Source organism: Cutibacterium nasicola (genome assembly GCF_052654715.2).
The window spans coordinates 862,325-977,667 of the sequence record NZ_CP199745.2; the positions used below are offsets into that span (position 1 = coordinate 862,325).

Sequence of the window (115,343 nt, forward strand, 5' to 3'; positions counted from 1 at the left end):
GACACCTGGCCTCGTCGTGACCTCCCCCGTTGATCCTGAGCAGCGAGTCGGATTGGTGCATGGTGGTCGACAATCCACCCGAGGCCACCATCTCGGCGATGATGCCCAGCGAGACAGGTTCCGTCCTGTGCTCCTGCCAAGGGTTGGGTGGCTAGGGTGGAGGCATGACTCGTCGCACCTTCCGATTCGAACGGCCCGATCGGGTCGTGGTCGGCACCGTCGGTCGCCCAGGAGCACGGGTCTTTCACCTTCAGGTTCGGGAAGGCTCCCGCCTGGTGACGGTGCGGTGCGAGAAGGCTCAGATCAGCCAGCTTGCGCTTCAGATGGACAGGATTCTGGACGGCTTGGCTGCCCATGCCGCCGACGTCCTCGTCCCGCCGACGATCCACACCCCTGACGATCTCGCCCCGCTGGACTCACCTCTTGACGAGGAATTCACAGTAGGTGCCATGGCGATGGCCTTCGATGACCCGAGCAAGCGCGTCGAAATCGAGATGTATGCCGCCAGCGATGACGAGTTGATGATCAACGACCCAGCAATGCTGTTGACCACACTTCCTGAGTCGGCACTGGACTCCCTTGAAATCTTCATGACGACCTCCCAGGCTCGCCAATTCGTCGCTCGATGCAATGTCGTCGTGGCGTCGGGACGCCAATACTGCCCGTATTGTTCCCAGCAGATCCTTTCTGGTGGGGGCCATCTGTGCCCTCGGTCAAATGGCTATCGCACATCGTTGGTGTGGTGAGCTCGACGAATCCCTGGGACCTGCCACAAGCACCTCGGCCTCGCGCACCGTGGCGAATCGACGCTGCCCTGCCCGATTCCAGTGATGGTGCGCTTCGAGTGCGCGATGCGGACGACAGGCTGTGGGTGTACAAACCGGTTTCCCATGAGCGTCGTTTTCATGGCTTTCCTGCCGGGACCCTTGCTGGACGTGAGGTTTCGTCCTACCGGCTGTCCCAGCTCATGGGTGTTGGGCTGGTGCCGTTGACCGTCTTCATCGAGGACGGCCCACGAGGGGCTGGTTCGATACAGCGATGGATTGACGACGACCGGGAGAATCCGTTGGTGGTTGCCGACGTCACCGAACGTCTCCCGGGACACTGGCACGGATTGTCGCTGGGGATTGACGAGGACGGTCGCGAGATCGGGCTCGCTCATTCCCCGCATCCGGCTCTGCGTGCCCTGGCCCTCTTTGACGCAGTCGCCAACAACACCGACCGCAAGGGCGGTCACGTCCTGCTCGGGCCCGACCCCGATCTGAGTGGAATGCCTCACGTCTGGGCAGTGGACAACGCCCTGACCTTTGACACCGATCTCAGGTTGCGCACGGTGCTGTGGGCCTGGGTAAGCCGATGTTGTGGCGCGAGGTCATCGGGAATCTGTTCGGACTGGCATCGGCCCTCGGCGGCGCCCGTCGTCGAGTCTGGGCCTGGCCGGTTGGCATTGTCGGGAACGTCACCCTGTTCACGGTCTTCCTGGGTGGGGTGTTCCACACTCCTCAGGACCTCAACTTGTGGGGCCAAGCTGGTCGGCAGATCTTCTTCCTCGCGACCAGCGCCTATGGCTGGGTCGTGTGGGCTGCCACCCGACGCAACAATGGAGCCTCCCAGGTGGCCGTTCATCCCCGGTGGGCCACTCGTCGGGAACGCATCCTCAGCCCGGCGTCCGCTCTCGTCGGGCTCATCATCTTCTACGTCGTCCTTGAGGCCCTCGGCTCATGGGGTCCATTGTCGGATTCCTGGATCCTCACTGGATCGATCCTTGCCACGTGGGGCATGGCGCGTGGATGGAACGAGTTCTGGTTCGTGTGGATCGCCGTGGATGTTGTCGGCGTCCCGTTGCTTGCGACCGCGCAGTACTACCCGAGTGCGCTGATGTACGTGTTTTACGGAGCGTTCTGCTTCTACGGCTTCCTGACGTGGTGGCGAGCTCAACACGCAGGAGGGGCTGCGAACTGATCGGACGCTCGGCCCGGTGGCGTGCAAGGTCCGTCACGTGGTCCCAGGCATGGTCATGGCACCGCAGTCGGTAGCCTGACCACTGTGAGCAAGACATTCGAGGAACTCTTCGCCGAGCTGTCCACCAAGGCACAGACCCGCCCCGCGGGATCGGGAACCGTTGAGGAGCTCGACCGCGGAGTGCATGCCATCGGCAAGAAGATTGTGGAGGAAGCCTCTGAGGTCTGGATGGCCGCTGAGTACGAGGGCAACGCAAGGCTGGCCGTGGAGATCAGTCAGGAGATTTATCACCTGCAGGTCATGATGATCAAGCAGGGGTTGACCCTTGATGACGTCTACAAGCATCTGTGAATTTCCCCAGGTCGGGTTGTGCCTGGCCAGTCATCGTCATGTCCCCCGCTTTCTCAATCTCCTGAGGAGAATTCATGTCAGACCTGCTGCGCATTGCAGTGCCGAACAAGGGTGCCCTGTCGGACGCGGCGTCCTCCCTGCTGACTGAGTCCGGTTACCGTCAGCGTTCTGATCGCAAGGACCTCACCCTGATCGACGAAGCCAACGGGGTGGAGTTCTTTTACCTGCGGCCGCGTGACATTGCGGTGTACGTCGGTGAGGGCACTCTCGACATCGGTATCACCGGTCGCGACCTGCTACTGGATTCCGGAGCCGACGCCGCTGAGATCAAGGGTCTCGGATTTGGTCACTCCCGGTTCCGTTTCGCGGCACCCAAGGGTTCCGGCAACACCGTGGAGGGTCTGGCCGGTAAGCGCATCGCGACGTCGTATCCGGGCCTGCTCGGATCATTCCTGACGAAGCGAGGTATCGACGCTCACCTGATCCACTTGGATGGTGCCGTCGAGTCCTCGATCCGACTCGGGGTGGCTGACGCCATCGCCGACGTCGTCGAGACGGGAACCACCCTGCGCAAAGCTGGCCTCGAGCTCTTCGGAGACGTCATCCTGGAGTCCGAAGCCGTCCTCATCCAGCGGCGCGATTTCACCGGTGGCACGACCTTTGACCATTTCATGCGACGCATTGACGGTGTCCAGGTGGCCCGTAGCTACGTCATGGTCGAGTACGACGTGCCAGCCGAAGCCCTCGGCGCCGTCACCGAGCTGACTCCGGGCCTGGAGGCCCCGACGGTCTCGCCGCTGTCGAAGAACGGCTGGTATGCCGTGCGCGCCATGGTCCCTCGCGAGGCCGTGCAGGGGCTCATGGACGAGCTGTGGGACGCCGGTGCCCGCGCCATCCTGTCGACGGAGCTGTCTGCCTGTCGACTGTGATCGCCACGGTGCCCCCACCGTCACTGAAGAATGCCGTGGACCCCGGTTCGGAGCCCACGGCATTGCTGTGTGTTTTTTTGGGGGGAAGGATCATTCGATCCCGCGCTTGCGCAGAATGTCCTCGAGCTCGGCGTCCTCGTCCTTCTCCGTGGCCGAGATCTTGGAGGACCTGGCCGTCGGCTCGGAAGAGCTTGAGCTCGGCGTCCTAACCGGAGCGGTGGCAGGTGTCTTCGGGGCATCAACGGGTAGCGAGCTCGTTTCGGATGCCGGTCGCGACCCCTGAGGGGCACTTTGCGGGGAAGCAGAACCTTGGGACTTCGGCGAGACCGACGTGGCGCGGGCCTGCTTGCGTGCGGCGTGATCCTGACGACGCTGACGTCCGGTCTCGCGGTCAACCGGGGGCATGAAACCGGCGATGAACCAGGTCACCAGGCCAATGGCGATGGCGATGACGCCGATCCAGATGGCCGGTGTCATGGCAGCACCGGCGAACCAGTCCACGACGAGGCGGATCGCTCGGACCAACAAACGCATCAGTCCTGTCAGGACCAGACCGATCGGAATGAGGGCCAGACCCAGTCCGCGCAGCAGAGCTCGGGAGGAGCGGCGAGAAAACCACCCTGACAGGGCTCGCAACAGTGGAAGGACGACCAGGACAATAGTGACGACGGCAACGACGGTCGTTTCGCTCATCCCTCAACTGTGTCACACGGCGGCGACATAGAGGACGAGGCCGGTGAGACCGGTGCGATCACACTCACCAATGAGCAGGGGAAGTACCGTCCTGGTCGCCTTCACCGGAACCGACTCCTTGACGCCATGAGACCGCCGGACCGGTTCCTGGCCAGCTCCCGGATCTGGCCGCCACCGTCACCGAGGTCCCGGCTGACGCCCTCCTCATTGACGTCGCGGGTCCGGTTCCACTCGTCTCGGGGCCAGACATCCTCGACTCGATCGAGCATGGCGGAAACTCATGACGTTCGAGGACGGCTGGGGTCGGTGTGCAGCGAGGACCTTTCCGGACGGGGAGGTCGGGTTTTGTGGAGTTGACTCGGAGGATGGCTCTCGATTTGGGGTGATGACTCCTGATGCCGTACCATCTTCAGAGCGATCAGTACAGAACTGGTCACGTGGAAGAGGGGGCCTGACCTCCCACCTGGGCGGATTTCGTCCGCCGGGTTCTCAACAACGATCCTCAGGGTCTCTTCCCCCCGAGGGTTGGGTAGGGTGCTCATGCACCCGCATGAGTCAGGCTTTCGCATTTCCGCGAGAGCCTTTTCCTGTACCCGGATCGCGGAGACGTGGACACGTCTCCATGCTGAACAGACATCCGGGAGGAACCCATCAGTACTGAACCCCGCATCAACGAGCGGATCCGCGTTCCCGAGGTGCGCCTGGTTGGCCCCAATGGCGAACAGGTCGGCATCGTCAGGGTCGAGCAGGCCCTGCAGCTCGCCCGCGAGCAAGACCTCGACCTCGTCGAGGTGGCTCCCCAGGCCCGTCCCCCTGTCGTCAAGCTCATGGACTACGGCAAGTTCAAGTACGAGGCGGCCCAGAAGGCCCGGGAGTCGCGACGCAACCAGGCGAACTCCATCATCAAGGAGATGAAGCTTCGGCCCAAGATTGACGACCACGACTACGAGACCAAGAAGGGCCATGTCCTGCGGTTCCTCAAGGCCGGTGACAAGGTCAAGATCACGATCATGTTCCGTGGCCGTGAGCAGTCTCGTCCGGAGCTTGGCGTCAACCTGTTGCGTCGCCTTGCTGACGATCTGACTGAGTACGCGACCGTCGAGTCCCCTCCCAAGCAGGAAGGGCGCAACATGCTCATGATCCTCGCCCCGACTCGTAAGAAGAACGAGGCCAAGGCGAATCAGAAGGCTGAGCGTGACCGCCGAGCCGCTGAGCGCGCCGAGGCTGCTGAGGCTGACAAGGCCTACGAGGCTGCCCAACGCGCTGCTGCCGGCACCGCCAAGAAGAAAAAGAAAAAGGGCCCCGCCGACAACATGGACCCTGACATCGACCTCTGAGCACTGCTCAGAACCAGGCGATCCGGTCTTCGCCGGTGAGCCAGCCCGGGACCTTTCCTCCGGTTCGCGGGACGACACACATGAACGAATGGAGCTATCCATGCCCAAGATGAAGAGCCACTCAGGAACGAAGAAGCGTTTCAAGGTGACCGGCTCGGGCAAGGTCACCGCTCGTAAGGCCGGCAAGCGTCACCTCAACGAGCACAAGTCCTCGCGCGTCACCCGCCGTCTGACCGGCGAGACCGTGCTGCCCAAGGGACAGGCCGCCAAGGTCAAGAAGCTGCTCGCGGGCCACCCCGGCCGCTGACGACAGCCGGCGTCGCCACTGACGACGTCTTCAAGTCCGCTGGGCGTCAGACGCCCCGAACCGATCCGGGACTGACCCGGGAAAACCAAGGAGAATCACCATGGCACGCGTGAAGCGTTCTGTGAATGCCAAGAAGAAGCGTCGCGAGGTCCTCGACCGGGCCTCCGGTTACCGCGGACAGCGTTCCCGTCTGTACCGCAAGGCCAAGGAGCAGACCCTCCATTCAGCCACGTACTCGTTTCGTGATCGTCGCGCCAAGAAGGGCGACTTTCGCTCGCTGTGGATCCAGCGCATCAATGCTGCTTCCCGCGCCCAGGGGATGACCTACAACCGTTTCATCAATGGTCTGAAGAACGCCGGCATTGAGGTCGACCGCAAGATGCTCGCTGAGCTGGCCGTCTCCGACATTGACGCCTTCAACAGCCTCGTCGAGATCGCCAAGGCCAACCAGCCGCAGAACGCTGCCGCCTGACGTGAGCATGACCGGTGGGCCGAACGCAGCGACCCATTCGAGATGCGATCCCATCTCGAATGGGTCGCTGCGTTCGGCCCGTCGGCTGTCCTCGCGGCGCGGACGTGAGGAATCCGGACTCTTCCTCGTCGAAGGCGCTCAGGCGGTACGTGAGGCACTGGCGTGGCCTGGCAAGGTGAATCTGCTGGCCACTTCGGATCCGGTGCGTGATGCCGAGCACGTCGACGCCGCGGAACGTCGTGGAATCAGGGTGGCGCTACTGACTGACGAGGACGTCAGTGCCTTGTCCGACACCGTCACCAGTCAGGGAGTCTTCGCCGTGTGCCGACAGGTCACCCGCCACGAGCTGCCCGACAGGCAGGTGCGTCTGGCCGTCATCTGCGCGCAGGTTCGAGACCCGGGTAACGCCGGAACGGTCATCCGCTGCGCCGATGCCTTCGGTGCCGAGTGCGTGATCCTGACCCGCGGATCGGTGGACCCGCACAATCCCAAGACGGTCCGTTCCTCGGTGGGATCGATCTTCCACCTGCCCGTCATCGTCGGCGTTGACCTTGCCGACGCCGTGGAGTGGGCTCGCAGCCACCAGATGGCAGTGCTCGCCGCCGACGGGGGAGGCCACAGTCTCGACGTCGTCGCCAGATCCGGACGCCTCAAGACGCCCATCGCCTGGCTGATGGGCAACGAGGCGTGGGGACTGCCAGAGGCAGACCGAGCCCTGGCTGACGAGGTCGTCGGGGTTCCGATGTGGGGATCCGCTGAGTCTCTCAATCTCTCCACCGCAGCTGCCGTCGTGCTGTACGCGACAGCGAGTGAACAGCGCGCCTGATTACCGAGAAGCGGCCATCAACCACTGACGGCGTCGGTCACCACTAGACTCGGGGTGATCGACGCCAGTCGCACACTTGCGCCCCGGAGAGGGGCGCTTTTCCAACGTCAACCCATCAGGGGGAAGGCCCATGAGTGGCCCCAACACGAATTATGACCCGGTCCAGGTGAGCACCTTGGACGCTGACCAGGTCGAGGCCCGGGTGGCCGAGGCACTGGAGGCGATCGCCGGGGTGTCCACCACTGCTGAGCTCAAGCAGGTGCGCATCGCCCACACCGGTGACAAGTCCCCGCTGGCCTTGGCCAACCGCGAGATCGGAGCTCTGCCTCCGGCCGCCCGCAAGGACGCCGGAAAGCGGATCGGTCAGGCCCGTGGCCGTGTCAACCAGGCTCTCAAGGCTCGCCAGGAGGAGCTCGCGGAGGCCGAGCTGGAAGCTCGTCTCGAGGACGAGACCACTGACGTCACCTTGCCGGTCGTCACCTCGCCGCAGGGGGCCCCGCACCCGATCACAGCTCTCATCGACGACGTCTGCGACGTCTTCACCGCCATGGGTTGGCAGATCGCTGAAGGTCCGGAGGCCGAGTCCGAGTGGTTCAATTTCGATGCCTTGAACCTTGGTAGCGACCATCCCGCTCGCGCCCTGCAGGACACCCTGTGGCTTGACCCGGTCAGTGATGGCAAGTGCATGCGTACCGCCACCAGCCCGGTGCAGATTCACACCCTGCTTACACAGCAGCCGCCGGTGCGCATCATCAGCCCTGGCAAGGTCTTCCGTGCCGACGAGTACGACGCCACTCACCTGCCGGTCTTCCATCAGGTCGAGGGCCTGTGTGTTGACAAGGGCATCACGATGGGTCATCTCAAGGGCACCGTCGACGCCTTCGCCCGCGCGATGTTCGGCGACGTGCGCACCCGGTTCCGTCCGCACTATTTCCCGTTCACCGAGCCCAGTGCCGAGGTCGACCTGGAGTGCTTCGTGTGTCACGGTGCGTCGGTCGGCAATCCCGACCGCCCGTGTCGTACCTGCCGCTCCGAGGGCTGGATCGAGTGGGGTGGCTGCGGCATCGTCAACCCGCGTGTGCTCATCGCCTGCGGAATTGACACCGACGTCTACTCCGGGTTCGCCTTCGGAATGGGCATTGATCGCACGGTGATGTTCCGCAACAACGCCCCTGACCTGCGCGACTTCGTCGAGGGTGACGTTCGATTCAGCCGCTCACTCAGGGGAGGAGCACGATGAAGGTTCCCATGTCATGGCTGCAGGCCATGGTCAACCTGCCTGACGGCACCACCACCGAGCAGGTGGCTCAGGCTCTCACCGACCACACTGCCACCGTCGAGAAGGTCGAGGTGGTCGGCGGCGAGCTGACCGGCCCGATCGTCATCGGTCGCATCCTGTCGTCGATTCCCGAGCCGCAGAAGAACGGCAAGACCATCAACTGGTGCCGAGTTGACGTCGGTCCCCGATACAACGCCGAAGGGCACCCCAACAATGTGCAGGAGGGTGTCGAGGGACGCGGCATCATCTGCGGTGCTCCCAACGCAGTTGAAGGCGCCTGGGTGGTCGTCTCCCTGCCCGGGGCCGTGCTCCCCGGTGGATTCGCGATCAGCGCCCGTAAGACCTACGGCCACATGTCCGACGGCATGCTCTGCGCTGCTGACGAGCTGGGCATTGGTGTCGATCACTCTGGGATCATTACCCTGCCGCCCTCCGTCGAGGGACACCAGCTGGTTCCCGGCGAGGATGCCCTGCCAATTCTCGGGGTTCCCGAGGAGGTCCTTGACGTCGACGTGACCCCCGACATCGGTTACTGCATGTCGGTTCGTGGTATCGCCCGTGAGGTGGCCCACGCCATGTCCGTGCACTTCCCGGATCGCTACGACGAGGAGCCGATCGGTCCGGTTGACGGTCCGGTTGGAGTGGACATTCAGTCGGATGCCTGCAGCCAGTTCGTCGCCCTGCCGGTGACCGGTCTGGATCCGCACGCTCAGACCCCACGATTCATCGCTGATCGCATCACCCGGGCGGGAATGCGTCCCATCAGCCTGACTGTTGACGTCACCAATTACGTCATGTTGGAGTCTGGTCAGCCGCTGCACGCCTACGATGCCGACAAGGTGAGCGGGACGATTGTCGTCCGCAAGGCTCACGAGGGTGAGCACCTGGTCACCCTCGACGACACCGAGCGCATCCTTGGTACCGACGACTTGGTGATCGCCGATGACTCGGGTGCCATCGGCCTGGCCGGTGTCATGGGTGGGGCCGCCACCGAGATGACCGCCGAGTCGACCTCGATCATTCTTGAGGGTGCCCACTTCGATCCCATGACGGTGGCTCGGGCGTACCGACGCCACAAGCTGGGGTCCGAGGCCTCGCGTCGCTTCGAGCGCGGCGTCGATCCAGTGTGCGCCCACACCGCTGCGGTTCGTGCCGCCGAGCTGCTGGCCCATTACGCAGGTGCGACCATCGGCGAGCCGACTGTCGTCGGTGCGGTCCCAGACATGCCTCACCAGACCATCAGCGCTGAGTTGCCGAGCCGCATCCTCGGCACGAAGGTGTCCACCGAGGAGGTCATCGAGATCCTCACCCGTTCGGGTGTCAAGGTGACCGCCCTGGGTAATTCCCTCAGCCTCGTCCCGCCGACGTGGCGTCCGGACCTGGTTGATGCATACGACTACGTCGAGGAGATCGGTCGCAAGATCGGTTTCGACCGCATCGAGCCGATCCTTCCTCCCGGCCTGGGCACCGCTGGCCTGACGAAGGCTCAGCAAGGTCGTCGTCGCGTGGTGCGTTCGGTCGTCGAGGCCGGATTCGTCGAGCTCATCACCTTGCCCTTCATCGGTGACAAGGACCTCAAAACCCTCGGGATCAGCGATGATGATCCGCGGCATGCGACGGTCAGGCTCGCCAACCCTCTCGACGACACCCACCCGTATCTGCGGACCAGCCTGCTGCCGGGGCTTTTCCACGCCGTGACGACGAACATGGCGCGGTCCCAGGAGGACCTCGCGGTCTTCGAGAGCGGTGTGGTTTTCCGCGCTGTGACCCCGGCCAAGGCTCCCCGTCCAGGTGTCGACGAGCGTCCCTGCGACGAGGTCCTCGCCGAGATCGACGCAGCCCTGCCCGCTCAGCTGCGCATGCTGGCTGCGGTGATCTGTGGCAACTGGTTGCCGGATCGGTGGGACGGCGAGCCCGTCAAGACTGATTGGCGTCATGCGGTTCTGGTCGCTCAGAAGGCCGCTGACGCCCTCGGCGTCACCCTGGAGCGCAAGGCCGACCGTCAGGCCCCTTGGCATCCGGGCCGGTGTGCCGTCCTCATCGTGGACGGCAAGGTGATCGGCCATGCAGGTGAGCTTCACCCGACCGTGGTGTCGGATGCCGGTCTGCCGCAGCGTTCCTGCGCTGTTGAGCTCAACCTTGACGCCCTCGTTGCTGCGGCTCCCCATGGTGGCCAGGTCAAGCCCATCTCGAGTTTTCCGGTGGCCAAGGAGGACGTCGCCCTCGTCGTTGACGAGTCCGTCGCCAGCGAGGATGTCCGTCGGGCTGTCGCTGAGGGGGCTGGATCCTTGTTGGAGTCCGTCGAGCTGTTCGACGTCTACCAAGGTGAGCAGGTCGGCGAGGGACACAAGTCGCTCGCCTTCAACCTTCGTCTGCGTGCTGCCGATCGGACTCTCACTGATGCCGAGGCGGCCGAGGCTCGCGACGCTGCGGTGGCTCGCGCCGAGGACGCCTGCGGGGCTGAGCTGAGGTCCTGACACCTACCGATACATGCCACGAGGGGTCGACATGATGTCGACCCCTCGTGCAATGTGTTCAGGCTTGCGCTGACGGCATCAGGCGTTTGCCGGAACCGCACTGCCGATACCACGGTGACGGATCGGAACCGCGTTGATGGGCAGGTCGGCTGACTGGGACGAATCGACGGTGGTGTGGACCACGGGCTGCCCGTCGGCTCCCTCAGGGACGAAGCCGCCGTCCTGAATCATCTGCAGGTCGGCAGCGCCGGCAGCGCCCTCACTGGTGAGGTAGTCGCCCAGAAAGATGGAGTTGACGACCTCGAGCGCCAGCGGCTGCATGGTACGGATGTGCTGCTCACGTCCGGCAGCAGCCCGCACCTCGGCGTCCGGATGGACGAAGCGGACCATGGCGAGACGCTTGAGGCACCACTGCGGGGTGATGTGCTGAGCGCCACCTGCCAGAGGCGTTCCCTCGAAGGGGAGCAGGAAGTTCACGGGCACCGAGTCGACCCCACGCTCACGCAGGTCGAAGATGACGTCGACGAATTCCTCGTCGGTCTCGCCCATACCAGCGATGACGCCCGAGCAGGGGGAGAGACCATTGCGCTTGAGGACCTCGACGGTGTCCATGCGGTCCTCGTAGGAATGGGTGGTGCAGATCTCTCCATAATGGGAGCGAGCGGTGTTGGCGTTGTGGTTGTAGGCGTCGGCACCGGCGTCCTTGATGGAGGCTGCCTTCTCATCGTCCACGAAGCCCAGACAGACGCAGACCTCGACGTCGGGGTGGTCTGCCTTGAGGGAGCGCACCATGCTGTTGACGTGCTCGACGTCACGGTTGGAGGGACCATGGCCGGAGGCCACCATGCAGACGCGACGAGCGCCGCCGGCGATACCGGCTTCGACTGCCTCGTGCACCTTCTCGGGGTCGGCCCAGGAGTACTTCATGATCTCGGCACGGGAGCCTAGGCGCTGCGAGCAGTACGAGCAGTCTTCGGGGCACAGGCCCGACTTGAGGTTGACCAGGTAGTTGAGGCGCACTCGGTTGTCGAAGAAATGGCGACGAACCTTTCCGGCAGCGGCGATGAGTGACATGAGCTCGTCATTATTGCTGCGAAGGATCTCGAGGGCCTCCTCCCGGGTGATCGACTCCCCCCTCAGGCCGCGTTCGGTCATGTCGGCTAGATTCAACAATGCTCTGGTCCTTCCGAGACTGGAGACGTCCTGAACACCGTTCAGGATTGAACGGGGTTCAATGTAGTCCATGAGGTTCGGCCGAAGTGGGCCACCCCCGGAAACATGTCATCGAAAAAGTGTCATCGAGTTCAGGGAGTCACCGTGAGCCTGACCAAGGCGGACGTCGTTCGGGCAGGGGTTGAGATCCTCGACACCTATGGCCTTGGCGACCTGTCCATGCGTCGCCTCGCACAACGTCTCGGCGTGAAGGCTGGTGCGCTGTACTGGCACGTTGCCAACAAGCAAAGCCTTCTGGCGGCGGTGAGCGATGAGATTTTGTCCGTGGATGCGGGGCCGACGTCCATTCCGGTTGCAGAGGCTGGCCTCGCTGAGGGGGTTGACGAATGGGCGAGGTGCTTCCGGAGGACGCTGCTTGCTCACTGTGACGGAGCAGAATTGGTCGCCTCGACCATTTCAGTGGGGCTGGGGGCCGTCGATCCCACTGTGACATTGCGAGAATTCCTGGCGGCTCATGGCTTCGATGATGATCGCGCTGGGGGAATCTGTCGTGCCATCGTCCATCTCGTCCTTGGCCACACCATGGAGGAGCAGACGCGCACCCAGTTGCACGACCTGGGCGTCATGGCAGAGGTCGATCTCGCCCGGCAAGAGGCGGATTTCGACCTCGCGCTGCGGATCTTCATTGCAGGCATGGAGAGCGTTCTGTGAATCGTAGGTGGACGCTGGCCGCTGAATTAGTGCATACTTATGTGAGTTACTGAATGTTCTATAGCCACTCCGATGGGGTGCGATCAAGGGGGGTCCATGAGCGAGGGGCACTCGGCGCCGACCTCGCGGGCAGCGCGGCACGCCCGCATCCGCGCCCTGATTCAGGGGGGAGGGATTTCCTCCCAAGCTGAGTTGGGCGAGATCCTGGCTTCCGAAGGCTTCGTTGCCTCTCAAGGCACCCTCTCCCGCGACCTCGTCGAGATCGGAGCCGTCCGGGGGCGTGATCACGCTGGAAACCCGTGCTATTCGATTCCCGAGGGAGAGCACCCCTCGGATGTGACGACGGGCTCGCCGGCGTGGGTCAAGTTGGCACGAATGACCAAGGAGTTGTGCACCGGAGTACGAAACAATGAGTACCTCGTGGTGCTCAAGACCCCACCGGGTGCTGCTCAGTACTACGGATCTGCCATCGACAAGGCGGGCCTGGACATCATCCTGGGGACGATCGCGGGGGATGACACCATCGCCTTGATGTGTGCCACAGGTGTTGATGCCGGAGAGTTGGCGGACGCCTTCTCCCAGATGGCCGTCACGGGTGTGCCTGCTGAGATCCTCTCACGTCCGGTGTGTGACTGTGAGTGAACCGCGGAGGACGGTTCGGTCGGTATACTGACGCCGAGTTGACCCCCACATGGGGTCTTGGTGAAAGGAAGATGACGTGTCGGATCTGTTGGACGACCTGGAGTGGAGAGGGCTTGTTGCCGATTCCACCGATCGTGAGGCATTGGAGGCCCACCTCGCCCAAGGACCCGTCACCTTCTATGTTGGCTTCGATCCGACCGCCAAGAGCCTTCACATTGGTCACCTCGTCCAGTTGATGCTGGTGCGAGCCCTGCAGGAACGCGGACACAAGCCGTTGCTCCTCGTCGGTGGGGCAACGGGTCTCATTGGTGATCCAAAGATGACTGGCGAGCGTCAGATGAATGACCGCGCGCTGGTCGCCGAGTGGGTTGAGTCCATCAAGGAACAGGTGAGCAAGTACGTCGACACCGAGGGGCCGAACGCCGCTCGGATCGTCAACAACTACGACTGGACGGTCGAGTACACCGCTCTGGACTTCCTGCGTGACGTTGGCAAGCACTTCTCGGTCAACCGGATGCTGGCCCGGGACGTCGTTGCCCGACGTCTGGAGAGCGGTATTTCGTACACCGAGTTCAGCTACGTCCTGTTGCAGTCACTGGACTTCTACGAGTTGCACAAGCGTTACGGCTGCAGTCTCCAGACCGGTGCCCAGGACCAATGGGGAAACATTGCTGCGGGTGCGGAGTTCGTTCGCAAGACGACCGGTGACACTGTGCACGGCCTGGTGACCCCGCTGTTGACCAAGGCCGATGGCACCAAGTACGGCAAGACCGAGTCCGGGACGGTTTGGGTCGATCCGGAATTGACGAGCGCCTACGCCTTCCACCAGTTCTTCCTCAATGCGGAGGACGCGAAGGTCATCGAGTACCTCAAGATCTTCAGTTCGCGTTCTCGTGAGGAGATCGAGGACTTGGCTCGTAAGACCAAGGAGGAGCCGTGGCGTCGTGCTGCTCAGCACTGCTTGGCCGACGACCTCACTGATCTTGTCCATGGAGTGGAGCAGCGTAAGGCTGCCGAGGCTGCTGCTCAGGCCATCTTCGGACGGGGTGAGTTGCGTGACCTCGACGAGACGACGGTGATGTCCTTGGCTGACGAGCTTGGCGCTGCTCATCATGAGGGTGGGGAGTACCCGACGATCATTGACGCCATGGTTGCGGCAGGGGTCGTCGATACGAAGTCTGCTGGTAAACGAGCCGTCATCGAGGGCGGCGCTTACCTCAACAACGTCAAGGTGTCTGACCCTGATCAGCGTCTGAGTGACGATGACTTCCTATGTGGTCGAGTGGCGTTGGTGCGCCGTGGTAAGAAGACGGTGGGTGCGTTGACCCGCTGAGCACCTCCATGTCGGATCCGTCCGGGGATCACCGTGTCTGCGGTGGTCCCCCGGACGGTTGTATTTACCCACCAAACGCAACCGTGACGCGGCCGGACGGTGGGGCGGTTCGAGTCCTGAATCAGCCCGATTTGCGTTGAGGGTGTGGTTGTGGCAGTGTTGTTTCTCGGCCCGGCGCCCGGTGGGTGTGGGCTGGTGGGAGTGCTGGTGATTCTGTTGTGGGATTGCTGGGGCATGAGTTGACGGTTGTTTGATGAGTGTTTAAGCTTCTGCGGGTTCCCTTGTTGGAGGGGGCTGGGAATGACTGGATGGTTTTCTTGATGGTGATTTCCCTGGTGAATTCCTGGATTTGACATTCAGGGTTGATCTGGTAAGGTTGATTGGGTTGCTGCCTTTAGGGGTGGTGAGCTGATTGTGGCTGGTTCTGCTGGTTGGTCTCGGTTTTGTGTGTCGGGGCTTGGTGTGGTAGGGTTGGTCGGGTCGCCTTGGGGTGGTCCTGCTTGTTGGTGGGGTTGTTCTGTGGGTGTGATGTTTGAGAACTCAACAGTGTGTCTTTGATAGTCAATGATTTTTTGATGCATCTTTTTGGTGTGTCGGATTTGTTTATGGATTCCTTTGTGATTCTGGACATGGACTGGATTTTTTGGTCAGTGTTTGGGGTTAGTGTTTTGGATTCTTCATGTTGACACCGTTGCCCTGTGCCTGTGTGGTGTGGGGTGGGTGATATTTTTTCATTGGAGAGTTTGATCCTGGCTCAGGACGAACGCTGGCGGCGTGCTTAACACATGCAAGTCGTACGGAAAGGCCTCTTTTTGGGGTACTCGAGTGGCGAACGGGTGAGTAACACGTGAGTAACCTGCCCACAACTTTGGGATAACGCTGGGAAACTGGTGCTAATACTGGATATGTGCTCCTGCTGCATGGTGGGGGTTGGAAAGCTTCGGTGGTTGTGGATGGGCTCGCGGCCTATCAGTTTGTTGGTGGGGTAGTGGCCTACCAAGGCGGTGACGGGTAGCCGGCCTGAGAGGGTGACCGGCCACATTGGGACTGAGATACGGCCCAGACTCCTACGGGAGGCAGCAGTGGGGAATATTGCACAATGGGCGCAAGCCTGATGCAGCAACGCCGCGTGCGGGATGACGGCCTTCGGGTTGTAAACCGCTTTCAGCAGGGACGAAGCTTGTGTGACGGTACCTGTAGAAGAAGCACCGGCTAACTACGTGCCAGCAGCCGCGGTGATACGTAGGGTGCGAGCGTTGTCCGGATTTATTGGGCGTAAAGGGCTCGTAGGTGGTTGATCGCGTCGGAAGTGGAAACTTGGGGCTTAACCCTGAGCGTGCTTTCGATACGGGTTGACTTGAGGAAGGTAGGGGAGAATGGAATTCCTGGTGGAGCGGTGGAATGCGCAGATATCAGGAGGAACACCAGTGGCGAAGGCGGTTCTCTGGACCTTTCCTGACGCTGAGGAGCGAAAGCGTGGGGAGCGAACAGGCTTAGATACCCTGGTAGTCCACGCTGTAAACGGTGGGTACTAGGTGTGGGGTCCATTCCACGGATTCCGTGCCGTAGCTAACGCATTAAGTACCCCGCCTGGGGAGTACGGCCGCAAGGCTAAAACTCAAAGGAATTGACGGGGCCCCGCACAAGCGGCGGAGCATGCGGATTAATTCGATGCAACGCGAAGAACCTTACCTGGGTTTGACATGGACTGGGAGTGCTCAGAGATGGGTGCGCCTCCTTGTGGGGCTGGTTCACAGGTGGTGCATGGCTGTCGTCAGCTCGTGTCGTGAGATGTTGGGTTAAGTCCCGCAACGAGCGCAACCCTCGTTCACTGTTGCCAGCACGTTATGGTGGGGACTCAGTGGAGACCGCCGGGGTCAACTCGGAGGAAGGTGGGGATGACGTCAAGTCATCATGCCCCTTATGTCCAGGGCTTCACGCATGCTACAATGGCCGGTACAAAGAGTTGCGAGCCTGTGAGGGTGAGCGGATCTCGGAAAGCCGGTCTCAGTTCGGATTGGGGTCTGCAACTCGACCTCATGAAGTCGGAGTCGCTAGTAATCGCAGATCAGCAACGCTGCGGTGAATACGTTCCCGGGGCTTGTACACACCGCCCGTCAAGTCATGAAAGTCGGTAACACCCGAAGCCGGTGGCCTAACACGTTGTGTGGGGGAGTCGTCGAAGGTGGGACTGGTGATTAGGACTAAGTCGTAACAAGGTAGCCGTACCGGAAGGTGCGGCTGGATCACCTCCTTTCTAAGGAGCGTTTTGTAAGGGCTCATTCAGTGCGTCTCGTGTGGGGCGTTGGTGGATGGGTTGGCTTCTTGTGGAGTATTGGCGTCCTGTGTGTTGTGGCAGGGTCTTAGGCATGCTGTTGGGGTTCTGGGGTATCACACTGTGTGTGGTGGCCTGGTGCGGTGATGCTGCGTCTGCTGTGTGGTGGGTGTGGTGTTGATTCGTGTGGTGGTTGAGAACTGTATAGTGGATGCGAGCATCTTATTATTTTTGTGTTTTGTGTTGTGTAAGTTGTGTAGTGCGATCGGTGGATGCCTTGGCACCAAGAGCCGATGAAGGACGTTGTAACCTGCGATAAGCCCTGGGGAGTTGGTAAACGAGCTGTGATCCGGGGGTGTCCGAATGGGGAAACCTGGAATGTCCGGAGTAGTGTCCGGTGGCCCTGCCCTGAATGTATAGGGGTGTGGGAGGTAACGCGGGGAAGTGAAACATCTTAGTACCCGTAGGAAGAGAAAACAATTGTGATTCCGTGAGTAGTGGCGAGCGAAAGCGGAGGAGGCCAAACCGTGTGTGTGTTCAAGCCGGCAGGTGTTGCATGTGCGGGGTTGTGGGGGCCTTTGGGTTCTGCTGCCGCAGGATCGGCCAGTGATAAATGTTGCGTGAAGGTGAAGCGTCTGGGAAGGCGTACCGGAGTGGGTGAGAGTCCCGTAACTGTAAGCGTGGCACTGGTGAGGGTTGCCCCAAGTAGCGTGGAACTCGTGGAATTTTGCGTGAATCTGGCGGGACCACTCGTCAAGCCTAAATACTCCTTGGTGACCGATAGTGGATGAGTACCGTGAGGGAATGGTGAAAAGTACCCCGGGAGGGGAGTGAAATAGTACCTGAAACCGGTCGCATACAAGCCGTCAGAGCCTTGTGGGGTGATGGCGTGCCTTTTGAAGAATGAGCCTGCGAGTTAGTGATGCGTGGCGAGGTTAACCTGTGTGGGGGAGTCGTAGCGAAAGCGAGTCCGATAAGGGCGCTAGTCGCGTGTTCTAGACCCGAAGCGGTGTGATCTATCCATGGCCAGGATGAAGCGTCGGTAAGACGTCGTGGAGGTCCGAACCCACTTCAGTTGAAAATGGAGGGGATGAGTTGTGGATAGGGGTGAAAGGCCAATCAAACACCGTGATAGCTGGTTCTCCCCGAAATGCATTTAGGTGCAGCGTTGCGTGGTTCTTGTCGGAGGTAGAGCACTGGATGGTCTAGGGGGCCTATCAGCTTACCGAAATCAGCCAAACTCCGAATGCCGGCAAGTGTGAGCGTGGCAGTGAGACGGCGGGGGATAAGCTTCGTCGTCGAGAGGGAAACAGCCCAGATCATCAGCTAAGGCCCCTAAGTGGTGACTCAGTGGAAAAGGATGTGGAGTTGCGTAGACAGCCAGGAGGTTGGCTTGGAAGCAGCCATCCTTGAAAGAGTGCGTAATAGCTCACTGGTCAAGTGATTCCGCGCCGACAATGTAGCGGGGCTTAAGTTATCCGCCGAAGCTGTGGCAGACCCTGTGTGGGTTTGGGTAGGGGAGCGTCCTGTGTGAGGTGAAGCTGCCGGGTGACCGTGTGGTGGATTGTGCGGGAGTGAGAATGCAGGCATGAGTAGCGAATGACGGGTGGGAAACCCGTCCGCCGATTATCCAAGGGTTCCAGGGTCAAGTTAATCTGCCCTGGGTGAGTCGGGACCTAAGGCGAGGCCGACAGGCGTAGTCGATGGATAACCAGTTGATATTCTGGTACCGGCTTGTCACCGTTCGTGTCGAGGTGTGTGATGCTAAGCGTGCGAGCCTGCCATTGTGGCATCGTTGATGTTGTGGTGGTGTGGTGAGTGTGTGAACCGATCATGTAGTAGGCAAGCTGCGGAGGGACGCAGGGAGGTAGCTCATCCCCGGCGATGGTTGTCCGGGGCTAAATGTGTGGACCGTCTGGTAGGTAAATCCGCCGGGTGTGTGGTTGAGGCATGATGGCGAGCCCATGTGTGTGGGTGAGTGAGTGATCCTGTACTGTCGAGAAAAGCTTCGTGAGCGAGGTGGCTGGTCCGCCCGTACCCTAAACCGACACTGGTGGATAGGTAGAGTATACCGAGGCGATCGAGATCATCATGGTGAAGGAACTCGGCAAAATGCCCTCGTAACTTCGGGATAAGGGGGACCTGAGCTGTTGCTGCCACGTGCTGGTGGTTGCGGTGAGGGGCGCAGAGACCAGGGGGAAACGACTGTTTACCAAAAACACAGGTCCGTGCGAAGTCGTAAGACGATGTATACGGACTGACTCCTGCCCGGTGCTGGAAGGTTAAGGGGAACTGTTAGCGTGTGCGAAGCGGTGAACTTAAGCCCCAGTAAACGGCGGTGGTAACTATAACCATCCTAAGGTAGCGAAATTCCTTGTCGGGTAAGTTCCGACCTGCACGAATGGAGTAACGATTTCCCTACTGTCTCCACCATGAACTCGGTGAAATTGCATTACGAGTAAAGATGCTCGTTACGCGCAGCAGGACGGAAAGACCCCGGGACCTTTACTATAGTTTGGTATTGGTGATTGGGACGACTTGTGTAGGATAGGTGGGAGACTGTGAAGTGGCCACGCCAGTGGTTGTGGAGTCATTGTTGAAATACCACTCTGGTCGTTCTGGTTATCTCACTTTGGGCCGTGATCCGGTTCAGGGACAGTGCCTGATGGGTAGTTTGACTGGGGCGGTCGCCTCCTAAAAGGTAACGGAGGCGCCCAAAGGTTCCCTCATCCTGGTTGGTAATCAGGTGGTGAGTGTAAGTGCACAAGGGGGCTTGACTGTGAGACTGACAGGTCGAGCAGGGACGAAAGTCGGGACTAGTGATCTGACGGTGGCTTGTGGACGCGCCGTCACTCAACGGATAAAAGGTACCCCGGGGATAACAGGCTGATCTTGCCCGAGCGCTCATAGCGACGGCATGGTTTGGCACCTCGATGTCGGCTCGTCGCATCCTGGGGCTGGAGTCGGTCCCAAGGGTTGGGCTGTTCGCCCATTAAAGCGGCACGCGAGCTGGGTTCAGAACGTCGTGAGACAGTTCGGTCCCTATCCGCTGCGCGCGGAGGAATCTTGAGAAGGGCTGTCCTTAGTACGAGAGGACCGGGACGGACTGACCTCTGGTGTGCCAGTTGTTCTGCCAAGAGCATGGCTGGTTGGCTACGTCGGGTCGTGATAACCGCTGAAAGCATCTAAGCGGGAAGCATGCTTCAAGATGAGGGTTCCTACAGGTTTCTGGTAAGGTCTCCGGTAGACGACCGGGTTGATAGGCCAGGCGTGGACGCATCGTAAGGTGTGGAGCTGACTGGTACTAATAGACCGAGGACTTACACATTCTGTTTTGAGACGTCAAGAATGGTGTTGTGTCGCATCCACTGTACGGCTCCCAGCCCCCACGCGGGGTTGCGCCAAGCCTGACTGGCCCCATAGTTTTCCGGTGGTCATGGCGGAAGGGAAACACCCGGTCCCATACCGAACCCGGTAGTTAAGCCTTCCAGCGCTGATGGTACTGCATGAGGGATCATGTGGGAGAGTAAGACACTGCCGGAATTTATTTTTCAAAAGCTCCGGGCGGAACATTTTCGAGTGTTCCGCCCGGAGCTTTTTTGTATTCCTACACAACCGCCAACCTATGCCGAGCGTGCTGACTTCCCGTATTCGGGCGTCATTGTTCAGCGTTGTTCCTCGTCATGTCTGATGGCGAAGAAAACCAAAAACGATGACCGCGCCGGCATGCTGACGCGGTCATGGGGACGAATTCGAATTCATCGACTCGGGCGCCGTCAGCGCTGAGCTTTGGCCAGAAAAAGTGGGAACTCCTTGATTTGTCCGTCGCGTTCGCGCTTGATGGTCAACGGCACTGACCACGTCATCTCGCTGAACCCTGCATGTGAACACAGTCGGTTCATTGCTTCTTCGGTGAAGCCGTCGTGGTAATAGCGTGGGTCGTCGTCACCATCGGAGTGATGGACGTGAAATGCCCGTCCCTCCTTCTCGGTGAGGTCGATGGCGATGAAGGTTCCGTTCGGTTTCAACATCTTGTGCACGGATGAAAACAACGTCGCCAGGTCCTTGACGTGGTGCAGGACCATCTGGGCGATGACGAGGTCATAGTTGCCGTCGTCCAGCTTCGTCGAAGGACATGAGTAATCCCGATCGAGGACCTTCCATCCCCGGTCCGAGGTTCGTTCGGTGGCAACCCTGCGCATTCCCTCACTGGTGTCGGTCAAGGTGAACGTCCAGGTGGCCGGCATCACCAAATCGGCAATCTCGATGGCAAGCTGGCCCGTTCCCGCTCCGATTTCCAAGGCGTCGAGGTCGGGGATTCTGTGATTGTCGCCCGGACACATCGTCTCGACGATTGCGCGGGCGACGCGCTTTGCCTGCTTGTGCCTGTGAGGATTGGTCTCCCAGTCCTTGGCGCGGTTGTCGAATTGGCTCACGTCAGTTGATCCTAGATGGCTGGTGTGCGATCTGTGAGCGCTCATCGCCGACGGTGACGATCATGGGGTCGCTGGCTGGCCGTCAAGCACATGGTGAACCGGCTTCGATTTCGGTTCGCCATGATGGCCGGGTGTGCGGGACAATAGGAGACATGGCAGATTCTTCCTCCCCCAACAACGGTCGATCCGGCGGAGACCGACGAGGTCAGGGCCGCAATGGATGGTCCGGCAAGTCGGGCGGACGCAGCGGTTGGAACTCGAAGTCGAATGGTCGTGGTGGTGACCGCCGTGACCGTCGATCCTGGTCCGATGACGGAGGTCGTCGCGGGGATCGCTGGCAAGGACGCGGGGGAGATGGAGATCGTCGTTGGAATGACGATCACAAGTCTCGTCGCGACGGTGGACGTCGTTGGGTTGACGATCGTAAGCCCCGTCGTGAGGGCGACTCGGATCGTCCTTGGCGAGACGACCGTGGGGCACGGCGTGGCGGTCAAGGACGCGATGGTCGCTGGAACGACCGGGATGATCGTCGCCGAAATGACCGACGCTGGGATGACCGCCGTCGCGAGGGTGACACCCGACATCGTGATGGCCAGGGACGTGGTGATCGCCGCTGGGACCAGGATCAGCACGATGGTCGCCGAGACTTCCGCAAGACTGACCCCAAGAATTTCCGTCGTGGCCGTCGGGATGATCGTCGCGCTGACGATGCGGTTGTCGAGGAGAAGGTGACCCAGGCTCCCGACGAGCCGATGGCGCCGCTGGACTTCGACGACAAGGCCCTGCCTGCCTCCGTTCGGGCCGAGATGCGCGGTGTTCCTGCCGACACCGCCCACATCATCGAAGGTCATTTGGTCGCTGCCGCCGAGCTCCTCAACCAGGACCCTGCCCAGGCCAATGCCCATGCCCAGGCTGCGCGTCGACGTGCCCCGCGCCTGCCCGTGCTTCGAGAGGTGGCTGCGGAGGCGGCCTACCAGGCCGGCGAGTACGCCTCGGCCCTCAACGACTACCGCGCCCTGCGCCGGATGACCGGTAATGACAACTTCTTGCCGGTGATGGCCGACTGTGAGCGCGCCCTCGGGCGCCCCCAGGCGGCGCTCCGACTCATCCGCGAAGGCCAGCAGGCCAACCTCACGCCTGCTCAGCAGGTCGAGCTGGTCCTCGTTCAGGCCGGTGCCCGTCGTGATCTTGACCAGAAGGCCGAGGCGGTTCGCCTGCTGCGCGACGCCGTCAAGAATCTCAAGGCTCCCACCGAGGCGACGGCCCGCCTGTACTACGCCTACGCCGAGACCCTGCTCGAGGCCGGTGACACCGCCGGGGCTCGCACATGGTTCGTCTCTGCTCAGAGCCACGATCCGGCCAGTTTCCTGGATTGCCAGGACCGGATCGACATCATCGATGGTCGAGAGCCGAATGAGGATCTCGACGACGACGCAGACGACATGGTGTTCATCGAGATGGACGAGGACGATGAGGAGACGAATCAGTGAGCGATACCCTCATCGATGGACACGACGCAGTCCTCTTCGACCTGGATGGCGTCATCTACCTGGGACCGCATCCAGTACCTGCTGCCCCGGGCACGATTGCGGAACTGCGTCGCAGAGGGATCAAGGTTGGCTTCGTCACCAACAACGCAGCCCGTTCCGCGGAGGTCGTCGCCCAGCACCTGACCGAGATCGGCATCCCCACGCAGGCCAGCGATGTCGTCACCTCAGCCCAGGCCATCACCGATCTTGCAGCTGAACAGCTGCCTGAAGGGGCCAAGGTGCTCATCATCGGTACCGAGTCGCTGCGAGAGGAGGCGAGAGCCCGCGGGCTCATCACGGTGGAATCGGCTCAGGAGAACCCGGTGGCGGTCATTCAGGGCTACGACCCCCACATCGACTGGTCGTTGTTGGAGGAGGCCGGGTTCGCCCTGCAAGCCGGAGCCACGTGGTACGCGGCCAACCCTGACATCACCCGTCCCACCGATCGTGGCATCGTCCCCGGTATCGGTGCCCAGCTCCAGGTCGTCGCGACGACGTGTGCCATTAAGCCGGTCATTGCAGGCAAGCCCTACCGTCCGTTGCTGGAGGCCACCGTTTCGCGTCTCGGATGCAAGGCGCCAATCTTCGTGGGGGACCGGTTGGACACCGATATTCGCGGTGCCAATGCCATGACGATGGACTCCTTGTTCGTCTTCACCGGGGCTCATGGCGTCGCTGACCTGCTGGCCGCAACACCTGAGGACCGACCGCACCACATTGCTGCGGACCTGTCGGGTCTGTTGGAGCCTGTGCGGATGGTCGAGGTGTCGGACACCCACGCTCGCTGTGGGGAGGTGGAGGTCTCATTGACCGCCGATCGCGAGGTTCGCGCTGACAGAATCCCTGACGACATGCCCGGACAGCTCGATGCCGTGAGTGCCATGATGGCTCTCGTTCACGAGCTGGGTACGACGGTTCCCGACAGGCCTGCGGCGCTTTTCGACAAGCTCCACTGAACAGTGTTCAATTGAACGTGACGGCCACCCACCGCGGGCGGCCGCTCCATCTTGTCATGGGAGGAACCCAATGTCGTCACGCCGAAGTTTTCAGGCCACAGACCTGGCACTCATCGCCGTCTTCGCTGCCCTCATCGCGGCGCTCGCGGTCATTCCGCCGATCTTCATGGTGGGAGCGGTGCCTTTCGCGCTTCAGATGATTGCCGTCATGCTGACACCGATGGTGCTCGGCAGTATCCGCGGCGGATGTGCCATTGGTCTGTACGTCCTCGTCGGTGCTCTGGGACTTCCAGTCTTCAGTGGCGGTGCCAGCGGTGTGGGCGTTCTCGTCGGCCCGACCGGTGGGTTCCTGTGGGGCTGGTTGCTGGCAGCATTCGTCGCCGGAGCTGTGGCGACGGCGGTGTTGCGTCGACGTCCACGCAAGGCAATGCTGCCGGTCTGGCTCTTCCTCGTCGCACTCGTGGACCTGGTGTGCGTCTACCTGGGCGGCATCCTCGGACTGATGGTCTTCGCCAAGCTCAGCTTGAATGCCGCCTTGGCCGCCAACGTCGCTTTCTTCGGACTCGACTTGGTCAAGGGCATTCTGGCCTGCCTCATCGCCACCGCGGTGCTCACGGCCTTTCCGCGTCTCATGCCGTGATTGAGTTCAAGGATGTCGGCGTCGATGTCGACGAGTACGACGTCGAGGGTCATCATCGACGAGTGACGATCCTCAGCGGAGTCAACCTCGCCCTGTCCGAGCGTCGGGTGGCGGTGGTCGGCCCCAACGGAGCGGGCAAGTCAACCCTTCTCAAACTCGTCAACGGGCTCATGGAGGCCACCAGAGGTACCGTCACCGTCGACGGAATTGATCCCAAGATCGACGGCAAGGCGGCGAGACGACGGGTGGGGTACGTCTTCACCAACCCCATGAGCCAGCTCGTCATGTCGACCCCCGTTGCCGACGTCGAGCTCTCCCTGCGTCAGCGCATCCACAATCGCACTGAACGTCACGAGGCCGCCATGACGATCCTCGCTGACCAGGGACTGGAGGGCATCGCCGGTCGCAGCGTCCACGCACTGTCGGGGGGAGAGCGCCAGTTGGTCTCCCTGGCGAGCGTCCTCGCCGTGGGGCCATCGGTCATCCTTGCTGACGAGCCGACGACCCTGCTCGACCTGCGCAACCGAGAAATGGTCCGCTACGCTTTCGAACGGCTGGATCAGCAGATCCTGTGTTGCACCCACGACCTCGAGCTGGCGGCCTCCTTCGACCGGGTGCTGGCCGTCGAGGACGCAAGGGTCGTCGATGACGGGGACCCCGTAGAAGTCATTGCCAGATATCGTCGACGGATGATGACTGGGGGGCTGTCCCGGTGAAGGCTGACATCTCGGCCTTCCTCGGGGGTTACCGTCCTGGTCACAGCTTGGCCCACCGAATGCCGGTGTGGTCGAAGTACGTGCTCGTGCTGGTCGTCGGGGTCACCCCGTTCTTCGTCAAGCAATGGTGGTTCTCGGCGGGCTGCCTGGTCGTGGCCGTCGTCATCGACCTGGCCGTTGCCAGGATGCCCCTTCGCACTGCGCTGTCCATCGGTGTGCCGTTGTGGATCGCGAACGCGCTCATCGTCGCCTATCACTGCTTCTTCACCACCTGGCAGCGAGGGGTGATTTATGTGGCGGGCCTGCTTGCCTGCCTCTACATCGCTCGGCTCGTCACGTGTACCACGGACCCTGGCGCTCTCATGGACGCCATCGTCGCGATGGCGCGTCCGTTGCGCCCACTGGGAGCCAAACCTGAGAAGTTCGCCCTCACCCTGGCCCTGATGTGGACCACAATTCCTTATCTCATCGGATCTGTCGGACAGGTGAGGGAGGCCGCCAGGGCCAGGGGCTTGGAGCGCTCCAGCTGGAGGTTCTTCATCCCGATGTTTGTCGGTGCAGTCGGCCATGCCCTGGAGATGGGGGAGGCTCTCAAGGCTCGCGGGCTCGGAGACGACGAGTGACCTCTTCAGCACGTCGCGCTGAGGGTGCAAGATGAGAGGGTCACAACGTGGGAACAGTTTGCCGAGAATGTGGGAGGCGACTGTCGCACGAGTGCGCTCACTTTTGGCCAGCAGTAGCCATTCGTCGACGGGAAGGCCCACCTGGAGGTACCCGCTGACGACGTTTGCTGGATCACCCGGGGACGCCAGGTGCTGCAAGACCATGACGGCACCGCTGCTCAACGTCGAGCTGGGGCCTGACGCGGATGCTTTTTCCTGGGCCAACGAGCCTGCACCGTTCGGAGTGGCACACCGTGACCGTGGTCGCCATCGTGATGGATCCAGAGTGCGCCAGGTCTCCAAGAGGTGGCAGTCTTGACCCGTGAGACTCGACCAGGCCCTCGTGGACGCCGGACTTGCGCGTTCGCGTACCCTGGCCACGCGATTGGTGCGCGAAGGGCGGGCGACCGTCAACGGAGTGGTCGTCACCAAGCCCGCAGCGAAGGTCAGTTCCTCCGATGACCTGGCGGCAGAGGACGAGGTGTGGGTCTCCCGGGCCGCTCACAAACTCATCGGTGCCTTGGACGTCCTTGACGTCGAGGTCCCAGCCCGGGTACTTGACGCCGGAGCATCCACCGGCGGATTCACCCAGGTCGTGCTGTCGAGGGGAGCTCAACTCGTCCATGCCGTCGACGTTGGTCATGGCCAGCTCTCCCCAGTGCTGCGAGAGGACCCACGGGTCATTGTCCACGAGGGACTCAACCTGCGCGACCTCACCTCTGCCGATCTGGTCACAGCCGGCCACTTCGAGCCGGTCGACCTGATCGTGGGCGACGTCTCCTTCATCTCCCTGACGATGATCATGGAACCGATCTCGGCTGTCATGAGCTCAGAGGGCTTCATGTTGTTGCTGGTGAAGCCGCAATTCGAGGTGGGGCGCAAGGCTCTTGGTGCGCACGGCGTCGTCATCGATCCGAAGCTGCGCGCTCAAGCCGTCGCGACGGTCAGCGACAAGGCCGAAGAGCTGGGGTGGGCAGTGCGCGACGAATGCGACAGCCCTCTACCGGGCCAGGACGGAAATGTTGAGCACTTCGTCCTGTTGGAACGGGCTTGCCGGTGAAAGTGGACCAGACAGGTCACATCGGGCCGCTACTGTGGTGGCGTGAGCGACACGAGCCCTTCCAGATACGTTGTCGTCGTCACCCATGCCACTCGTGACGATGCCTTTGACGCGGCCGCCGAGTTCATTGCCGAGATGGATCGCAGGAGCATTGGCTGCGCCGTTCCCGACGATCAGGTCGAGCCGATGGCGGAGAAACTGCCCGGAACTCGGGTTCAGGGTCTCGGAGAGTTCACCCATGAGGTCGAGGTCGTTGTCGTCTTCGGAGGTGACGGCACGATCCTGAGGGCCGCGGAGTGGTCCCTGCCCCGTCACGTCCCCATGATCGGCGTCAATCTGGGGCATGTCGGATTCCTGGCCGAACTGGAACGCTCCGACATGGCCGACCTGGTCAACAGGGTGTGTTCACGCGACTACACCGTTGAGGACCGGCTGGTCCTCAAGATCACCGTCACCGAGCATTCCGGTCAGCATCGCTGGAACTCCTTTGCCGTCAACGAGCTCTCCTTGGAGAAAGCAGCTCGACGCCGCATGCTCGACGTGCTGGCATCCGTGGACGAACTGCCTGTGCAGCGTTGGAGTTGCGATGGGATCCTCATCTCGACGCCGACCGGTTCCACTGCCTATGCCTTCTCCGCAGGCGGACCGGTGATGTGGCCCGATCTCGACGCGATGCTCATGGTTCCACTCAGCGCCCATGCCCTCTTCGCGCGTCCCCTCGTCATGAGCCCGGAGGCTCGCGTCGACCTCGACATTCAGCCGGACGGTTCGGAATCCGCGGTGCTGTGGTGCGACGGACGCCGATCCTGCACAGTACGCCCGGGGGAGAGGATCACCGTTGTGCGTCACCCCGATCGTCTGCGCATCGCCCGGTTGGCCGCACAGCCCTTCACCTCCCGTCTGGTCAAGAAGTTCGAGCTCCCCGTCAGCGGGTGGCGCCAGGAGCACGGACGCAACCATCCAAGGGGGAACTCGTGATTCACAGTGTCCGGATTCGTGGTCTGGGCGTCATTGACGAGACGATCCTTGAGCCCTCTCCCGCGTTGACAGCGGTGACCGGCGAAACGGGTGCCGGCAAGACGATGGTCGTCACCGGCATCGGCCTGTTGTTGGGAGACAAGGCCGGTACCGGACTGGTTCGACATGGCCGTGATCGAGCCGTCGTCGAGGCCGTTCTTGATGCTCCTGACACTGATCGCATCAATGATCTGGGCGGAAGCGTCGAGGACAGCGAGGTCATCTGTGCCCGGCACATCACTGCGCGTCGCTCCCGAGCCCTCCTGGGAGGGGCCCAGATCACTGCCGGTCAGCTTGCCGACGTTGTCGGGGACCAGGTGACGATCCACGGACAGTCCGAGCAGGTCCGACTCGTCGATGCGTCCCGGCAGCTCGACATCGTGGATCGTGCGGCTGGAAAGGAACTGGCCGCACAGTTGAAGCATCATGCCCAGCTGTGGGTGCAATTGCGTACCTCTTCCCAGCGTCTCCACCGTCTCAATGAGGACCGCGCCGGAGCCGAGATGGAACGCGAGGTGCTGTCCAGGCGGGTGGGAGAGGTTGACGCCGTCGATCCCCAGCCTCATGAGGACGACGACCTCATCGCTGAGATGGCGGGGCTTCAGGCAGCTCAGTCGATTCGGGAATCGCTGCGTAGGGCTGACGTCCTCCTCAACGGGACGGAGACGTCCACCGGCCCCCAATCGGGAGCACTGGCCCTGCTGGAACAGGCCGTTCACGAGCTGGAGGGCACCGGGGACGTCGATCCCGAGGCCGCAGAACTGGCCGAGCGCGCTCGTCAGGTGTCCTACGACCTGAGCGACCTGGCCGCTTCGGTCGCCGGGCATGCCGTGCGCGCCGAGTCCGATCCGCAGCGCCTCGAGGAGTTGGGCGGACGGCTGGCCGCGATTCAGCGACTGTTGAGGGCTCGTACGACGACTCTTGACGACCTGCTGGAGACCACCGCCGCAGATCGACAGCGTCTTGCCGAGCTCCATCCGGCTGCCAATGATCTCGACGCCCTGGGACGCGAGGTGGAGCAGTTGCGCTGCCAGCTGCGGGAGTCGGCCGACCGCATCAGCGCTGTGCGACGCCGTACCGCCGTCCGGTTGGCTGCCGAGGTGAAGCCTGAGTTGGAGGTCTTGGCCATGCCGCACGCCCGACTGGAGTTTCGCGTCGAACCTGCTCCCATGGGGCCGCGAGGTGCCGATGGTGTGACGATCATGCTGACGGCCAACCCGGGTGCGGATCCGGCCCCGCTGTCCAAGGCGGCCTCAGGTGGTGAGTTGTCGCGGGTGAGGCTGGCCCTCGAGGTTGTCGCGGCACAGGCCCAGACGCCACAGACCTTCGTCTTCGACGAGATCGACTCCGGCGTCGGAGGTGCAGTCGGCATCGAGATCGGGCGGCGACTGCGCCAGCTGGCACGACGTCACCAAGTCATCGTCGTCACCCACCTGGCCCAGGTTGCTGCCTTCGCTGACACCCATGTCGTCATCACGAAAGCCTCCGACGGGGCCGTCACCAGCTCTGGTCTGCGAGAGGTCAGCGGATCGGAGCGCGAAATTGAGTTGTCCCGGATGATGAGTGGCATGGTCGACTCGGAGTCTGGTCTGGAGCATGCTCATGACCTGTTGAACGAGGTCGCCCGGCAGGGCTGACAGGCCGTAGCCGAGTGTCCGCCAGTCGGGCCGCCTTGGCCGGGACCGTGGGTCATCCGTTAGGCTGGAGGTCCGTGGGCACCGACAATCACTCCAGCAAGCATGTTTTCGTCACCGGAGGAGTCGTCTCCTCCTTGGGAAAGGGGCTCACGGCCTCCTCTATCGGGTCCCTTCTCAAGGCTCGTGGCCTCAAGGTCACGATGCAGAAGCTCGACCCCTACCTCAACGTCGATCCGGGAACGATGAATCCGTTCCAGCATGGTGAGGTCTTCGTCACCGAGGATGGTGCCGAGACTGACCTGGACATTGGCCACTACGAGCGATTCCTCAACGAGAACCTGTCCGGTCAGGCCAATGTCACCACCGGCAAGGTCTACTCGGCTGTGATCTCCAAGGAGCGTCGTGGTGACTACCTGGGCGACACGGTTCAGGTCATTCCTCACATCACCAACGAGATCAAGGAACGCTTGTTGGCGATGGAGGACGGCAACCCCGACGTCGTCATCCATGAGATCGGCGGTACCGTCGGTGACATCGAGTCGCTACCCTTCCTCGAGGCTGCCCGTCAGGTTCGTCACGAGATCGGCCGGGAGAACGTATTCTTCCTGCACGTCTCCTTGGTTCCCTACATCAGGCCCTCCGGTGAGATGAAGACCAAGCCCACCCAGCACTCCGTGGCAGCTCTGCGGGAGGTCGGTATCCAGCCCGACGCCATCGTCTGCCGGTCTGAACGCCCGCTGGGCAAGGGCATCAAGTCGAAGATCGCCCTCATGTGTGACGTCGAGGGCCCAGCCGTCGTGTCCTGCCCGGATGCCCCCTCGATCTACCTCATCCCCAAGGTCCTGCATCGCGAGGGCCTGGATGCCTACGTCGTGCAGAAGCTCAGCCTCTTCTTCCGGGACGTCGACTGGACGACCTGGGACGATCTTCTCGACCGCGTCCGCAAGCCGCGCAGCGAGGTGACGGTGGCCCTGGTCGGCAAGTACATCGACCTGCCGGACGCCTACCTGTCGGTGACGGAGGCCTTGCGTGCCGGCGGATTCGCCAACAAGGCCAACGTCAACGTCGTGTGGGTAGCCTCGGACTCCTGCGCAACCCCCGAGGGCGCTGCCCAACAGCTCAAGGACGCCGACGCCATCTGCGTTCCCGGCGGATTCGGCATCCGTGGCGTGGAGGGCAAGATCGGTGCCATTCGCCATGCCCGCGAACACAAGGTGCCCTTCCTGGGCCTGTGCCTTGGTATGCAGTGCGCGGTCATCGAGGTTGCTCGTGACCTGGCCGGCATCGAGAATGCTGCCTCCAGTGAGTTCGACCCGCAGACCACTGACCCGGTCATCGCGACCATGGCTGAGCAGATCGATGCCGTTTCCGGAAAGGGGGATCTGGGCGGCACCATGCGCCTGGGTTCCTACCCCGCCAAGCTCGCCAAGGATTCCCTGGTGGCCGAGCTTTACGGCACGACGACGGTCTCCGAGCGTCACCGCCATCGTTACGAGGTCAACAACGCCTACCGAGATCTCCTTGAACAGGCAGGTCTGAGGATCAGCGGCACCTCACCCGACGGCGCTCTGGCGGAGTTCGTGGAGCTCGATCGCGAGGCTCATCCGTACTTCGTCGCCACTCAAGCCCATCCGGAGCTCAAGTCCCGCCCGACGCATGCCCACCCGCTGTTCCGCGGACTCATCGCGGCTGCTGTCGAGTACGCCAGGGCGGCTGCCAAGGAAGCCCCGAAGGAGGCTGCCAGGAAGGAGGCCGACAAGTGAGTCAGGAGCGCTGGGACCGCGACGAGTGCTGGCAGGTCGTTGACCACCAGGTGAAGGCCACTGGTCGGGTGTGTGACTTCGTCGATGACGCTGTCGTCACTCCGTCTGGGGAGCACATCAATCGGCAGTACATGAGTCATCCCGGTGCGGTGGGGATCATCGCCCTTGACGACCAGGATCGCGTCGCGGTGGTGCGGCAGTACCGACATCCGGTGCGCATGGTCCTCGTCGAGCCACCTGCTGGCCTGCTCGACGTCGACGGTGAGGATTTTCTGGCAGCAGCTCAGCGCGAGCTGGCCGAGGAGGCCATGCTCGCTGCCGATGACTGGCGCATCCTCCTCGACATCGTCACCACCCCCGGTGGATGCCAGGAATCCTTGCGGATGTACCTCGCCCGCGGGCTTCACGAGGCGCCTCGTCCAGAAGGCTTCGTGTTGGAGGGGGAGGAAGTGTCGATGACGGTTGGCTGGGAGCCGCTGGCCGACCTCGTCGAGGCGGTCTACGCCGGGCAGTGCCAGTCACCGACCCTGGTGACCGGGGTCACGGCACTTGAGCTGGCGCGTCGCACTGGCCGGGTCGACCAGCTGCGTCCTGCCGATTCGCCATGGCCGATTCGTGAGCGCCCCGGTGGTATCAACGGGGCCCTTGTCGAGTGACGTTCACCGCCGGTGACCAGGTCGACAACTACCTGCGTCACCTCGTCGTGGAGCGAGGTCTGTCCGACAACACGGTTCAGGCTTACCGACGCGATCTCGCCCGCTACCAGGACTTCCTCGACTCGCGCGGGATTCGATCGCTGTGCGAGGTCACCCGCGTCGACGTCGAGGAGTTCCGCCGCCACCTTGACGACCTGGGGCTCGCCCCGGCGTCGGTCACCCGGTCGGTGGTTGCCGTGCGCAATCTCCATCGCTTTGCCGCCAGTGCTGGCCAGACCCCGACAGATGTGACGGCTGGGATCTCACCGGGAACTCGCTCCCGGAGGCTGCCCAAGGCCTTGTCCATGGATCAGGTCGAGGCGCTGTTGGCGGCACCTGACACCGAAACCGTGGAAGGTCTGCGTGACGCAGCGTTGCTGGAATTGCTCTACGGCACGGGCACGCGTGTCTCGGAGATCTGTGCCCTCGACGTCGACGACATTCGTCCCGTCCTGGACGATCCAGAACTCGGCTTGAGACTCATCGGCAAGGGAGACAAGGAACGCATCGTCCCGCTGGGAAGCTATGCCGCGAAGGCGGTGACCGCCTGGTTGGTGAGAGGGCGTCCCTCCTGGGCCGGGGTGGGACATGGCGACCACGCCTTGTTTCTCAACACCCGCGGACGGAGGTTGTCCCGGCAGTCGGCGTGGGCCGTCATTCGTCGAGCTGGTAAGGCCGCAGGCCTGGACGTCGAGCACTTGTCACCGCACAGCTTGCGCCATTCCTATGCCACCCATTTGTTGGATGGCGGGGCCGATGTCCGAGTTGTGCAGGAACTCCTGGGGCACTCCTCTGTGACAACGACCCAGATCTACACCTTGGTGACGGCTGACCATCTCAGAGAGGTGTACCGGTCCTCGCACCCGCGAGCCGTGTGAGAACCCTGCTGATGGATGCTGTCGTCCGTCGGCAGGTGGAACACGTGACGGACAGCGCCGCGGCGCAGATCGCTTGGTCGCCGTCCATGACAGAAGCGACCTCCCGTAGAAGATGATGAACGACACCCCTCGTTGAAGGTGATGCTGACGTTGCCATCGGTGCTCATCTCGTCATTGACCTCCCGCCACTGTGCAACGCCATGAAATGTGAATGGATCGTCCATGGTGACGTTCACGTCAGACACCGGTCGAGGGAATGTGAATGTCGTCTGGGAGCGGTTCTCGAGGAACACGTGCGGAGTCGTGAGGGTGCTGTCGGTGGGGGGACTGGAAGATCGCCGATCCAGGCATCCTTGTCGCGCCGACGTCGTAGGTGGTGATGTCGATTCCCTCAACGTGGTCGCTATTGTAGGGTCACTCGGACTGGGCCGCGGTCGATGACACGTGTCGTAGGTTCGCATGAGGCGGCGTAGACCGGGAGGGTGGTCGCGACTACTGCGGTGGGTGCTGCCCATGACAGTCCACGAGTGAGTGTCTGTCCGAAGACATCAGGCGTTGCATTCGTGGTCAATGCGGCCTCCTTGATGCCATGGGAACGTGTTTCGTGACCTGGGTCTTGTCAGCGCGGAGTACCGAGTATATTCAAGCTATGGAATAGATATGAATTGACAGTTGATATCTTGACACGAGCTGCCAGCGGATCAATCCGCATGCGAACGGTCCTTGTGCCGGCTGCGGGGCGCAGCTGTTGGATCCGCCCACTATCGTGGGTGCGAGCACGGATTGTTGCCGTGACGATGCTGTCGTGACGTCGAGAGGAAGGTCACCACGTGTCCGAGACTGACCCCGAACCGCTGTTCCGCGTCCCCGGGCCGGGCCGGGAGGCCCAGGAGGCTGCTGAGAACTCCGTTGGTCCGACCGGACGCCCACTTCCTGACCTTCCCGAGCCGACGCCGGTTCCTGACGGTCCGAAGCACGCCACCGTCATCTCGATGTGTAACCAGAAGGGTGGAGTCGGCAAGACGACGACGACCATCAACCTGGGCGCGGGGCTGGCCGAGTATGGCCGCAAGGTACTCCTCGTCGACTTCGATCCGCAGGGATCGCTGTCGGTGGGACTGGGCGTCAACCCACACACCTTGGAGAAGTCGATCTACACCCTCCTGATGTCGCGGCGTGACGACGTTCATGACGTCATCCAGCCCACCGAGACCGAGGGCATGGATCTGCTGCCTGCCAACATTGACCTGTCGGCAGCCGAGGTGCAGCTCGTCAGCGAGGTTGCCCGTGAGCAGACCCTCAGGCGAGTCATCGATCGTGTCCGGGGCGACTACGACATGATCCTCATCGACTGTGCCCCGTCGCTGGGTTTGCTCACCATCAATGCCCTAACGGCATCTGACTACGTCATCATGCCGCTGGAATGTGAGTTTTTCGCCCTGCGCGGTATCGCCCTGCTCACCGACACCATTGAGAAGGTGCAGGATCGCCTCAACCCGGATCTGGAGATCCTGGGCATCCTCGGAACGATGTTCGACCCGCGTACCCTGCATGCCCGCGAGGTCATGGAGCGTGTCGTACAGGCCTTTGGGGACGTCGTCTTCCACACTGTCATCAAGCGCACCATCAAGTTCCCCGAGACCACCGTGGCCGGGGAGCCGATCACCAGCTATGCCTCCTCATCACTGGGAGCCCAGGCCTATCGTGATCTGGCCAAGGAGGTTCTGACACGATGCCGCGCCGAGTGAGCCTGCCGGGAGCCAACGAACTCTTCCGACCCACCGCCGACATTCACCAATCCGAACGTGCGAAGGACCCCGAGAAGATGCCGGGGAAAACCGCCAAGGACGTCCGGGCCAGGATACCTGGGGACAAGCGCACTGGTAGCGGGCGGGTCCGTCACGATGAGAAGATCACCGTGTATGTCTCCACCGAGGAACTCATTGCTCTGGAGACCGCCAGACTGACCCTGCGATCCCGGGGAATCAACGCCGATCGTGGCCGTATCGTGCGCGCATCGGTCGCCATGGCCCTGGCCGATCTGGAGGAGAACGGCCACGATTCCACACTGGCCCGTCTCCTCACCACTGACGGAACAACGCGAGGAAGAACATGAGCGACGAGCAAGGCATCCGGCTTCAGAAGGTGCTGGCCCAGGCTGGGCTGGCATCTCGCCGTGCTGCGGAAGAGATGATCACGGCTGGACGAGTCGAGGTCAACGGTGAACTCATCATTGAGCAGGGACGACGCGTCGATCCCGAGCGCGACGAGATCCGCGTCGACGGGTCTCGTATCCCCACCGCTCGACGACACGTCTACTACGTGCTCAACAAGCCGCAAGGTGTCGTGTCCACGATGGACGACCCGCAAGGACGCCCCTGCCTGTCGGACATCGAGGGAGTGCCGCGCGGTATTCGCCTGTTCCACGTCGGTCGTCTTGACACCGAGACCTCTGGCCTCATTCTGTTGACCAACGATGGTGAGTTCTCCAACCGCATGACCCACCCGTCATACAAGGTTCTCAAGACCTACTTGGCCGACGTCGAGGGTCGGGTCGATGACAAGGTCATTCGTCGCCTTGCGAAGGGCATCACCTTGGAGGACGGCCCGGTCAAGCCTGATGCCGTCCGTCTGGTGCAGGTCAGCGACGAGCACTCCCTGGTCGAGGTGAGCCTTCACGAGGGCCGAAATCGGATCGTGCGTCGCATGATGGACTCGGTCGCACACCCGGTGCGCCGACTGTCGCGGACTGCGATCGGGCCGGTTCGACTAGGGCGTTTGGGACGTGGCGACATGCGCGAACTCACGCACGAGGAGCTGGGTCAGCTTCTCGACCTTGTCGAATTGTGAGGCCACGTCAGTGACAGGAATTGTTCTGAGGCGCTACTCGGGTACCCTCAGGCAGGTGAGTTCGAACAAGCATCGTCGGGTCAGCGCTGCGGCACTTGCCGCCGTACTGTGCGTGTCGTCACTGGCCCTTGCCTCCTGCAACAAGTCATCCCCCGACGCCGAGCCGTCGCCGAGTAACTCGGCAAGCGCCCCGGCCTCCGCCCCCGCGGGCACGAAGGCTTCGGCCACTGCGACCAAGAAGCCGACCATGGTCACGAGTCTTGATCAGATCAAGGTGTCCGGTGAGGACGGCAAGGCCCCCAAGGTTGAGGGATCATGGCCGCTGGCCATCGCCAAGACCCAGGCCAAGGTACTCAAGGAGGGTGACGGCGAGAAGGTTGACAAGAACGCCACCGTCAAGGTGAATTACCTTGGCGTCAACGGGCGTACCGGCAAGGTGTTCGACTCCTCTTACCAGCGTGGTTCAACCGTGGACTTCCCGCTGTCCCAGGTCGTCCCAGGATTTGCGAAAGGTCTCACCGGCAAACACGAGGGTGATCGGGTCCTCATCATGATGCCGGGTTCTGACGCTTACGATTCGAAGGGCGGCGCCCCGCAGGCTGGCATCATGAAGGGCGATTCCCTCATCTTCGTCGTAGACATCGTCAACGTGCCGCTCGCCAAGGCCAAGGGTGAAGCGGTGACCCCGACCTCTGGTCTGCCCACCGTCAAGGAGGTTCAGGGAGCCCCCGCCGTGACGATCGGCAACGCCAAGAAGCCGTCGAAGCTTGTCGCCCAGCCCCTCATCAAGGGAGACGGCAAGAAGGTCACCCCCAAGGATGCGATTGACGTCAAGTACCGCACCTATGCCTGGTCCTCCAAAGAGCTCATTGAGGACGGCTTCTCCAGTGAGGCCGTCACTGGTTCCATGAGTTCGGTCATCCCGGGGTGGAAGAAGGGCCTGGCGGGTCAGACGGTCGGTTCGCGCGTCATGCTCATCGTCCCGCCTGCCGATGCCTACCCGGAGGGCAACACCAATCCGCCGGTCAAGAAGGGCGAGACCTTGGTGTACGTCATCGACATTCTCTCGGCTCAGAAGGAGTCCTGAGCCCCTGATCTGAGGCACTGAGTCGGCCGGTCCCCTCATGAGTGGGCCGGCCGAATCCGTTGTCACAACTCGACCACGGGCAACACGGCGTCGCTCCACCAGCCACGTGGCCCTGCAAGCGGAGCTGGATCAAGTGGGGTCACGTGGGCCGGGGGAGAGGGCGGGGTCAGAGCCGCGGACCCGATGAGGTCATGCGGATCGGTGGCTTCCGGAAGACCCAAGGAGCGGCACAACCATGCCACGACGTGGTTGCGGTCGATGCCGGCTTCCATGAGGTCGGTCAGCCCTGCAGCCCCTGCTGACTTCGAGAGACGCTCACCGTCGGGAGCGGTGACAAGACCGGTGTGCGCATAGGTTGGGGCCTCAAAACCGAGTAGTGCGGCCAAGTGGGCCTGACGGGGCGCCGAAGACCACAGATCCCTGGCTCGAACCACCTGATTCACCCCTTGCAAACCGTCGTCAACGACCACTGCGAGGTTGTATGCGGGGGTGCCGTCGTTACGGACCAGGACGAGATCGTCGACTCGCCCTCGGCAGTGTCCGCGCGCCAGGTCGGTGGCCTGGAAGGAGTCGATCTCGCTGGCCAGGCGGGTGGCAGGAGGGCGCTTCCCAGCCCGTTCTTCGCGCTGTGGTGTGGTCAGGGTTCGGCAGGTGCTTGGGTAGGGACGCCAGTCGGCCTCGTTGGGGGCGGTGGTCGCTGCCGCGATCTCCTTGCGAGTGCAGAAGCAGGGGTAGGTGTCCAAGCCTGCGACGGCGTCAGCGTAGAGATCACGACGTTCCGACTGCCGGACCACTGGCCCGTCCCAGTCGATGCCGAGGGTCTCCAGGTCCCGTAACTGGGCCGAGGAGATGTTCCCGGCGGCCGCTACTCGCGCCTGGTCCAGGTCCTCGATGCGCACCACGAATCGGCGTTGCGAGGATCGGGCCAGCAACCAGGCCGCCAATGCCGTACGGAGGTTTCCCAGGTGGAGGGACGAGGTGGGGGATGGGGCAAATCGTCCTGCTGGCCCGGATGGCTGCGCAGAAGAATGGGTCGCGGCAAAATCGGTCACGAGCGGCAGTGTAGGCAACAATTGTTGTGACGGAATGGCTGTGCCCGCCCATATGGGTAGGCTGTGACGCTGGAAGGAGGGTGCCGATGGCTGCGCAGCGTTCGGAGAGGTTGGTCAACCTCGTCATCGCTCTCCTGGTCACCGACCGTCCTCTCACTCGTGCTCAGTTGCGCGACATGATCGAGGACTACCGCAACGTCTCTGAGGTTGCCTTCCAGCGCTCGTTCGAGCGCGACAAGGAGGAACTGCGTCGGATCGGCATCACTGTCGAGTCCGTGACCCTCGATACCTTCTTCGGTGACGAGGTCGGCTACCGGATCCCTCGTGCTGACGTCGAGCTACCACCTGTGCAGTTCACCCAGGCCGAGGCTGACGCCCTGGCCACCGCGGCGCGGGTGTGGCGGGAATCCGTTCTTGACGAGTCCTCCACCTCTGCGCTGGTGAAGCTACGTGCGGCTGGTGTCGAACCCGACACCGAGGCCGGTATCGCTACCCAGGTCGTCACCGGTGCTGATGCGCCATCCTTCTCCGATCTGTGGCGGGCCACCATCGATCGCTCCCGGGTGAGATTCGGGTACCGAGGTGGCAAACAGCGCACCGTCGATCCATGGCGGATGGCCTTGCGCCGCGGACGTTGGTACCTCGTCGGACATGACGTCGACCGTGACGAACCGCGACTGTTCCGCCTCTCGCGCATCAGCTCTGCGGTGACCACGGTGGGGGAGCCCGGTACCGTCACCAGTCCCGAACCTGAGGTCATTGAGGCCCACCTCAATCGCCTTGAACCGCCCGAGCCTGAGGAGGTCGACGTCACCTTGGCTGTTGCTCCCGGTGTGCGTCTGGGGGTCATGACGACTCGCGCCGAGTGGGACGGGCCCGTTCCCGAGGGGTACGAGGTCGTCACCGGCGGGTTCGGTGGATATGGCGAGGCCGCCACCGCCGTGCTGCGCGCTGGTGGACGCATCATTCTGCTCGCCCCGGAGAAGGCCCGCACGGTGCTCGCCGATCGTATTCAGGCTGTCCTGCGGTTGCAGGAGGATGTCTCATGACCGCTCGTACTGACACCGCCAGGCTGCTCGCGCTCATCCCGTATCTGCGGTCCCACCCCGGAGTCGCCGTCACCGAGGTCGCCCGAGTATTCGGAGTGACCACCGATCGGGTGATCGCTGATCTCAAGATCCTGTGGATGGTCGGCCTGCCCGGCGGTATGCCGGACGACCTCATAGACATCGACATGGATGCCGTTGACTCCGACGGCACCATCACAATCACCAATGCCGACGCCCTGCCACGTCCCATGCGGTTGACTCCCGACGAGGCGTGGTCCCTGCTAGCCGCCCTGCAGGTCATCGCCGATCTGGCTGACGAAACGGTTCGGCCCGCCGTGGCCTCGGCGGTTGAGAAACTGCGCCAGGTCTGCCCGCAGTCCGGTCCGGACCCGGTGGAGGCCAGTGTGGAGGCCGATTACGACCCGCGTTCGGAGTGGTTCACCGGGGCGTGCGCCAACAAATGGCGCATTGAGATCGTCCACAAGCGAGGCGACGATCCGACCCCGCACACTCAGGTCGTCGACCCTGTTCGGGTGGAGGTTCGTGACGGGCATCGTTACCTCGTCGGATGGTCGATGGCTCGCAAGCAGTGGCGAACATGGCGTCTGGACCGCATCGTGACGGGCAAGAGGGTCGGCCACGCCACCAACCATGGCCGCCCGCCCAAGACCCTTGAGTGGTTCTCGGATGTCGTTGACGAGGTGACGTTGACCCTGGCCCCGCGTGCCAGATGGGTCGCCGAATATCACCCGGTGCGCCACGTCGAGAAGGACGGGGACGTGTGGAAGGTGACATTCGCGGTCGCCTCTGCGACCTGGCTCGCCGAACTCATGGTGGGTCTGGGCTGCGATGTCCTCGCCGTTGATCCGCCTCGCGCGGCTGCTCCTGCGATTCAGCTGGCACGCGCGGCGGCCGCGGCCAACGGCATTGAGGTGCCACGGCGTGAGGCTGGGGGCGAGTGATGATGGGGTGGTTGTGGGTCCTTGTCCTCGCCTTCGTCCTGCTCGTCGTGGAGATCGTGGTCGGCACGATCTGGCTGTGGCGCAAGGCCGCTGCACTGCTGAGCGGCGTGGAACAGACGACCGGTCGGCTCGATGAGTTGGCCCACATTCTGGAGGATTTCGACACCACCGCTGGCAAGGAGTCGATGAGGTCCGACGTACGCTGATCATCGTGGTAGCCTGAACGCCGATCGTCGAGCTGGCGACCCCCCGTGTGGTATGGGAACGGATGCCAGCCAAGTCTGGAAGGAGAGCCTCAATGGCTCCTCTGCTCATCGCGAATGACATGACCATCATCATCATCATCATCCTCGCGCTTGTTCTCTTCGGTGGTTCCCGCATCGCCGGCGTCGGCAAGGGTGCCGGCCGCGCCATCCGTGAGTTCAAGGAAGAGACGGCCGGTCTCGAGAAGGGCAAGGACAAGGAGGCCGAGAAGGACACCACGGCCGTCGAGGCTGACGTCGCCAAGGATCAGAGCAAGCCGACCGAGTGAGTTAACCCATGGCCACGGATACCCCGGTCGAGCAGACTGACGGTGAGGATCATCGTCGGTTTGCCCGATTCCGTCCACCCCAGGCCGGGGAGGGCGGTGCGATGTCGCTCCTGGACCACGTTCGGGAACTTCGGTACCGAATCATCGTGTCGTTCATCGCGGTCGTCATCACGAGCTCCGTGGCCTTCGTGTTCTATCGGCCGCTGGTCGAGATCGTCATGTATCCCTACCAGCAGGCCAGCGCCGCGATCAAGGACAAGAATCCAGCGGCCTCCCTGCAGGTCGTCAACACCGGTGTCGTCGCCCCGTTCGTGTTGAACATGAGGGTGGCCATCGTCGCCGGACTCATCGCAGCCTGTCCCGTCTGGCTGTACCAGATATGGGCCTACATCGTCCCTGGTCTGCTCGTCAACGAGAAGAAGTGGGCGCTGAGATTCCTGGGATCGGCCATTCCGCTGTTCCTCATCGGTTCGGCGCTGGGTTATTGGGTGCTGCCCAAGGGCATCGCCCTTATGCTGAATTTCACGCCTCATGGCATGGGCATCACCAACCTGCTCGACATGAATGCCTTCTTGGCTCTGGAGATCCGCGTCATCCTGCTGTTCGGCGTGAGCTTCCTGCTGCCAGTGGTCCTGGTCCTGCTCAACTTGATTCACGTTCTGTCATCTTCACAGTTGAAGGCGGCTCGCAAGTGGTCCATCTTCGGATTCTTCTGCCTGGGCGCCTTCGTCAATCCGTCCGGTGACCCCATTTCCATGTGCGCCCTGGCCGTCCCACTGAGCGTGATGTACGTCATCGCCGAGTGGATCTGCCGCAGTAATGAGCGCAAACGCAACACTGACGACTTGGGAATCGACAAGTCCGAATTCAACGTTCAGATCGATTGACTCGTGCCAGTCGTCTCGAGCCGTGGGTAGCTGCAACTGACCGTCCTGGCCTGTCCCTTCGCGGTAAACTTCGTCGGTCTGCCGTGACGGTCGTACCTGGTCGCTAGGTTGGAGACATGAGCGAGACTCTTGACCGGTTCATCGCAGGGCTGTCCTTCGAACCCGACGGCTACCAGGTGAAGGCCTGTCAGGATCTCGACGACGGTGCCGGGGTTCTCGTTGCCGCGCCGACGGGTGCCGGCAAGACGGTGGTCGGCGAGTATGCCACTGACTTGGCTCTGGCCTCAGGTCTGAAGTGTTTCTACACCACCCCCATCAAGGCGCTGTCCAACCAGAAGTTCCATGATCTGGTGGCTCGTCACGGTGAGGACCAGGTGGGTCTGTTGACCGGTGACATCACCATCAACTCGCAAGCTCCTGTTGTCGTCATGACGACCGAGGTGTTGCGGAACATGATCTATCGCAGCTCCCACACCCTCGACGCCCTGGGTTGGGTCGTGCTCGACGAGGTGCACTATCTGGCTGACCGTTTCCGCGGGCCGGTGTGGGAAGAGGTCATCCTCGGCCTGGATCCGAAGGTCAAGATCGTCGGGCTGTCAGCGACCGTCTCCAATGCCGAGGAATTCGGAGAATGGCTCGACGAGGTACGCGGGGACGTTAGAGTCGTCGTCTCCGAGCGTCGTCCGGTCCCCCTGACCCAGCACGTTGCCGTCGGGCGGCATCTCCACGATCTTTTTGACGACAGACGCCCCACCGAGGTCAATCAGGAGCTGGTGTCCATAGCCAGGGAGGAGTCCAGATTCCAGCGGGACGACTCCCGCCGCCCCCGAGGCCGCTCGGGCAAGGGGAAACGCAATGTTTCCTATGGCAGCGGGCGGTTTGGCGGAGCTTCCGCCCAGCGTCGAGGACGAGGCGGACGTGACAAGCCGCGCGGTCCTCGTCATCGGCCCAGTCGTATTCAGGTCGTGCGGTCCCTCCAGAGGGCCAACTTGCTGCCCGCCATCATCTTCGTGTTCTCCCGAGCCGGATGTGACGCCGCCGTCAGCCAATTGCTCAACACCGACCTGGTGCTCACGAGCCAGCGGGAAGCCCGCCAACTGCGTCGTATCGCGGAGCGCCACGGCGAAGGATTGACCGACGAGGAACGTCGAGCGGTGGGCTGGAACCACTTCGTGGTGGCCTTCGAGCGCGGTATCGCCGCTCACCACGCAGGGTTACTGCCAGTGCTCAAGGCCATCGTCGAGGAAGGGTTTGTCGCAGGTCTCCTCAAGGTTGTCGTCGCCACCGAGACCCTGGCCCTGGGCATCAACATGCCTGCCCGCACGGTCGTGTTGGAAAAGCTTGTGAAGTACAACGGACAGACCCACGCCGACATCACCCCGGGCGAGTACACCCAGCTCACCGGTCGTGCTGGACGCCGTGGCATCGACACCCAGGGACATGCGGTCGTGTGCTGGCAGGCTGGCATGGACCCGCGTGCGGTGGCCGGGTTGGCCTCCCGGCGGACCTATCCGCTCAACTCGGCCTTCGTCCCGACTTACAACATGGCCGTCAATCTCGTCGGATCCATGGGCCGGGAGAAGGCACGTGATCTACTGGAGCATTCCTTCGCCCAGTTCCAGACGGATCGAAGACTGGGCGGTTCAGCCGTGCGTAGCCGTCAGACCCAGTCCGAGATCGACGCTTACCTGAATGCTGCCCACTGTGAGCACGGCGACTTCGCCGAATACGCCCGGATGCGTGAGCAAATCAGCGAGCTGGAACATGAGCAGGCTCGACTGCGCAAGGCGGATCGGCCCAGCCAGATCGCCGATTCCCTGTCCCGTCTCGATCCGGGTGACGTCATCGCGGTACCGTCCGGGCCGCACGCCGGGTGGGTTGTCGTCGTCGATCCCGGAACTCACGGAAAGAGGGGCAAACGTCCGAAGCCACTCGTCATGACTCCGGGGCGGACCGTCATTCGCCTTGGCCATGAGGACGTCGATGCCCCAGTCAAGAGGGTCGCCGGGGTCAAGGTTCCGCGCCATTTCCACCCCGGAAATCAGGCCGATCGACGTTGCCTGGGCAAGGCCTTCGATCGCGTCCTTGATGGTCTGGGGGAGCCGGTCATCCAACCTAGACGTCTCGAGGTGGACGCGGAGCTGGCCGAGCGCATCCATGACCTACGAACTCGAATGAGGCAGCATCCCTGCCATTCCTGTCCGGATCGGGAATCCCATGCCCGTTTCGCCGAACGTGCCATGAGGCTGACTCGACGCAGCGAACGAGAGCTGGCGAAAGCGCGAGCCAAGGCCACCTCCATCGCAACCCAGTTCGAGCGGATCGTGCTCGTCCTGGAAGCCCTGGGATACCTCGGGGAGGATGGCCAGGACGTCACTGACGCCGGTCGAATGCTGTCGGGGATCTACTCCGAGCTGGACCTCGTGACGACCGAGGCCATGAGGCGTGGCATCTTCGACGAACTCGATCACCCTCAGCTCGCCGCGGTGTTGTCGACCATTGTCTACGAATCTCGTCCCGGTGATCGTGGCCACCTGCACCGCATGCCCGACCAGGCCAGTGAGTCGGCGGAATCCCAGCTTCGAGCCGTGCGAGCCGAGATCGGCCTGCTGGAACGGGATCACCGCATTGAGCGCCCCCGCGACCTCGACATCGGATTCGCGGAAACGGCCTATGCCTGGGCTGCAGGGGCCGGTTTGGAGACGGTGCTTGATGACATGAGCGCCGGTGACTTCGTACGACGGGTGCGTCAGGTCTGTGATCTGGCGGGTCAAATCGCTCATGCGGGAGTCTCTGAGGAGCTCGCTCACACCTGCCGTCAGGTGGTCGGTGCCATGCAGCGCGGTGTTGTCATCATGGATCGCGAGGAGGAGTGAGACCGCCCCTCACCTGCGATGACACCTGGATCACCCACTGCACCAAGGGTCCACACCCGGTAGCCTGTGGCCATGGCTGTGGCTGTGCGTGTCATCCCATGTCTCGACGTCAAGGACGGACGAGTTGTCAAAGGCGTCAACTTCGTCGGTCTGCGCGATGCCGGTGATCCGGTGGAATTGGCGGCCGAATACGGACGTCTGGGGGCTGACGAGGTGACCTTCCTCGATATCTCTGCCTCGACCGAGGGGAGAGCCACGACCTGCGAAATGGTGACCCGCTGCGCCGAGACGGTTTTCGTACCCCTGACAGTGGGCGGCGGTGTGCGAGGGGTCGACGACGTCGACGTCCTGCTGCGATCCGGTGCCGACAAAGTGGGTGTCAACACCGGAGCCATCGCCAACCCGGGAATCATCGACGAGGTCGCCGACCGATTCGGTACTCAGGTGATCGTGTTGTCGGTTGACGCACGACGGGAGCCAGATCAGCCTTCCGGATTCGGGGTGACCACCCACGGTGGAAGCCGATCAGCCGGACTCGACGCCGTCGAGTGGGCTCGGCAAGCCGTCAACAGAGGGGCTGGCGAGATCCTGCTCAACTCCATGGATGCCGATGGCACCACGGACGGTTTCGACATCGAGATGATTGAGGCGGTGCGCCAGGCAGTCGACGTCCCACTCATCGCCTCGGGTGGGGCTGGCACGGTGTCTGACTTCGTCGCGGCGGTGCGGTCCGGTGCCGATGCCGTCCTGGCGGCGTCCGTCTTCCACTACCGCACCCTGACGATAGCTCAGGTCAAGGACGGCTTGCGCAAGGCCGGTTTCGAGGTCCGCTGAGCGAACACCGCCATCAGGAAGAGCCGTTGTGGTAGTCATGATTCATGGACTGCCTTTTCTGCTCAATTGCTGCGGGGGACATCCCCGCGACGATCATTGGTTCTGACGACACCTCGGTCGCATTCCTCGACATCGAGCCCTTCCAGGATGGCCACACCCTCGTCATTCCGCGAAAGCACGTCACGAGCGTCCTTGACGACGACGGGGAGTTGGCTCGGATCAGCCCGATGGTGACGAAGGTCGCTCGCCGTCTGGTCGACTCGCTGGGAGCATCCGGAGTCAACATCGTCTCCAATGCCGGTGACGTCGCTGGTCAGAGCGTCCACCATCTCCACGTCCATGTCATCCCGCGGTACGACAGCGAGCCCGGGATCAACGCCATTCGTTCGACCATGCCGCTGCGTCCGGTCGAGGAGATTGCCGCCATGGTGAGCGGAGAGCCGCACAGAAAATAGTCCACAATGTGGGACGTATGTCCGAATTGGTTGACGGCTGGCCGTCCATGCACAAAGATCAAAGGTATGAACGGCCAGCTCATTGTTATTGGTTAGCGTCCTCATCTTCGGATAGGACGCTCCCTCGTGTGCCACTCGGCAGCGAGGGTTTTTTCTTGTCCAGGACTTTGACAGCACCAATGAAGCCGTTTCACAACCACGGATGGAGGATGACATGGCCGAGGAATCCCGGCAGCAACGAATGATGACTGGCGCACAGATCGTCATTGAGAGCCTTGGGAAGCTCGGTGTCGAGGTCGTCTTTGGGCTTCCCGGTGGCGCGATCATGCCGACCTATGATCCGCTGATGGATTCCGCGAAGGTGCGGCACATCTTGGTGCGCCATGAGCAGGGGGCTGGTCATGCCGCAGAGGGCTACGCAGTGGCCACCGGAAAGGTGGGCGTGTGCATGGCGACCTCGGGACCAGGCGCAACTAACCTCGTCACCCCCCTCTACGACGCCTACCTGGACTCGGTACCGCTGGTCGCCATCACCGGTCAGGTCGGTACCAGCCTCATCGGAACTGATGGCTTCCAGGAGGCTGACATTCGCGGTATCACGATGCCGATCACCAAGCACAATTTCCTCGTCACTCGTGCCGACGACATCCCGCTGGTGATGGTTGAGGCCTTCCACATCGCGTCGACCGGGCGGCCCGGGCCGGTCCTCATTGACATCACCAAGGACGCCCAGACCTCGGTCGTCCCGTTCACGTGGCCCAAGCAGTACGATCTGCCTGGCTACAGGCCGACGACTCGTCCCCACAGCAGGCAGATCAAGGAGGCGCGCGACCTCATTCGTGCCGCTCGTCGTCCGGTGTTCTACATCGGTGGAGGCGTCGCCAGGGCCGAGGCTGCGGGCGAGCTGGCTCGGGTGGTCGACATGACGGGCATCCCGGTTGTGACCACCTTGACGGCCCGTGATGTCTTCCCGTCCACCCATCCGCTAGCTCTGGGCATGCCCGGCATGCACGGCTCGGTGGCTGCTGTCGGAGCGTTGCAGCGCGCCGATCTGCTCATTGCTGTCGGCACTCGGTTCGACGACCGTGTCACTGGACGGCTCGATACCTTCGCTCCCGGCGCCAAGGTCATCCACGCCGACATTGATCCCGCTGAGATCGGCAAGAACCGTCACGTCGATGTCCCGATCGTCGGTGACGCCAGGCTGACTCTGTCGCGCCTGGCGGAGTCCCTGGAGGACAAGGAGCTGGCCGACATCTCGAGCTGGGTGCGTCAGCTGCAGCGGATGAAGGAGTCTTACGCACCGTCGTGGGAAGAGGTTCCCGAGGGTGAGATCTCCCCGCAGCAGGTCATCCAGCGCATTGGAGCCCTGGCACCTGAGCACAGCGTGTTCGTGACCGGTGTGGGCCAGCACCAGATGTGGGCCTCCCATTTCCTGCCACATGACAAGCCGCGCTCCTGGCTGACCTCCGGTGGAGCCGGAACGATGGGTTACTGCGTCCCGGCGGCTCTGGGGGTCAAGATCGGGCGTCCCGAGGCCACCGTGTGGGGTATTGACGGTGACGGCTGTTTCCAGATGACCAATCAGGAGCTCGTCACGGCTGCCCTCAATGGTGCGCCGATCAAGATCGCCATCATCAACAACAACGTGTTGGGCATGGTGCGGCAGTGGCAGAACCTCTTCTTCGATTCCCGGTTCTCCCACACTGACCTGCATTCAGACCGTCTGCCGGATTTCGTCAAGCTCGCCGAGGCGATGGGCTGTGCGGCCTTCCGCGTGACCGATCCGGACAAGGTCGACGAGACGATCAAGGCTGCCAACGAGATCAACGATCGTCCGGTGGTGGTGGAGTTCGTCGTCCACACCGACGCCATGGTGTGGCCGATGGTGGCTGCCGGAGCCAGCAACGATGACATCAAGATCGCTCGCGGCATGGCCCCCGACTGGGGACACGCCGGGGATGAGACCGCACCTGTCGATGACGAGGACGGCGTAGACGACGAGACCGAGGAGAACTGAGATGACCACACACGTGCTGTCGGTGCTGGTGACGAACCGTCCGGGCGTGTTGACCCGGGTGTCGGGCCTGTTCGCCCGCCGGGGTTACAACATCGAGTCCCTGACCGTCTCGCCGACCGATGATCCCAGCGAGTCCCGGATGACGATCGGAATGAGCGTCGTCTCGGCCCAGGCCCTCGAGCAGATCGTCAAGCAGCTCAACAAGCTCATCGAGGTTCACAAGATCGTCGAGCTGGATCCCGGTGCGGTGACCCGTGAGCTCATCCTCGTCAAGGTGCGCTCCAACGTCGAGAACCGCTCGAAGATCATCGACACCGTAGAGCTGTTTCGAGCCAAGACCGTCGACGTCTCACTGGAGTCGCTGACGATCGAGGCGACCGGGGGGCGTGAGAAGCTGGACGCATTGCTGCAGATGCTTGAGCCATTCGGAATCATCGAACTCGTTCAATCCGGACAGGTGGCACTCAACCGTGGTGCCGCCGCCCTCAAGACAAAACGCTCCGGATGATCTGGGATTCCTCAACGAAAAGACAACAAGGCCCAAACCCAACAAGGAGAGAACACATCATGGCAAAGATCTACTACGACGACGACGCCGACCTGTCCATCATCCAGAACCGTCAGGTTGCCGTCATCGGTTACGGCTCCCAGGGTCATGCCCACGCCCTCAACCTGCGTGACTCCGGTGTTGACGTGCGTGTCGGTCTGCGCGAGGGCTCCTCGTCGATCGCCAAGGCCGAGGCCCAGGGGCTGCGCGTGCTGCCCATCGAGGAGGCTTGTGAGGAGGCCGACGTCGTCATGGTCCTGGCTCCTGACCAGAACCAGCGTCAGCTGTACGCAGAGCAGATCGCCCCGCACCTCAAGGATGGCGACGCACTCTTCTTCGCCCATGGCTTCAACGTCCACTTCGGTTACATCAAGGCCCCCGAGGGCGTCGACGTCTGCATGGTTGCCCCGAAGGGCCCCGGCCACATCGTGCGTCGTGAGTACGCCGACGGGCGTGGCGTCCCGGTGCTGGTCTGCGTCGAGCAGGACGCCTCCGGAACGGCGTGGGATCTGACCAAGTCTTACGCCAAGGCCCTCGGAGGTCTGCGCGCCGGCGGCATCGAGACCAGCTTCCGCGAGGAGACCGAGACCGACCTCTTCGGTGAGCAGGCCGTGCTGTGTGGTGGCCTGTCGCACCTCATCCAGGCTGGCTTCGAGACCCTCGTCAACGCCGGTTACCAGCCGGAGATGGCCTACTTCGAGGTCTGCCACGAGATGAAGATGATCGTCGACCTCATCATCGAGGGTGGCATCTCCAAGCAGCGTTGGTCGATCTCCGACACTGCTGAGTACGGCGACTACGTCTCCGGCCCGCGCGTCATTGATGACCATGTCAAGGAGAACATGAAGGCCGTCCTGGACGACATCCAGACCGGTGCCTTCGCCAAGCGCTTCATTGACGACCAGGATGCCGGTGCCCCGGAGTTCAAGAAGCTGCGCGAGGAGGAGGCCAAGCACCCGATTGAGGCCACTGGCAAGGAGCTTCGCAAGATGTACTCCTGGCTGGCCGCCACCGACGAGGACTACACCGAGGGCAACGCCGCTCGCTGAGCCTGAGCAGTGCTGACTCGTGCCGAGGGCCCGTGGAGATCCACGGGCCCTCGGACTGTGGTCCGGGTTGTGGGTGTGGAAGAGGATCAGCCGCGCGGGGACAGACGGCAGGCGACGATCGCAGCCATGTCAGAGGCGAGTTGAATCTCAGTGGCATGGACCTTCGGATGGGTCAGCCACGCGAGCCTGGTGGTGTCGACGGTGCCGTTGATTTCGTGTGGGGGGAATCCGTGGCTGGGAGGCATGTCGTCGATGACGACCACGCCGCCAACAGCGACCGCCTTGAGGATCTCGTCGACCTCGCGCACCCGGGCCACTCGAATCGGGACGGAGAGCAGATCGAAGGGTCCGCGTTCCACCAGGTCGTCCCAGGTGCCCTCAATGATGTCGATGTCGAGGCCAGCCAAGACCTCACGGGCACGGGCACACACCGTCGGGTCAGGCTCGTAGCTGATGACCTTGGTGCGCTTGCGGGCCCCAAGGCGCAGCCAGGCAGCCCCAGCACCGGACCCCGTCTCGCATTCCCCGATGGAACCGTGCACCCCCGCAGCCAAGGTGGCCATGAAACGACCGGTCTCATTACGGGTGGTGGTGAAGTAGCCCATCTCCAGCGCATTGTGGAGGGCTTTCGTCACCGTTTCAGGAATCTCGGGAATGGGTAGCATGGGCGACATTGTGCCAGTAGGGAACATCCGCCCCGTCGGTGGTCATCGACAACTGGACACCTGGAAACCCCGGCCCGCTCGGACCGGGGTTCTCGATGGGACTCAGAGACGTTCGGCGATGGCTCGCCCGATCTCTCTGGTGGCACGGGATGGTCCCGACACCCTGGCAGCGATGTCGTCGGACACAGCTTTACGGATACGCTGGGCGTCGTTGGGACGGTTGAGATGGTCAAGGAGCATGGCCATCGAGAGGATCGCGGCGGTGGGGTCAGCCTTGCCGGTTCCGGCGATGTGAGGAGCTGAGCCGTGCACCGGCTCGAACATTGACGGGTATTCACCGGAGGTGTTGACGTTGGCGCTGGGGGCCAGGCCGATTCCGCCCGTCACCGCGCCTGCGAGGTCGGTGATGATGTCTCCGAAGAGGTTGTCGGTGGCGATGACGTCGAACTGCTGGGGTTCCTTGACCAACGCGATCGTGACGGCATCGACGTGCATGTAGTCGGTGGTCACCCGAGGGAACTCCGCGGAGACCTCGTCGACGATCCGGCGCCACAGTGAACCCGCATTGACGAGGACGTTGTGCTTGTGGACCAAGGTCAGGTGACCTCGGCGGGCCGCGGCTCGGGAAAAGGCGTCGCGAACGACCCTCTCGACTCCGAAAGCGGTGTTGATGCTCACCTCAGTGGCAATTTCGTGGGGAGTTCCGGTCCGCACCGATCCGCCATTGCCGCAGTAGGGACCCTCGGTACCCTCCCGGCACACGATGAAGTCGATGGGCCCGGCGTCGGTGATCTCGGGAGCCAGCGGAGTGGCGGTGCCGGGGTACCAGGTCGAGGGCCGTAGATTGACGCTGTGGGCGAGGGCGAACCGAAGTTTGAGCAGCAGACCTCGTTCCAGTAGTCCTGAGGGCACCTCGGTCGAGCCGGGAGCGGCACCGACGGCTCCCAGCACGATGGCGTCAGCCTGTGAGATCTCGGCCAAGGTGGAGTCATCCAGGACCTCCCCGGTGGCCTTCCAGTGCTCGGCGCCGAGGTGGTACTCATGGATGGTGAAGGCCTCGGACCCGATCGTCCGCTCCAACACGTGGAGAGCTTGCTCGGTGACCTCGGGGCCGATTCCGTCACCGCCGATGACGGCGAGCTGCGTCACGTCGTTCGTCATGGGGAGAATCCTACCGGGATGGTCCACGATGTGGTCGTGCGATTCCACGAATTGGAACGAGTGGTTGCCTTTCGGTGTAACGTGTGGCCATGAGTTTGCGCTTTGCTTCTGCTGACGATCTGATGTGGTCCTCCGATGAGCGGATCGCGCTGGAACATGCCACTCCCCGATTCGGTGAGGTCTTCGCCGATCACATGGCCCTCGCCACCTGGCAGGCCGGAGAGGGTTGGGGGGACGACGCCGTGGTCAATTACCGCGGCCTGGACATCAATCCTGGCGGTGCTGTTCTCCATTACGCCCAGGAGATTTTCGAGGGCCTCAAGGCTTACCGACACGCTGACGGGTCCGTGTGGCTCTTCCGTCCCGATCAGAACGGTGAGCGTTTTGCCCTGTCGGCCGAGCGCCTTGCCCTGCCCAAGCTGCCTGTTGAGGACTTCGTCAACGCCTGTGCGCGGTTGGCCGAGGTTGATGCCCGCTGGGTTCCTGACCCCGGGGAGGACGGTGAGAAGTCCCTCTACTTGCGTCCGTTCATGATTGCCAACCAGGACTTCCTCGGTGTCGCTCCTGCGACGACGGTGCTGTTCTCCGTGATCGGCTCACCTGTGGGCGCCTACTTCGTCGGGGGAGTGAAGCCGGTGCGTATCCTCGTCGAGCGCCACCAAGCTCGTACTGCTCCTGGCGGTACCGGCGAGGCCAAGTGTGGTGGTAACTATGCGGCCTCCCTGCGCTCCCAGATTGAGGCCCAGGCCCGCGACTGCGCGCAGGTGCTCTTCGTCGACGCGGTCGAGCACCAGTGGATCGAGGAGCTTGGCGGCATGAACTTCATGGCGATCAGCAAGGATGGCCAGCTCATCACCCCGGAGCTGACCGGAACCATCCTGCGTGGTGTCACCCGTAAGTCCATCCTCGAGGTGGCCCCAGATCTCGGTCTGGAGCCGGTGGAGCGCAAGCTCGGCATCGACGAGATGCTTGACGGGGTGCGCTCGGGCGAATTCCCTGAGGTCTTCGCCTGCGGTACCGCGGCGGTCGTCACTCCGATCAGGTCCTTCCTCGACGGCGATGACGAGGTGACGGTCTGCGAGCCGACCGGGAAGACCACGATGGAGATTCGGCGTCGCCTCCTCGACATCCAGTTCGGACGCGCCGAGGACACTCGCGGCTGGCTCAGGAGGGTCTGCTGACCGTCACGACGACAACCTGTCCTGGCGACACCTGTTCCGACGCGACTGGGGCCGGTTCACTTCTGGCGAACCAGCCCCAGTCGTTCTGGGCGGACCTGGATCAACGTCCTCAGGCCGTGATGGTGTCGACGACGAGGTCGCGGGGCTGGAGGGACTCGCCGACGCTGAAGGCGTCGGTCAGGACGTCCTCGGCACGCGAGATGGCGTCAGGAGTGTCGGTGAGCAGTGTTACCAGCGGCTGGCCGACGACGACCCGGTCACCCGGACGAACGCGCAGCATGACGCCGGCGGCACCCTGCACCGGATCCTCCTTGCGAGCTCGTCCCGCTCCCAGACGCCAGGCGGCCAGGCCGACGGACATGGCGTCGATTCCGGTGACGACGCCGGATTCGGTGGCGACGACGTCCTGGGAATGGTGCGCCACCGGCAGCGGAGCATCAGGATCGCCGCCCTGGGCGCGGACCATGTCTCGCCACACATCCATGGCCCTGCCACTGGCCAGTACGTCAGCCGGGTCGGTGTCGTCACGTCCAGCGGTCTTCACCATCTGACGAGCCAGGGCGATGGTGAGGTCGACGACGTCGGCAGGTCCACCGCCGGACAGCACCTCGAGGGACTCGGCCACCTCGATGCCGTTACCGCAGGCATAACCCAGCGGGACGTCCATCCTGGTCAGCAGGGCAGTGGTGCGTACTCCGGCGGCCTCACCCAGGCCGACGAGACGAAGCGCCAGCGCGCGAGCGTCCTCCTCGGTCTTCATGAAGGCACCCGAACCGGTCTTGACGTCGAGAACGAGGCTCTCGGTACCCTCTGCGATCTTCTTGCTCATGATCGAGGAGGCGATGAGGGGAATCGACTCGACGGTGCCGGTGACGTCACGCAAGGCATAGAGTTTCTTGTCGGCGGGGGCGAGTCCCGATCCGGCAGCGCAAATGACGGCGCCGACGGTGTCGAGCTGGACAACCATGTCGTCATGGGAGAGGTCGGCCCGCCAGCCCGGAATGGCCTCCATCTTGTCGAGGGTGCCGCCGGTGTGACCCAGGCCGCGGCCGGACAGCTGGGGAACGGCTGCACCACAGGCGGCGACGAGGGGAGCCAACGGCAGGGTGGTCTTGTCACCGACTCCACCGGTGGAGTGCTTGTCGACGGTGGGACGAGACAGCCCCTGAAAGCTCATTCGCTCACCGGAGTCGATCATGGCCGTCGTCCAGGTCGAGAGCTCCTCGTCGTCCAGGCCTTGGAACACCACCGCCATGGCCATGGCGGACATCTGTTCATCGGCGACGACACCATCGGTGTATGCGCGAATGAGCCAACGAATCTGATCGGGGTCGAGGGTCTGACCCTCGCGCTTGGCTCGGATGAGGTCGACGACGGAGTAGGTGGTGGTCATGCCGAAAGTATGGCAGTACCAGCGGGTTCTCGTTGTGTGGATGCTCCGGTTGTGTCGCGTGTCGCCATTACTCTTGACCCATGCGTATTGCCCGGTTTGTCACAGCTGGTTCCGACCCCGCCTTCGGGATCGTCGAACTTGCCGCCGATCACGGAGATCATCCCGACACCATCGCCGTCATCACTGGTGACCCAGTGGCGGTTCCGGTCCAGTACACCGGTGCTCGCCACGACCTCGCCGACGTCCGATTGCTGTCCCCGGTGATTCCGCGGTCCAAGATCATCGGAATCGGTCGCAACTACGCCGACCACGCCTGCGAGCTGGGTAATGAGGTCCCTTCACAGCCCTTGCTCTTCCTCAAGCCCAATACCTCGGTCATCGGGCCCGACGAGACCATCGTCCGTCCGGCCTCCTCCTCGAACCTGCATTACGAGGGGGAGCTGGCAATCGTCATCGGTCGCATCTGCAGGGACGTCCCCGAGCAGAGGGCCCAGGAAGTCATCTTCGGTTTCACCGTGGCCAACGACGTCACTGCCCGCGACCTGCAGAACATCGACGGTCACTGGGTGCGTGCCAAGGGCTCGGACACCTTCTGCCCGCTCGGCCCGTGGATGGTCACCCACTTCTCCATCGCCGAGGCCTCACATCGACAGATCGTCACTCGCCTGGACGGCGGGAAGGTCCAGCACGGCAACACCGACCAGATGATCCATGCCATCCCCAAGCTCATCTCCCACGTCTCGTCCTTCATGACCTTGTTGCCCGGAGATGTCGTCCTCACCGGAACTCCTGCTGGGGCTGGCCCCATGGAGCCCGGCCAGCGCGTCGAGGTCGAGGTCGAGGGTATTGGAACCCTGGCCAACACCGTCGTGGAGGCCTGATGGCGGCTCGTACCCTGTCGCACCGCTCGACGGTGATCGACCCCGAGCCGCGGGTGGACTACACCCGGGTCCTCGTCAATTCCTCGACTGGGCCGGGCCCCGGTGTGCTCGGTCTCATCGGGTTGTTGCTGGGGTACGCGATCATCGTCCCAGGGCTGTTGTACGCCTTCTTGGGGATCGGCTTCCTCCTTGAGCACAGCGACGGGGAAGAGTTCGGTGCCTACTACAAGCGGGCAGCCGGTTATCACACGGCCGGAGGCCTCATCGCCACCCATCTGGCGCTGGCAAGCCTCATCGTCGTGGTGTTGGTACTGGCGCGGGTTCTCAACCATCGCGCGCCTCGGTGGGTGGCATCAGTGCAACCGGGCATTCGATGGCGTTTCGGCCTGTTGGTGGCTCTGGTTGCCGTGGTTGTGCTCAACCTGACCCAACTGCTGGTACGCGGGGGATCTGGCGCTCAGTACACCGTTCCGAGGCTCTGGTGGGTGTGGCTGGTCGCGATCATCATCACATCGCCCCTCCAGGCCCTTGCCGAGGAGATGTTCTTCCGGGGATATCTCATGAACGTCATCTCCGCTCTGGCCTTGAACCTGCCTGAGAAAGTGGGCCGATGGCTCTCGGTCGTCGGCTCCTCCCTCATCTTCGCCTTGATGCACGGCACCCAGAATGCGTGGCTCTTCACCGACCGGTTCGCCTTCGGACTGCTCGCTGGATGGCTTGTCATCGTCACTGGTGGCTTGGAGGCCGGGGTTGCTGCCCACGTCGTCAACAACCTCTTTGCCTTCGGCTATGCGGTCTTCCTGGGAGGGGTGTGGCAGGCTCGGGGCATGACCTCAATGGGTTGGGTGGACGCGGCCTGGGACATTGGCGGATTCTTGGCCATTGCCCTGGCCGGGTGGTGGATCGGGAACCTCATGAGAGTTGCTCGAAGAACACCCTCACGACAAGGCATGTCGTCCTGAGTTGCAAAGTGGGGGAAGAGTTCGTTAGAGTTTCTCGTCGTTGCGCTACTGAGGTTCACCGAGGTGGAACGACAATGGGGTATAGGGTAATTGGCAGCCCGACTGATTCTGGTTCAGTTAGTCCAGGTTCGAGTCCTGGTACCCCAGCTCGGGAGGCCGAAATCACGAAGTTGCGAAAGCAATGGAATGGTTGCTACGGTTTCCCAGCCCGGTCTGAAAAGGACACGGGAAGAACAGAACAAGGTTGTCAAAGCCCGAAATTGACGGGAATTGATATCCGAATGGCCCCGTAGTGCAGCGGCCTAGCACGCGGCCCTCTCAAGGCTGAAACGGCGGTTCGAATCCGCTCGGGGCTACCAGCAGTAATGATCCGAATCCTTCAGGATCCGGATCATTACTTTCGCGTCAGGGACATGACAAGGTTGCTGTTCCCGAGGATCAAAAGGGGTGTGAGGGGATTCCCTCACACCCCATGAGCCATACCGGGACGACTGACCTCACTCGGCAGAGCGCCGCAGCACCTCGGACAGACGCCTTCCGGCAGCGACGACAGCAGGAGCGTGAATGCGTCCAGGCTGGCGGGTCAGACGCTCAATTGGTCCAGATACGGAGATGGCCGCAATGACCTTGCCGGAAGGGGACCGCACCGGCGCGGACACCGAGGCGACGCCGGCCTCACGTTCGCCAACTGACTGCGCCCAGCCACGCTTGCGCACGGCAGCGAGAGTGACCTCGGAGAAGGCGGAGTTGCTCAATCCACGACGGATCTTGTCGCTGTCCTCCCAGGCCAACAGAATCTGAGCTGCTGATCCGGCGTCCATGGACAGGACGGACCCCACCGGGATGGTGTCTCGCAATCCGGTCGGACGCTCGGCGGTGGCCGCACAGACGCGGCTGCCAGCCTGGCGACGGTAGAGCTGAGCGGATTCACCGGTGATGTCCCGAAGTCGGGCCAGGATTGGTCCAGATGCAGCAAGGAGACGATCCTCGCCTGCTGCCGCTGCAAGCTCTGAAAGCCTCGGGCCGAGGGTGAATCTGCCCTGCAGATCACGACTGACGAAGCGATGGTGCTCCAGCGCGCGGGCCAGACGATGGGCCGTCGGTCGGGCCAATCCGGTCATCTGAACCAGTCCTGCCAGGGATGCCGGACCCGTCTCCAGGGCAGCCAACACGAGGGCGGCTTTGTCCAACACTCCCACACCACTTGATTCGTCCATATGCCGATATTAGCGTTCCAAATCCTGGCCGTCGAGTCAGAATGGGACCCCGCCAACCGGTGGGTGCTCATGACAGCCACACAACATCAGTGGCAAACAACCAGCGAAAGGGAAGATGCGATGGGGAGGACGCTGAGCGACAAGCTCTGGGACGCCCACGTTGTCAGGCACGGGCAGGACGGGGACCGCGACCTTCTCTACATCGACCTTCACCTCGTGCACGAGGTGACCAGCCCCCAGGCCTTCGACGGAATGAGGTTGGCAGGACGCAGGGTTCGTCGTCCTGATCTGACGATTGCGACCGAGGATCACAACATCCCCACCCTTGACATCCTCGAGCCCATTGCCGACCCGATCTCGCGGGCGCAGGTTGAGGCGCTGCGCAAGAACGCTCCTGAGTTCGGGGTGCCGCTGCACCCTCTGGGTGACGCCGACCAAGGAGTGGTGCACATCATTGGCCCCCAGCTGGGTCTCACCCAGCCGGGTATGACGATTGTGTGTGGTGACTCCCACACCTCGACCCACGGTGCGTTCGGTGCACTGGCCTTCGGTATGGGTACCAGCGAGGTCGAGCACGTGCTGGCGACCCAGACTCTGTCCCAAGCCAAGCCCAAGACCATGGCGGTCACGGTTGACGGGGAACTACCGGAAGGCGTGACGCCGAAGGACCTCATCCTGGCCCTCATTTCCACAACCGGTACCGGCGGTGGCCAGCGCCACATGGTCGAGTATCGCGGTGAGGCCATCGAAAAGATGTCGATGGAGGGTCGCATGACGATCTGCAACATGTCGATCGAGTGGGGAGCCCGCGTTGGCATGGTCGCTCCTGACGAGACCACCTTCGCCTATCTCAAGGACCGCCCGCACGCTCCCGAGGGAGAGCAGTGGGACGAAGCCGTCAAGTACTGGCGCACTCTGCGTACTGACGACGACGCCACCTTCGACGCCGAGATCCATCTTGACGCCACCGAGCTCACCCCCTTCGTGACGTGGGGGACGAACCCCGGACAGGGGGTCCCGCTGAGTGGGGTCGTCCCCGACGTCAAGGATTTCGAGGACGAGGTGGCCCGTAGCGCAGCTGTCCGCGCCCTGGAGTACATGGACCTCACACCAGGTACAAGGATGCGCGACATCGCGATCGACACCGTCTTCCTGGGGTCGTGTACCAACGGTCGCATCGAGGACCTTCGGCTGGCCGCCGAGGTCATCAAGGGGCGTCACGTTGCCGAGGGCACACGAATGCTCGTCGTTCCCGGTTCGGCTCGTGTGCGTCTGCAGGCCATGGAGGAAGGCCTGGACGAGATCTTCGTTCAGGCAGGAGCCGAGTGGCGTGGGGCCGGCTGTTCCATGTGCCTGGGCATGAACCCTGACCAGCTGTCACCAGGGGAGCGCTCGGCCTCGACGTCGAATCGAAACTTCGAGGGGAGGCAGGGCAAGGGTGGACGAACCCACCTCGTCTCCCCGGCCGTTGCTGCCGCCACCGCTGTCACCGGGCGCCTCTCCAGCCCCGCTGATCTGTCACCCGTTTCCCAGGAGGCCTGAGATGGACGCCTTCACCACGCATACCGGAGTTCCCGTCCCGCTGCGACGAGCCAACGTCGACACCGACCAGATCATTCCTGCGGTCTACCTTAAGCGGATCACCCGAACCGGTTTCGAGGACGGTCTGTTCGCCTCCTGGCGTACCGAGCCCGACTTCGTGCTCAACAAGGAGCCGTGGAGCACCGGCTCGATCCTCATCGTCGGGCCCGATTTCGGAATCGGGTCCTCCCGCGAGCATGCGGTGTGGGCACTGCAGAATTACGGGTTCAAAGTCGTCATCGGATCGCGATTTGCAGACATCTTCCGCAACAACTCCGGAAACAACGGACTGCTGCTCGCCCAGGTGGACCCGGATGTCGTCGAGAGGCTTTGGGACTATGCCGAGCAGCACCCCGGCGAGACCCTGACGGTCTCCCTCGAGGACAAGACCATCACCCTGCCTGACGGCACGTCCTATCCGTTCGGGATCGACGACGCCACCTGTCAGCGTCTGCTCGCAGGCAGGGATGCCATCGGTGAGACCCTCGAGTACGCCGATGACATTGCCGCCTACGAGGCACGCCGACCGTCCTTCCTGCCGACGACGGCCTGACCCCTATCCGCCGATCGATCACCGATGACAACATCAGTGAGCCGATAAGGTGGGGTGATCCACATCACTCAGGAGGGACACCGTGGCGCTGCCCGCCGTGACCAATCCAGCCGACACCCCTGGTCTCATCTTTCGGATGGGTGTGGGGACGCTGTACCCGCTGGCTCGAACCTTGACGAGATTCGACCACCACGGTGGCGAGAACCTGCCTGGACCAGGGCCAGCCCTCGTCGTGAGCAACCACGTCTCCAACTACGACCCCGTCGTGCTGGGATCCTTCTTGGTGGCCAATGGTCGTTGGCCACACTGGTTGGCCAAGAAGGAGCTGTTCTCGGTGCCGATCATCGGATGGGTGGCCTCCGCCAGCGGGCAGATTGCGGTGGATCGCAAGGGCCCGAATCCGGCCAAGGTCCTTGATGATGCCAAGGCTGCCCTGGACAAGGGCATGACGGTGGTCATGTACCCGGAAGGCACCATCACCGCCGATCCTCTGCACTGGCCGATGACCGGACGAACGGGGGCCGCGCGCCTGGCTCTGGAGACCGGTGTCCCCGTCATCCCCGTGGGACAGTGGGGGCCTCAAGAGGTCATGGGATACAAGGAGATGACCTTCCCCAAACTGTGGCCGCGCAAGACCATGAAGCTGTACTGCGGGACCGAGGTCGAATTGTCGGGCCTCCATGACCATCACGACCCCGCATCAGTCCGCGAGGCCACCACTCGCATCATGGATGCCATTGACGCCCAGGTCGCCCGTGCTCGGGGAGAGCTCCCGCCGCCGGACCGTTACGACATGCGCAAGGGGAAGCGGGTTCCCAAGCCGGTTGCCCCTGCGCGGCCAGTCGCCGATCTCCGATGACGTGATGCCTCGGTAGGGTGGGATACCGTCTTAGTGAAAGGATCTCACATGAATCGCACCCACGTTGCCGTCATCTTCGGTGGGATGAGCTCGGAACATTCGATCTCCTGCCTGTCGGCGGCGAACGTGGTGGCTGCGATTGACCGTGAACGATTCGACGTCTCCGGCGTGGGTATCACCCCTGATGGTGTTTGGGTCCGATACGGGGTTGACGAGATCCTCTCCTTGCCCAGTACCGGGCAACTCCCCGTCGCCGACGTGAGGAATCGTTCCCTGGTGTCGGTCAAGCAGATGCCGGAGGGCACCTGCATCGTCGATACCGAGGGTAACGCCGATCTCGTTCAGGTGGTCTTCCCGGTGCTCCATGGTCCTTTCGGTGAGGACGGCACCATTCAGGGCCTGCTGGAGATGGCCGGAGTGCGTTACGTCGGATGCGGTGTCGCAGCAAGTGCCAACTGCATGGACAAGCACCTCACCAAGATGATCCTGGCTGAGGCCGGAGTCCTGGTGGGCCCCTATGTCGTCGTCCGCGACCATGAGTGGAGGGAGGACCATACTGCGGCTCTCGAGGCTGCCTCCCGGTTGGAGTACCCGGTGTTCGTCAAGCCAGCGCGGGGCGGATCATCCATTGGTATTTCCAAGGTGATGAGCCCTGACGGCCTGGAAGCCGCCATCGAGGTGGCTCGGGAGCATGACAACAAGGTTCTCATTGAGCAGGGGATCCGAGGCCGCGAGATCGAGTGCTCGGTCCTTGACGGTCACCATGGGGCCGCTCCTCGAGCATCCGTGCCTGGCGAGATCGTCATCCATGATCCGGATGATTTCTACGACTTCGAGGCCAAGTACCTCAGCGGGGAACAGAAGGCCTCCGTTCAGGCCCGGGCCAAGCTCGATGACGAGATCCGCAACCGCGTCCAGAAGGTCGCGATCAAGGCGTTCCGGGTGCTTGGCTGCGAAGGACTTGCTCGAATCGACACCTTCGTCACCCCTGACGGCACCGTCTACGTCAACGAGCCGAACACCATGCCGGGATTCACCCGCAGCTCAGGGTTCCCGCTGATGTGGCAGGCCAGTGGCATGACGTACGCCCAGATCGTCAGCGAACTCATCGAGCTTGCGCAGGAACGCCCCTTGGGTCTGCGCTGATCTGAGCCCTCACTGACGGGGACGCACCACTGGCATTTTCTTGAGGTGGCCGACAGGTCGACCACGGTGTCGGTCTTCGGAGCGAACGCGGTGGGCTTCTCGACCCCACCATGCAGCATCATGCGGGGATCACCCCAGGTAGCCACCGTCCCGTCATGATCCTTGAGGTTCGCTCCGGTAACCGTTCGCGGCAGATCGGCCATCACGGCCTGCATCCGTCATCAGTTGAACCGCTGGCGGACGGATGGGCGATGGGTTCCCAGCTCGGACAGGCTGTCGTGCCGGCCAGCAGACAGACAATCAGCAAAGTTGCGCACCGGGTTGCATGATGGATGGGTGCACACTCACGCTAGCGTGTTCTCGACCACCAGCCCGGTACCAAGGAGATCCAATGGCCACCACAACGACCATTTCCCAGGTGGGGGAGTTCCCGCTCATTTCCTCCCTCGTCAGGGATCTGCCCATGAGCCAGGCCGTCACCCTGGGGCCGGGGGACGACGGTGCCGTGTTCCAGGTCGACGGATCTGCCGTCGTCTCGACCGACGTCCTCGTCGAAGAGGTGCACTTCCGTCGCAGGTGGTCGACGGCAAACGATGTCGGACGCAAGGCGGTCGCCGTCAATGTCTCCGACATCGAGGCAATGGGCGCTGTCCCGATTGCCCTCGTCGTCGGATTCTCTGCGCCCGGAGATCTGCCGGTCACCTGGGCTCGGGAATTCATGGCGGGAATGGCTGCCGAGGCAGAGCAGGCCGGGGTGAGCGTCGTGGGCGGTGACACGACCGCTGGACCTGTCGTCAGCATTGCGGTCACCGTGATCGGCCAGACAGCTGGGATGGCCCCGGTCCGTCGTGACGGCGCTGTTCCGGGAGACGACGTGGCAGTCATCGGTCAGCTTGGCCTGGCTGCCGCCGGACTCGTGCTGCTCGGTCGAGGATTCCGGTCCCCGCGTGCAGCGGTCTCGGCCCAGCGATGCCCTGAGGTCCCTTACGGGCAGGGACGGGTGGCGGCTCAGGCGGGCGCCCACGCGATGATCGACGTCTCGGACGGTCTGTTGGCCGACTTGGGGCACATTGCAGAGGAATCCGGATTCGCCATCGACGTCAACACTTCGGCTCTCGACATCGAGAAATCGGTGCGGACCGTCGGCATGGCCACCGGTATGGATCCGCTCAACTGGGTACTGGCCGGGGGAGAGGATCATGCCTTGGCCGCAACGTTCGCTCCTGGCGCCGTTCCGGAGGGATGGACGGTCATCGGTCGGGTTCTTCCACCTGATCAGGTTGCCGACCCCACGGTTCTCGTCAACGGTCAGCCGTGGCAGCGTGAGCGAGGGTGGACCCACTTCCATTCCTGAGATGACCACGACATTCACATTGCGTTCGAGCGATGTCACTCGCCGGTAAAATCATCTGACTCTCCGCCTGGCCTCTCGGCCACTGGGGTTCATGGTTGATAACGTCAATGACATGGCGACTCGTGCGTCTTCCCCAGCGCGGCCTCGAAATACGACGGCGAAGAAATCGTCGCGTGGCTCGGGCACACGCTCGAACGGAAGCAACAAGAAGACGTCGACCAGCTCGAGGGGCAGGTCGACGCCACCGAGTGCATCCACGTCCATGAATCCGGTGGCGCGAGCGCTGTCGGCAACCTGGTCGGGTATTGCCCGCGGACTGGGAACCATGGTCCGCGGTATTGGTGGACGCCCAGCTGAGCCTGAGGTGACCCACGACGGCACCGGACTCATGCTGCTGTTGCTGTCGGCCCTGGTGGCCGCTGGATTCTGGTTCGATCTGCCCGGTGGGTTCGGCGACGGCTTGCGAATGGGAGTGGCGACGATCTTCGGGTCGCTGTCCTACGCCCTGCCTCTCCTCGGCCTGGCCATGATGTGGCACACTCTGCGTCACCCGGCGGTCAACGGCACGGGCGGACGCCCGGTGATGGGCTGGGTGTGCTTCTTCCTCGGCCTTCTCGGCGTCGTCAACATGGCCCACGGCCTTCCACGCCCAGATCATCCCGAGGCGGTCCGTGCCGCTGGCGGCATGCTCGGTTACATTTCCTCCAGTCTGCTGGCCGACCTGCTGACGGTGTGGGTCGCCTTGCCGCTGCTCATCCTCGTGACGGCTTTGGGCGTGCTCCTCATCGTGGGACGCCCCCTTGTGGACGGGGCAGCTCGGGTGCGCAATGCCTCCCATCGCGCGGTGACCAGGCCTCGAGCGATCGAGTCTCGCCGCGCCTACGACACTCCCCTGGTGGGAGACACCCTCGTCGACCACAATCCTGACGAGGTCGCCACGCAGGAGATGACACCTGTCAAGGAGGGTCGCTCCAAGAAGCGCAAGAGCAGCTCCGAGCGCACCAATGAGAGCCTCGACACGATCTTCGACGCCGAGATCGTCGACGAGACTCCCCCCGACTCGGCTGAGGGATCCCTGCCTCTCGATCTTCCAATTGACGGCGCTGAGCCAGCCAACGAGCGCACGACTGCCGGATTGCCGCAGGGATTCACCGTTCACGAACACACGGACCTCGAGCCCCCGGCGCATGAGCCGATGCCGACTCGCGTCGAGCAATTGCAACTCTCCGGTGACATCGCCTACACCTTGCCGGCCTCCGAGCTGCTCCATCCGGGATCGGTTCCACAGGCTCGCACCGAGGCTTCCGACGCCGTCGTCGCCAAGTTGTCGTCGGTCTTCGGTGAGTTCGGGATCGACGCGCAGGTGACGGGCTACTCCCGCGGACCGACGGTCACGCGATACGAGGTTGAACTCGGTGCGGCCGTCAAGGTGGAGAAGGTCACTGCCTTGAGCAAGAACATCGCCTACGCGGTCGCCTCCCCGGATGTGCGTATCTTGTCCCCGATTCCCGGAAAATCGGCCATCGGTATCGAGATTCCAAACCGCGACAAGGAGATTGTCTCCTTGGGTGACGTGCTGCGTTCCTCGAAGGCTCGCAATGATCACAATCCGCTGGTCGTCGGCCTGGGCAAGGACGTCGAGGGTGGATTCGTCATTGCGAATGTCGCGAAGATGCCTCACTTGCTGGTAGCTGGCGCGACTGGTTCTGGTAAGTCGAGTTTCGTCAACTCGCTGATTACCTCAGTCATGATGCGAGCGACTCCTGACGAGGTGCGCATGATGCTCGTAGACCCCAAGCGGGTTGAGCTGACCCAGTACGAGGGAATCCCACACTTGGTGACTCCAATCATCACCAGCGCCAAGAAGGCTGCCGAGGCCCTGCAATGGGTGGTGCGCGAGATGGACCAGCGCTACGACGATCTGGCAGCATTCGGGTTCCGTCACGTCAAGGACTTCAACAAGGCAGTACGGGCTGGGGAAGTGACTCTGCCCCCAGGATCGGAGCGGGTCTTGGCCCCCTACCCGTATCTGTTGGTCGTCGTCGACGAGTTGGCAGATCTCATGCTGGTTGCCCCCCGCGACGTCGAGGACTCCATCGTTCGTATCACCCAGCTCGCACGTGCCGCCGGTATCCATCTGGTGTTGGCGACTCAGCGCCCGTCGACTGATGTATGCACCGGCCTCATCAAGGCCAACATCCCGTCGCGGCTGGCGTTCGCGACCTCGTCGATGACGGACTCCCGCGTCATCTTGGACCAGCCGGGCGCCGAGAAGCTCGTGGGCCAAGGTGACGGGTTGTTCTTGCCGATGGGTGCGTCGAAGCCGGTGCGTGTACAGGGATCGTGGGTGTCTGATTCCGAGATTCACCAGGTCGTGTCCCATGTGAAGTCTCAGATGGAGGCCCGCTATCGCGACGATGTTGCTGCTCCGACAGCCGAAAAGAAGGTGGCTGAGGATATTGGTGACGACATGGAACTCGTGCTCGAGGCGGCGAAGCTCGTGGTCGAGTTGCAGTTGGGCTCGACATCAATGTTGCAGCGCAAACTGCGCGTCGGATTCGCCAAGGCCGGTCGCCTCATGGACATCTTGGAGACCCGTCATGTCGTCGGGCCGTCGGAAGGCTCGAAGCCTCGAGACGTGCTGGTGCGTCCTGACGATCTTGACGACGTCCTCGCGAATCTGCAAGCAGAAGCCTGAGGAACCCAAGAACTGAGGTACGCGAGAGGGGTCCGAACGATGTGTTCGGACCCTTTCTGATGTCTGGTGACTGAAGAGTTACTCGGTGACGGGCAGCGGCTCCTTGTCGTAGGACTGCCACGCATTCTCGTCGGAATCCTGGACGAGGTAGACCAGCACCCAGATCCAACCAATGACCGGGATGAGGGAGATGAGCAGCCACCAGCCGGTGTGGTTGGTGTCGTGCAGGCGGCGCACACCGATCGCGATTGAGGGGATGAGAGTACCCAGGAACCAGATGGTGCTCAGGACCGCGTAGAGCCTCGCCGGGTCGTTGGGGGTCCCGTCCATGGCGAAATTGATCGCGTTGAGGATCATCTCGACCAAGATCGAGAAGAGGAAGATCCACCAGTACTCGGATCGGGATGCCCGCCCATTGAAGACGGCGTAATTCTTGAAGAAGAGTTTGACGGCGCGGCCGAAATCGACGTGCGGCCTTCGGTGGTCCTCGCCAGACGGGTCACTGTGATTGGAGTAAGGATCTGGAGCCTGGTAGGGATGAGCGGTCACAGGCTGTCCGAACTGGTCGAAACCGCCTTGCGCGTGGCTCTCGCTGGGCCACTCCGGGCCGCCAAAATCGTCAGGTTGCTGTGGGTGGTTCGGCTGTGTCATGCGAACTCCTTATTCATCAATTGACGGCAGCAATATTCAGGATACCTGAATGGCACAGCACCGTCACAGCGCACACAACCAGACATGCAAAGGTGGTTCGTAGCCGCCAAAACGTAGTACCTGACCCGAATGCGATCTGCGGCGCGCAAGGGTGGGCGCAGCCGGGCTCGAACCGGCGACCTCCAGCGTGTAAGGCAGGCGCTCTGACCAACTGAGCTATACGCCCTGGATGCACCACTGTACCGAGTCGTGGGTGTGAGCACACCGTTCGGGGTCGGCGTCGACACGGTGAGTTGTCGTTGTGCCCCTGTAGAGTTGGCTGACGTGGCATTGGTAGACCTTCAACAGACTATCGAGGAGCTCGACACATCCCTGTCCTCGATCGAAAATGTTCTCGACCCCGAGGCCAAGAAGGCCGAGATCGCGGACCTCGAGGAACAGGTGGCCGCCCCGAACCTGTGGGATGACCAGGAGAACGCTCAGCGGGTGACTTCGCGGCTGTCTGCCCTGCAGGCTGAGATCGAGCGCCTGGAGCGGCTGCGTTCGCGCATCGAGGACGTCAAGGTTCTGCTGGAGTTCGCAGCTGATGGCGATGACGCGGAGTCCCTGGCGGAGGCGACGAGCGAGGCAGCCAAGCTTCGCGAGGAGATCGACGCTCTCGAGATTCGCACCCTGCTGTCCGGGCAGTATGACGAGCGCGAGGCCGTCGTCACCATCCGTTCGGAGGCTGGCGGCGTTGACGCGGCTGACTTCGCCGAGATGTTGCTGCGGATGTACCTGCGTTGGGCCGAACGGCACGGCTACAAGATCGAGGTCCTCGACACTTCGTACGCCGAGGAGGCGGGCATCAAGTCCGCGACCTTCGTCGTTCATGCCCCCTTCGCGTACGGCACCTTGTCGGTCGAGCAGGGCACTCACCGTCTGGTGCGTATCAGCCCTTTCGACAACCAGGGACGTCGTCAGACCTCCTTCGCCGGTGTCGAAGTGCTTCCCGTCGTGGAGGAGACAGACCACGTCGACATTCCCGAGTCGGACCTGCGCGTCGACGTCTTCCACGCTTCTGGCCCTGGTGGTCAGGGTGTCAACACCACTGACTCGGCTGTCCGCCTGACCCACCTTCCCACCGGCATCGTGGTGAGCTGTCAGAACGAGCGTTCCCAGATCCAGAACAAGGCTGCGGCCCTTCGAGTCCTGCAGGCCAAGCTGCTGGAGAAGGCTCGCGAGGAGCAGGAGGCCGAGATGAACTCGCTGAAGTCGGAGGGCAATTCGTGGGGTGCCCAGATGCGTTCCTATGTGCTGCACCCGTACCAGATGGTCAAGGACCTGCGCACCAACCACGAGGTTGGCAACACCGACGCGGTCTTCGACGGCGACATCGACGACTTCATTGACGTTGGCATTCGTTGGCGTCGCAAGAACGAGACCGACTGACGGGACAGACGTGATCACCTTCGACAACGTCACGAAGACATATTCGGGACAGAGCCAGGCCGCATTGTCCGACGTCAACGTCGACATCGACAAGGGAGAGTTCGTCTTCCTCGTCGGTCAGTCCGGCTCGGGCAAGTCGACCTTCATCCGGCTGATTTTGCGCGAGCACCGGCCGACGAGGGGAACCCTGTACGTCGCCGGGAAGAACCTCAATCAGATGAGGTCATGGAAGGTGCCGGCCTTGCGTCGACAGATCGGTACGGTTTTTCAGGACTTCCGCCTGCTGCCGGGCAAGACGGTCCACGAGAACGTCGCCTTCGCGATGCAGGTCATCGGTAAGTCGACCAAGGAGATTCGTACCGTCGTTCCCGAGACCTTGGAACTGGTCGGCCTGGACGGCAAGGAGAAGCGGATGCCCGACGAGCTTTCCGGAGGTGAGCAGCAGCGCGTCGCGTTGGCCCGGGCCTTCGTCAACCGTCCCAAGATTCTCATCGCCGACGAGCCGACAGGAAACCTCGACCCCGATACAGCCGTGGGCATCATGAAGGTCCTTGATCGCATCAACCGCACTGGTGCCACGGTTGTCATGGCCACTCATGATTCGACGATCGTTGACCAGATGAGAAGACGAGTCATTGAGCTCGAGTTCGGACATGTCGTCCGGGACGAGAACGACGGCGTTTACCGCAACTCCTGACATCCCCGACACGAGACAGAACGAGGACACACATGCGTCACACCTTGCGAGAGACGTGGTCTGGGCTGCGCCGCAATGCGACGATGACCCTAGCCGTCATCGTCACGATGTGGGTTTCCCTGTCCCTGTTCGGGGCGGCCCTGCTGGCCACTCAGCAGGTCGACCTGCTCAAGGGCAAGTGGTACGACAAGGTCGAGGTCTCCGTCTTCCTGTGCGTTGACGGCGTCTCGGGAGCGCGGTGCTCGGGACAGAAAGCCGCCACCCAAAGTCAGAAGGACGCGATTCGTCAGGCGTTGGAGGCCAATCCTCAGGTCTCGCACGTCTACTACGAGTCCAAGCACGAGGCCTTCCAGGAGTACCAGCGCATCTATGCGGATTCACCGGTCAAGGACGTTCTCACCGAGGACACCATTCAGGATTCCTACCGTGTCAAACTGGTTGACCCCCAGCAATATCAGGGGGTGGTGACGGAGGCTCAGAGCCTGGCCGGTGTGCAGTCGGTCGTCGACCTGCACAACGTGTTGGACCCAATATTCCTGTGGATGAATGCCCTGAAATGGGTGACCTTCGGAATGTCGGTGCTGCTGTTGGTCGCCGCGGCCTTGCAGATTGGCAACGCCATTCGGATGGCTGCCTTCGCCAGACGTCGCGAACTGGGCATCATGAAGTTGGTGGGTGCCTCGAACACCTACATCCTCATGCCCTTCCTCCTGGAGTCCCTCATCGCGGGTCTCATTGGAGCACTGCTGGCCTGTCTCACCGTGGCCTTGGGCGCCGACCTGGTCGTCATGCGCAAGATGGCTCATTCCATCACGACCGTGGCGTGGGTTGGGTGGCCCCAGGTATGGACCTCGATTGCGTGGATGATCGTCGTGGCCATCGTGCTCTCCGTGGTACCGGCCTACATCGCGACGAAGAAGTACCTCAGGGTCTGATCCGTATAGGATGGAACGCGCTGTGTCGAAGGAGGCTCGCCATGCCCAGGGAACAGGGAGTCAAGGTCGTCGCGCGTAATCGTCGCGCCACCCACGACTACACCATTGGTGACAGGTGGGAGGCCGGAATCGTCCTCCAGGGCACCGAGGTGAAGTCCCTGCGCGCTGGCAAGGCCACCTTGACCGACGCCTTTGCCCAGGTTGATGACAGGGGGGAGGTGTGGATGTACAACCTCCACATCCCCGAATATGCCTTCGGGACCTGGCGCAACCACGACGTCATGCGCAAGCGCAAGCTGCTTCTCAACAAGCGTGAGATCACGACGTTGTCGCGGAAGGCTGACGGCCCGGGCAAGACGATCGTCCCGCTGCAGCTGTACTTCAAGGACGGTTACGCCAAGGTCGAGATCGCCGTCGGTACCGGCAAGAAGGACTGGGACAAGAGGCAAGCCATTCGTGAGCGGGACGCCAAGCGCGAGGCCCAACGAGCACTGGCGAGTCGCGTACGCAATCGCAAGCGCTGAATCGTTGACGACCACCACCGCACGTACCGTGTGGTGGCGGTCTTGTGTCTCCACATTGTGAGTGCGGGTTGGTGGAACATGTGTTCCAGTGTATAAATATGTACATGAGCGCAAAAGGATTCACTGTCGCGGTGGCTGGAGCTTCCGGACATGCGGGAGCTGAGGTCGTGCGTCTGCTGGCTGCGCACCCCGAGCTGACGATGGGGGACCTTGCTGCGCACAGCCAGGCAGGTCTCCCGGTGGCCCAGGCGATGCCACAGCTGGCCGGGGTGGCAGGGGAGCGAAGCCTTTCCGAGATGGACGTCGATCGGTTGGCAGGCCATGACGCGGTTGTGCTGGCCCTTCCCCACGGCGCCTCCGGCGAGATCGCCCATGGTCTCAGCGAGGTCAACCCTGACGTCGTCATCGTCGATGCCGGTGCAGATTTCCGGTTGTCCTCGTCGGCGGACTGGCAGCGTTGGTACGGCGGCGACCATGCCGGTACCTGGGCCTATGGCCTTCCTGAGCTTCCCCTGGCTGCCGGAGGTTCACAGCGCAGAAACCTCGTCGGAGCGATCCGGATCGCCGGACCCGGCTGCAACGCCTCGGCCGTTGCCGTCGGTCTGGCACCGCTGGTGGGACTCGTTGACACCTCTCAGATCGCAGCGACCCTGGTTGTGGGAACCTCGGGGGCCGGAAAGTCGAGTCGTCCGGACCTCACCTTCTCTCGCATGAGTGCGGGAGCCCATCCCTACTCCGTTGGCAATGCCCACCGTCACATCCCCGAGATCATGCAGTCCTTGCGCACCGCCGGGGCCAAGGATCCTCAGCTGAGCGTCAGTGCTGTCCTGGTCCCCATGACCAGGGGGATCCTCGCGGTGTGTACAGCACCGTCCCAGGCTTCGAGTGAGGATCTTCTCGGACGGCTGCATGAGGTTTATGACGACGAGCCGCTCATCCACATCACCGATGCTCACCCCGACACCCACGACGTCGTCGGCTCGGCGATGGTGCACATCAACGCCGTCGGTGACCTCGACACCGGCCTGGCCATTGTCGTCGTCGCCCTTGACAACCTTGTCAAGGGAACCGCTGGTGCTGTCATTCAGAGCCTCAACCTGGCCCTGGGACTTCCCGAAACAGAGGGGCTGCCCATGGTCGGACTCAACCCGTGACAGGAGGATTCATGTCCGTTACCTATCCGCTCGGATTTCGTGCCCGTGGTGTTCAGGCCGGGCTGCGAACCAGACCGGTCCCGGATCTTGCACTGATCGTCAACGACGGCCCTCGCGACGCCGTTGCGGGAGTGTTCACGACCAACCGCGTCTGTGCGGCGCCCGTGCAGTGGTCGCGTCAGGCCGTGGCTGACCACAAGGCACGAGCTATCATCGCGAACACTGCCGTTGCGAACGCCTGCACCGGAATTGACGGCCTGACGGACTCCCAACGCGAGGCTGAGCACGTCGCAACCCTGGTCGGTTGCAAGCCCGACGAGGTGGTCGTCGCCTCGACGGGAATCATCGGCGTGCGACTCGACATGCCGTCGATCTTGGTGGGAGCCACCGCCGCGCACAACTCCTTGGACCGGGGAGACGACGTTGACGAGTCGGCGGCGCAAGCGATCATGACGACCGACACCGTTACCAAGACCGCCACCGTCGAGAAGAACGGGACGCGGTTCGGAGGAATCGCCAAGGGGGCAGGCATGCTGGCCCCCCAACTGGCGACGATGCTCGCCTTCCTCACCACCGACGCCGTCGTGGATCCCGAGGAATTCCAGGACGCCCTGGCACAGGCCTGCGACGTCACGTTCAGCCGTGTCGACTCCGATGCATGCATGTCGACCAATGACACCGTCGTTGCGATGTCGTCCGGCGTCTCCGGTGCCAGTCTTTCCGGGGCCGACCTCGTCTCGGCCCTCACCGATCTGTGTGCGAATCTGGCTCGCCAGCTCGTCGCCGATGCCGAGGGATCCCACCACGACGTCAAGGTGACGGTTCGCGGGGCGACAGCCACGGATGCCGCCGTCGCCGTGGCTCGCGAGGTCGCGCGTTCCAACCTCGTCAAGACAGCCATCGCCGGCAACGACCCCAACTGGGGACGAATCCTGGCAGCTGTCGGATGCGTGCCCGAGGACGTGGCTCCCTTCGACCCCGACGAGGTGGACGTCTCGGTCAATGACGTCCAGGTCTGCAGGGCCGGAGGAATCGGGGATTCCCGAGACCTCGTCGACATGACCTTGCGCGAGGTCAACATCGACATTGACCTGCACGCTGGTGACGTCGAGGCTGCGGTGTGGACCAACGACCTGACCCACGAATACGTCGAAGAGAACAGCGCATACACATCATGATCCTCGCCCTCGACATCCCCCTCGACGATTCCCAGTTCTCGGCTCAGCGTAAATCCGAGGTCCTGGTTGAAGCGCTGCCCTGGATCAGGCGGTTCCAGGGTCGGACCGTGGTCGTCAAGTACGGCGGCAACGCCATGGTCGACCCTGGCCTGCAGCAGGCCTTCGCCGACGACATCGTCTTCATGGCATCGGTGGGTATCCGTCCCATCGTCGTCCACGGTGGCGGACCCCAGATCAACGCCATGCTCGCCGAGTCCGCGACACCCGTGGAGTTCCGCAATGGTTTGCGGGTGACGTCTCCCGAGGTCATGGAGGTTGTCCGGATGGTGCTCGTCGGCCAGGTGGGCCGTCAGCTGGTCAACCGGATCAACACCTATGCCCCTCTGGCCGCCGGCATGTCCGGTGAGGACTCCGGATTGTTGTCAGCGCGAAAGTCGAGGGTCATCGTCGATGGGGAACAGATCGACATGGGCCTGGTGGGAGACATCGTCGATGTCAACACTGAACTCATCAATTCCATGTTGGATCGCGGGCAGATTCCCGTCATCGCTCCGGTGAGCCCTGAGGTTGACGAGGCCGGGTGGCCGACAGGGCGGGTTCTCAACGTCAACGCTGACACCGCTGCCACGGCCATTGCTCAAGGCCTGTGCGCCGAGAAACTTGTCATGCTGACGAATGTGGCCGGTATCTACGGCACCTGGCCGGATCCCCGCACACTCGTCTCGGAGATCTCGGCCACGGACCTGCGCTCCATGGTTCCCCGGTTGGGAGAAGGTATGCGCCCCAAGGGCCAGGCCTTGCTCGATGCCATTGACGGAGGCGTGTCGAGCGCGGCCATCGTTGACGGACGGATCGAGCACGCCCTGCTGTTGGAGATCTTCACGTCCAAGGGAGTCGGAACGATGGCCCGACGCGACGACTATGTGTAAGGAGATGACGATGACTGAAGGGATGGCCATGACTTACGACCAGACGACTGCCACGTGGCAGGAACGCTACCGTCACGACCTTCTCGGTGTGTTCGGCAGCCCCCAGCTGTGTCTGGAGCGCGGGCACGGTTGCGTCGTCGTCGACAGTGACGGCAAGGAATACCTTGACCTGCTCGGTGGTATTGCCGTCAACGCTCTGGGATATGCACATCCCGCATGGGTTGAGGCAGTCAGCCACCAGGCTGCCAGCCTTGCTCATGTCTCGAACTTCTTCACCACGCAACCGCAGCTCAATCTTGCCGGGAAGTTGTTGTCCCTGGCCAAGGCGCCACGGGGATCCGCAGTGTTCTTCTCGAACTCGGGCACCGAGGCCAATGAGGCGGCGGTCAAGATCTGCCTTGCCCATGACCCCGGTGGTCGAATCATCGCGCTCGAGCATGCCTTCCACGGCCGGACGCTGGGCGCCCTCTCGTTGACGCACAAGATCGCCTACCGTCAGCCCTTCGGACCTTCGGCGGTTGACGTGACCTTCGTCCCCCCGGAGGATGCCGAAGCTCTTGCCGCCGAGTTGGACAAGGGCGACGTGGCCGGGGTCTTCATCGAGCCGGTCCAGGGAGAGGCTGGTGTCGTTCCTATGTCGGTGGAGTACCTGCAGCAGGTGCGAGAGCAGACGGCCTCGCACGGTGTCCTCATGGTTGTCGACGAGGTGCAGTGCGGGATGGGGCGTACCGGTCATTGGTTTGCCCACCATGGCGCTCACATCACACCCGACATCATGACCCTGGCCAAGGCGCTGGGCGGCGGATTTCCCATTGGGGCGACGATGACATTCGGGCCGGACGTGTCCGGGATCCTTACTGCTGGCCAACACGGGACGACCTTCGGCGGCAACCCGTTGGCCTGCGCGGCGGCCTACTCAGTCATCAGCACCATCGAGTCCGAGGATCTGCTGGCCCGTGTGCGTCAGATCGGTACCTTGTTGTCGACGGCGCTGAGGCAGTGCCATCCTCGGGTCACCGAGGTGCGGGGCAGTGGCGCGCTCATCGGTATCCAGTTCGACTCCGAGATCGCCGGTGCCCTGGTGGGTGCAGCTCGCGAGCATGGTTTCATCGTGAATGCTGCCAATCCATCGACGGTGAGGTTGGCCCCTCCATACATCCTTGGCAAGGAGGAGGCTCAGTCCTTCATCGATGCCCTGCCCGATCTCATCGACGCGGTGACCGTCTGACAATCTGGTCGGGGTCCCCGGGAAACGCCACAGCTGGACGGGGAGGGGCATGGTGGCGGGTAAGCTGAAAACACGTTCCCGAGCGAGGAGTTCTTCTTGACCACCGAACCGCACGACCACAACCGGAACAGCTCTGACCGTCCGATGGCATTGTGGGGTGGACGCTTCTCCGGTGGGCCGTCCGAGGCGTTGGCGGCCCTGTCCGTGTCGACCCAGTTCGACTGGCGGCTGGCACGCCACGACATTGCTGGTTCCAGGGCCCACGCCGGAGTTCTCCATACCGCGGGTCTGCTGGACGACGAGCAGTACCAAGGCATGATCGAGGCTCTCGACAGGCTTGAGGACGATGTCGTCTCCGGACGATTCGTCGCCGGCCCTGATGACGAGGACGTTCACACCGCCCTCGAGCGCGGCCTCATGGAACGAGCTGGTGACGATCTTGGCGGACGTCTGCGTGCTGGTCGCTCCCGCAACGACCAGATCATTGCCCTGTTGCGGCGGTATCTGCGTGAGGAGGCTCGTAGCCTGGCCGGTGAGGTGCTGGAACTGGTCGACGTGTTGGCGCGACGGGCCGAGGAGGCTGGTGACGCCGTCATCGCTGGCCGTACCCACATGCAGCACGCCCAGCCGGTGCTGTTGGCCCATCATCTGCTTGCTCACGCCTGGCCACTGGTGCGCGACGTGCAGCGTTTCCGTGACCTCGATGCCAGGATGGACTGCTCTCCGTACGGCTCGGGGGCCCTTGCGGGGTCGTCACTCGGTCTGGATCCGGAAGCCGTCGCACGGGACCTCGGGTTCTCATCGTCGGCTCCCAACTCGATCGATGGCACCGCGGCTCGCGACGTCGTTGCCGAGTTCGCCTTCGTGGCTGCCCAGGTTGGGGTTGACCTCTCGCGGCTCAGCGAGGAGATCATCATCTGGAATACCCGCGAGTTCAGCTACGTCACCCTTGACGACTCGTTCTCGACCGGGTCGTCCATCATGCCGCAGAAGAAGAACCCCGATATTGCCGAGCTCGCTCGTGGCAAGGCGGGCCGACTCATCGGCGACCTTGCGGGTCTCATGGCTTCCCTCAAGGGCATGCCGCTGGCATATGCGCGGGACCTGCAGGAGGACAAGGAGCCGGTCTTCGACCAGATCGATCAGCTCCATCTGCTGCTTCCTGCCGTGACCGGGATGATGGCCACCGCGGTGTTCAACACCGAGCGCATGGCCGAGATGGCTGGTCAGGGATTCTCCCTGGCCACCGATGTCGCCGAGTGGCTGGTGCGACAGGGGGTGCCGTTCCGCGTCGCCCACGAGCTGTCCGGGGCGTGCGTGCGTGAGGCTGAGTCCCAGGGTGAGGAATTGGCCGATCTCACGGACGAGGAGTTGTCGGCCATTGATCCTCGTCTCACCCCGCAGGTCCGTGAAGTCATGACGGTCGGGGGGTCGGTGCGCTCCCGGTCCGGACGCGGTGGCACTGCTCCTGTTCGCGTGGCCGAGCAGATCACCGAGTTGCGAAACGATGTTGCACAGTTGAGCGTTTTTGCCGAAGACGTGTCGCGATGAGTACCGCGTGGCAACCGGAGACCTCTTCACTACGTGTGACACACGAACAGCGCGAAAGAGTCCTGGACCACGTCAGTGACGCTTATGCGCACGGAGTCATTGACGACATGGAGCGAGAACGCCGAATTGAGACTGCGTTGTTGGCACGAACTCGCTCTGAACTCGACGAGAGCTATCGCGGGTTGCCGTCCTTCAAGCCATCGGTTCCCGAAGGGATCAGGGCACCGTTGCCGGACGTTCCCGAGGAGCGACCGACGATGGGCGTAGGACTGTGTGGATTGTCGGCGCTCGTTAGCGGCCCCATTGGACCCGCTGCCGGGTTCGCGCTGACTCCTAAGGGGTCATGGGCACACCGGAAGATCACGCATCAACTAGTGACTCAGGTGGTGTTCCTCCCCTTGCTGATCGGGATCGGTTCGGGCTCGGTCGGCTCTTTCAGGGGTGTAAGTCTTGTGGCGCTGGTCTGGATGATTCTCACCATCTCCCACGCCGTTCGTGGATTCCAAGGTCAGGACTGAGACGCTGGTCTGGGTTCAAGCCGTGGCTCCTATGGCCACGGTCGATGCCGCAATGGCGGTCATTGGTTTGTGCCGGTGACCGGGTCATCATGGACAACGTGAACAGTTATCAGCCGTGGCAGTCGGGAGGGGATCAGTGGCTCGTCAACGACGTTCAACGCGACCGAGTCGTGGCCTTCTTGCGCACTGCCTATGTCGACGGTCGGCTCTCGTCGGCTGACTTCGAGGACAGGGTGAGTCGTGCTCTGGCCGCGGTGACGCGAGCTGATCTCAACGCCACGTTGAATGGTCTGGCCGTCATCGGTGGTCAGGCACGGTCGTCTCGGGCGGGGCGTGTCGCTTCCGGGGAGTCGCTGGCTGCTGGGCTGATCGGGTTGTCCCCGCTCTTCCTCGGGCCGCTGGGTCCGATGTTGGGGGTGGCAATGTCGCCTCGGGGCTCGTGGACCCGTCGTCAGGTTGCTCATCAGGCGAACTTCCAGGTGCTTGCTCTGCTGCTGGCCATGGTTGTGTTGGGAGTTGCTGCCAACACAACCATGCTCATCATCGCCTTCCCCCTTGCTGGGATGGCGTGGTTCGCCGGGACGATCATTCACGCCGCTCGTGCCTTCGAGGGGGTCGAGTGGACGAATCCGCTGCTCGACGCGATCCCGCTGAAGTTCTTCGACGACGGTCGGCGTCGGCTGACGGGTTCGGTGACTCGGGGCCGATGAGGTAGACTTGACTGGTACAACACCATAGAGGGGATGACTGGTTTCGACTTGGAATGGTTGTTCCAGGAGAAGCGGGCCGAGGACCCAGGGTCAACTCGTTAACGACCCCTGGAAACCTATAAGTGCCGAGAACACTCGCACTGACTTCGCTCTCGCTGCCTGATCAGTGATCGAAGGGTCAGCCCGGATGTAGCCTTCCGTCCGGATCCTGGCCTCGTTTAGAAGGCTTGCTGTACAGCCGTGGTCACGGAGGCTGTACGGGACTTTTCCGTGACTGGGCTTGTCTGCACCATGTCGGTGTGTGTGCAGGAGCCGAGTAACAACGACAGCATCGACTGCGCCCGGAGAATGTCTGGACTGTCTTTCAAGGACGCGGGTTCAATTCCCGCCATCTCCACTGAGTGCCTGCTGGCGTTGGTACATTGGCGCGCCGGCAGGCATTTTGATGCTGTCTGCGCTGGGGCCATCGGTCCTAACCGGGGGGAGCAGGAGGACCGGGACATCGAGCGCACTCTCTACTACCCGAGGAATAGAACGGGACGAGCTGGTCAATGTCCAAATCGGTCGGGGTACTCACTCGATAGGTTGCAACGACCAAGACAGTGTGAGGGCCTTTCCGGTTGAACCCGTCGTCAACCGGAAAGGCCCTCACGGCGGCTCATGATGCCGGCCTTAGTCCTTGGCCCCAACCATTAACAGGCGCTCAGCAAGCCTTGTTGACGACTTTGCTCGTGGTCAGCAGCTGGTTGGTCAGAGTGGTGCTCGAGGGGGAACTGGACGGTTGCCCGGTGTATGTGATGGTTGCTGACTGCACATATGACGTGAGACTAAATGATGACCATCCGTCATTAGCCATCATCCGGAACGTTGCCGGCATGATGAGGGTTTGCCCGTAGTACTTGGTCTTTGACTGGGTCACCGTGAATGACTTCGTGGTCGTGAAGGTGAGCGTGCCGGTGACCTTCAGTGATCCGTCTGGCAATGTGGTTGTTGTCGGCGCGGTGACGGACCAGCTGCCACCGACATTTTGGCTGGCCAGATAAGGCGCTTTGCCAGGTATCGTGATTAGTTTTCCAGAAAGCTCTTCAGTCCAGTAGTCCTGCTGGTTCACCCTAATGTGGTTCGCCGCGTACTGGGCCTCTTGCGGAACGATGAACTCGATATCGGTCACGAAGGTGGCCCCACTGTTCAGCGTCGCGGTCGAGCCAGGAATATATCCGGTGCCCGTCTGTGACGACGTGGTGGGAACGGACCACCAGAAACCGCTCGCCGAAGCATAAGAGCCATTCGTTCCCGATGAAATGTTGGTGACGGGAGTGAGTGACCCTTCACTGTTGTGGAAGAAGGCGCTATTGCTGTAGCACGTGGCAGAATCGTCCCAATAGATGTCATTTTGAGGGCTGCTACCGGACTTGACTGCAGTGAAGTATTCGCTGGGGGTCGTCGGGTAGTTGCCGGTAGAAGGATCGTCGGTTTGGTCATATCCGACATAATTCGTCGAAACGAACTCAGTGCTCATGCCGGCAGTGACAAACAGACCATACTCGGCGGAGGCTGCGGGGGGGGGGGTGGACGCTGCGGAAGCTGGCAGTCGGTGTGCGGAGATGACAGCCGGCGTCGCCCACGCAGTGCCTGAGATCACGGTGCGGCGTCGGATCGCGGGAGAATTCACGGTAGCCTTTCACAGTATGGCAGCATAAGAACGATTTCATCCTGCCCTATTGATTGATGCCGTGCAAAATAATGCTCATCATATGGTCTCACTGTGCTTGCGCCCATACCTTAGGCTATCCTCCTTCGGATACCGATCATGTGCCTCTGAATCCCTACACCGTCGAGTTGGTCACAGGTCGACACGATTGAGCTATTGCGGCGGCCGCTTACAGTCGACCTCACATTGACGATTACCTCGAATCACCCCGGCTCTGGGTGACACAATGGGCGTCGTGATACTCGCGAACCCTCTCAAAGCTGGTGACCTGCTGTTGGCGAGTCGCCACATCGACGAGGGGTGCTTCTGCGAGTCCGTCGTCTATCTCATCGACGTCGCCCCTGACGGTGTCCTCGGGGTCATCGTCAACCAACCCTGCTCGGCGGGAACGTTGCGCAGCCAACTACCCGACTGGGAGCCTCTCGCCACCCCTCCGCAGGACCTCTTCTTCGGGGGGCCGATGTCGCCGAGCGGGGCCATCTGCCTGGCCCGCGTGCAACGATCAAGCGAGGAGCCTCCCGGGTGGCGACGTGTCGATGGGCTCACCGGACTGCTTCACCTCGACACCCCGACCGAACTCGTGGATGGCGCCTTCACTGACCTCCGTGTCTTCGCGGGATACGCCGGATGGGAGCCCGGACAGCTTGAGGCTGAGTTCATCCGCGGCGACTGGATCAGAGCCGTCGCCCACCCCGAGGACATCTTCTCCTCTGAGCCGAGAGCTCTGTGGCGAGCCGTACTGCATCGTCAGAACGGCGCTGCGGCGGTGCTTGCCACCGCCACGGACACCCCCACCCTGAATTGATCGATGGTCGGGAGCCATTGGGGCTACGATGTGCACCATTGCGGAATGAGTCAGGAGGTCTGTGGTGGACACCGCCGCTGATCACGGGCCGATTCTTGTCGTTGATGACGATGCGGCCCTGGCCGAGATGCTTCAGCTCGTCCTGGTGAAGGAGGGTTTCTCAACCGTGTGGGTCGGGCACGGCGATGATGTCATGGATGTGTTCCGGCAGCGCACGCCCGCGCTCGTTCTCCTCGACCTCATGCTTCCGGGCCGTGACGGCATCGAGATCTGCCAGGACATCCGACGCGAATCCGGCGTCCCGATCATCATGCTCACGGCCCGCTCGGACACCCCTGACGTCGTTCGTGGATTGGGGGCAGGTGCCGACGACTACGTCTCGAAGCCCTTCCGGTCCGCCGAACTTGTCGCCCGCATACGTGCCCGCTTGCGCACTCCAGCCATACAACGAGACGAAGGCGGAATCATCAGTGTCGGGGATCTGACCATTGATTCATCAGCCCATGTGGTGCAACGCGGAGGGGAAGAGATCTCCTTGACGCCGCTGGAGTATTCCTTGCTCGTGACGATGGCTCAGCATCCCAACAAGGTCTTCAGCCGCGAGACCCTGCTCCGGGAGGTCTGGGGTTACACCAGCAATGCCGATACTCGCCTCGTCAACGTCCACGTGCAGCGGTTGCGCTCCAAGGTGGAGGGAAACGCTGAGCGTCCTCAGATGATCGTCACGGTGCGCGGAGTCGGATATCGCATCAGTACACCTGGGGAGGAGAGCTGATCACCCCGGCGCGGCGTGCTGGGCGCCACCGACGATCTGGTTGGCCCCGGTCCTGGCTTGCCGGTCTGCGGCGGCTGTGGTGGTCGTCATTGCCGCTGCGTATGGTGACCATCACGTTGTCGAGCAGTCTGGTCATTCTCGTCGTCGGTGGGTTCTTCCTGGTTCGTCAGGCCACCGCGGGAATCGTCGAAGCCAAACGTGCCTCTGCCATTGCGGAGACGACTACGACGATCACTCGCATCCAGGGCCAGCTGCGAGACACCGATCTGCGCACTGCCTCTCTCCATGAGCGGCTCAACCGACTTGCAGACGACGCAGCTGGACAGTCTGGGCAGTATCACGTCGTCATCCAGGGCCCTGTCTCCGGACTCATTTCCCAAGGGGTCGCGCCGGAGTCCGTCCCGGCTGAACTCACCGCGAAGGTGGGGGAGTCAAGTGGGATGTGGACCGCGCCGACGATGATCCATTACACCGACCACGTGCGTCCTGACGTCCCTGGGATCGTGGTCGGGTCGGTCCTGTGGTCCCCTGGGACCAGCCAGTCCATCCCGGTGTACTTCATCTTTCCGGAGACCCAGGAGGTCGCCACCGTCGAGTTGCTGCGACGCAGTGTCATCAGCGTCGGAGCTCTCATGGCCCTGGCCATCGCTTTGGCGACCTACATGGCGACCCGTCACCTGTCCCAACCCATTCGGCAGGCCTCCATCACAGCGTCGAGATTGGCCGGCGGGGCGTTGGACGAACGCATGGTGATTCGGGGGACTGACGACCTGGCGACCCTCGCCAAGTCCATGAATGACATGGCAGCCCAGCTGGATCGACGAATTGGGGAATTGGAGAGGTTGTCGACATTGCAGCAACAGTTCGTCTCGGATGTCTCCCACGAGTTGCGCACACCCATGACGACGATGCGGATGGCCTCCGACATGATCGTGGCCAATCCCGATGATCCGGTCCAGGTGCGGTCGGTCGACCTCATGCGGACCCAGATGGAGCGTTTCGAGACTCTGTTGGCCGACTTGCTCGAGATCTCTCGGTTCGACGCCGGAGCCGCACAACTGTCACTGGAGGACTGCGACATCGTCGAACTTGTCCGCACCGAGATCGTCGATGTGACGCCACTCGCAGAGCGTCTGGGAGTTCCGATCGTACTCACCACCGAGACGTCGCAGACTGCTGAGGTTGACCCGCGCCGGATCAGCCGCATCGTCAGGAACCTGCTGTCGAATGCCGTTGAACATGCCGAGGGAAAGATGGTCGAGGTGACCGTCGCCGGTAATGACTGTGCTGTGGGGATCGCCGTGCGTGACCACGGGGTCGGATTCGAGCCATGGCAGGCGGAAAAGGTCTTCGGTAGGTTCTGGCGCGCAGACCCGTCCCGGGTGCGCACCGTGGGTGGCAGCGGTCTCGGCCTGGCGATTTCTCGTCAGGACGCCAACCTGCACAATGGCTGGCTGACGGCGTGGGGACGACCCGGTGAGGGCGCCTTCTTCCGGCTGGTCATTCCGAGGGATTCCGGCGCAGTGGTCGTCGAGTCCCCACTGCCCGCCAAGCCCAGCGATGCCAGCCCGACCGGATCTGAGGAGGAGCGATGACACTGCGTCCCACACGCCGTGCCGTGTTGTCGGGAGCCGCCCTCGTGCTGGCGGGTTGCGCCGAGGTGCCGTCCACGGGGGCAGTGAGACAGGCCGACGACCCACACGAGGTCTCAAGTCAGCGGGAGGGCATTGACGTCGCTCCTCAGCCTCCTGTTGATGGCGCGTCGATTGACCTTGTCGTAGGCGGTTTCCTGCAGGCAATGACGAGTGCGGATGACGACTACCGTGTCGCTCGTGCTTACCTCACCAAGGACGTGGCGGACCGCTGGGATCCCCATTCCCGGGCGACGATCTACGAGGCCACCAATTACAAGCCGACAAGCACGGTGGCGACGGCGTCTCTTCAGGCTCCGATCGTTGGCACCATAGATGCCGACGGGCACTACCACCCGGCGACGTCACAGACGCTCAAACACGATTTCGGCATGGCTCAGGAATCCGGACAATGGCGGATTTCCCGGCCCCCCGAAGGGCTGTTGATCTCGCAATATACTTTTCAGCGCGCCTGGTCGGCGATTCCGATCTACTTCTTTGCCGCCGACGCCGACCGTCTGGTCCCGGATGTCATTCACCTGCCGAGCCCGCGGGCTACTCCTGACGTCGCACTCAGGGCGATGATGGCCGGTGTACCGGAACACTTGAAGCCTGTACTTCGCACGGCATTACCGGACGGTGTGAAGGCCCTTGGGACGACCTCGGTTGACGCTGTTGGCGTCGTCACCGTGCCACTGAGCGCGTCCGCAGCCCAACTCTCAGAATCTCAACGTCGGCTGCTTGCCAGTCAAGTCACCTGCACTCTGAGTGGTTTTGCCGCCGTCTCACGCATCCGATTCACCGCCGGCGGATCCCTACTACCTCTCCCCGAAGCGGCTGAGGACAACACTGTGTCGGCCGACCTGTACGCCGACCTCATACCTCTCCCGTCAACGGTCTCCCCAACGGTCGTTGCTGTCGTCAAGGGGCAGATGGGACGGGTCAGCCCATCAGGCCAAGCCCTCCAGATCATGCCCGGGGCATTGGGCCAGCAGACTCGCCCGGAGGCCGGTGTCTCAACTGTTGCGTCCACCCAGTTCGCCATGCCCGTCGCAACCTTGAGTACCCCCGGCGCGGTGTGGCACGCGGTTTCTGCAGATCGTCGATCATTGGTGACATGGCGGGAAGGTAGCGATCAGGTCAACGTCGTCGCCACCGGGGCGAATCTGCTTCGCCCACAAGTCCTCGTCGATCGCAGTGTGATGACGTTCTCCTCGACAGATCCCACACTCGTCGTCGTTGACGCGGATGGGTCCCGAGTGGCCACTGTCGTTGACCTTGGCGGCCGCACAGTAACCTCGTTCAGTGTCTCTCCCGATGGTATTCGTGCGGCTCTGGTCCTCAAGCGGGGGAAGACCTTCGGATTGGGTATCGGCCTGCTGTCACGGCAGGGCCGCGTAGTTCATCTAGGCCACATCGTCGAGACACCGTTGTCCGCCTCGGACGCGAACTTGTCGAAGATCAGCGACGTCGCCTGGCTTTCCCAAACCCAACTGTGTGTCCTGGGCAGCGCGATCGAAGCTGGGGTGACTGCGCCGTACGAGGTCATGGTTGACGGCTCGGGCGCAACCTCCATGGGGCCGCTCAGCGGGGCGAGCATGAAATCCGTGGTGACAGTCCCGATGGAAACCGGCATTGAGGCCGTTGTGCTCAGCGACGACGGAAAACTGCTTCACCACGAGGAGAGATTCCGCTGGCGCCAGGTTCTGCAAGGGGTCAGCGCGGTCGCGATGACAGCTTGACCCTTCCATGACATGACGTTGACCGGCGAGACTGGTTCATCGTGAACCCACTGGACTGCCTGGCCGACCTGCTGCTGGGAGCATGCTGTCCTGGCTGCGGGGAGCCGGGTGTGGGGCTGTGTGAGACGTGTCGGTCTGCGATCAACCCGGCCCCACGGGTCATTGTTGACGGTCCGCCACCGATCATTGCCTGTATGGGGTATCACGATCCTGTTCCCGGGATCGTGACAGCTCACAAGGATCGTGGTGCCGCATGGTTGACCGATGAACTCGGCCAGTGGTTGGCCCAGGGGCTCGCTCCAGCGATAGCTGCCGCTCCCAGCCACGTCGACGTCGTTCCGGTGCCCTCATCGGCGAAGGCTGTGCGGCGGCGAGGTGCTGATCATGCCGCCAACATGGCGCGATCAGCTCTGCGAACCTTGGATGCTTCCAACGCCTCGCTCGCTCAGGTCTTGCACCGAACTCGACGGGTGGCGGACCAACTTGAGGTACGGCATGAAGATCGCAGTGCCAATCAGTGCGGATCGATGAGAGCCCCGTCGGCGCAAGGGGATGTCATTCTCGTTGATGACGTTCGCACCTCAGGGGCGACGATCGACGAGGCGTGCAGAGCCTTGAGGCGGTCTGGGCGACGGGTGCTGTCGGTGGTTGTCCTGGCTGATGCTGCTACCCCACTGAGATGGCCGTGATCACATCTGACCACAAGCATGAGTGACATGGTCGCCTCGGATGTCGAACCTTGCCAAACAACTGTTGGGAGCCCCCTCATGGGCTAGCGTAGATGCATGGCACGACGTGATTGGTACCCGGCCCTCCACGAGAGGTATGAGGGGCGGCGTCGTGCCATTCGTGTCAGCGTCGGAAACACCGATGCGAACCCCAATACAGGAGGTTGTCATGGATGCCATCGTTACGGGTCGGCATTGCCACGTCAGTGATGACGTGCGCGCCCAGGTCGAGGACAGGCTCTCCGGGGTCGAGAAGTTGAAGGACCGGGTCCAGCGCGCCGAGGTGGTCTTCACCGCCCAAGGCACCAAGGGGCCCAAGGATCAAGCCATGACGTGTGAAATCACACTGCGGGCGAAGGGGCCGGTGGTGCGAGCCGTCGGGCAGGCGGAGGACAAGATGGTTGCCTTTGACATGGCTGCCGATCGACTTCGCACCCAGCTTGTCAAGGCCGCTGATCGTCGTCGCAGTCGTCGTGGACTGCGCGTCTCCCAGGTTCTGGACGTCTTGCCCGAGGAAAGCACCGATGATGCACCCGAGATTCTGGCCACCAGGAAGATCGCGGGCGACGTGGAGGTCACCGGGGACAGCCCCATCTATGTCAAGGAAAAGGTCTTCCAGGCCGTTCCCCTGACCCTTGCTCAGGCCCTCGACGAGATGGAACTGGTCGGACACGACTTCTTCCTCTACCTCGATCAGGATTCCAAGCGGCCCAGCGTCGTGTATCGGCGAAAGAAGGGTTACAACTACGGCGTGATCCATCTGGATCTTGACCACGAGTGATCCTGGAGCGTCAGCGAGCAACGACACCGGCGGCAGTGCGGGATGATCCCGCACTGCCACCGGTCTGTGTCGTGAGCCGACGGCGAGGAAGGATGGTCAGGAGAGGTCGTCGCAACTCTCAAATGCCCACGATGAAAGGCCACGGCGTTCTTGCTTCGGTCGCAAACCCCCTAGGATGGGGGAGGTGGCTCTCTTGAGCTGCTCGTCCGGCATGCGCCTGGACGACACGACGTCTACTCCTTGAAGGACCCACCCCGTGAACCTCATGGATCGCGTGCTGCACGCCGGTGAAGGCAAGATCATCCGCCGACTCAACCGCATTGTCGGCCAGGTCAATAGCATCGAGGAGGATTACGTCGCCATGAGCGACGACGAGTTGGCAGGCCAGACCGCCGACTTCCGTCAGCGTCTCGACAACGGCGAGAACCTGGAGCGGCTGCTCCCAGAGGCCTTCGCGACGGTGCGTGAGGCGTCCACGCGAGTGCTCGGCAAACGTCACTTTGACGTTCAGATCATGGGTGGCGCCGCCCTCTACCAGTGCAACATCGCTGAGATGAAGACTGGTGAGGGCAAAACCCTTGTTGGTCTTCTTCCCGCCTACCTCGAGGGGCTCCTCGGCAAGGGCGTCCACGTCGTGACCGTGAACGACTACCTGGCTCGAGTGCAGTCCGAGCAGATGGGTCGGGTGCACCACTTCCTGGGGCTGACGATCTCGGCAATCCTGTCGGACATGTCTCCGACGGAGCGCAAGGAGGCCTACAAAACCGACATCACCTATGGCACGAACAATGAGTTCGGCTTCGATTACCTGCGTGACAACATGGCGGGCTCCCTGAGCGAGTGCGTGCAGCGCGGTCATCACTTCGCCATCGTCGACGAGGTTGACTCGATCCTCGTCGATGAAGCCCGTACCCCGTTGATCATCTCGGGCCCCGCCGAGGAGAACAAGCAGTGGTACCCGGAGTTCGCCAAGATCGTTTCGAGGCTTCAGCGTGACGTCGACTACGAGGTCGACGAGAAGAAGCGTACCGTTGCCGTCCTCGGTCACGGCATCAGCGTTGTCGAGGAACGTCTGGGCATTGAGAACCTGTACGAATCGGCGAACACCCCGCTCATCGGTTACCTCAACAACGCCATCAAGGCCAAGGAGCTCTTCCACCGTGACAAGGACTACGTCCTCATCGATGGCGAGGTCCTCATCGTTGACGAGCACACCGGTCGTACCCTGGCAGGGCGTCGTTACAACGAGGGTCTGCACCAGGCCCTTGAGGCCAAGGAACACGTCGAGATCAAGGACGAGTACCAGACCCTCGCAACGATCACCCTGCAGAACTACTTCCGCATGTACGACAAACTCGCCGGGATGACGGGTACCGCCAAGACCGAGGAGAGCGAGTTCCAGAAGATCTACGGGTTGGGCGTCATTCCGATTCCGACGAACCGCCCGATGATTCGGAAGGACCAGAAGGATCTCATCTACCGCACCGAGGACGCCAAGTTCGACGCCATCATCTCCGATGTCGTCGAGCGTCACGAGGCTGGTCAGCCCATCCTCATCGGTACCGCATCCGTCGCCAAGTCGGAGCTGCTGTCGGAGAAGCTCAAGCGGGCTGGCGTTCCCCACAAGGTGCTGAACGCCAAGCACCACGAGTCCGAGGCGGCGATCGTCGCCCTGGCCGGTCGCAAGGGAAGTGTGACGGTCTCGACTAACATGGCCGGTCGTGGTACCGACATCATCCTCGGTGGTAACCCAGAATTCCTCACGGAGCTGGATCTTCGCGAGAAGGGACTCGACCCGGTGGAGGACGAGGAGGCCTACCAGACCGCTTGGAACAACACCTTGGCGAGGTATGAGGAGCAGTCGAAGGCTGAGCACGAGGAGGTTGAGGCACTCGGTGGCCTCTACGTCATCGGTTCCGAGCGTCACGAGTCTCGCCGTATCGACAACCAGTTGCGTGGACGTTCCGGTCGTCAGGGTGACCCGGGGGAGTCCAGGTTCTATCTCTCCTTGCAGGACGAGCTCATGCGGCTGTTCAAGCCGGAGGTCATCGACCGCGCCATGGTCACCCTCAAGATGCCTGAGGACATGCCGATCGAGTCCAAGTGGGTGTCTCGTCAGATCGAGAGCGCCCAGAAGCAGGTGGAGGCGCAGAACTTCGAGATGCGTAAGAACGTCCTGAAGTATGACGACGTCATGAACCGGCAGCGTCACGTCATCTATGGCGACCGTCGTAAGGTTCTCGAGGGAGCCGACGTCGAGGCCGAGCTGCGCGCCACCACCGACCGCGTCGTCGAGGCCGGGGTGCGCAAGTACACCGAGGGGTACTCGGAGGACTGGGACCTCGAGGCCATGTGGAACGAGATCGGTACCGTCTACCCCGTTGGTCTGGACATCAACGAGTATGCCGACTGCCAGGATGTCGAGGAACTCGTCGAGGACTTCAAGACGGATGCCCAGGAGGCCTATGACCGTCGCGAGACTGAGCTCGGTGAGGCGACGATGCGTCAGCTCGAGCGTGAGGTATTGCTGACCGTGCTCGACCGCAAGTGGCGCGAGCACCTCTACGAGATGGACTACCTGCGTGAGGGCATCGGCCTGCGTGCGATGGCCCAGCGTGATCCTCTGGTTGAGTACCAGCGCGAGGGCGGCGACATGTTCACCTCGATGATGGATTCCTTCAAGGAGGAGGTCGTCGGCTTCCTGTTCAACCTCGAGATTGAGACCGGACCTCAGGTTGGCCTGGTGACCGATGATGAGGGGCAGCCGGTCACGGCAGACTCGGTGCTGCCCAAGGAGAACCATTCGCGTCGTGCGCTCAGCTACTCGGCTCCCGACGAGCAGGGTGATGCCGCGACGACCTCCGAAAATGGCGCGCCGAAGGATCCGAAGGCCGGGGGCAATCGTGCCGCCAGAAGGGCGGCGTCCAAGAAGTCGAAGAAGAGGCGCAAGAAGCGCTGATGGCACATTGCCGCGGTGTCGACGCTGCTTTTGTCACGCCATACCGACGGCCTCCTGTGTGATGTGCTTGTCGGACAGGAGTGCGGCCACTCTGGGGTTCAGGACGAGCTCGACGGCTTCGAGATGCCAGACACCCACGTGCTGAACCAGGTTCGTGGCCAACGGGAGCCGTCTGCCACGTAGATCGATCAGGCCGACCCCGTCCACGTGGTCCTCGTCGAAACTGACCTGAGGCTCGCCGACGAGGAGCATGCGGCTCCAGCCAGGACCCCGGGGCCATGTGCGCATGGTTGCCGTGGCACGAGGGCTGGATGCTCTCATGAGCTGATTCATGGGGCGTCGACCAGCCATCGTCTCGATGATGATGATGTGCATTGCCCGAGTCAGCCGCACAGCCTGTTGACAGGCCTTTGAGTCGTCTTGTGTGGTGCTCGTCACTGGTGATGACGAGACGACGCGCAACTCGTCCGGCCACCAGTCCCGGTCGAGCTCCAGGACGATGTCCGAATGGTGTCGCCGCGTCGAATCAAGGGGGATGGGCGTTGATGTGATCGTCATGGGCCCTAGGACAGCGCAGGAAGTCGTTCCAGGGGAAGGGCTGATGCGCACATCTGTGGAAAAGTCGAGTGAACACACCATTTCGTCATCTGGGATGGTGCGAACCAATATGTGATTCCTGTTCGTATCTGAGTACCGTGGACGATGCACTAGGGGTCACACTGACCAAGGAGGGTTCAATTGTCGACGTCCACCATCGTTTTCATCCCAACCAATGCGCAACGGGCCCGTGAGCTCGTTGCTGCGCCGGGAGAACAGGTGACGGCCTTCACAGTCACCGAGGAGCTTCGTTCCATCCTCGACGTCACCGATCCCGAGGAAACCGAACATGCCGCCATGGTCATCGGTTCGGTGTGGGGTCTGACCCATACCGGTCGTCGACTCGTTCTCGTCGCCCATGTCCCTGCCGAGCAGATTGCCGACCATGAAGAGGTCGACAACGGCGGCGTCACGCTGACTCGTCTGGAGCCCTCGCAGATCACGGCATGGTTCGCCGACGATGACGACGCCGACTCCAAGGGTGCTGCTGCAGCTGTCAGGGGCATGGTTATTGACGACGCCTGGAATGACGTCGCTATTCAGACTCTCATCGGTGAGCACGGGCTGTCCTGGCACGACATCACCGAGGAACTTCCGAGGGCCGACACCGATCCCGAGGGTTTCCCTGGATTGGAGTGACGTCGGCCCCGCACCGGGTGGGTCCGGCTCAGCGGGAGGCCAGCCAGTCGTCACCCGCCTGCTGCTGCATGTCGAAGGCCTGGGTGATGTGCGGAGCTGCGGCCTTTTCCAGTTTCTTGCCCACCATCGGGACCGAGACGGTGAACGTACCGGTGTAGATGACCTCGGTTCCGGTGGCGTCGGGACGCACGGAAGCATGCCCGTCCGCCCTCGCCGGCATGCCCTGAGGAACGATCTGCAAGGTACCTTCTCGCGATCCATCGGGGTTGGCGGACTGCCACGACACGGTCTGCTTGGCAGTGAGGGTGGGGCCGACGAGCTTCGTCACCTGGCTGGGAGCGGGCATGGCCACGTCCATACTCAACGAATCGCCCGTGACGACGGCATTACTGGTGGTGCCCCCGGCGCGATGGTGGACATCCTGCCACCATGCCGGATTGGTCATCATGGTGACGACTTGATCAGGGGTTGCGTCGAAATGGGCCCGTGAATTGATGTCCATGTCACCATGATGCCCGACGATTGCGACACATCGTGCACAACGACCTTGCTCGGTGGTTCACGGGGAGGCATAGACCCTTGTAGAGTTTCCATCGAGGACCACATCGAAGTGGCCCCGTGACCATGACGAAGGTGACCTGATCGTGTCAGAGATGGACAAAGTCATCCCGGCTCTCGTGACATCGCTGCTGGAACAGCACACCATGGGAGATCACTGCTGTGAAGAGGTGATTCGTCAGATGATGGAACGGCAGATGACGCTTGCCGTGAAACCTGGCCCGGTTCGCGTCGACGTCATCGTTGATCCACCGTGGTCTGACGGCCAGGTCAACTCGGTGCAGGTGGTCATGGATGACCGTCCCTTCCTCGTCGACACGGTCGTGTCGTGCTTGCTTCGTCACGGGTGGCGCGTCGAGGATGTTCGGCACCCGATCTTCGGTGTCAAGCGTAACGCCGAGGGAGCCGTCGAGAGCGTCGGAACTCCGGGCCGAAGCGGCCATGAGTCGGAATCGTGGATACACATCGATGCCTTGGCGCCGCTCGGCATTGATACTGGTGAAGCTGCCAAGAGGCTCGATGAGGATCTTCACAGCTGCCTTGACCAGGTTGTCCGGGCCACCGACGACTGGGCAGCGATGCACGAGGCAATGCTGCGAACCGCCGAGCTGGTGAGTGCCTCCCAAGGGCCCGCCGATGATCGTGACTCGACGCGTGAGCTGCTGGAATGGTTGGCCGACGACCATTTCATGTACCTGTCCTACGAGGAGTTCCGGGTTGACGGGGACACCATGACGCCAGTGCCCGGTACCCGGCTGGGTATCACTGACCACGGATCACGCTTCGATGCGATTCCTCACAGCGAGGATGACTCCACCCTCGTCGTCACGAAGGACTCGGTTCGGTCCACCGTGCAACACAATGGGTACCGGGATTACGTCGGAGTGCGAATCCGTAACGAACACGGCGTCGTTGTCGCTGAGCACCGCTTCATCGGTCTGCTGGGGTCAGCTGCCTACACCGAGTCGGTCATGCACATTCCGGTCCTGCGTGCCAAGGCCTCTCGTGTGCTCGCACTTTCGGGATATCGAGCCAACTCCCACGGCGGCAAGGCGGTCATTCGCACCATTGCTGAGTTCCCACGTGACGCCCTGTTCGAGGCCTCGGCGGAGGAGCTCGTGCCACTCATCATGACGATCATCGACCTGCGCGAGAGGCAACGTCTGCGGGCACTGGTCCGTCGAGGTCCGTGGGGTCGGTTCTTCCACCTGTTGGTCTTCATCCCGGCCGATCGTTTCGACGCCAGCACTGTTGGTGTCGTCGAGGGAATCGTCGCCAAGCGGACTGGTGCGGTGGAGATCGACTCGACCACGATGATGGGTGAGTCCTCCTTGGTCAGGATCACCTTGACTGCCAAGGTTCCTGACGGTGAGGTCCTTCCCCCGATCGACGACGAGGAGCTGCAGGCTGAGCTCGCCGAGGCCACCTCGAACTGGGATGACGAGTTCATGGCCCTGGCCAGCCGCATCGAGAGCGACCGACGCGGAATTGACTTCGGACCTGAGTACAAGCAGGAATTCACGGCCACGCAGGGCGTTCTGGATCTCGAACTGCTCAACGGGTTGGCCAAGGACGACCTGGGCCTGGTCATGTACCGACCGAATGACCCTGCCGATCCCTCCGATTTGCGTCTCAAGATCTTCAACCAACACGCGACGATGACGTTGTCCCAGGTCATGCCGCACCTGTCGAGCCTCGGCGTCCATGTCGTTGATGAGCATCCGCACCGGATCGTCCTGCGCGGTCGGGAGATCTGGCTGTTCGACCTTGGTCTGCAGACCCCCGGGGAATTGTGGAACGACTCCGAGCGAGATCGTTTCACCGAGGCGTTTGCCGCATCCTGGCGTGGCGAGTGCGAATCCGACACGTTCTCCGGCCTCGTGACCGAAGCGGGCCTGACGTGGCCCCAGGTGTCCATGTTGCGCGGTATCGCTCGTTACCTCCGACAGGTGGGTAGCCCATTCTCCCAGACCTACATGGCGAAGGCGCTACGGGCGAACCCCAATCTTGCTGGTGACCTCGTCAGAATTGTCGAGGCCAAGTTCGATCCGGCAGCCTACGATGACGGCGTCGATGCGGGAGCCGAGCGGCTGGCCACGGTGGAGGAACTGTCACAGACCTTCCTGTCTGACCTGGACGACGTCGCCTCCCTTGATCACGATCGCATCCTGCGCATGATGCATACCGTCATCAAGGCCATGATCCGTACGAACTGGTGGAAGAAGGATCGCCGCGCACTGGCCTTCAAGGTGCGTCCGAGTGAGCTCGACTTCGCCCCAGCTCCACGTCCCACCTTCGAGATCTTCGTCAATTCCCCGAGGGTTTCCGGAACGCACCTGCGTTTTGGTGCGGTGGCGCGAGGAGGCCTGCGGTGGTCGGATCGTCCCGAGGACTTCCGCACCGAGGTCCTCGGTCTGGTGAAGGCCCAGATGGTCAAGAACTCGGTCATCGTTCCTGCGGGCGCCAAAGGCGGCTTCGTCCCCGCCCATTTGCCCGATCCCACGACTGACCGCGCGGGGTGGGCCGAGGAGGGTAAGGAGTGCTACCGCATCTTCGTTTCCTCCCTGCTGTCCCTGACAGACAATGTCGTTGAGGGCAAGGTCGTCGTCCCGGAGAACGTCGTTCGCCACGACGGGGATGATCCCTACCTCGTCGTTGCCGCTGACAAGGGCACCGCTACCTTCTCCGACACCGCGAACGCGATTGCTGCAGAGCACGGGTTCTGGCTTGGCGACGCCTTCGCCTCGGGCGGATCCCACGGTTACGACCACAAGGCGATGGGCATCACGGCGCGGGGCGCCTGGGAGTCGGTGACCCGGCATCTCGCCGACCTCGGTATCGACCAGACGACTGATGACTTCACCTGCGTGGGTATCGGCGACATGTCCGGTGACGTCTTCGGAAATGGCATGTTGTTGAGCACGCACATCAGGCTGGTGGCAGCCTTCAACCATCGTCACGTCTTCGTCGACCCGAACCCGGATCCTGCCGCATCGTGGCAGGAACGCTGTCGCCTCTTCGATCTCCCGCGTTCGAGCTGGGGCGATTACGACTCGTCCCTCATCTCTGCGGGAGGTGGTGTCTGGGATCGCACCTTGAAGTCGATCCCGGTGAGCCAGCAGATGCATGAGGCCCTCGGCATCGACGAGTCCGTCACGAAGATGACCCCCGACCATCTCATCTCCGCAATCCTGCGGGCCCCGGTCGACCTGTTGTGGAACGGCGGAATCGGAACCTATGTGCGTGCCACGAGTGAGACTGACGCCCAGGTCGGCGACCGTACCAATGACCCGGTTCGCATCACGGCCACGGAAGTGCGGGCCAAGGCTGTTGGCGAAGGTGGAAACTTGGGGTGGACCCAGGCGGGCCGCATCGAGTACGCCCGTAACGGTGGCAGGATCAACACCGACTTCATCGACAACTCCGCCGGCGTCGACACCTCGGATCATGAGGTCAACATCAAGATCCTGCTCGATGCCGAGGTGGCTGCAGGGCGTCTCAGCGCAGAGGAACGTGACGAACTCCTGCCTGCCATGGCTGATGATGTCGCTGCCCTGGTGCTACGGCACAATCGTTCACAGAACCTCGCGCTGGCCAATGCGTTGAGTCCGTCCGGCCCGACTCCTGGAGTCCTGGAAGCCTGGATGTGCGAACTTGAGGAGTCCGGCCATCTTGATCGCGTCGTCGACACCATGCCGTCGACCGCCGAGATGAATCGCCGAATCGCCGCAGGTGAAGGGCTCGCCAGCCCGGAGCTGTGCACCCTGCTCGCGTGGACGAAGATTGCCCTGTGCGACGCCGTGCTCGCCACTGATCTTCCAGAAGATCCCTTCGTGGCCGACAGTCTGGCCGGCTACTTCCCACCGCTGCTGCGTGAGAGGTTCGCAGATCGGATGTCAGATCACCGGCTGCATCGGGAGATCATCACGACCGAGGCCGTCAACAAGTTCGTTGACTCCCCGGGTATCACGGCCTTCCACCGCCTGCATCTGCAGACAGGGGCTGACATCGCCCAGGTCATACGCTGCCAGCTGGCGGCCCGATCGGTTTTCGAACTGGACAGGGTGGAGACGAACCTCACCGATCTCGGACTGGACGCAGTTCGTACCGGCGAGATCAGGTTCGCTCTTCGAGATCTCGTCATGGACACCACGGGGTGGTTCCTCACTCACGGTGGTGTGGACAACATCTCTGCCACCATCGAGACGTACCGCCCAGGTATCGCCGCACTCGTCAACAAGCTCTCCGACCTGCTGGGCGACAGTGCCGACGAGTGGCAGGAGAAGGTTGACGAGGTCACCGAGCTGGGACTAACCCGTGCGGATGCCGCTGTGGTGGCCTCACACGATTGGTGTCAAGTCCTGTTGGGCGTCGTCGAGATCTCCGACGAAAGTCATCCTCTCGACGAGGTCGCCGAGGCATACCTGACGCTGGCACGCCGAGTGGACATCACTGGCCTGACCCGTCTTGTCGAACAGCTTCCTCAGGACCGTCCGACGGATGCCCGAGTGCGGGCCAGCCTTCGCGAGGATCTTCTCCAGGTGATGTCCGATGCGACGCGACGGGCTCTTGAGGTTGGAACGGACAACGTTCTGGTCGATGGTGGACGTATTCTTGAGAAGATGACGACAAACCCGGATCTTGCGCACTGCGTCGTGATGGTCAGCGACCTGAGGTCCGCCGTGGGTCAGGAGGCCACACAGTGAGAATTGATCTCCACACCCACTCCACGATCTCGGACGGGACGGATTCCCCGACCCGCCTCATGATGAAGGCTGCCACGAGCGGTTTGGACGTCATTGCCCTGACCGATCATGACACCTTCGATGGGCTGGAGGAGGCTCAGGCAGCCGGACAGCGGTTCGGCGTCCGGCTGCTTCCCGGTCTCGAAATGACGTGCCACATCGGTGATCGTGACGTCCACCTTCTCGGCTACGGGCCGCATCCCGACGATCCAGCGTTGAGCAGGGAGCTGCAGATCACGCGGGCTTCGCGAGCCGGGCGCCTGGACGCCATCTGCCAGAAACTTGCCGAGGCCGGATTGTCGGTGACGACGGAGGATGCGCACCGAGCTGCTGGCACGGCCTCGAGCTTGGGACGGCCCCATGTGGCAGATGCGATGGTGGCCAAGGGATACGTCGAGGATCGCGACGAGGCCTTCCGCGACTGGCTCGCCGACGGTAAGCCCGCTTATGTTCCGCGGCACAGCGTGGCACTGGAGAAGGGTATTGACCTCATCCACGACGCTGGCGGCGTGGCCGTCGTGGCCCATCCGTGGGGCAGGGGAGCTCAGCAGGTTCTCACCCCGCAGGTGATTGCGGCGCTGTCCGCCTATCACCAGCTCGACGGCATCGAGGTGGAGCACCAGGACCACGACCAGGCCGCTCGCCGGATGCTCTTCGACCTAGGAGGACGGCTCGGACTGGTTCGTACCGGCGCGAGCGACTATCACGGCTCAGGTAAGAAGGACCATGAGCTGGGATGCAATCTCACTCGTGAGACCGCATACCGAGAGCTCGTGACGAGGATCCAGCTGCGCGGTGGGGTTCTTCGCGTCCGGTGAGACTGCTACAGTGGCCGACATGACGATTGCACCTGCGAATGCCACCTCGTGGTGGCGTCGTTGCGTGCGGCACTGACGATGTGACGGCCGCCCTGCCCGGCGCGTCGCCTCGTCGCCAAGGAGGGCGGCGAGGAAGGGATTAGTGATGACCAGCGACGTTTCCAAGATCGGATCGAACGCTGCCACCTTGGCGCGCTCACAGGCCCGCAGTGCCAAGGTCGAGGCCGATCTGGCCGTCCATCCCGAGAAATGGCGGATTCTCACCGGGGACCGTCCCACCGGAAGTCTCCACATCGGTCACTACTTCGGCTCGCTGGCCAATCGGGTGCGGCTGCAGGACAAGGGAATCGAGTCGTTCCTCGTCATCGCTGATTACCAGGTGATCTATGACCGTGACGGCGTCGGCGAGCTTCAGGCCAACGTCATGTCGAACATCGCCGATTATCTCGCCATCGGTATCGACCCGACCCGTACCACGATGTTCACCCACTCGTCCCTACCAGCCCTCAATCAGCTCCTGCTGCCCTTCCTGTCGTTGGTGACTGACGCCGAGCTGCGTCGCAATCCGACCGTCAAGGACGAGTTGGCCACTTCGGATCGGCCGATGTCGGGCCTCATGCTCACCTTCCCGGTGCACCAGGCCGCTGACATCCTCTTCTGCAAGGCCAACCTCGTCCCGGTGGGCCGGGACCAGCTGCCGCACATCGAGCAGACCCGCGTCATCGCCCGTCGTTTCGACGAGAGGTATGGACGTGTCGACGCCTCCAAGGCGGTCTTCCCCGAGCCGGAGGCGTTGCTCTCGGCCACCCCGCACGTGCTCGGCCTTGATGGCACGAAGATGAGTAAGTCGAAGGGCAACACCATCGAGATCGGTATGACCGCCGATCAGACCGCCAAGCTCATCAAGAAGGCCAAGACAGACGCGCAACGGCGCATCACCTGGGATCCGGAGAACCGCCCCGAGGTCTCAAACCTGCTGTTGCTCACCGCCTTGTGCGAGAACGGTGATCCCGCTGACATTGCCGATGAGATTGGTGATGGTGGCTCGGGCACCCTCAAGAAGCGTCTCACCGCCTCACTCAACGATTACTTTGCCCCAATTCGTGAACGTCGCAGCGAGCTCGCAGCGGACGAGGGCCACCTGCGTGACGTGCTCCGGGAGGGTAATGAGCGTGCCAATGCCGTGGCGGATCGGACCCTCAGCGAGGTACGCCAGGCGATGCAGATGGTTTACTGATTGACGCGATCCACAGCGCGGGATCACAGGATTGGTGGCGTGATGAACGGCAGATACGACACGGTGCGGCACCTGTGACACGAGGCACGGGCCTCAGCCGCGTGCCTCGTCCTAGTCGCTCTCAATGCCTCACAGCGAGCGGCGCGCCCTGCGGTGGCGGGGGGCGGTCTCAGCACCCTTGCCGCCACTGGCCTTCTTCCTGGCCGTTGCCTTGGGAGCCTGGTCCCTGTGGGGAGCGGACTCCTTCTTCGAGGACTTCGACTTCTTGTGGCCCTTCGCCTCGTGCGTGCCGTGGTCGCTGCTGGCCTCGCCGCCGCGGATCACCTTGCCGTTGCGACGACGGGTGCGCTTGCGGCGCGGCTTGTCCTCGTCCTTGGAATCCTTGCGGGACCGACGGCCCTCACCATGATCGCCATGCTTGTGGTGGCCGTCATGTTTGTGGTGATGGCGCTCGCGTTTCTCGGCACCGGGCAGAGCTCCCTTGGTGCCCTCCGGGATGTCGAGATCGGTGTAGAGGAACGGGGAGGTCGAGTAGGTCTCGACGGGTTCGGGGATCTCGAGATCCAGCGCCTTGTTGATGAGCTTCCAGCGGGTGACGTCAGCCCAGTCGACGAGGGTGACGGCCACGCCTTTGGCACCGGCACGTCCGGTACGGCCGATGCGGTGGACATAGGTCTTCTCGTCCTCGGGGCACTCGTGATTGATGACGTGGGAAACCCCGGTGACGTCAATGCCACGGGCTGCGACGTCGGTGGCAACGAGGATGGTGGCGTCACCGTTGCGGAACTTCTTGAGGGCCTTCTCGCGAGCGACTTGGGTGAGGTCGCCATGGATGGCCCGAGCCTTGAAGCCCCGGTTGTCGAGGTCGTCGGCCAAACGTTGACAAGCGCGCTTGGTACGGCAGAAAATGATGGCCTTCTCGACGTCGCGGGACTGCAGGATGCGCCCGATGATCTCGATCTTGTCCATCGGATGGGCCTGGTAGACGAACTGCTGAGTGTCCGGAACAGTGGCCTGGGCGTCGGCACCCTCGGCACGCACGTGCACCGGACGGTTCAGCTGCGAACGGGCCAGAGCCATGATCGGCGCCGGCATGGTGGCCGAGAAGAGCATGGTCTGACGGGAGGTGGGGGTACGTCCGATGAGGTTCTCGACGTCCGGCAGGAAGCCCAGATCGAGCATTTCGTCAGCTTCGTCCAGGACGACGATGCGCACGTGGGACAGGTCCAGGTCCTTGCGCTGGGACAGGTCAAGAAGACGTCCAGGGGTGCCGACGACGACGTCGACCCCATCCTTCAGGGCATCGATCTGGGGTTCGTAGCCGACGCCGCCATAGACGGTGAGGACTCGGGCGCCGCGCACCGAGGCGGCGGTCGAGATGTCCTTGGACACCTGGAGGGCAAGCTCCCGGGTCGGGCACATCACCAGTGCTTGGGGCTTGCCTCTGTGCTCGGACTCCTCCCAGCCGTCATCTCCGGGCAGGGTGATGCGCTGCAGGAGGGTGATACCGAAGGCAAGGGTCTTGCCGGTGCCGGTGCGGGCCTGGCCGATGAGATCGGTGCCCTGAATGGAGATCGGGATGGACATGGCCTGGATGGGGAAGGGAGAGACGATTCCCATCCCCTCCAGCGCCTGGCAGATGTCTTCTCGGACGCCGAGATCGGAGAAGGCGGTGGAAACGGAAACTGTGGTCTCGGTCAGTGTCTTGGCCTCTTCGTGCGCGGGCCCGTCAAGGCCCTGTGTCATTCTTCTGTCATTCTTCGTAGTCGCTCCTCGTGATGTCGTCGCGCGAAACTGTTCCGCGACGATGTCACGCGCGGTGCGGACCTGCGAGGTGGCGCGGTCGACACACCATCGCCTATCTTACCTCCAGTACCTTCGACCCTCTAACCTGTTGGCGTGAGCATCGAAGACACGAACTCCAACGACTCCTCGGTTGTGACGCTCTTCTGGTCCGTCGCAGCGTCCTGTGCCTTGCATGGATTCTCTGCAACGGTGTCTGGCATGAATCTGGCCACCGGCCTGTCAGAGCGGTTCCTCGTCGTCGATCGCAGCGCTGAGGTTCAGAAGATCTTGGCTGAGACCAGAACCCACTTGACGGATCGCGCGCTTCTGGCAGAGATGGAACCCCTCATCGGGTCCGTCAAGGAGTATGTGCCCTCCCAATCCTGGTCCCAGGTGTTGCTGCGCGACCACATCGTCGTTGATCTCATCGCCGATTTCCTGGATCGGATCGAGCCGAATCTCGCACCTGAGCTTCATCCGGCCTGTGGGTCTTTCGGCCCGTGGCTCGGTCGCGGTACGGGGAGCCGCGTGAGATGGGATGCCGCGATGCGTCACACCATCGCAGGGCAACGTGACACGTCGGCGGAGTCCCTGTTCGCGCGCCGTCTCGTGGGAGAGGTGCTGTCAGTGGCCCAACGCCTCTTCGCGCGTCATCAGGCGCTGACCTCGGCCCTGACGCAAGCTGGTGGGGGAGAGTTCGATGATCTCGACCTCATCAATGAGGTCATGGCTGGTGTGTTGAACGCCCACGACGAACGCATGATCGATCTCGGCCTCGAACCGTGAATGACGAACGGCGACTGACTTCGAGCGGAACGTGACCGAGGTCAGAGAGCCCCAAAACCGACCTGGCGGCTGTTCGGCTGCCCCAGGTCGAGGTAGGCAACCCCACGGGCGGGAACGAGAACCTTGCGGCCCTTGGCATCGGTCAGGGCGAGGACGGCGTCGGGCTGGCTGAGGCTGTTCTTGAGCTGCTGCTCAATGGACTCAGCGCTTTCCTGAGCGTCGATGCTGACTTCACGTGCGGTGTTGACGATGCCGATCTTGATCTCCATGACGACAAACCTACCGCTGGATCAAACATCCCGGCGCCACAGCGCCACGGTGATGTTGTCATGACCGCCGCACTTGTTGGCGTGCGCAACGAGTGCGGCCGCGAGGTCTGCAGGGTCGCGACGGCCTTGATCGTCCTTGCGAGCCCTGCTGGCAAGATCTGCGATGAGCGTGGCCAGGTCGTCCGGATCGGGAACGTGATTCCACAATCCGTCGCTGCACACCAGGAGCCACCCGGAATGCTGCGGTTGGTAGGCCATGACGCGCGGAGCGAGATCGGTGGCGGAGGCGCCGATCCACTTCGTGATGGTATGGGCGCCGATCCCTGCCTCAGCCTCTTCCCGGGACATTCCCAGATCCATCTGCGCCTGGACCATCGAGTCATCGACGGACAGCCGGAGACAACCACCCTCATCAGGAAACCAGTAAGTTCGGGTGTCACCGATGTTGCCCACGACGATGCGTTCTTGCGTCGCAACGGCGATGGCCAGAGTGCACGCACCAATCGGAGGCGATGAGCTCACGACGGCCTCGTGTGCCTTTCGGAACGCCCGCTCGAACAGGGTGACGATGGCATCGTCGTTGGCTGGCACCCCCTGGTTCATCGTCGCCGTCAGGTAGTCGCGCGCGGCGCGGGATGCGATTCTGGCGCATTCCTCAGCGCCATCGGTCGATGAGACGCCATCAGCGACGACGAGGACGACATGACGCCCGGAACTGTCGATGCCGAGGGCTGCGGCGTCCTGGTTCGTCTCATGACGCAGTCCGATGTGCGAGGCGCAGGCGACATCTTCACGAGCTGCAGCTCGCTCGGTGAGGTCCACTCGCGACGTGGCGGAGGTCTCTGGTGTCACGATGTCGACCGATGACTGCTCCGATTCATTCATGAAGGTCCTCAGGCTGAGCAATTGTTCTCCGCACGGCTCCGGCCGAGACCGGGTGCAGCGTTCGATGCAGTGTGGCGATCGCGGTAGATCCATGTCTACTGACGACGCTCATGGCCTGCTACGAGCGTGCGGACACGTCCCATGGTGATGAGACAGCACTTCTACCATCTCACATGGTGGGTCGATGGGGCCAGGAAATGGTTGCTGACGTCGTTGTTCTGTGGAAAAGACACAGTCGGACGGCGATTCTGTCTCATGTCAGTGGTGAGATGTGTGCCATGCATGGATGGGATGACGCTCAGGCGCGGGTGCTCAATGATGACGCCGGTACGGTCCTCGTCATGGGAGGACCGGGCACCGGACGGACGAGTCTGTGTCTTGAGGTGGCCGCGCGGTACGTCGAGGCTGGCGGATCCCTGTCCGACGTCCTGCTGCTCGGTCAGACGCGACCAGCTGCCCAAGCATTGCGCAATGGCCTCGTACGACGACTCGGAGGCGCTCATCTGGATCCTCGTGTCATGACGGTTCATGCCCTGGCCCGGCGAATCCTAGGATCTCGGCAGTTCTCGGGACGGCTGTTGACCGCTCCTGAGCAGGAGTTCCGTATCAGAGAGCTTCTTGCGGCTCGGGACATGACGGACTGGCCGGAGGAATTGCAGGCATGCGCACAGACCGCTCAATTCGCCGCTGACGTGCGTGTCATGGCGGCGCGACTCCGTCAAGAAGGATGCGATCCACAGGACCTCACTGGTGCGGGAATGACTTGGGGCATGCCGGAATGGCAGGTTCTTGGACCATTCCTGACGGACTACCTCGATGTCCTTGATCTGGAGGGAGCAGTGGATTACGCCGAGGCGGTGCATCGTGCTCGGATCGCCTTGACGCGCCCAGGAGTGGCCATCGACGTGAGGTCACGAGTCAAACTGCTGCTGTGCGACGATGTGACCGAGTGTGATCCGTCCCAGATTCGCCTTATTGCCGACATTGCGCAATACCATGTTCCGTGTGTGCTGACCGCTGATCCGGACCAGACGGTCTACGGCTTTCGTGGCGCAGTTGCGGAGCGCTTTGACGATCTGATTGATGAGTTTCCGGATTTGTCAATTCACCATCTGACGATCAATTACCGCAATCATGAGCATGTTGCTGACGTCGTTGAGTCGTTGCGCACGGGAATGCCAGCGATACCGTCGTCCAGCCGTCTGCGGCGGCGGGCGAATCATGCCGTGACCGCAGACGCGGGAATGGTGGCCGCCGTCCGGGCTGGCAGCACCTCTCGCCTGGTGAGAAAGGTTGCTGGAACTCTTCGTCACGCCCACGTGGCCAATGGGATCCCCTGGAGCGAGATGGCTGTGGTGACCCGTCACAGGGCTGAGTTGGGAGTGATCGCGACGATTCTTGCCTCTCAGGGCATACCAGTCCTGCGCTCGCGAGATGAGCACGCGTTGTCTGACGTCCACGCCGTCACTCAGATCCTCAATGCTCTTGAGGTGGCGATCTGTCTCGCGACAGGAACTCGACCTGGCCAGCGAGAAGTGACGGCCCTGATGACGAACCCATTGGCAAGTATTGATCGCACTGTCGTTCATCGCCTCGAAACCTGGTGCCGACTCGTTCGCCGCGAGGAACTGAATTGGCAGGTGATGCAGGAGCTGGCCACTGATGTAAGCGGTTCCGTGACGAGGACAGCGCTGGTCGACGACGCCGTCATCGGTGAATCTGACGACGACAGCGAGACGTCCACCGTGCCCCCAGGTCTACGGGTTTTGGCGGAGCCGCTTGCCGCATTGGTCCGGCGAGTCCAACGCGCAGCGAACCTCTTGCTCTCCGGTGGCACGTGCCATGAGGCGTTGTGGGTCTTGTGGCAGGGCAGTTCGTGGGCGTCTGCCCTGCGACGTCGCGCCTTGGCCGGGGATGCGTCGGCTGATCGTGATCTCGACGGGCTGTGCTCCCTCTTCGACATGGCAGAGGCAGCTCACACCATGGCTGGAGTGTCGGGAGGACGTCGCCTCATCGACATGGTCAGGCGAGAGCAGATTCCAGCCGACCGCGCGCGTGAATCTGATGAGGATCGCGATGCGGTCACCGCTGTCACTGCTCATCGTGTCAAGGGAAGAGAGTTCAGCGTGGTGGCGGTCTGCGGATTGGAAGAAGGTAACTGGCCTGCCACCAACCACACCGGCTCCCTGGTCGGTGCTGACAGGTGGTCTCCAGACGGCCCCGTGGTGGTTCCCGGATGGTCCGACAACCTTCGTGCCGAGATCAGGCTGTTGCTCGTGGCGTGTTCGCGCGCGAGGAATCAATTGCTGTTGTGTTCTGTCGAGTCTGCGGATGAGGGCATCCGTCCATCTGGGGTGTTGACGGGTATTCCGCACCTCGAGGACAGCGCGAGTGTCGTGAACGTAGCCAGCCTCACCGAACTTGTTGGTGAACTACGCCGAGTTGTCGCGGACGAGACCGAGTCACCCGGGGTGCGGGTCCAAGCTCAGGAGCTTCTCGATGATTTGCGTGGCGAGGAACATCACGGCCGGCCCCTCGTGCCACAAGCTGATCCGCAGACCTGGTGGCGCAAAGGTGCCCCTCGTCAGGCTGATGTCACCGGTGAGATCGAGCTGGGCGCCTCGCACATTGGGGAATTGCTCACCTGCCCGAGACGGTGGTTCATGACTCGTCGTGCCGGCGCCAGCAGCGGTACCGCCCTGAGAGCGAGTATCGGCACCCTTGTCCACCGGATCTGTGCGGAGAACATGGATCGTTGGTCCTTGCCGGGAGCACTGGCTGAGTTGGAGGAGTCGTGGCCCGAGATCGAATTGACCGCGCAGTGGCAGCGAGGGGCCGAGCTCGACGATGCGAAAGCTGCGCTGAAGCGTTTTGATGGGTGGCTGGCCTCGCGTACTCGAGACCTCATCGGTGCTGAGGTGCGCGTCAACGGCACGATCAAGGTTCCGTCCGGTGTGGCTCGAGTACGTGGCAGCGTGGACCGGCTCGAACGAGACGCAGAAGGAGCCTGCTATGTCGTGGATCTCAAGACCGGGACCAGCAAGTCCCCTGAGACGAAGAACTCCCACCACCTCCAAATCGGTGTTTACCAAGCCGTCATCGCCTCCGGTGGAGTCGCCAGTCTCGGGAAGGCATCGGTGAGTGGCGCGGAATTGGTCCATCTTCGGATCGGGGCGGGCAAGGGCCAGGCGAATGCGAAGATCGACCGCCAAAGTGGGCTTTCGGATGTCCCCTGGCCCAACGACATGGAGCCAGTTGATGGCTGCCAGAACTGGATTGAGGCAAGCGTTGACAAGGCCATCGAGATCGTCAAATCCGGTGAGTACACCGCGATTGCGAACAAGGGTTGCAGCCATTGCCCTGCGAGGGCCGGATGCCCAGCCCTGGTCCCGAAGGACTCCTCAACCGCAGTGCCTCGACAAGGTAGGAGGGCCTCATGATGGAGCCGACTGATGACATCCACGACAATGATGATGTCGACGTTGCATCTCTGCTTGGGATTCCCATCTCAGCTGAACAGGAGAGGGCCGTCACGGCACCGCTCAAGCCGTGCGTCGTCATTGCTGGAGCAGGTACGGGTAAGACGACAGTGATGGCAGCTCGGGTGGTGTGGCTTGTCGCCAGCGGGCTGGTCCGGCCTGAGGATATCCTGGGGCTGACGTTCACCAACAAGGCCACATCTGAATTGTCGGAGCGGATTGAGAAGAACCTCATCAGTGCGGGTTTACTGACCCCGGAGCAACCCAGGCCCACAGTGGCGACGTATGACAGCTTCGCCGGAACTCTGGTAGCCGACTACGGGGCCTGGGATGGGATCGACACGGGTGCTCATCTCATCACAGGGGCGAGGGCATACCAATTGGCCGCGGAGGTTGTGTCAGAGCTGGACACACCACCGCTGGTGGGCACCCATCTGACGCCGACGTCGATTGCTCAGGCTGTGGTGTCACTGGCCGGCGCGATGGCCTCCCACGATGCACGCGACGACACGGTTCGAGCTGCGGATGCTCGTTGGCGTCAGATGCTTGTCGATGCTCCGAAACGACGCGACGGGCAGCAGTACGCCAGTGTGAAGAAGAACCTTCTCACGGTGGACGAACGTGAGGACCTGCTCGACCTGGTGAAGGCCTACCAGGATCGCAAGCGGCAGCGTGGATTCGTGGAGTTCGGCGATCGCATGGTGCAGGCCCTTCATCTCGTCGCACATCATCCAAGGGTCGGGCAGGAGGTGAGGGCCCGGTACCGTGTCGTTCTTCTCGACGAGTATCAGGACACGTCGTCGGCGCAGGCTGACCTGTTGGCTGCCCTCTTCTCTGGCCCGGACGTTGATCACGGAATGGGTCATCCGGTGATGGCTGTCGGTGATCCATTGCAGGCCATTTACGGGTGGCGTGGAGCAGCCGCGAGCAACATTGTGGATTTCCATCGGCGATTTCCGGATGCGACGGGTTGCCCTGCGACCATGCTGTCCCTGGCCACGAATCGACGATGTGCCAATCAGATCATTGACGCCGCGAACGTGGCATCCGAGGAGCTTCGGGCGTCACTGGTTTCGTCAATGAAATGCGTTGACGACAGCGTGGCTGACGACCGTGTGGAACTCGCGGTAGGGATGCCGCTGGTTGCCCCGGAGGAGAACCTTCCAGGGGAGGTGGGTGTTGCCGCACATCTGACCTGGGTTGATGAGTGTCGTGCGTGCGCCGACATGCTGGTGGAGGCCAAAGAACGTGGGGCACTCACACGGTGGTCCGATGCCGCGATCCTCGTGCGACGTAACGGCGACATTGCCGACCTCTACGACGCGCTGAGCTCTCGTGACATCTCGGTGAGAGTGGCAAACCTCTCAGGGTTGTTGTCTCTGCCGGATGTTGCCATGGTGGTGGCCCACCTTCGGCTGCTCGTTGATCGTCACGACGATGCAGCCATGGCAATTCTGCTCGCTGCTCCTCGATTTGGGTTGGGAACGGACGATCTTGCGTGGGTCCACCGCCGAGCACGGACATTGGCCAAGACACAGGCAGAGGCCGACGGCCTGGACACCAAGGATGTTGACGCCCATCTCGTGGACGCCGTCATGGAAGGTCGACCAGTAGGAGATGAACGAGTGCAATCTGCACTCAAGCGCCTCGCTGCGGAGATCACCGAGGTTGCGGTTCATCAGGGGGACAGCCCTGACGACCTGATCCTGCGCATCGAAGCCATTACGGGTCTCGTGGACGACATGGCCGCTGACGACCCAGGTCGTAGCGTGGCCCGCCGTGACCAGCTCGACGAGTTGTGGGACGCGGTACGACAGGTGCGTTGGAGCGACCCCGACATGACGATCGCGGGGATCGTCGCATGGCTGGCAGCCGAAGAGGAGCATGGACATGGTCTTGCCCGAGCCGCTGTTGACCAGGGCGACGCCGTGACGATATCGACCGTCCACGGGGCAAAGGGACTGGAATGGCCGTTCGTGATCATTCCTGACATGGCCCAAGGCGTGTTCCCGTCGGAACTGAGCCCGGACAACTTCGTGACCGTGGCGGCTGTTGTGCCATCCTTCGCCAGGGGAGATGCGAGTGAGATCAGCCACCCCGTTTCCGGAAGCGATGTCGATGCCAAGGGATACCTCGCAGCTCTCAAGGACGATTCACAATGGTCAGAGGCCAGGTTGGTTTATGTGGCCCTGACGAGAGCCAAAGAACGCTTGATCGTGTCATGGCACAAATGGGATTCACGACGACAAGGTCGTTACAGCCCCAGCCAATACGCGGATCTTCTTGCCGCCATGCTGGATGTGAAGTGGCCAGAGTTGGGTGAGCGCCCCGAGACCAGTAGCCAGGACGGGACTCCATGGCCTGTATTCGCTGATGAGAGCGCCATCTCGTGGATCAACAAGAAGGTGCCAGATGGTGCTGATACCCCAGCAGTTGATGATCCCGCTGACGCTGATCGGGTGGCATCGTGGCGATCTGACGCGCAAGCGTTGGTGGCTGATGCTCGACGTCAGTGTGATGGCAGCGACGATGTGGTCATTCCACCGCGACTGACCGCCTCCCAGATGGTGAGGCTCCACGCCAACCCACAGGGGTTCCAGGAGGATGTGCGACGTCCGATGCCTCGACCAGCCGACAGGGGAGCCGGTATTGGAACCGCATTCCACGAGTGGGTGAGTCAACGCCTCGCCCCAACCGAGCCGATCCCGCTCTTTGACACCGACGAGATCGCCGAACTCGAGGAGGACAGCCGTGAGCTCGAGGATGAGGCGGCGACTGGGTCGGTTGGGGGGCATGCATTGCAAACCCTTTGCCAGGCTTTCGAGAAAAGCCGATGGGCAGATGCCACGGTCCTCGCGGTGGAGAGATCTTTTGTCATGACGATTGGGAGCACCGTCGTCCGCGGGCGTCTTGACGCGGTGGTGGCTGACCCTGATCATCCCGGTGACGAATTGGTCATTGACTGGAAAACCTCGCGGCCGCAGTCGGCTGATCCTCTTCAGCTGTCCATCTACCGGTTGGCATGGGCCCGGGCACGAGGGATCGAGCCGTCCAGGGTGCGAGCGGTTTTCCATCATGTCGGGGCCAACGAGACGATCACCGCAGAACCGTTGCTGGATGCTGATGAGGTGGCTGCGATTCTGGACGGGGTGGGCGGCGGATCCGATATGTCGTCAAGCAGGTCACGGCCCTCGGCTGGTTCACAATGACCGGATTACAGTGACAACGTGACTGGAACCAGCGAGACGCGAATCGTGGCTCGACCAATATTGGATCGTTGCCATACAGACCGGGACGACGACGAGGCGAATCGAGCTCGGTGGGAGGATCCGAAGGCCCGATTGTTGCTGATCGACCTGCATGACAAGGTCGTGATGTCCGACGGACGCGTGGCTACTGTTGCGACTGAGGGGGAGCGGGACGACCAGCGCGACCTATTCCTGGGCATCGTCGATGGAGTGCCGTGGTTCGCCCGACGGAACGGTGAGCCGCGTTCAGAAGCTCGCAGCGTGCGCACCGTAAACCTTGACCCGACTGATCGTGAAGTGGTGATGTCGGCTGTCGCAGCTCTCGCGTGGCACGAGGACAATCCGACGTGCCCCCGCTGCGGGGAACCAACACGCATCACCAACGGTGGCCCGGCTCGGGTCTGTGCCCATGGTCACCAGGTCTTCCCACGTACGGACCCGGCAATCATCGCTGCGGTGCTGGATGCCGAGGACCGGATTGTGCTTGCTCGACAACACTCCTGGGCTCCTCACCGTCGATCCGTTCTGGCGGGATTCGTCGAAGCTGGGGAACCAGCGGAGCATGCCTTGGTTCGGGAAGTGGCCGAGGAGACGACCCTGAATATCACAGCGGCGCGGTATGTGGGATCACAGGCATGGCCTTTCCCGCGCTCACTCATGTTTGGTTACGCCGCACGAGCAGTCGGAACGATCGATGTGGGCCACGACGAACTGGCGGAGGCTGATTTCTTCTCCCGCGACGAGATGTCCGATCAGGTTGAATCAGGTCAGTTGCAGTTGCCGCCGACCTTGTCGATTGCCAGGGCTCTCATTGATGCATGGTTGACACATCAGCTCCCCGACCCCGAGAGCGGGTTCGACTTGTCGTCTCCGCTGAGGTGAACGCCGGCAAGCCCTTCGGCAGTTGCTCTGGTCACAGCGAGTGAGTCTCCTCCCATCGACGCTGAATGCCAGACCTGCGGTCATTGGCCCGATCGATGGCCCGCTCCACGGACTCCTTTGTGCCGACAACCGTGAGGTGCTCACGAGCACGAGTGATCGCTGTGTAGAACAACTCACGGGTGAGGAGCGGTGAATCCGGGGGCGGCAGGATGACCGTGACATTGGTGAACTGACTGCCCTGGGCCTTGTGAATCGTCATCGCTTGCAGAGGCTGCAGGGACGGGATGAGTGAACAAGGCAAGCGCCGAGGAGCGCTGCCAGGTCCGGGAAGAGCTACTGTCGGAACAGGTCGCGTCTCCACGACAACCCCGCAATCGCCATTGTTGACGCCCAGCTGAGCGAGGTTATGTGTGACGATGACGGTTTCACCGAGCGCCCATCGGCTCTGGTCAACTCCCGGAAGGACGTCGGTGAGGACAGAAACCGTGCGTTGCGACCACTCGTCGACACCATATGGTCCTTCCCGATGGGCGCACAGCAAGCGATGAGCGTCCACGAGTTTGAGGGCAGCGGCGTCAGACCCTGACTGGACCAGCTCGAGCATCCGCGATCCTGTCTGGGCGATGACGTCCGCGACGGCTGGAAGGTCAGCCATGGTGATGTCGGCGGGATCGGTATCGATCCAGGACATGCTTGGCAGAACGGAAGCTGACCCTGACACATCGTGCTCGGGCCGGAACGTGGTGAGCACCTCAAGAGCGGTGTCCTTGTCCCCCTCACGAACGGCTTCCGAGAGATCCGCGATGTCTCCTCGTGATCGGTGATTGTGAGTGAGAATCGTGACAGGCAGACGTGTGTCGAGGGTCTCGGCTGAGGACACAATATCTGCCAGAACACTTCCAGCGTCCACGGAAACGAGCTGGCCCGGGTCTCCCACCAGGATGAGGCGAGTTCCGGTTCCAACGGCGGCGAGGAGACTGGCCGCCAGTGGGAGGGAGAGCATGGACGCCTCGTCGACGACGACCACTCCGAACGGAAGCTGGCGCTGCTCGTCGTAGCCGAAGGACGTCCCTGGTCCCTGCCATTTCAAAAGCGAATGGACGGTCGTGGCATCAGCGACGACGGGTCTGAGATCGTCAGGCATGCGCTCTGAGACCTCTGACACCGAGTCACGAAGTCGGGCCGCTGCTTTGCCGCTGGGGGCTGTGAGGGCAATGGCACCGAGGTGAGGATCTGCCTTCTGAAGTGATGCCAAGATGGTGCACACTGTCGTCGTCTTTCCGGTCCCAGGTCCACCAGCAAGGACACTGATCCGGTGCGTGATGGCGGCAACAGCAGCCTCGGCCTGGGCCGGATCCAACACGATCCCGGAAGACGCGAGAGCAGCGCTTACCTCTGAGACGATCTGCTCGGCGGGAACGGGTCCCTGGCCTGGGGGGTTCGCGGCCAGGGAGGCCACGTCGCGTGCGACATCGTGTTCAGCCTGCCAGTACTTCTCAAGGTAGAGCAGGCCCTCGTCCAAACGGGCCGGCAATTGATTGAGTGGATCAGCGCGGCCCGCAATGACGGGGCTTTCGGCAAGGGCAGAGAGCCACTGCCCAGGTTCAGGCCATTCCAGGTCGTCAAAGAGCGCAGCCAGTTCGCTGTCGTTGATGTCCGGAATGGCTGGATCGAGAACCTGATGTCGGATGGACTCGGCAATCTCGTGGGGATCCCAGAACACTGATCCTCGGCGCAGCTCACGGCACGACAACGCAATAGCCAAACTCACGTCAGCGTTGTGTTCCCCGCCGATACGGCACACCAAGTTGGCAAGGTGAATGTCGCTTGGTTCGAGGACGCCTGCGCGGGCGAAAGGCTCCAATCTGTTTCCGGCCCCGACCGGCACGAGTTCAGGCACGATGACCTCCCAAACAGTCGCTGATGGCCTCGATGAGTTCCGGCTTTGGATGCCAGGTGAACACTCCCTGCGGCATCCCCGTCTCCGGAGCTGGGCGACCGGTCATCCCTCGAACGAAGAGATACCCAATCGGGCCGAGGTGGCGGGCAGGGTCGTACCCGGTAAGGCTCGACGAGAGAAAACGATGCAAGGCCGCCGAATACAACAGCCCCTGAAGGGGGTAGTGAGAGCTGAACATCATGGCGCGCATGGTGTTGGTGTCGTACATGTCGGCCCGTAACTTCCGAGCACCAGGAACTCGATTCGTCTTGTAGTCGACCACGAGGTGGCGTCCATCCGGTCGCCTCAGAACAGCATCAATCGACCCGGTGAGGAATCCGCGTAGGGCCTGATCACTGTTGGGTATGTGGGCCAGCGCGTCTCCATAACCATGGATCGGATCGTCGGGTGGCACCAAACCTGGATCCCCGAGCAGGGCTGCCAGGTCGGTCGTCGTTGCTGCGAGACCGGATTGAGACATCGCCAACTCGAAGTTCATCTCGGCGAGTCGGTCGTCGGGGGAGAAGCTCGCCAAGGACATGCCCGGCGCCAGCTCGCCGAGATCAGTTCGCAGAACCTGTTCCAAACCGTTGGCAAGATCTGTTGCAGGGACATCCGGCAGCGGCGTAGTTCGCAGAATCCTGCGGGTGATCGCGAGGACCTCGTTGAACACATCCGCAGAAGTTGTGTCGACGTACTCCAGGACTTCGTGTACCAACGTGCCGAAGGACGTGCCGCCTGGAAGGCCGCAGAGGCCTGGTGCAGTGGTGTCGGGGGACCCATTGTCCTTGGGCTCGTCAGTCAATGTGGTCGTCAGGGCAGTGAAGGCGGAGCCATGAAGCTCGGCGGTCAATCCCGAGTACGAGGTTCGGACGAAGTCGAGGTCGAGCGGTCGCCTCAGAGAGCGAGGAGATGCAATGACCCGATGCTCGGCGTCGGACGTTCGAGTGAGCTGTTTCTGATTGATGGGTGCGAGGGTTGTCATAATGGGCCCTGAGTTGAGCCAAGGGAGGGTACCTGGATCAGTTCCGGCCCTGCCAAGGCCGAGTTTGCCAGTGGACCGGTCCATTTCGACCAGACGCTGGAAGGCTGACCATCGATTGCGCCGTGAGCACGGAGACCACCACAGCCGAACGGCTGATCGGGCACGGGTGAGGGCAACGTAGAGAAGTCGCAGATTTTCGCCACGCTCGTCCTCCTCGTGGCTCTCAATGGCCATGGCACGATCAATCCCCTGGGAGGAGATGTCGAGCACGCGGCGCTGCCCGTCATGCCAGACAACCGGCCCGCTGATGCTCTTCCTCGGCGCCCATCCATGGGCGACATCAGGTAGCAGGATGACCGGGAACCCCAAACCTTTCGCCTCATGAATGGTCATGACGTTGACGGCTTGGTGGTCACTGTCGAGACGACGGGGATCATCGTCACCAGCTCGTTGTTGCTGATCGCGTATCCATCCTGCGGTTGCCGTCGGCGTCAATGCGGCCTCGACAGCTGCGGCATGGGCCTTTTGAGCGATCTGACGGAGGTCGGTGACGTATCGCTCGCCCCCGCTCATGCTGACAAGACGATCCAACACCCCTGGTCGGTGAAGGGCGGCTTCCACGGTGCCCCAGACCCCGGTACTGGGCCACGCGCTCGCCCAACGGGCCACGTCGATGGCGAGGTCGGAACGCACTCGCGACTCCGATGCCGCGAGGTCAGCAGGAGTTGCACCAATGAGGTCAGACAAGCACAACCGGGTTCGCAGCCTCTCGTCAGTGTTGTCGAGAGCTTCCAGGACGGTGATGAGATCCTCGGCTGCACGGGAAGACCACACCGGTGATGCGCCGGAGAAGACTGCAGGTTGATTGGCCCGTGACAACGCGGCAGCGATCTCGGCACCTCGCCTCCGCGTCCTGACGAGGATGGCGATGTCGTTGGGGCGAAGTGGCCTGTCATACTCGTCGCCATCACGAATGGTCGTGCCGCCTTCCAGCATCATAATGACTTGATTGACGAGGTCCTCGGTGATGAAGCAATCCGAGGTGGTGGCATCCAGTTGCCCGTCAATGGGGGCTTGGAGACAACGGATTTGGAATGGTTGTGACCAGCTGTATCGGTGGCCCTGCGAAGCTTCGGTGCCAATTCGTGACGTCTGGTGACGGGCGGTAACCGGCTCCATGGCGATACCGCGTCCTAGCTGTGCATTGCCGAAAAGGGTATTGACCGCCTCGACGATGGGCTTGTCCGCCCGGTAATTGACGTCGAGGTGGAGGACGTGTTCAGCAGAATTAGCGGCATCCTGATAGGCGTAGATGTCGGCACCGCGAAACGCGTAGATGGACTGCTTGGGATCTCCGATGAGCCACAAGTTGCTGTGTCCATGAAATGCCCGGTGCAAGATTTCCCACTGGAGAGGATCTGTGTCCTGGAACTCATCAACCATGACCAGGGAGAACCGCTGTGCCAACGTCGTACATGCCATTGGGCCACGTACGTGATCCCGCAGCGCTCCGACAAGATCTCCGATGAGGTCGTCAAAGGTATGGACTGCTCTCGTCCGCGAGCGCCTTCGTACCTCGTCACGCACGGACATGGCCCAGCCAAGATCGGGCGACGCGACGTCCACATCTGTCGCGATCGGCACTTCGCCGTACCTGACGGCAACGGCCCTGGACAGATCCCGCTTGTCACCGACCGAAGGAGGTCGGTCAGCATCGAGGTATCGAGCCAGATAGAAGTCGTCAGACACCTCGTTGGCCACTGGAGTGAGGTCAGCCATCAGGACTGACGACGGGTCGTGATCTGCCAGGACTCCCAACTCGGCGAGCATTCGGGCGGCGAACTCGTGGGTGGTTGTCATGACGGCCCGGTCGAAGGAGTCGAGGGCCGCCTCCACACGTTTCAGCCCTTCTGCACCTAGGCTCTTCAGGGAGCCATCGCAGGTGTCAGCAGACTCCCGGCGACCTGCGAGCAAGGATGCGGTGCTGACAAGGCGTTCATACACTCGGCCACGTAGTTCCTGAGCTGCTGATCGGTTGAAGGTGACCAGCAGGAGATCCTCGATGTTCACCATTCCGGTAGCGATCGCTTTGGCACACACCGCCGAAATCGTCCACGTTTTTCCGGTTCCCGCGCTCGCAGACAACAGGACCGTTCCCTGTGGTAGCGGATCAGCGATGTTGAATGAGGTGTTTGTCGTCATGCCATACTCCCGGGATGAGTGAAACGAGCCATTGAGGGTTGTGAGGACCCGGTTTCTTGCGACGCCCGAATGATGGGGTTGAACAACCACCCGGAAAGCTCCTCAAGGGTGGTTCCGAGTTCATGACAGCGGGTGATCAGCTCGGTAACGTCAGTGCCCAGGAATGCTGCCCAGTTCGGATCACGTTCCCGCGACCACTGCACTTGGAGAGCACTGGCCCCGGTGCGGTAGTCATTGCGGGCCATGGGAGACAGGCCCACCAGAGCATGGGCCAGTTTGACGGGCAAAGGGATGAGCTGTTGGTTGCTCCACCATGCCAGACGTGCCAGACCGGCGAGAATCCGGCGTGCACGGTCGGGATCCGGGGCCACCATCTTTCGAACTCCGTCGCTCGAGACCAGCGCGCCACTCCATCCGACCTCCTCAGTGGTGATGGCGACCGCTAGGAGGTCAACCCACAGGTCAAGAATCGGCCTGGCATTGGCACGGGTCGCGACAGCGTGAACGATCTGTTTGTTTCTCACGCCCACCCGGCCTCGCAGCGAGACCGCATGTATCGGGTCGATGATGAGACCGTCAGGCCACCTCAATGGCGGGTTGTCACCTTCAACGAGATCAAGGTTGATTTCGATGAATCGTTCATCGGCATCACCACGAAGCTGGTTGGCCAGCTGTGAAATACGCATCGCATCGTTTGCCAAGGAAGTGACGAGATGCTGACCCAAGCGGCCCGGGGGAGTCGATCCGCGCAACCGCTCGGCGTCAATGGCATCGTCTGGGTTCGAACCATGCTCGAGGTCCGTGAGGATCCGAGAACGGATCCAATACTTGTCCAACGGTGTTGGGGCAAGGGGGAGGTCGATTGGCAACGGCGTGGTTCTCTCGTTGGCTGGAGCACCTGCCCGTGCCCGGAGCAATGTCCGAGCTGGGTGAGACAACGCCAGGGTGAGATCGGTTGGCGACATTCGCGATTCGGGAAGCTCCGCCACCGATGGTAGAACAACGCGTTCACGACGTCGCTGCGAACCAGGTTGGCATCGTGCCGCACTGGCTGCGATGTGATCGAAACCGCGCCACGATACGCCGCTTCCATCACAGAACTCATCAGGCGAGAAGGGCTGCAAACCGTGATCGACGTATTGGGCAGTGGTGGATCTCACCTGGAGTGATTGCTCGAGCGACGTCGTGAATGGGCCAGGCAGCACGGGCAGGTTGGTCACGGCGTTTCGAGCCTGTCGCACGACGATGAGACGGCTCCTTGCCGACAGGGCAACGTCAAGCAGGTTCTGGCGTGCTCTCGCAGTCGGGTCGAGGCAGTCATCGCGCAACCCTTGCAGCTGGTCGGCCCGAATGACGTCTTGATCAGGGTCAACGATGATGACGACTTGATGATCAATGGGGGAGAGATCCCCGGGACGACACACGTGAAGCGAACCGTCGAACCATGTGTGACGACCGTGATGTGTACGCGACAGCCAGATCAGAAGATCAATGATCTCCTGGCGATCGAAGTGTCGGTTCTCCGCAGCCACGTCAAGACCGGTCAGAAGGGAGAGGGTGTCCAGGACAGAGCGCGGAGCATCACTGGGCGCGGCAGTGAGGGTGTCGACGAGATCGCTGATGCGAGTTGACCACGCCGTGATTGTCGCGGGTGCCTCGGTGTCCAGAAAGGCCTTGCGCAGTCGCGATACCAGTTCGGCGAGCTTTCCGACCACTGGGATCGTGGTGGAACCGACGTCAGTAATGGGTGTGACGGTACCAAGATGGGTAGGAGGAGCTGACGACATCGCGATGGCGAGAAGCATGCGCTCGATTCCGGCCAACCAGGTCGACTGCCTGATGCGTCCCAGCCCGGCATTCTCTCGAGCCGCTGGATCAACCCCCCATCGGATGTCCGACTGGCTCACTAGTCGTTCGATGGTTTCCTGGTCATCGTCGGAGAATCCGAAACGTGCCCTCACAGCTGGCATCGCGCACAGATTGAGGAGATCTTGTCCGGTCGCGCGAGACGACGCCAAGCCAAGGACGGTTGTGACGGCCTCGGTCACCGGATTGACACGATCCTGGGGAGGGAGAGTCGTGAAACGGATTCGGTTGGCCGGGTGAGTGACGTCCGCCATAGTGCTTGCGGACAACAGGTGCACAGTATCCGGGCGTCCCGAACAGACGATGACGACATCCCTTGGTTGAACCGTCTCGTCATCGGCGAGAACTGCGCAGACGACGTCGCGTATCACTTCTGCCTGACGGTCTGGCCCGTGGCAGTTGTGGATCTCGACCGGGGCCAGCTCGTTGGCTGGAGCGCCCGAAGCCTGACCCGTCACCGGAAGCGATGATGCGGTCCACTTCGTGGTCGTCCTGGTGCGCAGGCGGTCGAAGGTGCGCCACGGATCGTCATGGTCAATGGCGTGGTCGAGGTGGACGATCATGATCGTGCGCGATGCCGCCAGTGCTTCGACCAACTCGACGTCATGATGGGGCAGAGCTGTCGAGGACAGCCACACGATGGGTGCACCGGATGACGGTTCCAGGCTTCGTACTGCGTCGACCAGCATCTCGTGCCTGGTCACGGGGTCGGCAACGGGGCAGGACTCTGCGAGCAGGGTACGCCAGAGTGGGGCCCACCAGGACCGGGCGGGATCCAGGGGGGTGCCGGTGAGATCGACGTCATGGTCATCGTCGCGTCCGGGACCATGACCTTGTGACCAGGTTCGCAGCACCTCGTGGGAGTCTCGGACCAACGCCGTCAAGGCTTCTGCGGCTTGCCGGGCAGTCGTCCATGATGCGCGCGGAATACCTTGTCGGCGGCTGGCATCGACATGAGCGGAGACGATCTCGAAACCCGGGGAATCGGTCTCGATGATGCGTGCAATTCGCAACGCCAATGGCCCAGGGCGCCACGGATCCTCGCCGCGCTCAATCCCGAGGAGCTGTTCCTCGAGACGGGTGCGGAGACCTTGAGGCGTTGCCGACTGGATACCGGCGGCGATGCCATGACGGCGGGCAAGTTCCTGCAGCAGAGCGCGGGAATGGGCAGCGCTGGG

The 115,343-nt window shown here is 62.4% G+C and carries 94 protein-coding genes, 3 tRNA genes, 3 rRNA genes, 1 other RNA gene and 1 pseudogene (1 of these 102 cut by a window edge); 82 read left to right on the forward strand and 20 right to left on the reverse strand.

The genetic code is table 11. From position 1 onward, the window contains the following. The first annotated feature begins 164 nt into the window (after positions 1-164). The 4 genes from ACUCCZ_RS03965 to hisG all read left to right on the forward strand — a co-directional run bounded on the left by ACUCCZ_RS03965 (position 165) and on the right by hisG (position 3,242). On the forward strand, positions 165-746 hold the full coding sequence (locus ACUCCZ_RS03965; protein WP_435917993.1) for a DUF3090 domain-containing protein: 582 nt from the start codon (positions 165-167) through the stop codon (positions 744-746). Positions 747-1,356: 610 nt separating this feature from the next. Next, positions 1,357-1,962: a nicotinamide riboside transporter PnuC gene (gene pnuC, locus ACUCCZ_RS03970; protein WP_435917992.1), complete on the forward strand. Its 606-nt coding sequence runs from the start codon at positions 1,357-1,359 to the stop codon at positions 1,960-1,962. Positions 1,963-2,046: 84 nt separating this feature from the next. After that, positions 2,047-2,313 carry a phosphoribosyl-ATP diphosphatase gene (locus tag ACUCCZ_RS03975; RefSeq protein ID WP_435917991.1) on the forward strand — a complete coding sequence of 89 codons (267 nt, stop codon included), beginning with the start codon at positions 2,047-2,049 and terminating at the stop codon, positions 2,311-2,313. A gap of 74 nt (positions 2,314-2,387) precedes the next feature. Further along, complete coding sequence (gene hisG, locus ACUCCZ_RS03980; protein ID WP_435917990.1) at positions 2,388-3,242, forward strand: ATP phosphoribosyltransferase; 855 nt, start codon at positions 2,388-2,390, stop codon at positions 3,240-3,242. Positions 3,243-3,332: 90 nt separating this feature from the next. Here the strand turns inward: hisG and ACUCCZ_RS03985 are convergent, their stop codons facing one another. Next, positions 3,333-3,935, reverse strand: a complete 603-nt coding sequence (locus ACUCCZ_RS03985; protein WP_435917989.1) for a hypothetical protein — start codon at positions 3,933-3,935, stop codon at positions 3,333-3,335. Positions 3,936-3,968: 33 nt separating this feature from the next. Here ACUCCZ_RS03985 and ACUCCZ_RS03990 point away from each other — a divergent pair. The 7 genes and pseudogenes from ACUCCZ_RS03990 to pheT form a co-directional block, all read left to right on the forward strand. After that, positions 3,969-4,239, forward strand: a pseudogene (locus tag ACUCCZ_RS03990) (SseB family protein); the annotation flags it as partial. A gap of 391 nt (positions 4,240-4,630) precedes the next feature. Continuing rightward, positions 4,631-5,272: a translation initiation factor IF-3 gene (infC, locus tag ACUCCZ_RS03995; RefSeq protein WP_435917988.1), complete on the forward strand. Its 642-nt coding sequence runs from the start codon at positions 4,631-4,633 to the stop codon at positions 5,270-5,272. Between the two features lie 100 nt (positions 5,273-5,372). Beyond that, positions 5,373-5,579: a 50S ribosomal protein L35 gene (gene rpmI, locus ACUCCZ_RS04000; protein WP_435917987.1), complete on the forward strand. Its 207-nt coding sequence runs from the start codon at positions 5,373-5,375 to the stop codon at positions 5,577-5,579. A gap of 100 nt (positions 5,580-5,679) precedes the next feature. Then, entirely contained in the window at positions 5,680-6,051 is a 372-nt protein-coding gene (rplT, locus tag ACUCCZ_RS04005) for a 50S ribosomal protein L20 (protein WP_435917986.1), read from the forward strand. Between the two features lies 1 nt (position 6,052). Next, positions 6,053-6,877 carry a TrmH family RNA methyltransferase gene (locus ACUCCZ_RS04010; RefSeq protein WP_435917985.1) on the forward strand — a complete coding sequence of 275 codons (825 nt, stop codon included), beginning with the start codon at positions 6,053-6,055 and terminating at the stop codon, positions 6,875-6,877. 130 nt (positions 6,878-7,007) lie between these two features. Further along, the gene (gene pheS / locus ACUCCZ_RS04015) at positions 7,008-8,117 is read left to right on the forward strand and encodes a phenylalanine--tRNA ligase subunit alpha (protein ID WP_435917984.1); all 1,110 of its coding nucleotides are present in this window, start codon (positions 7,008-7,010) and stop codon (positions 8,115-8,117) included. Further along, positions 8,114-10,633 carry a phenylalanine--tRNA ligase subunit beta gene (gene pheT, locus ACUCCZ_RS04020; RefSeq protein ID WP_435917983.1) on the forward strand — a complete coding sequence of 840 codons (2,520 nt, stop codon included), beginning with the start codon at positions 8,114-8,116 and terminating at the stop codon, positions 10,631-10,633. Before pheS ends, pheT begins: the two co-directional genes overlap by 4 nt. Positions 10,634-10,711: 78 nt before the next feature. Here pheT and bioB read toward each other — a convergent pair whose 3' ends face one another. Beyond that, the gene (bioB, locus tag ACUCCZ_RS04025; protein ID WP_435917982.1) at positions 10,712-11,878 is read right to left on the reverse strand and encodes a biotin synthase BioB; all 1,167 of its coding nucleotides are present in this window, start codon (positions 11,876-11,878) and stop codon (positions 10,712-10,714) included. Between the two features lie 72 nt (positions 11,879-11,950). On the opposite strand from bioB, the gene ACUCCZ_RS04030 reads away from it, so the two are divergent. From ACUCCZ_RS04030 to rrf, 6 genes are all read left to right on the forward strand, one after another. After that, positions 11,951-12,517: a TetR/AcrR family transcriptional regulator C-terminal domain-containing protein gene (locus ACUCCZ_RS04030; RefSeq protein WP_435917981.1), complete on the forward strand. Its 567-nt coding sequence runs from the start codon at positions 11,951-11,953 to the stop codon at positions 12,515-12,517. Positions 12,518-12,613: 96 nt separating this feature from the next. Next, complete coding sequence (locus tag ACUCCZ_RS04035) at positions 12,614-13,159, forward strand: arginine repressor (protein ID WP_435917980.1); 546 nt, start codon at positions 12,614-12,616, stop codon at positions 13,157-13,159. A 76-nt stretch (positions 13,160-13,235) separates the two neighbouring features. Then, complete coding sequence (gene tyrS, locus ACUCCZ_RS04040) at positions 13,236-14,492, forward strand: tyrosine--tRNA ligase (protein WP_435917979.1); 1,257 nt, start codon at positions 13,236-13,238, stop codon at positions 14,490-14,492. A 731-nt stretch (positions 14,493-15,223) separates the two neighbouring features. Then, positions 15,224-16,749, forward strand: a 16S ribosomal RNA gene (locus ACUCCZ_RS04045). A gap of 263 nt (positions 16,750-17,012) precedes the next feature. Continuing rightward, positions 17,013-20,095 (forward strand): 23S ribosomal RNA (locus ACUCCZ_RS04050). 98 nt (positions 20,096-20,193) lie between these two features. Further along, positions 20,194-20,310, forward strand: a 5S ribosomal RNA gene (gene rrf / locus ACUCCZ_RS04055). Together the 16S, 23S and 5S rRNA genes form the textbook arrangement of a ribosomal RNA operon. A 233-nt stretch (positions 20,311-20,543) precedes the next feature. Here rrf and ACUCCZ_RS04060 read toward each other — a convergent pair. Next, the gene (locus ACUCCZ_RS04060; protein ID WP_435916371.1) at positions 20,544-21,203 is read right to left on the reverse strand and encodes a class I SAM-dependent methyltransferase; all 660 of its coding nucleotides are present in this window, start codon (positions 21,201-21,203) and stop codon (positions 20,544-20,546) included. A 152-nt stretch (positions 21,204-21,355) separates the two neighbouring features. On the opposite strand from ACUCCZ_RS04060, the gene ACUCCZ_RS04065 reads away from it, so the two are divergent. From ACUCCZ_RS04065 to ACUCCZ_RS04135, 15 genes are all read left to right on the forward strand, one after another. After that, positions 21,356-22,693 carry a heme biosynthesis protein HemY gene (locus tag ACUCCZ_RS04065; RefSeq protein WP_435916372.1) on the forward strand — a complete coding sequence of 446 codons (1,338 nt, stop codon included), beginning with the start codon at positions 21,356-21,358 and terminating at the stop codon, positions 22,691-22,693. After that, complete coding sequence (locus ACUCCZ_RS04070; protein WP_435916373.1) at positions 22,690-23,688, forward strand: HAD-IIA family hydrolase; 999 nt, start codon at positions 22,690-22,692, stop codon at positions 23,686-23,688. Before ACUCCZ_RS04065 ends, ACUCCZ_RS04070 begins: the two co-directional genes overlap by 4 nt. A gap of 70 nt (positions 23,689-23,758) precedes the next feature. Next, positions 23,759-24,328 carry a biotin transporter BioY gene (locus ACUCCZ_RS04075; protein ID WP_435916374.1) on the forward strand — a complete coding sequence of 190 codons (570 nt, stop codon included), beginning with the start codon at positions 23,759-23,761 and terminating at the stop codon, positions 24,326-24,328. Continuing rightward, entirely contained in the window at positions 24,325-25,044 is a 720-nt protein-coding gene (locus ACUCCZ_RS04080) for an energy-coupling factor ABC transporter ATP-binding protein (RefSeq protein ID WP_435916375.1), read from the forward strand. Before ACUCCZ_RS04075 ends, ACUCCZ_RS04080 begins: the two co-directional genes overlap by 4 nt. Further along, positions 25,041-25,667, forward strand: a complete 627-nt coding sequence (locus ACUCCZ_RS04085; RefSeq protein WP_435916376.1) for an energy-coupling factor transporter transmembrane component T family protein — start codon at positions 25,041-25,043, stop codon at positions 25,665-25,667. Before ACUCCZ_RS04080 ends, ACUCCZ_RS04085 begins: the two co-directional genes overlap by 4 nt. A 361-nt stretch (positions 25,668-26,028) precedes the next feature. Continuing rightward, complete coding sequence (locus ACUCCZ_RS04090) at positions 26,029-26,766, forward strand: TlyA family RNA methyltransferase (RefSeq protein WP_435916377.1); 738 nt, start codon at positions 26,029-26,031, stop codon at positions 26,764-26,766. 42 nt (positions 26,767-26,808) lie between these two features. Further along, the gene (locus ACUCCZ_RS04095; protein WP_435916378.1) at positions 26,809-27,744 is read left to right on the forward strand and encodes an NAD kinase; all 936 of its coding nucleotides are present in this window, start codon (positions 26,809-26,811) and stop codon (positions 27,742-27,744) included. Next, the gene (gene recN, locus ACUCCZ_RS04100) at positions 27,741-29,420 is read left to right on the forward strand and encodes a DNA repair protein RecN (protein ID WP_435916379.1); all 1,680 of its coding nucleotides are present in this window, start codon (positions 27,741-27,743) and stop codon (positions 29,418-29,420) included. The genes ACUCCZ_RS04095 and recN overlap by 4 nt, the downstream gene beginning before the upstream one ends. Positions 29,421-29,494: 74 nt before the next feature. Next, the gene (locus tag ACUCCZ_RS04105) at positions 29,495-31,183 is read left to right on the forward strand and encodes a CTP synthase (protein ID WP_435916380.1); all 1,689 of its coding nucleotides are present in this window, start codon (positions 29,495-29,497) and stop codon (positions 31,181-31,183) included. Further along, complete coding sequence (locus tag ACUCCZ_RS04110; protein ID WP_435916381.1) at positions 31,180-31,839, forward strand: NUDIX domain-containing protein; 660 nt, start codon at positions 31,180-31,182, stop codon at positions 31,837-31,839. The genes ACUCCZ_RS04105 and ACUCCZ_RS04110 overlap by 4 nt, the downstream gene beginning before the upstream one ends. Next, positions 31,836-32,756, forward strand: coding sequence for a site-specific tyrosine recombinase XerD (locus tag ACUCCZ_RS04115; protein WP_435916382.1), 921 nt, complete (start codon positions 31,836-31,838; stop codon positions 32,754-32,756). Before ACUCCZ_RS04110 ends, ACUCCZ_RS04115 begins: the two co-directional genes overlap by 4 nt. A gap of 830 nt (positions 32,757-33,586) precedes the next feature. Further along, positions 33,587-34,504 (forward strand): ParA family protein, encoded by a 918-nt coding sequence (locus ACUCCZ_RS04120; protein ID WP_435916383.1) that lies wholly within the window; start codon positions 33,587-33,589, stop codon positions 34,502-34,504. Further along, positions 34,489-34,872, forward strand: a complete 384-nt coding sequence (locus ACUCCZ_RS04125) for a hypothetical protein (protein ID WP_435916384.1) — start codon at positions 34,489-34,491, stop codon at positions 34,870-34,872. Before ACUCCZ_RS04120 ends, ACUCCZ_RS04125 begins: the two co-directional genes overlap by 16 nt. Beyond that, positions 34,869-35,606, forward strand: coding sequence for a pseudouridine synthase (locus ACUCCZ_RS04130; protein WP_435916385.1), 738 nt, complete (start codon positions 34,869-34,871; stop codon positions 35,604-35,606). Before ACUCCZ_RS04125 ends, ACUCCZ_RS04130 begins: the two co-directional genes overlap by 4 nt. Positions 35,607-35,616: 10 nt before the next feature. Next, positions 35,617-36,693 (forward strand): FKBP-type peptidyl-prolyl cis-trans isomerase, encoded by a 1,077-nt coding sequence (locus ACUCCZ_RS04135; RefSeq protein WP_435916386.1) that lies wholly within the window; start codon positions 35,617-35,619, stop codon positions 36,691-36,693. Between the two features lie 62 nt (positions 36,694-36,755). Here ACUCCZ_RS04135 and gluQRS read toward each other — a convergent pair whose 3' ends face one another. After that, positions 36,756-37,745 (reverse strand): tRNA glutamyl-Q(34) synthetase GluQRS, encoded by a 990-nt coding sequence (gene gluQRS / locus ACUCCZ_RS04140; RefSeq protein WP_435916387.1) that lies wholly within the window; start codon positions 37,743-37,745, stop codon positions 36,756-36,758. Positions 37,746-37,831: 86 nt separating this feature from the next. On the opposite strand from gluQRS, the gene ACUCCZ_RS04145 reads away from it, so the two are divergent. The 11 genes from ACUCCZ_RS04145 to ilvC all read left to right on the forward strand — a co-directional run bounded on the left by ACUCCZ_RS04145 (position 37,832) and on the right by ilvC (position 48,956). Then, on the forward strand, positions 37,832-38,794 hold the full coding sequence (locus tag ACUCCZ_RS04145; RefSeq protein ID WP_435916388.1) for a helix-turn-helix transcriptional regulator: 963 nt from the start codon (positions 37,832-37,834) through the stop codon (positions 38,792-38,794). Continuing rightward, positions 38,791-39,756, forward strand: coding sequence for a WYL domain-containing protein (locus ACUCCZ_RS04150; RefSeq protein ID WP_435916389.1), 966 nt, complete (start codon positions 38,791-38,793; stop codon positions 39,754-39,756). Before ACUCCZ_RS04145 ends, ACUCCZ_RS04150 begins: the two co-directional genes overlap by 4 nt. A 2-nt stretch (positions 39,757-39,758) precedes the next feature. Then, positions 39,759-39,962 (forward strand): hypothetical protein, encoded by a 204-nt coding sequence (locus tag ACUCCZ_RS04155; RefSeq protein ID WP_435916978.1) that lies wholly within the window; start codon positions 39,759-39,761, stop codon positions 39,960-39,962. Positions 39,963-40,054: 92 nt separating this feature from the next. Beyond that, positions 40,055-40,288, forward strand: coding sequence for a twin-arginine translocase TatA/TatE family subunit (locus tag ACUCCZ_RS04160; protein WP_435916390.1), 234 nt, complete (start codon positions 40,055-40,057; stop codon positions 40,286-40,288). Positions 40,289-40,296: 8 nt separating this feature from the next. Continuing rightward, positions 40,297-41,175 carry a twin-arginine translocase subunit TatC gene (gene tatC, locus ACUCCZ_RS04165; protein ID WP_435916391.1) on the forward strand — a complete coding sequence of 293 codons (879 nt, stop codon included), beginning with the start codon at positions 40,297-40,299 and terminating at the stop codon, positions 41,173-41,175. A gap of 116 nt (positions 41,176-41,291) precedes the next feature. Further along, a complete protein-coding gene (locus tag ACUCCZ_RS04170) occupies positions 41,292-44,051 on the forward strand; it encodes a DEAD/DEAH box helicase (RefSeq protein ID WP_435916392.1) in 2,760 nt (919 codons plus the stop codon). A 72-nt stretch (positions 44,052-44,123) separates the two neighbouring features. Then, entirely contained in the window at positions 44,124-44,885 is a 762-nt protein-coding gene (gene hisF / locus ACUCCZ_RS04175) for an imidazole glycerol phosphate synthase subunit HisF (RefSeq protein ID WP_435916393.1), read from the forward strand. A gap of 44 nt (positions 44,886-44,929) precedes the next feature. Then, on the forward strand, positions 44,930-45,340 hold the full coding sequence (locus ACUCCZ_RS04180; protein ID WP_435916394.1) for an HIT family protein: 411 nt from the start codon (positions 44,930-44,932) through the stop codon (positions 45,338-45,340). 214 nt (positions 45,341-45,554) lie between these two features. Then, on the forward strand, positions 45,555-47,360 hold the full coding sequence (locus ACUCCZ_RS04185; protein ID WP_435916395.1) for an acetolactate synthase large subunit: 1,806 nt from the start codon (positions 45,555-45,557) through the stop codon (positions 47,358-47,360). A 1-nt stretch (position 47,361) separates the two neighbouring features. Beyond that, the gene (gene ilvN, locus ACUCCZ_RS04190) at positions 47,362-47,868 is read left to right on the forward strand and encodes an acetolactate synthase small subunit (RefSeq protein ID WP_435916396.1); all 507 of its coding nucleotides are present in this window, start codon (positions 47,362-47,364) and stop codon (positions 47,866-47,868) included. Positions 47,869-47,927: 59 nt separating this feature from the next. After that, positions 47,928-48,956, forward strand: a complete 1,029-nt coding sequence (ilvC, locus tag ACUCCZ_RS04195; RefSeq protein ID WP_435916397.1) for a ketol-acid reductoisomerase — start codon at positions 47,928-47,930, stop codon at positions 48,954-48,956. 86 nt (positions 48,957-49,042) lie between these two features. Here ilvC and ACUCCZ_RS04200 read toward each other — a convergent pair whose 3' ends face one another. After that, positions 49,043-49,621 (reverse strand): O-methyltransferase, encoded by a 579-nt coding sequence (locus tag ACUCCZ_RS04200; protein ID WP_435916399.1) that lies wholly within the window; start codon positions 49,619-49,621, stop codon positions 49,043-49,045. Positions 49,622-49,723: 102 nt separating this feature from the next. Next, the gene (locus ACUCCZ_RS04205; protein ID WP_435916400.1) at positions 49,724-50,782 is read right to left on the reverse strand and encodes a 3-isopropylmalate dehydrogenase; all 1,059 of its coding nucleotides are present in this window, start codon (positions 50,780-50,782) and stop codon (positions 49,724-49,726) included. Between the two features lie 89 nt (positions 50,783-50,871). On the opposite strand from ACUCCZ_RS04205, the gene ACUCCZ_RS04210 reads away from it, so the two are divergent. After that, complete coding sequence (locus ACUCCZ_RS04210; protein WP_435916401.1) at positions 50,872-51,963, forward strand: branched-chain amino acid aminotransferase; 1,092 nt, start codon at positions 50,872-50,874, stop codon at positions 51,961-51,963. Positions 51,964-52,072: 109 nt separating this feature from the next. On the opposite strand, the gene ACUCCZ_RS04215 is transcribed toward ACUCCZ_RS04210, so the two are convergent. Then, the gene (locus ACUCCZ_RS04215) at positions 52,073-53,356 is read right to left on the reverse strand and encodes a thymidine phosphorylase (RefSeq protein ID WP_435916402.1); all 1,284 of its coding nucleotides are present in this window, start codon (positions 53,354-53,356) and stop codon (positions 52,073-52,075) included. 80 nt (positions 53,357-53,436) lie between these two features. On the opposite strand from ACUCCZ_RS04215, the gene ACUCCZ_RS04220 reads away from it, so the two are divergent. The 4 genes from ACUCCZ_RS04220 to ACUCCZ_RS04235 all read left to right on the forward strand — a co-directional run bounded on the left by ACUCCZ_RS04220 (position 53,437) and on the right by ACUCCZ_RS04235 (position 55,558). Continuing rightward, positions 53,437-54,237: a fumarylacetoacetate hydrolase family protein gene (locus tag ACUCCZ_RS04220; RefSeq protein WP_435916403.1), complete on the forward strand. Its 801-nt coding sequence runs from the start codon at positions 53,437-53,439 to the stop codon at positions 54,235-54,237. Next, positions 54,237-55,199 (forward strand): CPBP family intramembrane glutamic endopeptidase, encoded by a 963-nt coding sequence (locus tag ACUCCZ_RS04225; RefSeq protein ID WP_435916404.1) that lies wholly within the window; start codon positions 54,237-54,239, stop codon positions 55,197-55,199. Before ACUCCZ_RS04220 ends, ACUCCZ_RS04225 begins: the two co-directional genes overlap by 1 nt. A gap of 75 nt (positions 55,200-55,274) precedes the next feature. Beyond that, positions 55,275-55,346: transfer RNA gene (locus tag ACUCCZ_RS04230), tRNA-Gln, on the forward strand. Between the two features lie 136 nt (positions 55,347-55,482). Then, positions 55,483-55,558, forward strand: a tRNA-Glu gene (locus tag ACUCCZ_RS04235). 138 nt (positions 55,559-55,696) lie between these two features. Here ACUCCZ_RS04235 and ACUCCZ_RS04240 read toward each other — a convergent pair. Then, positions 55,697-56,416 (reverse strand): IclR family transcriptional regulator, encoded by a 720-nt coding sequence (locus ACUCCZ_RS04240; RefSeq protein WP_435916405.1) that lies wholly within the window; start codon positions 56,414-56,416, stop codon positions 55,697-55,699. 120 nt (positions 56,417-56,536) lie between these two features. Here ACUCCZ_RS04240 and leuC point away from each other — a divergent pair, with 120 nt between their 5' ends. The 6 genes from leuC (at position 56,537) to ACUCCZ_RS04270 (ending at position 61,909) form a co-directional block, all read left to right on the forward strand. Beyond that, the gene (gene leuC, locus ACUCCZ_RS04245) at positions 56,537-57,958 is read left to right on the forward strand and encodes a 3-isopropylmalate dehydratase large subunit (RefSeq protein WP_435916406.1); all 1,422 of its coding nucleotides are present in this window, start codon (positions 56,537-56,539) and stop codon (positions 57,956-57,958) included. A gap of 1 nt (position 57,959) precedes the next feature. Then, the gene (leuD, locus tag ACUCCZ_RS04250; RefSeq protein ID WP_435916407.1) at positions 57,960-58,550 is read left to right on the forward strand and encodes a 3-isopropylmalate dehydratase small subunit; all 591 of its coding nucleotides are present in this window, start codon (positions 57,960-57,962) and stop codon (positions 58,548-58,550) included. Positions 58,551-58,686: 136 nt separating this feature from the next. Further along, the gene (locus ACUCCZ_RS04255) at positions 58,687-59,409 is read left to right on the forward strand and encodes a lysophospholipid acyltransferase family protein (protein ID WP_435916979.1); all 723 of its coding nucleotides are present in this window, start codon (positions 58,687-58,689) and stop codon (positions 59,407-59,409) included. A 48-nt stretch (positions 59,410-59,457) separates the two neighbouring features. Continuing rightward, entirely contained in the window at positions 59,458-60,555 is a 1,098-nt protein-coding gene (locus ACUCCZ_RS04260) for a D-alanine--D-alanine ligase family protein (RefSeq protein WP_435916408.1), read from the forward strand. Between the two features lie 155 nt (positions 60,556-60,710). Beyond that, positions 60,711-60,884, forward strand: coding sequence for a hypothetical protein (locus ACUCCZ_RS04265; protein ID WP_435916409.1), 174 nt, complete (start codon positions 60,711-60,713; stop codon positions 60,882-60,884). 62 nt (positions 60,885-60,946) lie between these two features. After that, positions 60,947-61,909 (forward strand): thiamine-phosphate kinase, encoded by a 963-nt coding sequence (locus ACUCCZ_RS04270; protein ID WP_435916410.1) that lies wholly within the window; start codon positions 60,947-60,949, stop codon positions 61,907-61,909. 51 nt (positions 61,910-61,960) lie between these two features. Here the strand turns inward: ACUCCZ_RS04270 and ACUCCZ_RS04275 are convergent, their stop codons facing one another. Continuing rightward, on the reverse strand, positions 61,961-62,215 hold the full coding sequence (locus tag ACUCCZ_RS04275) for an amidase (protein WP_435916980.1): 255 nt from the start codon (positions 62,213-62,215) through the stop codon (positions 61,961-61,963). Between the two features lie 19 nt (positions 62,216-62,234). Between ACUCCZ_RS04275 and ACUCCZ_RS04280 the strand changes: the two genes are divergently transcribed. Beyond that, positions 62,235-64,607 (forward strand): FtsK/SpoIIIE family DNA translocase, encoded by a 2,373-nt coding sequence (locus tag ACUCCZ_RS04280; RefSeq protein WP_435916411.1) that lies wholly within the window; start codon positions 62,235-62,237, stop codon positions 64,605-64,607. A 78-nt stretch (positions 64,608-64,685) separates the two neighbouring features. Here the strand turns inward: ACUCCZ_RS04280 and ACUCCZ_RS04285 are convergent, their stop codons facing one another. Together ACUCCZ_RS04285 and ACUCCZ_RS04290 are read right to left on the reverse strand one after the other, a co-directional pair. Next, complete coding sequence (locus tag ACUCCZ_RS04285; protein ID WP_435916412.1) at positions 64,686-65,258, reverse strand: DUF805 domain-containing protein; 573 nt, start codon at positions 65,256-65,258, stop codon at positions 64,686-64,688. A 152-nt stretch (positions 65,259-65,410) separates the two neighbouring features. Next, positions 65,411-65,484 (reverse strand) — tRNA-Val (locus ACUCCZ_RS04290). Between the two features lie 98 nt (positions 65,485-65,582). On the opposite strand from ACUCCZ_RS04290, the gene prfB reads away from it, so the two are divergent. The 12 genes from prfB (at position 65,583) to ssrA (ending at position 76,513) form a co-directional block, all read left to right on the forward strand. Continuing rightward, positions 65,583-66,689, forward strand: a complete 1,107-nt coding sequence (gene prfB, locus ACUCCZ_RS04295) for a peptide chain release factor 2 (protein WP_435916413.1) — start codon at positions 65,583-65,585, stop codon at positions 66,687-66,689. A 10-nt stretch (positions 66,690-66,699) separates the two neighbouring features. Beyond that, entirely contained in the window at positions 66,700-67,386 is a 687-nt protein-coding gene (ftsE, locus tag ACUCCZ_RS04300; protein WP_435916414.1) for a cell division ATP-binding protein FtsE, read from the forward strand. Between the two features lie 32 nt (positions 67,387-67,418). Beyond that, the gene (ftsX, locus tag ACUCCZ_RS04305) at positions 67,419-68,321 is read left to right on the forward strand and encodes a permease-like cell division protein FtsX (RefSeq protein WP_435916415.1); all 903 of its coding nucleotides are present in this window, start codon (positions 67,419-67,421) and stop codon (positions 68,319-68,321) included. Positions 68,322-68,362: 41 nt separating this feature from the next. Continuing rightward, entirely contained in the window at positions 68,363-68,845 is a 483-nt protein-coding gene (gene smpB / locus ACUCCZ_RS04310; protein ID WP_435916416.1) for an SsrA-binding protein SmpB, read from the forward strand. A gap of 98 nt (positions 68,846-68,943) precedes the next feature. Then, the gene (gene argC, locus ACUCCZ_RS04315) at positions 68,944-69,999 is read left to right on the forward strand and encodes an N-acetyl-gamma-glutamyl-phosphate reductase (protein WP_435916417.1); all 1,056 of its coding nucleotides are present in this window, start codon (positions 68,944-68,946) and stop codon (positions 69,997-69,999) included. 11 nt (positions 70,000-70,010) lie between these two features. Continuing rightward, positions 70,011-71,177 carry a bifunctional glutamate N-acetyltransferase/amino-acid acetyltransferase ArgJ gene (argJ, locus tag ACUCCZ_RS04320; protein ID WP_435916418.1) on the forward strand — a complete coding sequence of 389 codons (1,167 nt, stop codon included), beginning with the start codon at positions 70,011-70,013 and terminating at the stop codon, positions 71,175-71,177. After that, a complete protein-coding gene (gene argB, locus ACUCCZ_RS04325; protein ID WP_435916419.1) occupies positions 71,174-72,106 on the forward strand; it encodes an acetylglutamate kinase in 933 nt (310 codons plus the stop codon). The genes argJ and argB overlap by 4 nt, the downstream gene beginning before the upstream one ends. Before the next feature lie 10 nt (positions 72,107-72,116). Beyond that, on the forward strand, positions 72,117-73,334 hold the full coding sequence (locus tag ACUCCZ_RS04330) for an acetylornithine transaminase (protein WP_435916420.1): 1,218 nt from the start codon (positions 72,117-72,119) through the stop codon (positions 73,332-73,334). Positions 73,335-73,478: 144 nt separating this feature from the next. After that, positions 73,479-74,885, forward strand: a complete 1,407-nt coding sequence (argH, locus tag ACUCCZ_RS04335) for an argininosuccinate lyase (protein ID WP_435916981.1) — start codon at positions 73,479-73,481, stop codon at positions 74,883-74,885. Continuing rightward, positions 74,882-75,403, forward strand: a complete 522-nt coding sequence (locus ACUCCZ_RS04340) for a DUF1707 SHOCT-like domain-containing protein (RefSeq protein WP_435916421.1) — start codon at positions 74,882-74,884, stop codon at positions 75,401-75,403. The genes argH and ACUCCZ_RS04340 overlap by 4 nt, the downstream gene beginning before the upstream one ends. 98 nt (positions 75,404-75,501) lie before the next feature. Then, complete coding sequence (locus tag ACUCCZ_RS04345; RefSeq protein ID WP_435916422.1) at positions 75,502-76,113, forward strand: DUF1707 SHOCT-like domain-containing protein; 612 nt, start codon at positions 75,502-75,504, stop codon at positions 76,111-76,113. A 29-nt stretch (positions 76,114-76,142) separates the two neighbouring features. Further along, positions 76,143-76,513: a transfer-messenger RNA gene (ssrA, locus tag ACUCCZ_RS04350) on the forward strand. 303 nt (positions 76,514-76,816) lie between these two features. Here the strand turns inward: ssrA and ACUCCZ_RS04355 are convergent. After that, entirely contained in the window at positions 76,817-77,632 is an 816-nt protein-coding gene (locus ACUCCZ_RS04355) for a hypothetical protein (protein WP_435916423.1), read from the reverse strand. Positions 77,633-78,050: 418 nt separating this feature from the next. Here ACUCCZ_RS04355 and ACUCCZ_RS04360 point away from each other — a divergent pair, with 418 nt between their 5' ends. From ACUCCZ_RS04360 to secA, 7 genes are all read left to right on the forward strand, one after another. Then, positions 78,051-78,629 carry a YqgE/AlgH family protein gene (locus tag ACUCCZ_RS04360; protein ID WP_435916424.1) on the forward strand — a complete coding sequence of 193 codons (579 nt, stop codon included), beginning with the start codon at positions 78,051-78,053 and terminating at the stop codon, positions 78,627-78,629. Between the two features lie 64 nt (positions 78,630-78,693). Further along, positions 78,694-79,404: an MtrAB system response regulator MtrA gene (mtrA, locus tag ACUCCZ_RS04365; protein ID WP_435916425.1), complete on the forward strand. Its 711-nt coding sequence runs from the start codon at positions 78,694-78,696 to the stop codon at positions 79,402-79,404. 116 nt (positions 79,405-79,520) lie between these two features. Beyond that, positions 79,521-80,999 (forward strand): MtrAB system histidine kinase MtrB, encoded by a 1,479-nt coding sequence (gene mtrB / locus ACUCCZ_RS04370; RefSeq protein ID WP_435916983.1) that lies wholly within the window; start codon positions 79,521-79,523, stop codon positions 80,997-80,999. Continuing rightward, positions 80,996-82,777: an LpqB family beta-propeller domain-containing protein gene (locus ACUCCZ_RS04375; RefSeq protein WP_435916426.1), complete on the forward strand. Its 1,782-nt coding sequence runs from the start codon at positions 80,996-80,998 to the stop codon at positions 82,775-82,777. Before mtrB ends, ACUCCZ_RS04375 begins: the two co-directional genes overlap by 4 nt. Positions 82,778-82,971: 194 nt before the next feature. Continuing rightward, positions 82,972-83,466: a ComF family protein gene (locus ACUCCZ_RS04380; RefSeq protein WP_435916984.1), complete on the forward strand. Its 495-nt coding sequence runs from the start codon at positions 82,972-82,974 to the stop codon at positions 83,464-83,466. Positions 83,467-83,674: 208 nt separating this feature from the next. Next, on the forward strand, positions 83,675-84,286 hold the full coding sequence (hpf, locus tag ACUCCZ_RS04385) for a ribosome hibernation-promoting factor, HPF/YfiA family (RefSeq protein ID WP_435916427.1): 612 nt from the start codon (positions 83,675-83,677) through the stop codon (positions 84,284-84,286). A 256-nt stretch (positions 84,287-84,542) separates the two neighbouring features. Beyond that, positions 84,543-87,245, forward strand: a complete 2,703-nt coding sequence (gene secA / locus ACUCCZ_RS04390; RefSeq protein WP_445439668.1) for a preprotein translocase subunit SecA — start codon at positions 84,543-84,545, stop codon at positions 87,243-87,245. A 33-nt stretch (positions 87,246-87,278) separates the two neighbouring features. Here secA and ACUCCZ_RS04395 read toward each other — a convergent pair whose 3' ends face one another. After that, entirely contained in the window at positions 87,279-87,803 is a 525-nt protein-coding gene (locus ACUCCZ_RS04395; RefSeq protein ID WP_435916428.1) for an Rv3235 family protein, read from the reverse strand. Between the two features lie 180 nt (positions 87,804-87,983). Between ACUCCZ_RS04395 and ACUCCZ_RS04400 the strand changes: the two genes are divergently transcribed. Next, positions 87,984-88,481 carry a DUF6912 family protein gene (locus ACUCCZ_RS04400; protein WP_435916429.1) on the forward strand — a complete coding sequence of 166 codons (498 nt, stop codon included), beginning with the start codon at positions 87,984-87,986 and terminating at the stop codon, positions 88,479-88,481. A gap of 28 nt (positions 88,482-88,509) precedes the next feature. Here the strand turns inward: ACUCCZ_RS04400 and ACUCCZ_RS04405 are convergent, their stop codons facing one another. Further along, entirely contained in the window at positions 88,510-88,983 is a 474-nt protein-coding gene (locus ACUCCZ_RS04405) for a DUF2505 domain-containing protein (RefSeq protein ID WP_435916430.1), read from the reverse strand. A gap of 142 nt (positions 88,984-89,125) precedes the next feature. On the opposite strand from ACUCCZ_RS04405, the gene ACUCCZ_RS04410 reads away from it, so the two are divergent. The 3 genes from ACUCCZ_RS04410 (at position 89,126) to trpS (ending at position 95,839) form a co-directional block, all read left to right on the forward strand. Further along, positions 89,126-93,745 (forward strand): NAD-glutamate dehydrogenase, encoded by a 4,620-nt coding sequence (locus ACUCCZ_RS04410; protein WP_435916431.1) that lies wholly within the window; start codon positions 89,126-89,128, stop codon positions 93,743-93,745. A gap of 59 nt (positions 93,746-93,804) precedes the next feature. Next, positions 93,805-94,602 (forward strand): PHP domain-containing protein, encoded by a 798-nt coding sequence (locus tag ACUCCZ_RS04415; protein ID WP_462981557.1) that lies wholly within the window; start codon positions 93,805-93,807, stop codon positions 94,600-94,602. Between the two features lie 145 nt (positions 94,603-94,747). After that, positions 94,748-95,839: a tryptophan--tRNA ligase gene (gene trpS / locus ACUCCZ_RS04420; protein WP_435916432.1), complete on the forward strand. Its 1,092-nt coding sequence runs from the start codon at positions 94,748-94,750 to the stop codon at positions 95,837-95,839. A gap of 129 nt (positions 95,840-95,968) precedes the next feature. Here the strand turns inward: trpS and ACUCCZ_RS04425 are convergent, their stop codons facing one another. Beyond that, entirely contained in the window at positions 95,969-97,585 is a 1,617-nt protein-coding gene (locus ACUCCZ_RS04425) for a DEAD/DEAH box helicase (protein WP_435916434.1), read from the reverse strand. 258 nt (positions 97,586-97,843) lie between these two features. On the opposite strand from ACUCCZ_RS04425, the gene ACUCCZ_RS04430 reads away from it, so the two are divergent. Further along, entirely contained in the window at positions 97,844-98,410 is a 567-nt protein-coding gene (locus tag ACUCCZ_RS04430; protein ID WP_435916987.1) for a hypothetical protein, read from the forward strand. A 41-nt stretch (positions 98,411-98,451) separates the two neighbouring features. Here ACUCCZ_RS04430 and ACUCCZ_RS04435 read toward each other — a convergent pair whose 3' ends face one another. Both ACUCCZ_RS04435 and ACUCCZ_RS04440 read right to left on the reverse strand, forming a co-directional pair. Next, the gene (locus ACUCCZ_RS04435) at positions 98,452-98,679 is read right to left on the reverse strand and encodes a DUF3107 domain-containing protein (RefSeq protein WP_435916435.1); all 228 of its coding nucleotides are present in this window, start codon (positions 98,677-98,679) and stop codon (positions 98,452-98,454) included. A gap of 21 nt (positions 98,680-98,700) precedes the next feature. After that, positions 98,701-99,564 (reverse strand): PP2C family protein-serine/threonine phosphatase, encoded by an 864-nt coding sequence (locus ACUCCZ_RS04440; protein WP_435916436.1) that lies wholly within the window; start codon positions 99,562-99,564, stop codon positions 98,701-98,703. Positions 99,565-99,833: 269 nt separating this feature from the next. Here ACUCCZ_RS04440 and ACUCCZ_RS04445 point away from each other — a divergent pair, with 269 nt between their 5' ends. From ACUCCZ_RS04445 to nudC, 3 genes are all read left to right on the forward strand, one after another. Next, positions 99,834-103,004, forward strand: coding sequence for an ATP-dependent helicase (locus tag ACUCCZ_RS04445; RefSeq protein ID WP_435916437.1), 3,171 nt, complete (start codon positions 99,834-99,836; stop codon positions 103,002-103,004). Next, entirely contained in the window at positions 103,001-106,252 is a 3,252-nt protein-coding gene (locus ACUCCZ_RS04450; protein ID WP_435916438.1) for an ATP-dependent DNA helicase, read from the forward strand. The genes ACUCCZ_RS04445 and ACUCCZ_RS04450 overlap by 4 nt, the downstream gene beginning before the upstream one ends. 132 nt (positions 106,253-106,384) lie before the next feature. Further along, entirely contained in the window at positions 106,385-107,173 is a 789-nt protein-coding gene (gene nudC, locus ACUCCZ_RS04455; RefSeq protein ID WP_435916988.1) for an NAD(+) diphosphatase, read from the forward strand. Positions 107,174-107,204: 31 nt separating this feature from the next. Here nudC and recD read toward each other — a convergent pair whose 3' ends face one another. The 3 genes in view from recD to ACUCCZ_RS04470 are tightly spaced (each overlapping or abutting the next) and all read right to left on the reverse strand, a layout consistent with a single transcriptional unit that may run on beyond the window. Continuing rightward, positions 107,205-109,073 (reverse strand): exodeoxyribonuclease V subunit alpha, encoded by a 1,869-nt coding sequence (gene recD, locus ACUCCZ_RS04460; protein WP_435916439.1) that lies wholly within the window; start codon positions 109,071-109,073, stop codon positions 107,205-107,207. Next, positions 109,066-112,299: a UvrD-helicase domain-containing protein gene (locus tag ACUCCZ_RS04465; protein ID WP_435916440.1), complete on the reverse strand. Its 3,234-nt coding sequence runs from the start codon at positions 112,297-112,299 to the stop codon at positions 109,066-109,068. Before ACUCCZ_RS04465 ends, recD begins: the two co-directional genes overlap by 8 nt. Further along, positions 112,296-115,343 carry the 3' portion of an exodeoxyribonuclease V subunit gamma gene (locus ACUCCZ_RS04470; protein ID WP_435916441.1) on the reverse strand. Its footprint extends 111 nt past the window's final position, so 3,048 of the gene's 3,159 nt are visible here — the last part of the coding sequence; its start codon lies off the right edge, out of view; it ends in the stop codon at positions 112,296-112,298. Before ACUCCZ_RS04470 ends, ACUCCZ_RS04465 begins: the two co-directional genes overlap by 4 nt.

Excerpts from the sequence above, each read along its gene's own strand:
- argH (WP_435916981.1), top strand. The coding sequence starts at position 73,479 with ATGGCATTGTGGGGTGGACGCTTCTCCGGTGGGCCGTCCGAGGCGTTG.
- ACUCCZ_RS04395 (WP_435916428.1), bottom strand. The coding sequence starts at position 87,803 with ATGACGATCACATCAACGCCCATCCCCCTTGATTCGACGCGGCGACAC.
- ACUCCZ_RS04265 (WP_435916409.1), top strand. The coding sequence starts at position 60,711 with ATGATCCTTGAGGTTCGCTCCGGTAACCGTTCGCGGCAGATCGGCCAT.
- ACUCCZ_RS04340 (WP_435916421.1), top strand. The coding sequence starts at position 74,882 with ATGAGTACCGCGTGGCAACCGGAGACCTCTTCACTACGTGTGACACAC.
- argB (WP_435916419.1), top strand. The coding sequence starts at position 71,174 with ATGATCCTCGCCCTCGACATCCCCCTCGACGATTCCCAGTTCTCGGCT.
- ilvC (WP_435916397.1), top strand. The coding sequence starts at position 47,928 with ATGGCAAAGATCTACTACGACGACGACGCCGACCTGTCCATCATCCAG.
- smpB (WP_435916416.1), top strand. The coding sequence starts at position 68,363 with ATGCCCAGGGAACAGGGAGTCAAGGTCGTCGCGCGTAATCGTCGCGCC.
- ACUCCZ_RS04430 (WP_435916987.1), top strand. The coding sequence starts at position 97,844 with ATGAATCTGGCCACCGGCCTGTCAGAGCGGTTCCTCGTCGTCGATCGC.
- ACUCCZ_RS04415 (WP_462981557.1), top strand. The coding sequence starts at position 93,805 with ATGATGAAGGCTGCCACGAGCGGTTTGGACGTCATTGCCCTGACCGAT.
- ACUCCZ_RS04435 (WP_435916435.1), bottom strand. The coding sequence starts at position 98,679 with ATGGAGATCAAGATCGGCATCGTCAACACCGCACGTGAAGTCAGCATC.
- pheS (WP_435917984.1), top strand. The coding sequence starts at position 7,008 with ATGAGTGGCCCCAACACGAATTATGACCCGGTCCAGGTGAGCACCTTG.
- ACUCCZ_RS04160 (WP_435916390.1), top strand. The coding sequence starts at position 40,055 with ATGGCTCCTCTGCTCATCGCGAATGACATGACCATCATCATCATCATC.
- ACUCCZ_RS04065 (WP_435916372.1), top strand. The coding sequence starts at position 21,356 with ATGGCAGATTCTTCCTCCCCCAACAACGGTCGATCCGGCGGAGACCGA.
- ACUCCZ_RS04125 (WP_435916384.1), top strand. The coding sequence starts at position 34,489 with ATGCCGCGCCGAGTGAGCCTGCCGGGAGCCAACGAACTCTTCCGACCC.
- ACUCCZ_RS04155 (WP_435916978.1), top strand. The coding sequence starts at position 39,759 with ATGGGGTGGTTGTGGGTCCTTGTCCTCGCCTTCGTCCTGCTCGTCGTG.
- ACUCCZ_RS04425 (WP_435916434.1), bottom strand. The coding sequence starts at position 97,585 with ATGACACAGGGCCTTGACGGGCCCGCGCACGAAGAGGCCAAGACACTG.
- argC (WP_435916417.1), top strand. The coding sequence starts at position 68,944 with ATGTACATGAGCGCAAAAGGATTCACTGTCGCGGTGGCTGGAGCTTCC.
- ACUCCZ_RS04210 (WP_435916401.1), top strand. The coding sequence starts at position 50,872 with ATGAGTTTGCGCTTTGCTTCTGCTGACGATCTGATGTGGTCCTCCGAT.
- ACUCCZ_RS04285 (WP_435916412.1), bottom strand. The coding sequence starts at position 65,258 with ATGACACAGCCGAACCACCCACAGCAACCTGACGATTTTGGCGGCCCG.
- ACUCCZ_RS04380 (WP_435916984.1), top strand. The coding sequence starts at position 82,972 with ATGGGGTATCACGATCCTGTTCCCGGGATCGTGACAGCTCACAAGGAT.
- ACUCCZ_RS04225 (WP_435916404.1), top strand. The coding sequence starts at position 54,237 with ATGGCGGCTCGTACCCTGTCGCACCGCTCGACGGTGATCGACCCCGAG.
- ACUCCZ_RS04405 (WP_435916430.1), bottom strand. The coding sequence starts at position 88,983 with ATGGACATCAATTCACGGGCCCATTTCGACGCAACCCCTGATCAAGTC.
- ACUCCZ_RS04445 (WP_435916437.1), top strand. The coding sequence starts at position 99,834 with ATGTGTGCCATGCATGGATGGGATGACGCTCAGGCGCGGGTGCTCAAT.
- rpmI (WP_435917987.1), top strand. The coding sequence starts at position 5,373 with ATGCCCAAGATGAAGAGCCACTCAGGAACGAAGAAGCGTTTCAAGGTG.
- ACUCCZ_RS03985 (WP_435917989.1), bottom strand. The coding sequence starts at position 3,935 with ATGAGCGAAACGACCGTCGTTGCCGTCGTCACTATTGTCCTGGTCGTC.
- ACUCCZ_RS04150 (WP_435916389.1), top strand. The coding sequence starts at position 38,791 with ATGACCGCTCGTACTGACACCGCCAGGCTGCTCGCGCTCATCCCGTAT.
- ACUCCZ_RS04355 (WP_435916423.1), bottom strand. The coding sequence starts at position 77,632 with ATGAGCACTGAGTTCGTTTCGACGAATTATGTCGGATATGACCAAACC.
- ACUCCZ_RS04330 (WP_435916420.1), top strand. The coding sequence starts at position 72,117 with ATGACTGAAGGGATGGCCATGACTTACGACCAGACGACTGCCACGTGG.
- ftsX (WP_435916415.1), top strand. The coding sequence starts at position 67,419 with ATGCGTCACACCTTGCGAGAGACGTGGTCTGGGCTGCGCCGCAATGCG.
- hpf (WP_435916427.1), top strand. The coding sequence starts at position 83,675 with ATGGATGCCATCGTTACGGGTCGGCATTGCCACGTCAGTGATGACGTG.
- ACUCCZ_RS04465 (WP_435916440.1), bottom strand. The coding sequence starts at position 112,299 with ATGACGACAAACACCTCATTCAACATCGCTGATCCGCTACCACAGGGA.
- rplT (WP_435917986.1), top strand. The coding sequence starts at position 5,680 with ATGGCACGCGTGAAGCGTTCTGTGAATGCCAAGAAGAAGCGTCGCGAG.
- pheT (WP_435917983.1), top strand. The coding sequence starts at position 8,114 with ATGAAGGTTCCCATGTCATGGCTGCAGGCCATGGTCAACCTGCCTGAC.
- trpS (WP_435916432.1), top strand. The coding sequence starts at position 94,748 with ATGACCAGCGACGTTTCCAAGATCGGATCGAACGCTGCCACCTTGGCG.
- ACUCCZ_RS04270 (WP_435916410.1), top strand. The coding sequence starts at position 60,947 with ATGGCCACCACAACGACCATTTCCCAGGTGGGGGAGTTCCCGCTCATT.
- ACUCCZ_RS04440 (WP_435916436.1), bottom strand. The coding sequence starts at position 99,564 with ATGAATGAATCGGAGCAGTCATCGGTCGACATCGTGACACCAGAGACC.
- tatC (WP_435916391.1), top strand. The coding sequence starts at position 40,297 with ATGGCCACGGATACCCCGGTCGAGCAGACTGACGGTGAGGATCATCGT.
- ACUCCZ_RS04075 (WP_435916374.1), top strand. The coding sequence starts at position 23,759 with ATGTCGTCACGCCGAAGTTTTCAGGCCACAGACCTGGCACTCATCGCC.
- ACUCCZ_RS04375 (WP_435916426.1), top strand. The coding sequence starts at position 80,996 with ATGACACTGCGTCCCACACGCCGTGCCGTGTTGTCGGGAGCCGCCCTC.
- ACUCCZ_RS04185 (WP_435916395.1), top strand. The coding sequence starts at position 45,555 with ATGGCCGAGGAATCCCGGCAGCAACGAATGATGACTGGCGCACAGATC.
- hisG (WP_435917990.1), top strand. The coding sequence starts at position 2,388 with ATGTCAGACCTGCTGCGCATTGCAGTGCCGAACAAGGGTGCCCTGTCG.
- leuC (WP_435916406.1), top strand. The coding sequence starts at position 56,537 with ATGGGGAGGACGCTGAGCGACAAGCTCTGGGACGCCCACGTTGTCAGG.
- ACUCCZ_RS04130 (WP_435916385.1), top strand. The coding sequence starts at position 34,869 with ATGAGCGACGAGCAAGGCATCCGGCTTCAGAAGGTGCTGGCCCAGGCT.
- ACUCCZ_RS04145 (WP_435916388.1), top strand. The coding sequence starts at position 37,832 with ATGGCTGCGCAGCGTTCGGAGAGGTTGGTCAACCTCGTCATCGCTCTC.
- ACUCCZ_RS04240 (WP_435916405.1), bottom strand. The coding sequence starts at position 56,416 with ATGGACGAATCAAGTGGTGTGGGAGTGTTGGACAAAGCCGCCCTCGTG.
- ACUCCZ_RS04280 (WP_435916411.1), top strand. The coding sequence starts at position 62,235 with ATGGTCCGCGGTATTGGTGGACGCCCAGCTGAGCCTGAGGTGACCCAC.
- ACUCCZ_RS04180 (WP_435916394.1), top strand. The coding sequence starts at position 44,930 with ATGGACTGCCTTTTCTGCTCAATTGCTGCGGGGGACATCCCCGCGACG.
- ACUCCZ_RS04200 (WP_435916399.1), bottom strand. The coding sequence starts at position 49,621 with ATGCTACCCATTCCCGAGATTCCTGAAACGGTGACGAAAGCCCTCCAC.
- argJ (WP_435916418.1), top strand. The coding sequence starts at position 70,011 with ATGTCCGTTACCTATCCGCTCGGATTTCGTGCCCGTGGTGTTCAGGCC.
- ACUCCZ_RS04215 (WP_435916402.1), bottom strand. The coding sequence starts at position 53,356 with ATGACCACCACCTACTCCGTCGTCGACCTCATCCGAGCCAAGCGCGAG.
- ACUCCZ_RS04205 (WP_435916400.1), bottom strand. The coding sequence starts at position 50,782 with ATGACGAACGACGTGACGCAGCTCGCCGTCATCGGCGGTGACGGAATC.
- ACUCCZ_RS04450 (WP_435916438.1), top strand. The coding sequence starts at position 103,001 with ATGATGGAGCCGACTGATGACATCCACGACAATGATGATGTCGACGTT.
- bioB (WP_435917982.1), bottom strand. The coding sequence starts at position 11,878 with ATGGACTACATTGAACCCCGTTCAATCCTGAACGGTGTTCAGGACGTC.
- ACUCCZ_RS04220 (WP_435916403.1), top strand. The coding sequence starts at position 53,437 with ATGCGTATTGCCCGGTTTGTCACAGCTGGTTCCGACCCCGCCTTCGGG.
- ACUCCZ_RS04255 (WP_435916979.1), top strand. The coding sequence starts at position 58,687 with ATGGGTGTGGGGACGCTGTACCCGCTGGCTCGAACCTTGACGAGATTC.
- ACUCCZ_RS04170 (WP_435916392.1), top strand. The coding sequence starts at position 41,292 with ATGAGCGAGACTCTTGACCGGTTCATCGCAGGGCTGTCCTTCGAACCC.
- ACUCCZ_RS04260 (WP_435916408.1), top strand. The coding sequence starts at position 59,458 with ATGAATCGCACCCACGTTGCCGTCATCTTCGGTGGGATGAGCTCGGAA.
- ACUCCZ_RS03965 (WP_435917993.1), top strand. The coding sequence starts at position 165 with ATGACTCGTCGCACCTTCCGATTCGAACGGCCCGATCGGGTCGTGGTC.
- ilvN (WP_435916396.1), top strand. The coding sequence starts at position 47,362 with ATGACCACACACGTGCTGTCGGTGCTGGTGACGAACCGTCCGGGCGTG.
- pnuC (WP_435917992.1), top strand. The coding sequence starts at position 1,357 with ATGTTGTGGCGCGAGGTCATCGGGAATCTGTTCGGACTGGCATCGGCC.
- leuD (WP_435916407.1), top strand. The coding sequence starts at position 57,960 with ATGGACGCCTTCACCACGCATACCGGAGTTCCCGTCCCGCTGCGACGA.
- hisF (WP_435916393.1), top strand. The coding sequence starts at position 44,124 with ATGGCTGTGGCTGTGCGTGTCATCCCATGTCTCGACGTCAAGGACGGA.
- ACUCCZ_RS04360 (WP_435916424.1), top strand. The coding sequence starts at position 78,051 with ATGGGCGTCGTGATACTCGCGAACCCTCTCAAAGCTGGTGACCTGCTG.
- ACUCCZ_RS04035 (WP_435917980.1), top strand. The coding sequence starts at position 12,614 with ATGAGCGAGGGGCACTCGGCGCCGACCTCGCGGGCAGCGCGGCACGCC.